General features: G+C 62.7%; 70 protein-coding genes, 1 tRNA gene and 2 pseudogenes (1 of these 73 only partly in view). 50 read left to right on the top strand and 23 right to left on the bottom strand.

Annotation, left to right across the window (positions count from 1 at the left end; all coding sequences use genetic code 11):
* The first annotated feature begins 67 nt into the window (after positions 1–67).
* The 15 genes from ftsH to CZ322_RS01545 all read left to right on the top strand — a co-directional run bounded on the left by ftsH (position 68) and on the right by CZ322_RS01545 (position 17,090).
* The gene (gene ftsH / locus CZ322_RS01615) at positions 68–2,353 is read left to right on the top strand and encodes an ATP-dependent zinc metalloprotease FtsH (protein WP_087069944.1); all 2,286 of its coding nucleotides are present in this window, start codon (positions 68–70) and stop codon (positions 2,351–2,353) included.
* 57 nt (positions 2,354–2,410) lie between these two features.
* A complete protein-coding gene (gene folE / locus CZ322_RS01610; RefSeq protein ID WP_180948657.1) occupies positions 2,411–3,052 on the top strand; it encodes a GTP cyclohydrolase I FolE in 642 nt (213 codons plus the stop codon).
* Between the two features lies 1 nt (position 3,053).
* The gene (folP, locus tag CZ322_RS01605) at positions 3,054–3,965 is read left to right on the top strand and encodes a dihydropteroate synthase (protein ID WP_087069943.1); all 912 of its coding nucleotides are present in this window, start codon (positions 3,054–3,056) and stop codon (positions 3,963–3,965) included.
* A complete protein-coding gene (gene folK, locus CZ322_RS01600) occupies positions 3,962–4,885 on the top strand; it encodes a 2-amino-4-hydroxy-6-hydroxymethyldihydropteridine diphosphokinase (RefSeq protein WP_087069942.1) in 924 nt (307 codons plus the stop codon). Before folP ends, folK begins: the two co-directional genes overlap by 4 nt.
* A complete protein-coding gene (locus CZ322_RS01595; RefSeq protein WP_087069941.1) occupies positions 4,878–5,297 on the top strand; it encodes a DUF3180 family protein in 420 nt (139 codons plus the stop codon). Before folK ends, CZ322_RS01595 begins: the two co-directional genes overlap by 8 nt.
* Before the next feature lie 87 nt (positions 5,298–5,384).
* On the top strand, positions 5,385–5,879 hold the full coding sequence (locus tag CZ322_RS01590; RefSeq protein ID WP_087069940.1) for a PH domain-containing protein: 495 nt from the start codon (positions 5,385–5,387) through the stop codon (positions 5,877–5,879).
* The gene (locus tag CZ322_RS01585; RefSeq protein WP_087069939.1) at positions 5,880–7,721 is read left to right on the top strand and encodes a PH domain-containing protein; all 1,842 of its coding nucleotides are present in this window, start codon (positions 5,880–5,882) and stop codon (positions 7,719–7,721) included.
* Positions 7,722–7,809: 88 nt separating this feature from the next.
* Positions 7,810–8,679 carry a ketopantoate reductase family protein gene (locus tag CZ322_RS01580; RefSeq protein ID WP_087069938.1) on the top strand — a complete coding sequence of 290 codons (870 nt, stop codon included), beginning with the start codon at positions 7,810–7,812 and terminating at the stop codon, positions 8,677–8,679.
* 11 nt (positions 8,680–8,690) lie between these two features.
* Entirely contained in the window at positions 8,691–9,539 is an 849-nt protein-coding gene (locus tag CZ322_RS01575) for a Rossmann-like and DUF2520 domain-containing protein (protein WP_087069937.1), read from the top strand.
* A gap of 40 nt (positions 9,540–9,579) precedes the next feature.
* The gene (lysS, locus tag CZ322_RS01570) at positions 9,580–11,061 is read left to right on the top strand and encodes a lysine--tRNA ligase (RefSeq protein WP_087071123.1); all 1,482 of its coding nucleotides are present in this window, start codon (positions 9,580–9,582) and stop codon (positions 11,059–11,061) included.
* 283 nt (positions 11,062–11,344) lie between these two features.
* A complete protein-coding gene (locus CZ322_RS01565; protein ID WP_087069936.1) occupies positions 11,345–12,367 on the top strand; it encodes an efflux RND transporter periplasmic adaptor subunit in 1,023 nt (340 codons plus the stop codon).
* Positions 12,367–13,047, top strand: coding sequence for an ABC transporter ATP-binding protein (locus CZ322_RS01560; RefSeq protein ID WP_035276747.1), 681 nt, complete (start codon positions 12,367–12,369; stop codon positions 13,045–13,047). Before CZ322_RS01565 ends, CZ322_RS01560 begins: the two co-directional genes overlap by 1 nt.
* Entirely contained in the window at positions 13,044–14,570 is a 1,527-nt protein-coding gene (locus CZ322_RS01555; RefSeq protein ID WP_087069935.1) for an ABC transporter permease, read from the top strand. Before CZ322_RS01560 ends, CZ322_RS01555 begins: the two co-directional genes overlap by 4 nt.
* A 102-nt stretch (positions 14,571–14,672) precedes the next feature.
* Positions 14,673–15,611, top strand: coding sequence for an NAD(P)-dependent oxidoreductase (locus CZ322_RS01550; protein WP_087069934.1), 939 nt, complete (start codon positions 14,673–14,675; stop codon positions 15,609–15,611).
* A gap of 126 nt (positions 15,612–15,737) precedes the next feature.
* Positions 15,738–17,090 (top strand): MFS transporter, encoded by a 1,353-nt coding sequence (locus CZ322_RS01545; protein ID WP_087069933.1) that lies wholly within the window; start codon positions 15,738–15,740, stop codon positions 17,088–17,090.
* Between the two features lie 91 nt (positions 17,091–17,181).
* On the opposite strand, the gene CZ322_RS01540 is transcribed toward CZ322_RS01545, so the two are convergent.
* Positions 17,182–18,465, bottom strand: a complete 1,284-nt coding sequence (locus CZ322_RS01540) for an MFS transporter (protein WP_087069932.1) — start codon at positions 18,463–18,465, stop codon at positions 17,182–17,184.
* Positions 18,466–18,593: 128 nt separating this feature from the next.
* Between CZ322_RS01540 and CZ322_RS01535 the strand changes: the two genes are divergently transcribed.
* The gene (locus CZ322_RS01535) at positions 18,594–19,280 is read left to right on the top strand and encodes a GntR family transcriptional regulator (protein WP_087069931.1); all 687 of its coding nucleotides are present in this window, start codon (positions 18,594–18,596) and stop codon (positions 19,278–19,280) included.
* Here CZ322_RS01535 and CZ322_RS01530 read toward each other — a convergent pair.
* Both CZ322_RS01530 and CZ322_RS01525 read right to left on the bottom strand, forming a co-directional pair.
* On the bottom strand, positions 19,258–20,106 hold the full coding sequence (locus CZ322_RS01530) for an SMP-30/gluconolactonase/LRE family protein (protein ID WP_087069930.1): 849 nt from the start codon (positions 20,104–20,106) through the stop codon (positions 19,258–19,260). The two genes, CZ322_RS01535 and CZ322_RS01530, sit on opposite strands and share 23 nt — an antisense overlap.
* Positions 20,107–20,245: 139 nt before the next feature.
* A complete protein-coding gene (locus CZ322_RS01525; protein WP_180948658.1) occupies positions 20,246–22,066 on the bottom strand; it encodes an L-lactate permease in 1,821 nt (606 codons plus the stop codon).
* Between the two features lie 43 nt (positions 22,067–22,109).
* On the opposite strand from CZ322_RS01525, the gene CZ322_RS01520 reads away from it, so the two are divergent.
* Complete coding sequence (locus tag CZ322_RS01520; protein ID WP_087069929.1) at positions 22,110–23,411, top strand: alpha/beta hydrolase fold domain-containing protein; 1,302 nt, start codon at positions 22,110–22,112, stop codon at positions 23,409–23,411.
* Here CZ322_RS01520 and CZ322_RS01515 read toward each other — a convergent pair.
* The gene (locus CZ322_RS01515) at positions 23,382–24,257 is read right to left on the bottom strand and encodes an HhH-GPD family protein (protein WP_087069928.1); all 876 of its coding nucleotides are present in this window, start codon (positions 24,255–24,257) and stop codon (positions 23,382–23,384) included. The genes CZ322_RS01520 and CZ322_RS01515 overlap by 30 nt on opposite strands.
* Before the next feature lie 457 nt (positions 24,258–24,714).
* Here CZ322_RS01515 and CZ322_RS01510 point away from each other — a divergent pair, with 457 nt between their 5' ends.
* Entirely contained in the window at positions 24,715–25,602 is an 888-nt protein-coding gene (locus CZ322_RS01510; RefSeq protein ID WP_143231802.1) for a hypothetical protein, read from the top strand.
* A 67-nt stretch (positions 25,603–25,669) separates the two neighbouring features.
* Here CZ322_RS01510 and radA read toward each other — a convergent pair whose 3' ends face one another.
* The gene (gene radA / locus CZ322_RS01505) at positions 25,670–27,046 is read right to left on the bottom strand and encodes a DNA repair protein RadA (RefSeq protein ID WP_087069926.1); all 1,377 of its coding nucleotides are present in this window, start codon (positions 27,044–27,046) and stop codon (positions 25,670–25,672) included.
* A gap of 90 nt (positions 27,047–27,136) precedes the next feature.
* Positions 27,137–27,829 (bottom strand): annotated as a pseudogene (locus tag CZ322_RS01500) (potassium channel family protein).
* A gap of 199 nt (positions 27,830–28,028) precedes the next feature.
* Between CZ322_RS01500 and CZ322_RS01495 the strand changes: the two are divergent.
* The 4 genes from CZ322_RS01495 to CZ322_RS01480 are packed head-to-tail and all read left to right on the top strand — an operon-like array spanning position 28,029 to position 29,486.
* Positions 28,029–28,439: a hypothetical protein gene (locus tag CZ322_RS01495; protein ID WP_143231801.1), complete on the top strand. Its 411-nt coding sequence runs from the start codon at positions 28,029–28,031 to the stop codon at positions 28,437–28,439.
* A gap of 22 nt (positions 28,440–28,461) precedes the next feature.
* The gene (locus tag CZ322_RS01490) at positions 28,462–28,812 is read left to right on the top strand and encodes a helix-turn-helix domain-containing protein (RefSeq protein ID WP_101595295.1); all 351 of its coding nucleotides are present in this window, start codon (positions 28,462–28,464) and stop codon (positions 28,810–28,812) included.
* Positions 28,796–29,188 (top strand): hypothetical protein, encoded by a 393-nt coding sequence (locus CZ322_RS01485; RefSeq protein ID WP_143231800.1) that lies wholly within the window; start codon positions 28,796–28,798, stop codon positions 29,186–29,188. The genes CZ322_RS01490 and CZ322_RS01485 overlap by 17 nt, the downstream gene beginning before the upstream one ends.
* A 58-nt stretch (positions 29,189–29,246) precedes the next feature.
* Positions 29,247–29,486: a hypothetical protein gene (locus tag CZ322_RS01480; RefSeq protein WP_087069922.1), complete on the top strand. Its 240-nt coding sequence runs from the start codon at positions 29,247–29,249 to the stop codon at positions 29,484–29,486.
* A 24-nt stretch (positions 29,487–29,510) separates the two neighbouring features.
* Here CZ322_RS01480 and CZ322_RS01475 read toward each other — a convergent pair whose 3' ends face one another.
* Positions 29,511–30,911 (bottom strand): TrkH family potassium uptake protein, encoded by a 1,401-nt coding sequence (locus CZ322_RS01475; protein ID WP_026428671.1) that lies wholly within the window; start codon positions 30,909–30,911, stop codon positions 29,511–29,513.
* Between the two features lie 207 nt (positions 30,912–31,118).
* Between CZ322_RS01475 and CZ322_RS01470 the strand changes: the two genes are divergently transcribed.
* The 4 genes from CZ322_RS01470 (at position 31,119) to CZ322_RS01455 (ending at position 33,373) form a co-directional block, all read left to right on the top strand.
* The gene (locus CZ322_RS01470; RefSeq protein WP_234984538.1) at positions 31,119–31,325 is read left to right on the top strand and encodes a helix-turn-helix domain-containing protein; all 207 of its coding nucleotides are present in this window, start codon (positions 31,119–31,121) and stop codon (positions 31,323–31,325) included.
* A gap of 192 nt (positions 31,326–31,517) precedes the next feature.
* Positions 31,518–31,622, top strand: a complete 105-nt coding sequence (locus tag CZ322_RS01465; protein ID WP_425541650.1) for a 30S ribosomal protein bS22 — start codon at positions 31,518–31,520, stop codon at positions 31,620–31,622.
* A 454-nt stretch (positions 31,623–32,076) separates the two neighbouring features.
* A complete protein-coding gene (locus tag CZ322_RS01460) occupies positions 32,077–32,583 on the top strand; it encodes a MarR family winged helix-turn-helix transcriptional regulator (RefSeq protein WP_087069920.1) in 507 nt (168 codons plus the stop codon).
* 118 nt (positions 32,584–32,701) lie between these two features.
* Positions 32,702–33,373, top strand: a complete 672-nt coding sequence (locus CZ322_RS01455) for a histidine phosphatase family protein (RefSeq protein WP_087069919.1) — start codon at positions 32,702–32,704, stop codon at positions 33,371–33,373.
* Positions 33,374–33,441: 68 nt separating this feature from the next.
* On the opposite strand, the gene CZ322_RS01450 is transcribed toward CZ322_RS01455, so the two are convergent.
* Genes CZ322_RS01450 through CZ322_RS01440 form a run of 3 tightly spaced genes read right to left on the bottom strand, consistent with a single transcriptional unit; the run spans position 33,442 to position 36,383 of the window.
* Positions 33,442–33,927: a PLD nuclease N-terminal domain-containing protein gene (locus CZ322_RS01450; protein ID WP_234984409.1), complete on the bottom strand. Its 486-nt coding sequence runs from the start codon at positions 33,925–33,927 to the stop codon at positions 33,442–33,444.
* A 40-nt stretch (positions 33,928–33,967) separates the two neighbouring features.
* Positions 33,968–34,876: a 1,4-dihydroxy-2-naphthoate polyprenyltransferase gene (locus tag CZ322_RS01445; RefSeq protein ID WP_087069918.1), complete on the bottom strand. Its 909-nt coding sequence runs from the start codon at positions 34,874–34,876 to the stop codon at positions 33,968–33,970.
* 58 nt (positions 34,877–34,934) lie between these two features.
* Positions 34,935–36,383, bottom strand: a complete 1,449-nt coding sequence (locus tag CZ322_RS01440; RefSeq protein WP_143231799.1) for a hypothetical protein — start codon at positions 36,381–36,383, stop codon at positions 34,935–34,937.
* Positions 36,384–36,631: 248 nt separating this feature from the next.
* Between CZ322_RS01440 and CZ322_RS01435 the strand changes: the two genes are divergently transcribed.
* The 3 genes and pseudogenes from CZ322_RS01435 to secA all read left to right on the top strand — a co-directional run.
* Entirely contained in the window at positions 36,632–37,336 is a 705-nt protein-coding gene (locus CZ322_RS01435) for a demethylmenaquinone methyltransferase (protein ID WP_087069916.1), read from the top strand.
* A gap of 50 nt (positions 37,337–37,386) precedes the next feature.
* Positions 37,387–38,391 carry a polyprenyl synthetase family protein gene (locus CZ322_RS01430; RefSeq protein WP_087069915.1) on the top strand — a complete coding sequence of 335 codons (1,005 nt, stop codon included), beginning with the start codon at positions 37,387–37,389 and terminating at the stop codon, positions 38,389–38,391.
* Positions 38,392–38,628: 237 nt separating this feature from the next.
* Positions 38,629–41,137, top strand: a pseudogene (gene secA / locus CZ322_RS01425) (preprotein translocase subunit SecA); the annotation flags it as partial.
* A 620-nt stretch (positions 41,138–41,757) separates the two neighbouring features.
* Here secA and CZ322_RS01420 read toward each other — a convergent pair.
* Complete coding sequence (locus CZ322_RS01420; RefSeq protein WP_087069913.1) at positions 41,758–42,870, bottom strand: Rv3235 family protein; 1,113 nt, start codon at positions 42,868–42,870, stop codon at positions 41,758–41,760.
* A 1,427-nt stretch (positions 42,871–44,297) separates the two neighbouring features.
* Here CZ322_RS01420 and CZ322_RS01410 point away from each other — a divergent pair.
* From CZ322_RS01410 to CZ322_RS01390, 3 genes are all read left to right on the top strand, one after another.
* On the top strand, positions 44,298–44,876 hold the full coding sequence (locus CZ322_RS01410; protein WP_087069911.1) for a hypothetical protein: 579 nt from the start codon (positions 44,298–44,300) through the stop codon (positions 44,874–44,876).
* Positions 44,877–45,947: 1,071 nt separating this feature from the next.
* Positions 45,948–46,469, top strand: a complete 522-nt coding sequence (locus tag CZ322_RS01395) for a DUF6912 family protein (RefSeq protein ID WP_087069908.1) — start codon at positions 45,948–45,950, stop codon at positions 46,467–46,469.
* 777 nt (positions 46,470–47,246) lie between these two features.
* Complete coding sequence (locus tag CZ322_RS01390; protein ID WP_087069907.1) at positions 47,247–52,691, top strand: Ig-like domain-containing protein; 5,445 nt, start codon at positions 47,247–47,249, stop codon at positions 52,689–52,691.
* A gap of 131 nt (positions 52,692–52,822) precedes the next feature.
* On the opposite strand, the gene CZ322_RS01385 is transcribed toward CZ322_RS01390, so the two are convergent.
* From CZ322_RS01385 to CZ322_RS01345, 9 genes are all read right to left on the bottom strand, one after another.
* A complete protein-coding gene (locus CZ322_RS01385; protein ID WP_087069906.1) occupies positions 52,823–55,897 on the bottom strand; it encodes an AAA family ATPase in 3,075 nt (1,024 codons plus the stop codon).
* 6 nt (positions 55,898–55,903) lie between these two features.
* Entirely contained in the window at positions 55,904–56,362 is a 459-nt protein-coding gene (locus tag CZ322_RS01380) for an exonuclease SbcCD subunit D C-terminal domain-containing protein (RefSeq protein ID WP_087069905.1), read from the bottom strand.
* Positions 56,363–56,451: 89 nt separating this feature from the next.
* Positions 56,452–57,312, bottom strand: a complete 861-nt coding sequence (locus CZ322_RS01375; RefSeq protein WP_087069904.1) for a metallophosphoesterase family protein — start codon at positions 57,310–57,312, stop codon at positions 56,452–56,454.
* Positions 57,313–57,430: 118 nt separating this feature from the next.
* The gene (locus CZ322_RS01370) at positions 57,431–58,057 is read right to left on the bottom strand and encodes a phosphoribosyltransferase family protein (RefSeq protein WP_087069903.1); all 627 of its coding nucleotides are present in this window, start codon (positions 58,055–58,057) and stop codon (positions 57,431–57,433) included.
* 84 nt (positions 58,058–58,141) lie between these two features.
* Complete coding sequence (locus CZ322_RS01365) at positions 58,142–58,951, bottom strand: inositol monophosphatase family protein (RefSeq protein ID WP_087069902.1); 810 nt, start codon at positions 58,949–58,951, stop codon at positions 58,142–58,144.
* Positions 58,952–60,046, bottom strand: coding sequence for a ribosome small subunit-dependent GTPase A (gene rsgA / locus CZ322_RS01360; protein WP_087069901.1), 1,095 nt, complete (start codon positions 60,044–60,046; stop codon positions 58,952–58,954).
* Positions 60,043–61,269, bottom strand: coding sequence for a 3-phosphoshikimate 1-carboxyvinyltransferase (locus CZ322_RS01355; protein WP_459543369.1), 1,227 nt, complete (start codon positions 61,267–61,269; stop codon positions 60,043–60,045). The genes rsgA and CZ322_RS01355 overlap by 4 nt, the downstream gene beginning before the upstream one ends.
* 47 nt (positions 61,270–61,316) lie before the next feature.
* Positions 61,317–62,711 (bottom strand): 3-phosphoshikimate 1-carboxyvinyltransferase, encoded by a 1,395-nt coding sequence (gene aroA / locus CZ322_RS01350; protein ID WP_087069900.1) that lies wholly within the window; start codon positions 62,709–62,711, stop codon positions 61,317–61,319.
* Entirely contained in the window at positions 62,712–63,215 is a 504-nt protein-coding gene (locus CZ322_RS01345; protein ID WP_234984407.1) for a DoxX family protein, read from the bottom strand.
* Positions 63,216–63,322: 107 nt separating this feature from the next.
* On the opposite strand from CZ322_RS01345, the gene CZ322_RS01340 reads away from it, so the two are divergent.
* From CZ322_RS01340 to CZ322_RS01290, 12 genes are all read left to right on the top strand, one after another.
* A complete protein-coding gene (locus CZ322_RS01340) occupies positions 63,323–63,916 on the top strand; it encodes a sigma-70 family RNA polymerase sigma factor (RefSeq protein WP_307886242.1) in 594 nt (197 codons plus the stop codon).
* Positions 63,913–64,242: a mycothiol system anti-sigma-R factor gene (gene rsrA, locus CZ322_RS01335; protein WP_026429087.1), complete on the top strand. Its 330-nt coding sequence runs from the start codon at positions 63,913–63,915 to the stop codon at positions 64,240–64,242. Before CZ322_RS01340 ends, rsrA begins: the two co-directional genes overlap by 4 nt.
* Positions 64,243–64,345: 103 nt before the next feature.
* Entirely contained in the window at positions 64,346–64,420 is a 75-nt protein-coding gene (locus CZ322_RS10390) for a 50S ribosomal protein bL37 (protein ID WP_096334972.1), read from the top strand.
* Positions 64,421–64,771: 351 nt separating this feature from the next.
* Complete coding sequence (locus CZ322_RS01330; protein WP_159454968.1) at positions 64,772–66,109, top strand: RNA-binding domain-containing protein; 1,338 nt, start codon at positions 64,772–64,774, stop codon at positions 66,107–66,109.
* Positions 66,110–66,673: 564 nt separating this feature from the next.
* Complete coding sequence (locus tag CZ322_RS01325; RefSeq protein WP_159454967.1) at positions 66,674–67,246, top strand: MIT C-terminal domain-containing protein; 573 nt, start codon at positions 66,674–66,676, stop codon at positions 67,244–67,246.
* 247 nt (positions 67,247–67,493) lie between these two features.
* Positions 67,494–67,844, top strand: a complete 351-nt coding sequence (locus tag CZ322_RS01320) for a PadR family transcriptional regulator (RefSeq protein WP_016441758.1) — start codon at positions 67,494–67,496, stop codon at positions 67,842–67,844.
* A complete protein-coding gene (locus tag CZ322_RS09805) occupies positions 67,831–68,580 on the top strand; it encodes a DUF5808 domain-containing protein (protein ID WP_101595314.1) in 750 nt (249 codons plus the stop codon). Before CZ322_RS01320 ends, CZ322_RS09805 begins: the two co-directional genes overlap by 14 nt.
* A 2-nt stretch (positions 68,581–68,582) precedes the next feature.
* Complete coding sequence (locus CZ322_RS01310) at positions 68,583–68,963, top strand: hypothetical protein (protein ID WP_087069895.1); 381 nt, start codon at positions 68,583–68,585, stop codon at positions 68,961–68,963.
* Positions 68,956–69,807, top strand: coding sequence for an ABC transporter ATP-binding protein (locus tag CZ322_RS01305; protein WP_087069894.1), 852 nt, complete (start codon positions 68,956–68,958; stop codon positions 69,805–69,807). The genes CZ322_RS01310 and CZ322_RS01305 overlap by 8 nt, the downstream gene beginning before the upstream one ends.
* Positions 69,804–70,658, top strand: coding sequence for an ABC transporter permease family protein (locus CZ322_RS01300; RefSeq protein WP_087069893.1), 855 nt, complete (start codon positions 69,804–69,806; stop codon positions 70,656–70,658). Before CZ322_RS01305 ends, CZ322_RS01300 begins: the two co-directional genes overlap by 4 nt.
* A 35-nt stretch (positions 70,659–70,693) precedes the next feature.
* Positions 70,694–70,948: a type II toxin-antitoxin system Phd/YefM family antitoxin gene (locus CZ322_RS01295; protein WP_400130030.1), complete on the top strand. Its 255-nt coding sequence runs from the start codon at positions 70,694–70,696 to the stop codon at positions 70,946–70,948.
* The gene (locus CZ322_RS01290) at positions 70,942–71,211 is read left to right on the top strand and encodes a Txe/YoeB family addiction module toxin (RefSeq protein ID WP_087069891.1); all 270 of its coding nucleotides are present in this window, start codon (positions 70,942–70,944) and stop codon (positions 71,209–71,211) included. The genes CZ322_RS01295 and CZ322_RS01290 overlap by 7 nt, the downstream gene beginning before the upstream one ends.
* Before the next feature lie 308 nt (positions 71,212–71,519).
* On the opposite strand, the gene CZ322_RS01285 is transcribed toward CZ322_RS01290, so the two are convergent.
* A complete protein-coding gene (locus tag CZ322_RS01285; RefSeq protein ID WP_159454966.1) occupies positions 71,520–77,750 on the bottom strand; it encodes a DUF4011 domain-containing protein in 6,231 nt (2,076 codons plus the stop codon).
* 319 nt (positions 77,751–78,069) lie between these two features.
* Here CZ322_RS01285 and CZ322_RS01280 point away from each other — a divergent pair, with 319 nt between their 5' ends.
* Positions 78,070–78,855: an L-threonylcarbamoyladenylate synthase gene (locus CZ322_RS01280; protein WP_087071120.1), complete on the top strand. Its 786-nt coding sequence runs from the start codon at positions 78,070–78,072 to the stop codon at positions 78,853–78,855.
* A gap of 88 nt (positions 78,856–78,943) precedes the next feature.
* Here the strand turns inward: CZ322_RS01280 and CZ322_RS01275 are convergent, their stop codons facing one another.
* Positions 78,944–79,537: a GDSL-type esterase/lipase family protein gene (locus CZ322_RS01275; protein WP_087069889.1), complete on the bottom strand. Its 594-nt coding sequence runs from the start codon at positions 79,535–79,537 to the stop codon at positions 78,944–78,946.
* Positions 79,538–79,634: 97 nt separating this feature from the next.
* Here CZ322_RS01275 and CZ322_RS01270 point away from each other — a divergent pair, with 97 nt between their 5' ends.
* From CZ322_RS01270 to CZ322_RS01255, 4 genes are all read left to right on the top strand, one after another.
* Positions 79,635–80,936: a hemolysin family protein gene (locus CZ322_RS01270; RefSeq protein ID WP_087069888.1), complete on the top strand. Its 1,302-nt coding sequence runs from the start codon at positions 79,635–79,637 to the stop codon at positions 80,934–80,936.
* Positions 80,929–81,954 (top strand): hemolysin family protein, encoded by a 1,026-nt coding sequence (locus tag CZ322_RS01265; RefSeq protein WP_087069887.1) that lies wholly within the window; start codon positions 80,929–80,931, stop codon positions 81,952–81,954. The genes CZ322_RS01270 and CZ322_RS01265 overlap by 8 nt, the downstream gene beginning before the upstream one ends.
* 191 nt (positions 81,955–82,145) lie before the next feature.
* The gene (locus CZ322_RS01260) at positions 82,146–83,528 is read left to right on the top strand and encodes a glycerophosphodiester phosphodiesterase family protein (RefSeq protein WP_459543364.1); all 1,383 of its coding nucleotides are present in this window, start codon (positions 82,146–82,148) and stop codon (positions 83,526–83,528) included.
* Between the two features lie 185 nt (positions 83,529–83,713).
* Positions 83,714–84,658 (top strand): zinc-binding dehydrogenase, encoded by a 945-nt coding sequence (locus CZ322_RS01255; RefSeq protein WP_026429095.1) that lies wholly within the window; start codon positions 83,714–83,716, stop codon positions 84,656–84,658.
* A 114-nt stretch (positions 84,659–84,772) separates the two neighbouring features.
* Here the strand turns inward: CZ322_RS01255 and CZ322_RS01250 are convergent.
* Positions 84,773–84,845, bottom strand: a tRNA-Arg gene (locus CZ322_RS01250).
* Between the two features lie 72 nt (positions 84,846–84,917).
* Here CZ322_RS01250 and argS point away from each other — a divergent pair.
* Positions 84,918–85,671: the beginning of an arginine--tRNA ligase gene (gene argS, locus CZ322_RS01245; RefSeq protein WP_087069886.1), read on the top strand. Its footprint extends 923 nt past the window's final position; only the first 754 of its 1,677 coding nucleotides appear in the window; the start codon lies at positions 84,918–84,920; the stop codon falls past the right edge of the window.

Genomic DNA, 85,671 nt, shown 5'->3' with positions numbered 1-85,671 from the left:
CATGAGTCTCATCGAACGGGAACCCAAAAATGCCAACCCCTAGGCCCGGTCTCTTTACCCCATCGAGATGTTTATAAAAGCCAGGGGCGGCACTGCGCCGGGCGGAAGCGAAGCTCGTGGCGGTGAGGCACGCGGTAGTGAGGCTCGCGGTAGTGAGGCTCGCGGTAGCGAAGCGAGCCGCACCGAACCCAGCGCGTATGAGCGCAAGCGCCGGGCGCGCCGGGCCCACCCGCCCCAGGCGGAGAACTCGGGCAGTGATACCGGTACGGGCAGCGCCGGGAAGAATAAGAAATCCCGCGGCTCCGGCTCCGGCTCCGGCCACAAGCTCAGCGAAGAAGAACGCACCAGCCGGCGGCGCTGGCGCGTTATTTCCGGCATCGTCATCGCGGCGCTTCTTGCTTTTATTGGGACCAACCAATTCATGGCCATGCAGTGGTCGAATATCTCCACCTCGGAAGGTATCGCGCTGCTGGAAGGTACCACCGTGCAACGCGTGCAGATCACAGACGGCACCAACCGGGTGCGCCTGTGGCTGACCGAGCCAACGAAAACCATGGACGGCGACGGCGATAAGCACGACGCCGGGAAGAAGGTCACCTTCCAATACGCTGACCCGCAGGGCCAGCACATCACCTCCCTGGTGGAACGGGCCAATCCGGAGCGTGGGCATAACTCAATCGTTCCCTCCCAGAACGTGTTTGTGTCCATGCTCTTCACCTTCCTGCCCATGATCCTCATCTTCGCGGTGTTCATCTGGTTCATGCGCAGCCAAATGGGACGCGGCTTCGGGGCGAAAGATGCCAATGCGGACGGAGAAGTCTCCGAAGTGCGCTTCTCCGACGTGGCCGGGGAAGATGAAGCCGTGGAAGAAGTGAAGGAAGTGGTGGACTTCCTCAAGAACCCGGACCGCTACCAGGCCCTCGGGGCCCGCATCCCGCGCGGGGTGCTGCTCTACGGCCCGCCCGGAACGGGTAAAACCCTGCTGGCTAAGGCCATCGCCGGGGAAGCGCAAGTGCCGTTCTTCTCCATCGCCGCCTCGGAATTCGTGGAGCTTTACGTGGGTATGGGTGCCTCGCGCGTGCGCGAACTCTTCAAAACCGCGAAGAAAAAAGCCCCGGCCATTATTTTTGTGGACGAAATTGACGCGGTGGGCCGCGGGCGCAGCAGCGGCGCCCTCAGCCACGGCGAACAGGAACAAACCCTCAACCAGCTCCTCGTGGAAATGGACGGCTTCTCCACTGACGAAGCGGTGGTTCTTATTGCCGCCACCAACCGCCCGGATGTGCTGGACCCGGCGCTGCTGCGCCCCGGGCGTTTCGACCGGCAGGTCGCGGTAGATGCCCCAGATATTCGCGGGCGCGAAGCCATTTTGCGGGTGCACGCGCGCGGCAAGCCGCTCGCGGACGACGTAGACCTGGCCGGAGTCGCCAAGCGCACCCCCGGTTTCACGGGCGCGGATCTGGCCAATATCCTCAACGAAGCAGCGCTCTTGGCGGCGCGCCGCCACGCCCACGTCATCACCAATGCGGATGTGGATGAAGCCTCGGATCGCGTGATGGCCGGCCCGCAGCGCTCCAGCCGGGTGATGAGCCCGGAGGACCGGCGCATGACGGCCTATCACGAAGGCGGGCACGCGCTCGCGGCTGCGGCGCTGCGCTACACCGATCCGGTCACTAAGGTAACTATTTTGCCGCGCGGGCGGGCCCTGGGTTACACGATGGTTATGCCTACCGAGGATCGCTATTCGGTTACCCGCAACCAGCTCCTCGACCAGCTCACCTACGCGCTGGGCGGGCGTGCCGCGGAAGAAATCATTTTCCGCGACCCCTCCACCGGCGCCTCCAATGACATCCAGAAAGCCACCGAAACCGCGCGCAAGATCGTGACCGAATACGGGATGACCACCGCGGTGGGGGCGGTGCGGGTGGCTCCCACGGCCCAGGAAGAAGCGAGCTTCGGGGCGGCTTCGCGCACCTCGGATTCCCTGGCTGCCACCGTGGATGAGAACGTGCGGGCCCTTCTCGACCAGGCTCTCACCGAAGCATGGACGATCATCACCGAAAACCGGGATATCCTCGATCACCTGGCCGCGGTGCTCCTCGATAAGGAAACCGTGCTGGAAAACGAACTCGCGGAGATTTTCAAAGACGTTGTCAAAGCCCCGGAGCGGGAAGTGTGGCTTTCCGCCCCGGACCGCCCGGTCTCGCAGCGCCCACCCATCCCGCTCCCGGAAGGGAAAACCGAGGCGGAAGCGGCAGCCGATTCGCGCCTTGCCGCCCCGGAACTCCCCGATGCTGCCACCGGGCCGCTCGGCCCGCGCGGTCGGCACGGCGCGGAAAATGAGGGTGCCTAAACTTTCGTGGTTATGAGCGCGGAAAATGCGGGGCGTGAGCGCGGAAAGGACGGATGCATGAGCGCAGTGGAATCAGCGGGAAACGGCCAGGTGGATTGCCAGGGTGTGGACACGCAGCGCCCCGGCGCGCGGCAGGTCGATACCGCGCGGGTGGAGCGGGCCGTGCGGGAACTCCTCAGCGCTATCGGTGAGGACCCGGACCGCCCCGGCCTGGTGGATACTCCCGCGCGGGTAGCCCGCGCCTGCACCGAAATTTTTTCCGGGGTGGGCAAGGATCCCGACGCGGTGCTCGACGCCCAATTCGCGGAGGACTTCCACGAAATGGTGGTGGTACGGGATATCACCTTCTATTCCATGTGCGAACATCACCTGCTGCCCTTCTTTGGGGCGGCCCATATCGTCTATATTCCCGGGGCGGAAGGGAACGTCACCGGCCTATCCAAACTTGCCCGGCTGGTGGAAGGCTACGCGCGTCGCCCCCAGGTGCAAGAGCGCCTCACTACCCAGATCGCCAATGCGCTGCGTGACCGTTTGGGCGCGGCCGGAGTGCTCGTAGTGGTGGAAGCCGAACATATGTGCATGACCATGCGCGGGGTGCGCAATTCCGGTTCGCGTACCGTCACCTCGGCGGTGCGCGGCATGCTGCGCAAACCAAGCACCCGCGCCGAAGCCATGAGTCTCATCGAACGGGGAGCCTAAAATGCCAACACCTATGCCACTGCGCGATCCGGAACTCCTGGGGGGACCCCGCACCCGCGTCATGGGAATCCTCAACGTCACCCCCGATTCTTTTTCCGACGGCGGGCGCTGGGCCACGGTCGATACCGCCATCGCCCACGGCCATGAACTCATCGCCGCCGGGGCAGATATCATCGACATCGGCGGGGAATCCACCCGCCCGGGCGCCACCCTCCTCAGCCCCGCGGAAGAATGGGAGCGCATCGGGCCGGTGGTACGCGAACTAGCCGCGCATATCCCCATCTCGGTCGATACCTACCACGCCGAAACCGCGGCGCGAGCCTGCGCGGCCGGCGCCCGCATTATCAACGACGTGACCGGCGGGCGTGGGGACAGCTCCATGTGGGAAACCGTGGCCGAATCCGGGGCCTACTATGTGCTCCAGCACGGGCGCGGCGACGCACAAACCATGAATTCCCTGGCCGGCTATCGCGCTATCGGCCGCGAAGTCAGCACGGAAGTCCTTGAGCGCGTGGCGGGCGCCGTTGCTGCCGGAATTGCCCCCACCCGGATCATCATCGACCCGGGCTTCGGCTTCGCAAAAATGGGCGACGACGATTGGCACTTGGCGGCCCATATTGACGAATTCCTGTGGGCCGGCATGCCGGTCCTCATCGGAGTTTCCCGCAAACGCTTCCTCGCCGAAGTCACCCCGGAAGGCCTACCTGCCAGCGGGCGAGACGGCGCCACCGCGGCCTTGAGCACCTATTTCGCCGAAAAGGGCGTGTGGGCGGTGCGGGTCCACGACGTAGCATCATCGCGGATCGCGGTGGATACCGTGGCGAAACTGCGCGAATGCGGGCTGGTATCCACCTCCCAACCCGGAGTGGCCCGCCCCGAAAACGCGGGAGCTGTGGAGGCCGCGCGGTCATGATGGGACTCCCCCCGCGTATTCACGATGCCCTCGCCATGCTCGGATGCTGCCTGGATACCGTGAGCATCACCGGCGTGGAAGTATCCGCCCGGCACGGCGTCTACGCGGAAGAACGCGAAGCCGATCACCCTTTTATTTTCGACGTCGCAGCCCTCGTGGACACCAGCGCGGCAGGCCACGCAGATGACCTCGCGGCCACCATCTCCTACGCGGATCTGGCAGAGGACGCCCGCACGGTCGGGGAAAGTGCTCCCGTGAGCTTGCTTGAAACACTGGGGGAGCGGGTAGCCAGCCGGGTCCTCGCGCGCGGGGCCCTGGCGGTGGAAGTTACCGTGCACAAACCCGAAGCCCCCGTGCCGGGCCGCTTCGCGGACGCCCGGGTGACCGTGCGGCGCCTGGCCGATATTGCCCGCGGGGGAACCCTGCGGGAGATGGTGATCGGGATGGGCGCGAACCTGGGGGAACGCGAAGAAACTCTACGCACTGCCCTCACCCAGATAACCGCGCTGCCCGTCCATATTGACGCGGTCTCCTCATTCCATACCACCGCGCCCGTGCTCGCCCCCGGGCAGGAGCCGCAACCCGATTACCTCAACGCGGTACTGCGCCTAAGCACCGAGCTGGCTCCCCTTGAGGTGCTGGCAGCCCTCCGCGCTATTGAGGCGCGGGCCGGGCGCCAGCGCCGCATCCACTGGGGAGCACGCACCCTCGACCTCGATATCGAATGGGTGGAAGGAGTACGCAGCACCCACCCGCTTCTCATCCTGCCCCACCCGCGTGCCCATACCCGCGCCTTCGTGATGGAACCCTGGCAAGAAATCGATCCGGATGCCACCGCAAAACTGGAACGCGCCCGGCTAAGCGAGCACGCGGGTGCCGGCGGCGGCGTCGGCCTAGATACGGGCGGCCGCTGTGCGTAATCTACGAGCCTTCCTTGGGTGGGGCGCGGCCGGTGCCTTAGCGGGTGAAGCGCTGCGGCGCCTCCTCGCCGCGCAACCGGTCGCGGTGCCCGCCTTCGCCGGTCTGCCGCTACTCCTCATCGCCGCGGTGCTGCTCTGGTACGGCTGGCGGGTGCGGCGCCTGCGCCGCGGGCGTGCCGAATCACTTTCGCGCCTGGCCGCGCTGCGGGTGGCGGCCGGGGCTGCAGCGGGGCTGCGCAGCGGGGCACTCCTGGCCGGTGCCGGGGGAGTGCTCGCGATCATGAGTGCGCTGGGCTCCACCTCCTTTACCCGGGCGAGTGCGCGGGCCTGGGGGATTCTCACCGCCGCGGCGCTGGTGCTCGCGGTGGTCGGGTGGATCGTGGATACCTGGTGCCGTATTGAACGGCGGTAGCGGGGCGCCGGTTTCATTGCGCCGCGGCAAGCGCGGGTGTTTTTCCGGGCCAATTTTTATGTCGTAGCCCTTTGGTAGCGTTAAGCCATGGTGACTACCCCTCTTGATCCTGGGCGGAATTACCGCGCGGTGTCGCGCAAACTCTTCACGGTGCGGTGGATTATCGCCGCGTGCTTCTGGCTCGTGCTCCTCATCGCGCTCGCGGTGGCTGGATTTATTGTGCGCCCCGAACCGCTCGCTTATTATGCGCCCCTGCTGGGGCTGCCCATCCTCGGTTTCCTCATTCACCTGCGCATCGTGTCCCGGCAGGTGAATCACCTCGGTTACGCCATGGATGATATTGCGCTGCGCCTGTGCCGCGGGATTATGTTCCGCCGCATTGACGTGGTGCCTTACGGGCGTATCCAAACGGTGGATGTGCAATCCGGGCCGCTGCTGCGCCGCTTCGGGCTCGCGAAAGTCACCCTCCACACCGCCTCCATGGAAACGGATGCGGTCATCACCGGCCTGCCTACCGCGGAAGCAGATGAGGTGCGCGAACGCCTCCTTCACCTCGGCGTAGCCGAAATGGAAGGGGTCTAAATGGCCGGCACCGAAACATCCCCGGAAGCGGGAAGCGCGATGGGAGTAAGCGGCGCGCTGCCGGCCGCACCTGCCGAGCTGGCGGGCACAGCGGGCGCGGTGGGTACGCCGGGCGCGCTACCCGCAGCTCCCGGTGCGCTACCCGTTGCACCCGGAGTGAGTAGCACCGCGATCTCGGGCACCTGGCAGCCGGTCTCGAAATGGACGCCGTGGAGTTCGCTGCTCTCGTTGTGGTTCTTCGTGCTGGTCGCGGGCGGCTGGCTGATTATTCAGCGCTTGGAGGATACCGATTCGCCCGGAATGGTCTGGCGTGATGTTGTTTATCTGCTGCGTTCCTTCTGGCTGATCGCGGTGGGTATCGCGGTGGTAGTCACCCTCATTACCGGGATCGTCGCGGCCATCCAATGGCGGCATATGGCCTGGATGTTCGATGCGGACGGGGTGCATATGCGCAGCGGCGTGCTGTTCAAACAGCACCGCCACGTGCGCTGGGATCGTATCCAAAGCGTGGATGTCACCCAAAAACTCCTCGCCCGGTTGGTGCGCCAAGCCAGCCTCACTATTACCTCCGGTGGAGAAAAAGTAGAGATCGGGTGGCTGGCGCTGCCCCACGCTGAAAAACTGCGGCCCCTCGTGCTCTCGCTCGCGGATAAAATGCGCAGCGGGGATAGCTCGGAAGTTCCCGATCTTGCCACCGTCAGCGCTCCAGAAGCACGCCCGCACCTGTATGCCATGTCCGCGCGGCGGTTCCTCGCATCCCTCGTGCTGTCCCCGCGAATCTTCCTCGCTATTATCACGGTGGCCGGGTCGGTCACCACCTATCTGCTTACCGATGAAGGCGGCTCCTTCGCCCTCCTCTTCCTCATCATCGCGCTGATATGGCAGCCCGTGAGCTCCCTGCAAGCCAATTGGGGAGCCCGCATCTCACCCACGGCCGAAGGCGTGGAAAAACAAGAAGGGCTGTTATCCCGGCGTACCCTCGGGTTACCTTCCTATCGCGTCCACGCGCTGGCCTTCAAAAAACCGAATTTGTGGCCCGGATGGTGGAAAGTAGAAAGCTGCGTTATTTCCGGCTCGATTTCCGAAGCGATGGAAGCAGCCAAGACCGCAAATGATGCCTTGGTCCCGGTAGGAACGGTCGAGGATGTCCTCGCCGTTGCGCGTGAACTCGGCTTCGCGAAAGACGCCGACGCTGACGTGCTTCCCGAGGCCGATGCCGCATCCGAGGCTACTACCGCTGCCGCTAGTGGCGCCGCTGCCGCTAGTGGCGCCGCTGCCGCTGGAACTGCCGATGCTTTGGCGCGCCCACCTCACACCGGGGTGCCCAGCCTGGTCCAGCTACGCCGTTATCTTCTTGATGACAGTGCCCTCCCCGGATTCATTCCCAACCCGCGCTCCTCACGCTGGTTGGATCCCATCGGGTGGAAACGCTCGGGTATTTTCGTGGGGGAGGATGTCATTATTATGCGGCACGGCTGGTTCTGGTACCGCAAAGTAACAATTTTGCTGCGCGAACACTATCAATCCGCTATTATCAGCCAGGGCCCGCTTGAGCGCCGCTTCCAGCTCGGCACCCTGCGCTGGGCAACCGTGGGGCTCTCGGTAGATGCCCACGCCAAACACATGGATGCTGCTACCGCCAGCCGTGTCCTCACCGCCACCGTCCGCGAACGCGGGAACGGCCCGCGCGGCTGGCACCCCGAATTACCTCCGGCCGGGCCCGCTGCACCATCGGTTGTGCGGCCCGCCGCACCGCCAGCTGCACCCACTCAGCCGGGCGCGCCTACGGCGCCGTCGTACCCCCAAGGGAATGACAATAGTCCCGGGTCGGGCCGCAGCTAGGTTCCTGAAAGTGATTTCGGCCCGATACAAGAGTGAAACACGTCGCGTAGCCGCACTTTTACATTTTTCTACATCTAGGATTATTCCCATGCTTAATATCTACGGCCCGGGTGGTATTGGTGGGCTCATCGCGGGAGTTCTCGCGCACAACGGTCAAAAAGTCGCGGTTGTTGCTACCGAGCGCACCGCAGATGTTATTAACCGCAACGGAATTGTTATTAAATCCAAGCGGTTCGGTAATTTCACCGCGCAGGTGCCGGCAATAACCAGCCCGGCCCGCGGCAGTGAAATCCTCCTGTGCACCAAGGCATACACCCTCCCCAGCATCGAAAAGTCGATTCGCTCGGCCCGCCCCAAAGAAGTGGGGGCGCTCTTCAACGGCTTCGATCATGCTCGTGCCATCCACACCCTCACCGAAGGGGAATCCTGGTCCGGCTCCGTCTACACCATCAGCGAACGCACCGCGCCCGGAGTTATCGAACACACCTCCCAATTCCTCAAAGTGGAAATGCCCGATACCGCCATGGACGGCGAAATCGCGCGCGTACTCCTCAACGGTGGAATTGACGTGTTCTTCCGCGGCACCGAAAACCAGGTACTGTGGCGCAAACTCCGCAACCAATGCGCCATGGCCCTCCTGACCGGCGCCACCGGGCTGCCCATCGGCCGCGCCATGGAACGCGCCCCGGAACTCACCGAAGCGATGTGCACCGAACTGGCCCGCATCGCCACCATGGAGAAAGTTCCCACCCGCCCCGCGGAAATCCACGCGTGGCTGCGCCGCCTCGCACCCGATGCACACTCCTCGCTCTCACGCGACCTGCGTGACGGCAACCGCACCGAAATCCACTCCCTGGGCACCGCGGTCCTCGAAGAAGCCGCCCGCCTCGGAGTCCCCGCGCCGGCCATCACCGCCGCGCTCTCCGCTATCGACGATCGGTTGCGGGGCCGCAAGTGACACCGGGCCGGATGACCATAGGGATCATCTCGGCCGGAAAAGTCGGAAGCGTCCTCGGCGCAGCCCTGCGGGCCGCCGGCCACACCATCATCGGTGCGGTGGCCCGCAGCAGCGCCAGCCGCGAACGCCTCGACGCCCTCCTCCCCGGAGTACCCGCGCGCGAAACCAAAGACCTCCTCGCCCGCGCAGACCTCATCCTCCTTGCATTGCCCGACGCCGCCCTGCCCGGCGTCGTGGAACACGCCGCCGGGCAGGGATGGTGGCGCCCCGGCCAGCTCGTCATCCACACCAGCGCGCGCTTTGGCACGGGCGTACTCCGGGATGCGGCCGCCGCCGGCGCCCTCACCCTCGCCCTCCATCCGGCCTTGACGTTCACCGGGACCTCCCTTGATATGCGCCAACTCATCGGCGCCACCTGGGCAGTCACCAGCTCTGCGCCACTCCTCCCCATCGGCATGGCCCTCGTGAGCGAACTCGGGGGAGAACCTTCCGTCCTCGCCGAAGAAAACCGCGGACTCTACGCCGCCGCCCTCACCCACGCCTCCCGGCACACCGCACTCCTCGCCGGCCAAGTTCAGCGCATGCTCGCCGCCGCCGGACTGGACAGCACCTACGCCCGCGGACTCCAAGAACAAGCACTCGCCATGGCCGACGCCGGTATCGAACTTATTGATCCGCCAGCTAGCGGCGTCGTCGCCGAAAAAAATGAAGACGCACCCGCCGCAAGCGATAGCACCCCGGACGATATCACCGCGGTCGAAGCCCTGGCAGCAACCGGAAATTATCCGGATATTCCGCCTGTCTATCGGGTGATACGGGCCGCGTCACGTGACCGGGCGGCGCGGCGTCGTCTACCATGACCATGTGAGTGAATTTCTTGATAGTGAAACCCCGGAACAGATGCGTATCCGGCTGGACAAGCGCGCCCGCCTGCTCGCGGAAGGAACCGAAGCCTACCCGGCCGAACTTCCTATCACCGCCACCATCCCGGAGATCCGGGAACAATACAGCGATATTGAAGCCGGCGAAGAACTAACCGAGACCTCGGTGGGCATCGCCGGGCGTGTCATGCTCTCCCGCACCGGCGGCAAAATTGCTTTCGCCACCCTCCAAGACGGGCGCGGCAATCGCCTCCAGGTGATTCTCTCCCTCGCGCACGTGGGCGAAGAACGCCTGGCCGCCTACAAACAGGATGTTGACCTGGGCGATTTCATTTTCGTGTCCGGGCACGTGGGGGCCTCCAAGCGCGGCGAACTTTCCGTTTTCGCCCACGAATGGCAGATGGCCTCCAAGGCCCTGCGCCCGCTGCCTAAGATTTACCAGAACGAAGCCGGCGAAGACGTTGCCCTCAACGAAGAATCACGGGTGCGGATGCGCCACCTCGACCTCATCACCCGCCCGGCAGCCCGTGATATGGTGCGGCTGCGCGCCGGGGTCATGAAATCGCTGCGCGCCAATTTTGACCGCCGCAGTTACGTGGAAATTGAAACCCCGATCCTCCAGCCCATCCACGGCGGCGCTGCAGCCCGGCCCTTCCAAACGCATATTAACGCCTACGATGAGGACCTCTATCTGCGCATTGCCACCGAGCTCTACCTCAAGCGCGCGGTGGTGGGCGGCGTGGATCGCGTCTTCGAAATCGGGCGGAACTTCCGCAACGAAGGCGCCGACTCCACCCACTCCCCGGAATTCACCGCACTGGAGGCCTACCAGGCCTACGCCACCTACGATACGATGGCCGAACTTACCCGGGACCTCGTCCAGCAGGCCTGCCTGGATACCCTGGGCACCACCACCGTCACCCTGAATGACGGCACCGAATATGATCTGGGCGGCGAATGGCAGAAACTCGATCTGTACGAATCGGTTTCCGCGGCCGTGGGTGAAGAAATCACCGTGGATACCCCGCGTGAACGCCTCGAAGCCCTCGCGGAAGCCCGCGATATCGCGATCGCGCCCTTCTGGGTGAACGGCAAAATCGTGGAAGAACTCTTCGAAGAACTGTGCGGGGACCAGCTCTACGCACCCACCTTCGTGTACGACTTCCCCGAGGACACCTCCCCGCTCACCCGCCCGCACCGCACCAAGAAGGGCCTGACCGAAAAGTGGGACCTGTACGTGCGGGGCATGGAACTGGGCACTGCCTACTCCGAGCTGGCCGACCCGGTTATCCAGCGCGAACGCCTCACCCAGCAATCCATCGAAGCCGCCAACGGTGACCCGGAAGCCATGCAGCTGGACGAAGACTTCCTCGCCGCCATGGAACAGGGCTTCCCGCCCACCGGCGGCATGGGCATGGGTATCGACCGCCTCCTCACCGCCATGACCGGCCTGGGGATCCGTGAAACGATCACCTTCCCCTTCATTAAACCCGGGAAGTAACCCGGCCGGCCGGGGAAATGACCTGGCGCGCTGGGGAAATAACCCGGTCGCTTCAGGAAGTACTCCGGCTCGAAAGTAATTTTTCGGTACGACGACGCCCGCGCCGCGGAGGCCCAGCCCCCGCGGCGCGGTGGCGTATCCGGCGGAAGGTAAGTTGCTCACTAAAAGAAACGTGATGAATTTTCCTATTTATTTTTCGGCCTCGTCACGGTAATCTTCCAAGTAGTTCGGTGCCACGCCCGGCTTCCCGAATCCTATTTCCCGTGTGCAAAGGTGCCCGTCCATGAAGAAAACTGACACCATTTTCCAGGTCATCAAGCTCCTGCTCGGCCTCGTCATCGCCGCAGCGCTCGTCAAGTTCGCATTTTTCCCGAGCCAACGCACCTCCACGGAACTCGTGGCCCAGGGGGATTTCACCATCCCCACGGTGGTGGCCATGCCGGGGGATATCGATAATTCCCTCACGCTCGATGCCACCGTCATGCGCAATCCGGCCACTCCCGTGCGGGCCACCGCCAACGGCACCGTGGACGTGGTCGATGTCAAAGCGGGCGCCGTCGTCAATGAAGGTGACCGGCTGCTGCGGATCCGCCACGAAGAAGAAAAAACCACCGCCGCCACCGTGGAAACTTTTGAGGACGGCACCGAAGTGGAAGTGCCCGGCGAACCCTATATCGAAGTGAGTTACGTAAATGTGCTCGCCCCGGTGAGCGGCACCGTGGCGGTGGATGTGCTCGTGGGCCAGCCGGTTTCCATCGGGGAAAGCATCGGTTCGATCACCCCGGCCACCTACCACGCTCGGGTGAGCGTGAAACCCGAACAGCTCTATTCGCTCGCTTCGCTGCCGCCGGCCGGGCAGCTCGCGGTCACGAACGGCCCGGCGCCTTTCGATTGCACCAATCTGCGCACGGTCACGGAAAAAACCGGCGCGGGAGCTGGCCTGGGCGCTAAAGAAGCCGAGGCGCGCGGTCTGGATGGGGCGTCTGGAAGCGTGCAACCCGCCCTTATCTGCGATATTCCCGCCGAACAGCAGGTCTACGACGGTTCGGCCGCGAAACTCACCATCCCGGGGAGCAATACCACCGGGGTGCTCACGGTACCGGTGAGCGCGGTGGAAGGGCGCTTCCGCGAGGGCGTGGTCTACCTGCCCGCGGCGGACGGCGGGCAACCCACCAAACGCACCGTGCAACTCGGGGTCACGGACGGGCGCCAAATCCAAATCACCGGCGGGCTGGAAGAAGGCGAAGAAATCCTCCAGTACGTGCCGAGCGCGCAGCCCACGCCCGACCCGATGATGGGGATGTGATGTTAGAGCTTGAGCAGGTGACCCGCACCGTCACCCTCCCGAACGGCCGCCCGCTGCCGATTCTGCGCGGGGTGGACCTGCGCATCGAGCGCGGGGAGTACGTGGCGATTATGGGCCAGTCCGGAACGGGGAAATCCACCCTCCTCAATATCATCGGGATGCTCGACCTGCCCGATACCGGCTCCTACCGTTTTGAGGGCCGCGATGTGGCGGACTTGAGCGAATCGGCGCGCGCCCACCTGCGCGGCTCCCTTTTCGGTTTCGTTTTCCAGCAGTTCAATCTGTTCCGTGGCCGCACCGCCGTGCAAAACGTGGAAGTGCCCCTGCTGTATTCGGATACCGCTACTATTTTTCGACGCCGCAGCTTAGCTGCCCAGATGCTAGATCGGGTGGGATTAGGGGACCGCCTGGATGCGATGCCCTCCCAGCTCTCGGGCGGGGAACAGCAGCGGGTGGCCCTCGCCCGGGCGCTCGTGCGCCGCCCCCAGGTGCTCCTCGCGGATGAACCAACCGGCGCCCTCGACGTGGATACCGCGGGGCGGGTCATGGATCTTATGGAAAGCATGGCGCGGGAAAATAACGCCACTTTCATTATGATCACCCACGATCCGAAAGTGGCCGCCCGCGCGGATCGCCGTTTCACCATCCACGATGGGCTCGTCTGGCCGGAGGAAAAATGACACGCATTTTCGGGGCCGTTCTCGAAGCCTGGGAAGAAATTCGAGTGGATCGCGGGCGAGTTATCCTCTCCCTCGTTGGGGTGGCGGCCGCGGTGTGGGCGATGGCAACCGTGCTCGCCCTGGGCCAGCTCATTAGCGCCGCCGGGGAACACCAGCTCGCCCAGTGGGAGGGCAAACCCGGCACCGTCAATATCGGGGTGTATAACACCGGCGGGGAGGGCGGCGCTGATCCGTACGCCAACCCTTATGCCGATCCTTACGCCAATCCGTACGCGAATCCCGTGGCTCCGCCCACCGGCGCGCAGCTCGGCACCCTAGCCGGCTCCCAAGCCAGCGAGGATGTTTTTGGCACCACCGTGGCCGAATACATGGAGAAGGCCGGGGCGAATTATTGGACGCGCTCGCGCACTTCCTATGTGTCCCTCGCCTTCCCGCCGGTGCTGGCCGGGGCTGGCGGCACCGGTGATATTCAGGACCTGGAGGGTTGGGAATCCGAAAGCATGGCCGGGGCGGAATCCGGCGGAGAGCTGGAAAGCGGCGGCGGAGAGCTGGAAAGCGGCGGCGCGGTAGAAGGCGCCGAACCCGTGGGAGATGGTTCTGCCAGCACCGAGTTCGGTGAAGGTGGCCGCCCCGGGTTCGGGATGATGGAACCGAATTACGAAATGCTCGCCGTGGACCCGGCCTACGGCCCGCTCTTCGATGTGCAGCTCACCCGCGGGCGGTGGCTCACCGAAGCGGATGGCGAGCGCCTCATGAACCCCGCCGTCGTCAATGAAATGCTCTACAAGGAGATGGGCGAGCCTTCGCTGGCCAGCTACCCGCAGATCGCGCTATCCGGACCCACCGGGGTGCGGATGACGGTAGTCGGGGTGGTTGCGGACCGCTCGCGCTGGGATAGCCCGCGCCTGCACGTGCCCTACCAGAGCATGGCCGCCGCCGCGATGGCTCAGCTTTCCCCCATGAATTCCTCCACCGTTTCGGTGCTGGTGCCGCGCGGGGAAGAAGCGGAAGCCCAGAAGGTCCTCGTCTCCGTACTCCAGGGCCGCCTGGGGAAGAACTACCAGGTGGAAGGCCAGTTCATCGAAAGTCAGATGCGCGGCCAGGAATCAACCGAACGCCAGGTCACTGCGATTATCGCGGCCATCGGCGGGATCGTGATCCTGGTGGGCGCCCTGGGCCTGCTGACCGTTTCCATCGTCACGATGAAGCAACGGGTGCGGGAAATGGGGATCCGCCGCGCTATGGGCGCCTCCGCGCGCCGTATCTTCACCTCGGTATTCCTGGAATCCGTGGTGGCGACGACGGCAGCCGGTTTCATCGGGGTCATCGCCTCGATTATCACCATCCGTACCGCGCCCCTAGCCCGGTGGCTCGACCTGCCCTTCTCGGTGGATAGCGTGGGATACCCGGTATTGGCCGCCTTTATTGGCCTGGCGATCTCCGCCGGAGTGGGAGCGCTCTGCGGAATTATCCCGGCCACCATGGCGCTGCGCATCAAACCGATTGATGCCATCCGCTTCTAGGCAGGAGCGCGCAGAAATTCGCACAACCGCGCGGGGAGTTTTTCTTACCGCGCGGGCGCATTCGCCCTGTTATGCGCGCCTGCACCGGACTAGGCTAAAGCCATGAAAGTACTGCTCCCCAATAGCTTTGACCTCTCCCTCCCGCCCGAAGCGGGCGTCACCTGGGTGATCTTCGATGTGAACGCACCCATCCCGGAAGAACACCGCGATGCCGAAGCCCTCGTGGTCTGGCTCGATCCGAATGCGACCGAACACGTGGCCCAGCTTCCCCAACTCAAACTCATCCAGGGCATGATGGCCGGCGCGGAAAGCCTGCACGCCACTAACCCGCCCGCCGGAGTCATCCTCGCCACCGCGAACGGCTTGCATGACGCCACCGTATCCGAACACGCCATCGCACTCGCGCTCTACCTGGTGCGCGACCTGCGCATCGCCACCGAAGAACAGCACAACCACCGCTGGTCGCGCGATCGCATCTTCTTCACCGAGCTGCGCCCCGGCGGGCGCCTCACCAGCCTGCTCGGCGCGAAGGTAACTATCTGGGGCTACGGGCATATCGGGCGCCACCTGGCCGGGATGCTCAAAGTTTTCGGGGCGCAGGTGCGCGGCCTGGCCACCTCTCGGCGCACCGAAGGTGATATTGAGGTGTACGACGGCGCCAACCTCGCCCAGCGCGATGAGCTCCTGGCTGATACCGATGTCCTCATTCTCATCCTCCCCGCCACCGAGGCCACCGCCAACGTGGTGGATGCGAGCGTCTTTTCGGCCCTGCCCAGTCGCGCCGTCGTCGTTAATGTGGGGCGCGGAAAAACGGTGAACGAAGAAGACCTGGCCACCGCGCTGCGCGAAGGAAAAATCGCGGGCGCCGGCCTGGACGTAACCGCCACCGAGCCGCTCCCCGCGGATTCACCGCTGTGGGACCTGGCCACGATTATTACCCCGCATACCGCCGGCGGGCGGCCCGTGGGTGCCGAAGAGCTTATCCTCGCCAATGTGCGGGCGCTGCGCGACGGAGGGGAGTTTATCAACCGCGAAGCCTAAGCGCGGAACGAAGCCTCTAGCGGCCGCGATTCCGCACTCAACCAACCGCCCGGGACTACCACTCGGCGGCAATAGTGCGCTACACTCCTTAAACTGACATACAGTTCAGCTCAAGGAGGAGTAGTGATGTCATCGAGTGACGATAAGCGGCCGGCCACGCCCGCCGCGGAATCCGAGGACACCAGCGCGCAATTCGCCGCCGCGCACCCGGACACTTTCGCGCAGTACCTCAGGCGGCGCGGCATGGTGTTCTTCGTGGCCTACCTCGGCTACGTATGCGCGTACCTGGTCCGCAATAATTTCAAACTCCGCTCCGAAGCCCTGCGCCTGGAGAACGACTGGAGCCTGCCGCAAATCGGCCTGGTGCTCACCATGTTCACCATCACCTACGGCTTCGGGAAATTCTTCATGGGGATGCTTTCCGACCGTGTTTCCCTGCGCCGCATTTTCGCCGGCTGCCTGGGGCTTTCCGCGGTGCTCTGCGTTGCCATCGGTTTTACCACGAACTTCTACCTGCTCGCGGTGCTCATGTTCCTGCTCGGCTGCGCGCAGGGGGCGCTCGCGCCTTCGTCCATGGCGATGATCGCGAATTGGTACCCGAATAAAACCCGCGGTTCCGGTATCGCGATCTGGAATACCTCGCAGAACCTGGGCGGGGCGCTGCTGCCCCTCATGATCACCTGGCTGCTGGCCCTGGGCGGACCCAGCGGCGGCGCGATTGCCTTCTGGGGCCCGGGCCTGGTGGTCTTCGGCCTCTCGATCTTCTTCTGGAAGTACGGCGGGGACCGCCCCGAAGCTGAAGGCATGCCCACTCTGCGCCAGATCTACGGGAAGGCCGGCGAACCGAATACCGACGAAACCCCCGACGAAAGCTACTGGCATATCCTGGTGCGTTTCGTTTTCACCTCCCCGCTGGTCCTCACCGTGGCCTTCATCAACGCCGCGCTCTACTTCCTGCGTTTCGGGGTGCTCAACTGGATGCCGGCCTTCCTCGGCACCGAAATGGGCTTCACGGAAGCGCAGTACTCCACGGCTTTCTCGGTGCTGGAATGGATCGCGATTCCCGGTTCCTTCCTCTTTGCGTGGATTTCCGTCAAGCTCCCCAACCGCCAGTCGGTGGTGGGCTTCCTCGGTTTGCTGTGCCTGGCCGGCCTCATCTGGGTCTACATGGGCAACGACAATTACGTGGTGCTCCTCATCGTTTCTGGGCTTATGGGCGCGCTGATTTACGGCCCGCAGCTCATCGTCAATATCCTCACTCTCAACTTCGTGCCGCTCAAGGCGGCCGGGGTGGCGGTCGGTTTCGTGGGGCTCTTCGGATATATCGTGGGCGAAATGGGCGCGAACCTCATTATGCCGATCCTCGCCGAACGCTTCTCCTGGGCGGCCTCCTTCACGCTGCTCGCCGGCATCGCGGTGGCGGCCGGGGTTATGTACCTTTCGCTCTCGCGGCGCGAACAGGCCGTGGTGCAGGCCTAACTCTGCATAATGTACGACGACGCCGGCGCGGGGCCCGAGGATTCGGGCCCCGCGCGGGTGTGCTGGCGGCCAGCTAGCTGCGCCGTCGTACTTAATACCGCAGGCTGCGCATTTCCGGGCCGCGCAAGCTCGCGTAACCGGCCGCGCAGATGAGGGCGGTGAGGGCGAGGCTGGTGTAGGCCACCGTCCAGCCGTAGCCGGTCACCAGGTGGGGGATGAGGAAATTCGCGAGGGTTTCGCCGGCCAGGTAGCCGGCCGCGCCCACCACCCCGGTGGCAGCCCCCGCCACATTATCGGGAACCAGGGAGAGGGTGAGCATATTAATACTCACCTGAGGTCCGTAAATGAGGGCACCGAGCAGCAGCGCGCCGGCCGCCGAAGAACTGCTAAAAGCCAGGTGGGGCCAGGCGGCGAGTGCCACGGCCAGGGCCAGCATCGCTTTCATGGCGGCCGACGAAGCCCGGTTAGGGTAGCGCGCCGCGTAGGCCCCGAAAGCGAAGGAAGCCGGAATCGCCGCCAGTTCCGCGCCGGCCAGTGCGATTTCGCCGTCGCGCCCGGTGGTGTGGGCGGCCGCGAAAATAACCACCCAGTTGATGACCCCGAAACGGATGCAATACAGCAGCGTATTAATGCCGACCAGGGTGAGGATCCAGCGGTTGGTGAGCACCGCCCGCACCACCGTGGGCCAGTAGCCGTCCGCGCGGGTGCTCAGCTGCGGGGTGCCGGCCGGGCCGAACAGCATGGTGAGGGTGGGTAGGCCCTGGCGCCAGGGGCGGTCCGCGCCGGTGCGGTAGGCCCAGATGCCCACCGCGATAGTGAACAGGCCCGGGATGAGGAAAATATGGAAATGGGCCAGGCTCCAGCCGGTGAGCGCCCCGGCCAGCAGCGGGAGGAGCGCGGCGCCCAGGTTTTGGGAGGTATTCCAGATCGCCACCCGCGAACCGCGCGAAGAATTGGGGTACCAGGCCCCCAGGAGGACCAGGGCGGCCGGGGCGAGGGCCGATTGCACCAGTCCGTTCGCGAAGGTCAGGGCCGCGATAGCGTGGGGGGAGCTGGGGAAACCGGTGAGGATGCACAGGGTTCCGGAAATAATGAGCGCCCCGCCGAAGAGCCGGCGCAGCGAGACGCGGTCGGCCACCATGCCGAAAATGATTTTCCCGAACCCGTAGGCGAGGGTGAAGGCGCTGAGCACGAAACCGACCTGGTAGAGGGACCAGCCTTCTTCTTCCACGAAGCGGGCGGAGACCACTTTGAGGTTATTGCGGGTGGTGTAGGCGAATACATAGCCGATATAGACAACGAGGAAGACGTGGGCGCGCCAGCGGTAGTAATCCGGGGCTGAGGTAGAGCCCGGTGGGAACCGCGTGGCGGCCATGATCCCTCCTTTCGTGCGTGCGGCGCGCGGGCGTAAAATCACAGTGGAAACTGACAGTCAGTTTACCTAGGATAAGGCGGGAGCGGGTACTCACCCAGCTCGTTATCCCGCGGAGGAAAGGAGTGCTGATGGCTCGCCGGCTTGCCGATGATCTGGCTGACCACCTGCGTGAACGCATCCTTTCCGGAAATATCGCGCCGGGGGAGCGCCTGGCCGAAGCCGCGATTGCGGAGGAATATTCGGTGGCCCGTTCCACCGCCCGCATCGCGGTCGAATCCTTGATTGCGGACGGTTTGGTCGAGCGCGAAGCACGTAAACACCCGCGGGTAGTTACCGTGGACGGCTTCGAGATTCCTGAGATCGTGGCGCTGCTGGAGATTAGTGAATCCCTAGCGCTGGCGCGGATTATGGCCGGCCACCCGGACTTGCGCCCGCTGCGCGCGGCCCGCGGGGAGCAGCCCAGCCGGGTGCTGCACACCCTCGTGGAAGTTTCCGGTTCGAAGCGCCTGGAAGCACTCCACCGCCCGCTCACCTTCCACACCATGCTGTACGCGGCCAGCCGGGCGGAGGCCCGCGGTGCTGATGCTAGCCGCTCTAATGCCAGCCGCACTGGGGCAGTCCGCTCCGATGCCGGCCGCGCAGATAGTGTGCTGGAGCAAGCGCAGGATCGGCTCATTGACGCGGTGTTGCTGGGGCAGGAGAGTGCCTGGGAGGCACTGCGCGCCTTACAGCGGGCACGCCAGGCCCGGCTCGGGGTGGACGCGGGCGCGGTGCTTGCCCATACCGGCGGTGTCACCCCGCAAAAGGCAAGGTAGGTTGGCCGGCCACCGGCCCGTCCATCCACCACAGCGCCCCCGCGCCCCGCGAATCATCATTTTCACGTGAGACGGTCACGAAAACATCCTTGCCATCCTCACCGCCCAGGGTCACCGCAGTGGTCCCGGTCACCGGGAGCTGGTATTCCTGCACGATCTGCCCGCTCAGATCAAGGACCCGGATGATGCCGGCCCGGTTGAGGGCCACCCACACATTCCCTTCGCTGTCGACGGTCAGCCCGTCCGGGCTCGCACCTTCCACGCGGTGGAAGTCGCTGCGATGCTGAAGTGCGCCTGCGTCGTCGACCTCAAAAACAGAAATCGCGCGCGTGGAGGTGTCGATGTAGTAGGCACGGGTGCGGTCGGGCGAAAAACCGATGCCGTTCGAGGTGGTGACATCGCTCAAAACCACGCTGACCTCGAGGGTGGGGGAGATGCGGTAGAGGCGCGCCGTGCCGCGGGTGGTGGCGTCGCGGGTGTAGGGCATGGAGCCGGCGTAGAGGTAGCCCCACGGATCCGCGGTGCCTTCGTTCATGCGGTACGCGGGGCTGTTCCACAGGGTTGCGGCCGTGCGCGGGGCGGCCGTGGCGGTATCGGCTAAGGCCAGCCCGCGTTCGGTGGCGACGACGTAACCTCCGCCAGTGCGCGGGCGCACAAATGCCGCGATTTTCGAGCCGGTGGCCAGGCGATCCACTCCGCCATCACTACGCAGGGTGAGCAGGTCGCCGGCCAGCATATCAACGAAACGCAGCCCGCCCCAGCTTTCCGACCACACCGGGCCTTCGGCGTGGAAAGCAACAGCGTCGGTAATTTGTTCAAAAGCCATGCTCTCCAGGGTAGGCCAGTGCGACCGGGCTGGCTAGCTGTACGGCGGGTGTGCCGGTTGGCTAGTTGCCGAGCGAGTGCGCGGCTTGGCTAGTTGCAGAGCAGACGCCCCGGTTGGCTAGCCGCAGCGCGCGTCCGTTTTACGCGGTAATGAAGCTCAGCACCCCGCTCGCGGCCAGCACGACGACGAGGGTCAGCAGCGCGAGCAACCCGAGCGAATAGGCAGCTCCGCGGCGCAGCAGTTCCGGTTCGCTGCCCGGGGCGCGTACCGCGGTGGCCGCAATCGCGAGGTTTTGCGGGCTGACGATTTTCCCGAGCCCGCCCCCGAGCTGGTTGGCGGCCAGGAGGAGATGCGGGTCGATGCCGGCCCCGGCGGCCGCGGTGGCTTGCAGGTTCCCGAAGAGCGCGGCCGAGGAGGTAGCCGATCCGGTCACCGCGGTGCCGATCCACCCGAGGAAGGCGGAAAGCGCCGCGAAAGCGGTGCCGGCCAGGGCCATGAAAGCACCGATGGCCTGGGTTTGGCCGGAGAAATTCATGACGTAGGCGAGGGCCATAATGGTGGCAATCGTTCCCACAGTCACGGCCAGGTTCGCCACGGTGGCACCCAGGGTGGCCAGGCCGGTGCGGAAGGAATAGGGGTAGCGCCCGCCGGAGGAACACCGCGCGTACACCGCGGTGACCACCACTCCGGTGAGGAACAGCATCGTCCCCGGGGAGGAGAGCCAGTTGAAAGTAAAGGTGGTGGTGGACAGGGCGTTACCGGCCTGGTCCACCAGGTGCCCGTGTAGGCCGGGCCAGCCGAAGCTGATATCGGTTTGGGCCAGGAATTCGATGCGGCGCGGGGCGCCGGCGCCGGCCGCGCCAGTGGGGCTGCCGGGGCCGCTCGCACCACCCGGGCCGGAGGTGCCCGGAACGGTAACCCGCCACAATTTGGTGACCGCGAGGACCACCACAACCAGCAGGTAGGGGAGCAGGCCCAGGAATACCCGGCTGGCGGAGATTTTCTCACCCGCGGGGGCGCTGGCGAATTCGGTCGGGGTGCGGGCCGGGCGCCAGCGGGTGAGCAGCACGGCGGTGAGAGCGAAGGAAAGAAGGGAGGCGATCACAGCGATGAGTTCGTGAGAAATGAAATTCGAGGCGATCACATGCCCGGCCACCATGCCGATGCCGGCGGTGAGGGCCACCGGCCAGGTGTCTTTCACCCCGCGTTTGCCGTCCACGATAAAAACGAGGAGGAGGGGCACGCCCACGGCCACCACCGGGATAATACGCCCGGCTACCGCGGCCACGTCCATGGGATCAGCCACCCCGCCCATGCGGGCCACGGTGGTGAGGGGAATACCCATGGCGCCCAGGGCCACGTTGATGCCGTTGCCCACCATGGTGGCCAGCGCTGCCTTGACCGGAGGTAGGCCGATGGCCAGCAGCATGGCGCAGCTAATGGCAACCGGTGCGCCAAATCCGGCCAGCCCTTCGATGAGGCCGCAGAAAATAAAACCGATGAGGATGGTCTGCACCCGCATATCCCCGCGGCCCAGCGCCGCGAAGACCGCCTGGACGTCCTTACTGCGCCCCGAGCTTTCGGTGAGGTTGTAGAGCCACACCGCCATAATCACGATGTAGCAGATGGGGAAAAGCCCGAATGCCGCGCCTTGCAGGGCGGAGAGTCCGGCCAGGTCCGCCGGCATCCCGAAACCGGTCACGGCGATGACCAGGGCCAGGCCGAGGGAAATAAGGGAACACCAGTGCGTGGCAATGGAAAACACCCCAAGGAGCACGAAGAACACCAGAAGCGGAAGCGCCGCCAGGAGCGCGGAAAGCCACAGCTGCCCGCCGACCGCATCGGGTACGGGCGTGAACGTGGTACCGGTGAGGAGGGAGGTATTCGCGAGGAGGGTTTTATTCGTGAGGACTGCGGAAAGCTGGCTCGGCACGGCGAGCAGCGCGGGGCTACAAGGCATTCCTTCATCGTACCGGGGCGGTTCGGGCCTTTATGATGACTTTATGTCTAGCTCGGACGTGAGATTATCGGCCTCGATGCGGGCGGCCCTGGCGCAGGACGCCCGGCTCGCCCTCCCGCATCACGGGCACGGGGAACCCGCCGCCATGCAGGCGCGTTACGAAGCCGAGCACCGCTGGTGGAATGAGGGCGGGCCGCAGGTTGCGTGGCGTGCGGATACGCTTCCGACCCGGCACGGCCCGGTTCCGGTGCGGGTCTATTCGCCGCTGCGGGATGCGCGGATCGCGGGGTGCGGTTCGCTTTCGCCCGTAGGGTGCGGCGCACTTTCACCAACGGGGCGCCGCGCACTTTCACCTACCGAATTAGGTACGACGACGCAGCTCCCGGCGGGCGCCACCCGGCCCATCATCGTGTATCTGCACGGCGGGAGCTACTGCGTGGGCAGCCCGGCCACCCATGACCGCCTCACCCGCGAGCTGGCCGCCGCTACCGGTGCCGCGGTGGTGAGCGTGGATTACACTTTGGCGCCCGGGGCGCGCTACCCGCGCATATCCGAGGAATGTGAGGACGTGGTTATCGAGCTGGCCCGCCGCTTTCCCAACTGTCCTATCGTGCTGGTGGGGGATTCTTGCGGGGCAACCCTGAGCTTAGGGACTTGGTGGCGGCTCAAGCGGTTGACTGGTGAGGGCGTGGCTCACGCGGACGCGTCCGAGACCGCAGCCCGGAAGCGGGTTGCGGCGCGGATAAGCGCACTTGTTTTGTACTACGGCGAATACGGCCTGCCCGCTACCGCAGCTACTGCCGCAGCCACTGCCGCTTGCGAATCGCTGGGCAAGCCCGCATGTAATACGGATACTACGAGCGATATTGATACTGCGGATGGCGGTGATACCGCCGATGGAATGAGCCCCGCGGATCGCGCCTACTACGACTCCCTCTATTTTTCTTCGCCCACCGAGCGGGCCACGGCCCCGGATACCGCGCTGCTGCGCACCGAGCTGCGCGGCTGCCCGCCCGTTTTCCTCGCGGTGGGGGAGTGTGATCCGCTGCTGGCCGATAGTCAGGCGCTGGTTACGCACCTCGAGGTGAGCGGGGTGCGCGTACGCCTGGAGGTTATTCCCGGGGTGATGCACGCTTTTCTCCAGCGAGTGCGGCTTTTGCCTGAAGCCGCCCGCGTCATCGCGGATACCACGGTATTTCTAGCTGACGTTCTAGGCCACCTCGGCTCCAGCGATTCCGGGGGCACCTCCGCTTCCGGTGACGCCAGTGGACTTTTCGGCTCCAGCCACTTCGGTACATCTTCCGCTTCCGGTCGCTTAGGTGCTCGCGCCCGCAGCGGTAGGTAGGTGGTAGCGGCCTTCGCTTTCCTGAGCGAGCCCATCCTCGAGGAGCGAGGCGAGGGCAGGAGCGAAACGCTCCTCGCTCAGATGACTAGTGCGCAGTAAGTCCGGTCTTGCACATCCGCCACGGTGCTTGCGCAAGACCGCCATGATTTTTCCGCGGGCTTCCCGCTGGGTCCCGGTGAATTTCTGGGTGGTGCGCGGGGCGGCATTCTTTGGTTTCCCGGCCGCCAGCCAGCGGCACTCGGTGCGCAGCGGGCACCCCGAACAGGCCGGTTCGCGTGCGGTACACACCAGGGCGCCCAGCTCCATGAGGGCCGCGTTCCAGCGCGCCGCGCTCGGGCCATCCGCGGGAACAAGCGCAGCGGCCCGCTCGCGTTCTCGAACTGTTTGATGGGCGGGCGGCAGAGCAACGCCGTCGTATACCCGAGCGAGGACCCGGCGAATATTCGTATCGAGGACAACCGAGCGTTCCTGGAAGGCGAAGGCGAGGAGCGCGTCGGCCGTATAGGGGCCGATGCCGGGCAGGGCGAGGAGTTCGGCGCGGGTGCGCGGGACGCGGCCGCCGTGCCGTTCCACCAGGGCAATAGCGCATTCACGCAGGCGCAGGGCTCGGCGCGGGTAGCCGAGCCTGTCCCACATAATGAGCACGTCCGCGGGGGCGGCCGCGGCGAGGTCGGCCGGGGTGGGCCAGCGTTCCAGCCAGGCCCGCCAGGCGGGCGCGACCCGGGCGACGGGGGTTTGTTGGCTCATCACTTCGCATACCAGGATTGCCCACGGGGAGGTGCCGGGCGCGCGCCACGGTAGTGGCCGCGCTGCGCCGTCGTACCACCTTAAAAGATTCTTGAGCATTATCTGTAGTGTGCCGGAAACGCGGGGATTATGCACGTTTTGGTACCGTGGATCCGTGAAAGAAACGGGCGGAGAGCGCCGCGCGCATAAGCGGCCCACGGGTGGTGCGCCGCGGCGTGGCCGCGAGCGGCGCGAGGAGCAGGCTGGGCGAACCGCGCGAGTGAGGCGCGGGGAAAGCCAGCGTGAACGCCCGGTCCGCGGGAAAGAGCGCGAGGCGGAACGGAGCTCGGAGCGCGGGGCGCAGGCTGCGCGGCCGCGGCGCTCGGCACAATCGGCGCCTTCGGAACGCGGGCAGCGCAGCGGCCAGACGAGTGCACCGGCGGCTCGGCAGCGCTCAGGCCGGGAGCAAGTCAATCGGGAGCGCAGCGCGCGGGAACGGACTACTCGGGAGCGCACTACTCGTGAACGCTCCGGCCAGCGCTCTCCCCGCGAACGCGCAGGCCAGCGAACCACTCGAGTGCGTTCGCCTCGCGAACGTGCCGGGCAGGAGCGTGCCCGCCAGCGCACTAGCCGGGAGCGCCAGGCTTCTACTCGCCGGCGCCGCCCGGTACCGGCGGGCCCGCGCGGCCAGAGCCGGGTTCGGGAAAAGACTTCGATTTTCGCGCGTTTGGAGCCGAAGCATTGGCTGTGGATTTTTGCCGCGCTCGCGATTGTGATCGGCGCGGTGGTGACGTTTAAATTTGCGGCCTCGCGTTCTCAGGAGCACGCGGAAGCCCAGGCTGCGGTCCCGACCGCTTTCTACGAGCCGGTGGCCTGCACTCCGGATATGCTGCGGATGCGGGTGACGAATAACGAACGCGGTGCGGGCGCGCCGGTATCTTTCTCCGTGGAACTGACGAATAAATCGACCACGAATCCGTGCTATGTGGATGCCGGGTGGGGCAACCTCAATGTGTCGATTACGTCCGGCGGGCACCAGGTGGCGAATACCGCGGCGTGCCAGGCCGGGGATGAACATCGCCGTCTGCTGCTGGATCGCGGGATGGACGCCGTGACCACGGTGACATGGCCGGGCGGGAACGAGGGTGCCGGGTGCGGCAGTGCGGGCTCGCTGTCCACACCGGGCACGTATAAGGCGGAAGCTATTTTTGCCGACGGCGCAGCTTCTCCCGCTACCGCCGTCTTTGAGCTGATTACCGGGGGCGGCAAGCAGCCCGCCCGCCCGGATGATGAGGCCGGGGCCGAACCGAGCACGGATGCTAGCCCGGCGCCCAGCGCGGATCCGAGCCCCGCGGCAAATGGCACGGAAAGCGAGAACCAAGAAGCGGCACCCGCTCCCGAGGCCGGCAGCGGTGAAGGTGCCGAAGCACCCGCGCCGGAAGGGGATTCCGAGCCGGCGAACTAACCGGGGCCCGCCGCGCAGGTACCACTTTCTTTCTGTGCCTACGCCATCTATGCCCGGCCTTAGCGGCTTACCCGGTGGGAAGCACCGCTTCCAGGGCCTGGCGGATATCCGCGCAGCGTTGCACCCGAATCCCCGCGGGGAGCTTCGAGCTATCGGTGCGTTCGGGAACAATGGCGAGGGTGAAACCGAGCCGGGCAGCTTCGTTCAGGCGCTGGGGGAGGCCGGTGACCGGGCGGAGTTCCCCGGTAAGGGCCACTTCCCCGATGGCGATCACCCCGGGAGCAAGCGGCAGATCCATATAGGCCGAGGCCAGCGCCAAAGCAATCGCGGCATCCGCGGCCGGTTCGCTTGCCTGCGCCCCGCCCACCGTGGACACAAAAATATCTTTCTGATCCAGGCTCAAGCCCAGGCGTGATTGCAGCACCGCGACCATCATGGCCACCCGCGCGGAAAGCACCCCGGAATTGGTGCGCTGCGGCCGCCCGGACGAAGGAACCACCAGGCCCTGGACTTCCACCGGCATGGGCCGCCGCCCTTCCAGAGTCATCGATACACAGGTGCCGGGCACGGTGTGATCCCGGGCGGAAAGGAACAACCCCGAGGGATCGGGTAGGCCCACAATCCCGCTTTCGGTGAGCTCAAAACACCCGACTTCATCGGTAGCCCCATACCGATTCTTCACCGCGCGCACCAAACGCAGCCGCGAGTGTTTATCCCCTTCGAACTGGCAGACCACATCAACCAGGTGTTCCAGGACGCGCGGCCCGGCAATGGAACCATCTTTCGTGACGTGCCCGACCAGCACCACCGGCAGTCCGTGCGTTTTGGCCACGCTCACGAGCGCCGCGGTCACGGCCCGCACCTGCGCCGGCCCGCCCGCAGTTCCCGCTACCTCAGCATCGGCCAAGGTCTGCACCGAGTCCACAATAAGAAGGGAAGGCCGGGCGTTTTCAATATGCCCGAGGGCCCGCCCGATATCACTTTCCGAAGCAAGAAGCAGATGCTCATCCATCGCCCCGATGCGCTCCCCGCGCAAGCGCACCTGGGAAGCCGATTCCTCCCCGGAAATATAGAGGACCGGCGCCCGCCCCAAGCGCGCCGCAGCCCGCGCGGCCTTCGCCGCCACATCCAAGAGCAGGGTAGATTTGCCCACCCCCGGTTCCCCGGCAAGCAAAATTACCGCGCCGGGAACCAAACCACCGCCCAGCACCCGATCCAATTCGGATACCCCGGTGGGAATTTTCCGCGCGGCGGTAGCCGGCACCGAGGTGATGGGTTGCGCCGGTGAAGTTGGTGCTAAAGCGGCCGGAGCCGCGGAGGGTGCGGCCGGACTGTGTTGATCAAGCGTGCCCCACGAGCCGCACCGCGCGCAGCGGCCCATCCATTTGCCGGTGGACCACCCGCACTCGCTGCATTCGTACACGGTTGCCGGTTGTTTTGCCATGCCACCATCCTAGAGGGGGCCTACGACATAAAAATCGCGAGCTAAAAGTCGCTACCGAATCGCTACCGAATCCCTACTGAGTCGAGCCCGTTACCGAGCCGAACCCACCGCAGGGATCCACCCCTGCCGGTTAGCGAACTCCTCCAATAGCTCGGTATCACCGGACACGATAATCGTGTCATCTGCCCCGATGAGGGTGTCCTCGGTGGCGTATTCAAAGGGCTGATTCGGTGCCTTCACCCCGATAATCCGCACCCCGAAACGCTCACGGATACGCGATTTCGCGATGGTGAAACCGCGAATTTCCCGCGGCGGGCGCATCTTCACGATGGAGAAGCCGTCCTCCATCTCGATATAGTCGAGCATCCTGCCCGAGACCATATGTGCCACGCGCGTACCGGCGTCCTACTCCGGATAAATGACGTGGTGGGCGCCGATGCGTCGCAAAATACGGCCGTGCGCACGCGAAACCGCCTTCGCCCAAATCTGCGGAATCCCCAGATCAACCAGGTTCGCGGTCACCAGCACGGAAGCCTCCAGCGAGGTGTCCACGCCCACCACGGCCACGGTGAAATCCCCCGCGCCCACCTGGTCGAGCACCTCCATACTGGTGGCATCCCCTTCCACCACCCGCAAGCGATGGCTCCACCGCTGCGCGGTATCGGGATTCCTTTCGACGACGAGCACGTCACGCCCCAAATCATCGAGCGTGGTGGCGATGGCGGTCGAAAAACGCCCCAGCCCCACCACGAGGATGGCTTGTTCGTCGCGCGTATCCGGCATAGCCGCCCTTTCTCCGATCACAATATCTCTGGCTCGTAGTCTAACGCTCCACGCCAAAATTCATGTCGTAAGCCCGTGCGACCATGAATGCATGTACAAGTTCGTTATGGCACAGGAAGGCACGCTACGCACTCGCGCCAATCGCGGGCGTGACATTGTGACGCATACCTACCGTTGGGCTCACCCAGGGCCTGGGTCTGTGGGTATTGAAGCTAGATGGGATGATCCGGGGTGCTGGCTCTCTCAAGATTTTGCGACCATCCTCCAGCTTTTTGGAGGTGAGGGTGCTGGTTTGAATACCGCTATGTACCTAGCCGGTGAAATTGAAGAACTGCTCGATTCCGCTGCGTTTGGTGATCTTGAGTACAAGGCGGTAACTCGTTGTAAGAGCCGGCCAGGAGTCGCGGAAATACGTCTGCTCAGTTCTTTTCCTATTGGGGAAGCGACGTTCCATGTGAGGATCTATTATGGCGAGCCTGAAGAATGGGAAGGGCTTGTTTCTCTCTGTCTCGCTGTCAAGTCCGCAGGCCCGCGGTGGAAGGAAGAACAAAACGCAAGTATCGCATTGGCTCAAGAGCGTGGTGAAGCATGGATACAACTGCTAGAGTAAATGTGTATCGTATATATCCGATATGAAGGGGAATGTGATGGAAGAAAGTCTGCTCGTAGTTCGTGAGAGGTCACGCCTCCAGGCGGCCCGTAGGCGGCGTCTACTGCGCGAACTTAAAGCCATACGGATGCGCAAAGGTCTTTCTCAAGAAACTGTTGCAAGCAGAATGTGCACCACGCAATCTGCGGTTTCTGAGTTGGAGTCGGGCATAACTAATCCAACGATTCATACTCTTCAGCTTTACGCTGTGGTTATCGGTGCAGCCATCTCCTATACGGTCGAAGATCTTGACCGTGATTACTCGTACAGCTGGACTGAAACTATTGACGAGTCGGTTCCTGACGTGGGGGTTGAATATGTTACTCAAGGATGATGTGCAACAAGTGAGATTTTTGGAAGTCTCCGGTGAAGTTAACGGAAGCTTGGAGACTCGCCCTGATACGCTCGAGTGCAAGATGAAGATTGACTCCAAAATTCTCGAACTCGCAGGAGAATTTCAGGGTACTGTTTTCGTTGATGTGACCATGGGCCTTATGGCTGAAGACGCTGGAAGACAGATGTATTCTTCGCATGTTAAAGCCCGGGTTCGTATAGGCAACCAAGTGTCTCGTGAAAATGTTCAGCATGCTGATGTTGTTGAGCTAGTATGGCCAGTTTTGGCCGGCAAACTCATGAGCGTTGCTAGGGAACTCGATATGCCCCTTTCGAGCATCCCGCTTTTCATGCCAAGCAATGATCGGCTTGACTAGAGGTCGAACTGAAATTCTGTGTTTAAGAAAATGGAAATCTGGGTAGGTAGGGGATGTTATGAAGGATTGGCGCGCGCTCGCGGTAGGCGTTCTTAAAGCGCTGGTGGTGGCTGCGATTGGCGGCGGGGTCGCTTTTCTTACGGTGACTCTCCTCAACCGTATTTTCCCGCCGGCAACCCCGAACGCTCTCGCCCCGGCCATAGTGGTTGCGGTGCTTTTGTTCCTCTCCTCTTTGCGCAGCATTCTTCGGAACGACGGCGGCTCAGCCGGCACCAAGCGTCGAAGCTCGCGTAGGTAACCCCGGGATAAGCCATCTGCCCGCTTAGCCGATAATCGGCCGCTCTTCGGGCAGCCGGATGGTGCGGCGTCGTGAACGCAGCGCCAATGCAGCAGCGAGCGTCATCGTGCCCGTGCGCCCAAAGAACATGAGGAGCACCAGCACGAACTTCGCGCTGGCCGGTAGCGCCCCGGTAATCCCCGTGCTCAAACCGCAGGTAGCGAAAGCGGAAATCACCTCGACCAGAATCTCCGAGAAGGTGAAATTCGTGAGCTGAAGCAGCGCCACCGAACCGGTCACCACCATGATCCCGCCGGCGAACGTTGCCGCAATAGCCAAGCGCAACACCTCGGCCGGGATGCGCTTCCCGAAAGCCTCGGTATCGCGATCACCGCGCGCCTCGGCCCGAATAGCCAGCAACAGCACCGCGAAAGTCGTCACCTTAATGCCGCCCGCCGCGGAAGCCGAACCGCCACCAATGAACATGAGCGAATCAAGGAGGATCCACGATGTTTCACCCATCGCACCCACATCAATAGTGGTCAAACCCGTGGAACGGGCATCCACCGACAGCGTGAGCGCGGCGTTGATTTTATCGGCCACCGCCAAATTGCCCAGGGTATTCGGGTTATTCCATTCCAGCACCGCCAGGAAAACCGCGCCGAGCACCGCCAAGCTGATATAGGTGACCAGCGTGATCTTCGTGGTGACCGACCATTTACGCGGGCGTGAACGATTACGCCACATATCCAAAACAACCGGGAACCCAATGGCCCCGGCAACAGTGCCCAAAATAATCGGGATAGTCAGCGCCCACTGCCCCACATACGGGCTCACGCCCTCCGGCATGATCACAAAGCCACCGTTATTAAAGATGGAGACCGCCATGAAATAGGAATGCGAGAGAGCATGAAGCAGGGCCTCGCCATTGCGCAAAAAGAAGGGGAGGAGGGCCAGGAACAAAATAGCTTGCGCCGTCGACGCCACAATAATCACCGCGCGCAGCAGCGTACCTACCTCGCCCAGGCTCGACTGATTCTCCTCCGCGGTAAGCATGCGCTGCGTGAGACCCACATGGCGGGAAACCGCCCGCCCCAGAATCGAGGCCAGCGTCATCACGCCCAGGCCGCCCACAATGAGCCCGAAAGAAATAAAAAGCTGGCCCCACACCGACCAGTACGTCGCGGTATCAACCGTCACCAAGCCAGTCACGCACACGGACGAGGTCGCGGTAAAAAGCGCATCAATAAACGGCGCGCTCTTCCCCGTGGTGGTTGCCAGCGGCAAAGAAAGCGCGGCAGTGAGGAACAAAATAATGAGTGCAAAAATAAGGAGCGCCAGGCGCGCGGGGCGATCCCGCGCCACCCGATCCACGCGTCCACCCACGGCCGCCAGCCGATCACGCCAGCTCAGGCGCGCGGATGCCACCTCAGGGTGTGCTGCCATGGGCGTCCTCCGGGTCCTCGAGCTAGCGGCTGCGGCCAGGAAAAACGCCGCGTACCTGTTCCGTAGTATATTCCCCTGCCACGTACCTCACGGAAAAGCGGCACATAACATGCAGAAAATGCTGTGAATGCTGAGAATATGGGATATCCTTGCTGTAGCTGTTGCCGATGTGGCAAAAAATTACTCCAGGATGATGGGATGAACCAGATGCAAATGCCTTCGTCTCCGCAGTTTTACACCGTCGCGGAAGTGGCTGAATTGACGCGTGTCTCGAAGATGACCGTCTACCGCATGGTTCACGCCGGCGATCTGCCGGCCGTGCGGGTGGGAAGCTCCTACCGGGTACCCGCCAGCGCTGTTGAAGCACTCCTGACTGGAAATAGCGTCCCGCAACAGCGCGCGGTTGGGGAATAGTGCGGTCCGTGGCCGATGCGGCGTCGTCGCCCGAAAAGAGTCGCTCGAAAAGGGGCGCTAGAAACGGTGGCAGGCCCGGAGCGGTTGTGAATTTAACCGTGTTCTGATTCACGCGCTACGCATAGGCGGGCGCGGGCCGGTAAGATACTGTGATGTTCCATCGGGGCGATTCCCCGCGATCTAGTTTTGGAGGTGCCTGTGGGTTCCGTTATTAAGAAGCGCCGCAAGCGTATGTCGAAGAAAAAGCATCGTAAGCTGCTGCGTAAAACTCGCCACCAGCGTCGGAACAAGAAGTAGTTCCCCGCGTGCGGAAGGGCCCGGATGTCCGGGCCTTTTTGTTTTATCCTTTGTTTTAACGCCTCGGCATCGAAATCAAGGGGCAAGTGAAAGTGCTCACATATTCATGGGATGCTCATCGAGCAAACCTTGACAATTCGGGCAAAAATACTTATCATTATTACTACCTAGGTAAGGGTGACCTTCCTAAAAAGAGAATGTAACTCTGAGTTGCGTTCGTACAAAGGTATACTTCACGTGATGCTGTGGTCGACGGCGCTTCGCCAGGCACGGGCGTGCTGCGCGCGGTACCGCGCTACAAGCACCACTTAAGGCCTTTCGCTCCTGGGTTCCCGCGTGGGAAAATGGGGGAGAAGTGGCGTCATCGTTCATCCAGCGCAAGCTGGATGTGTTGCGTCCGGCGCGGGCGCAACGACGTAATGAAGACTCGCACACCCCGTGTGAGTTGCCGTTAATGTCACGACGTGACATCGTGCCTGACGAAGGGATGAATCTCATGGCCGCGGAAGTTCGCTGGCTTTCTGAAGAGGAACAATTTGCCTGGCGCGCGTATCTGCGCGCGACAGCCGTGACCTCAGAGGCGCTCAACCACGCACTCATGGTCAATCACAATCTGTCATTGAACGAATATGACGTTCTGGCCCGCCTTTCCGAGGCGGAAAATCGCTGCATGCGGATGTCGACTCTCGCCGATGTGATGGTACATTCCCGCTCGCGGCTTACCCACACCGTCCGCCGCCTGGAGGCGCGCGGCCTGGTGGCACGCTCCGCCAACGCGCATGACCGGCGCGGGGTGGATTGCACGCTCACGGATGCAGGTTTCAAGCTGCTGCAAAAGGCGGCCATTACCCACGTGATCTCGGTTCGCGCTCACCTCGTGGACAAACTCGGTCATGATGACTTCCTCAAGATGGGCGAGCTGTGCACTCGCCTGGTGGGCAACGCCGCCGATATTTGGTAGGCGTTCGGGCACGTAGGTATTCTCGGGCGCGCCGGTCGGATGGCGCTTTTCAAGTGAATTTCCCAAGCGAGGGGGCTTGGGGTCCGGCTGGCAGCTCCCGGTGCCGTAGACTGGCATCATGATTGACGTAACAGTTGTTCACCTGGTCCGCCACGGAGAGGTGGATAACCCCAGCGGCGAACTGTACGGCCGCCAACCCGGTTTTCACCTCACCGATCTGGGCCGGGAGATGGCCGGCAGTGTTCGGGATTTCTTCCGCGGTCACGATGTGCGGGCGGTGATATCTTCGCCCCTGGAGCGGGCTATTGAAACTGCCACCCCCACCGCTGAACTTTTCGATCTTGAGGTTGGCACCGATGCCAACCTCATCGAAGCGGGTAATAATTTCGAGGGCATTAATGTCAACCGGAATCGCTGGATTCTGGCCTCCCCGAAATTCTGGCCGTGGTACATCAACCCCTTCCGGCCCTCCTGGGGGGAACCCTATACGGATATTGCCGCGCGCATGACGAATGCGGTACGCCGCGGGCTGGCAGCGGCCCGCGGCGGTGAGGCGGTGCTGGTATCCCACCAGCTTCCGATTTGGACGCTGCGTTCCTTCGTGGAAGGTCGTTCCCTCGCTCACGATCCGCGCCGGCGCCAGTGCGCGCTGTGCTCGGTGACTTCGTTGACGTTCCAGGGCACCAGCCTGGTGGCGGTGGATTACGCCGAACCCGCGGCTGAACTGCTGGCCCGGGCGCGCGATATTACCCCGGGAGTCTCCGCGGCGGACGAAAACCGCGGGGACTAGGCGAGACGCGAAGATAGAGATAGCCCCGCCGGACTGGCGGGGCTGAGCGATTCGCAGAAACTAGCGGGTTAATCCTGCGCGGGCGGCTGGGATGCCGGTCGGCCCTCAGGTTCCTCCGGATTACCTGGCTGCGCGCCGCCAGCTTCCGGGCTGCCCGCGTCTTTCGATTCACCGGCGCTGGGGGAGTCCGATGCGGCGTCGGGTGCGGCGTCGTTCTCCTTCTGTTGCCGCTCCCATTCGCGGAAACGGTTTTCTGCGTCCAAACGGGACAGGAAGTCCGGATCATCGTCGGGCGCAACGGGGCGACGGCGCCGCTGCGACGAAGAGCGACCCCGCCCAAAAGAGCCGAGCGAAATATTTTGCTGCGGGAACTTGACCGGGAAAGAAAAAGCGATCCACAGCAGCGACCCGAGAACCGGCACCAGAACCGTGAGGGCGAGCCACGCCGGCTTACGCAGCCGGCCCGGCATGCGGGTGGTGTCCGTGCGGATGACGTCAATGATGCCGTAAATCCAGATGCTGACGGCAAGAAGTGCCATAATTACTCGGGCCATACCACCATCTTAGTCGCTAGCGCGCGGAGGCTGCAGGCACCTAGACCAAGAGCGAACTGGCCCAGAACGAGACCAGCACCGCCAGCGCGAAAGCGAGCTCGGTAATACCGGTAGTTTTCAGGACCGGGATGAGAGCACGCCCCTGCGCGCGGGAGGGGCCGCGGCTGAGCATCCGCCAGCTATTGCGCGCAGCGATGGCGAAAGCGGGGAGGTAGAGGAGGAGGGACGCCTGGTGGGTGCTCGGCGTGAACGCCAGCACGACGCCGCAGCCCATCGCCACCGCGAGCATAAGAACATAAACGCGCCGCGCCCACGTATCACCCAGACGCACCGCGAGGGTACGTTTCCCGGTGACAGCGTCGGTGGGAATATCGCGGATATTGTTAGCCATGAGAATGGCGCAGGCAATGAGGCCGACGGCGCTGCCGGCCACCCAGGCTTGCCAGGGAACCGTGCCGCTCTGGATATAGACGGTGCCGGCGGTGGCGACCAAACCGAAGAAAATAAAAACAAAGACTTCGCCTAAGCCCATATAGCCGTAGGGGGGGCGCCCGCCGGTATAGAACCAGGCGGCCAGCAGCGCGCCCACGCCCACCGCGATAAGCCACCACTGCCCGCACCAGGCAATAATCACCAGGCCCACGAGCGCCGCCAGGCCAAAGCAGGTGAGGGCCACTGCGAGCACCACGCCCGGGCGCACGGTGCCGCCGCCGGTGAGGCGGGGCGGGCCGGTGCGGTGATCGTCGGTGCCGCGGATGCCATCGGAATAGTCATTCGCGAAATTCACGCCGATCTGCAACAGTAGGGCGAGCGCGAAAGCCAGGGCCAGAATCGGGCCGTACAGCGTCCCTTCCCACAGGGTGATCCCGGCCCCGGCGATAACGGGGGAGACACTCGCGGGAAGGGTGCGAACGCGCGCCCCTTCGAGCCAATCAGTAACAGTTGCCACGGCCGCCTATTCTATCGAGGGGAACGCTCCGAGCGCATCACCTAGCCCGCGCTAGGGTTTAGGCCAGGTCTTCGGGGCGGGGCGCCGGTGCGTGCGGTGGCTGGGCCTGCATCGGCGGCTGTACCGGCGGTTGCGGCTGCTGGGGAGCCGGCGCAACCGGGGTTCCCGGATACTCCGGATGCAAGGGCATCCCGCCCGGGGCGCCGGGAACGGAAGGATGATGCGGGATATCCGAGGCGTGCGGGGTGAGGTAGCCCGTGGCCATCGTTTCGGGCGGGCGGGTGCGGAAGGGCCGCGAGAAGGCTTCCACCACCAGGCCCAGGCCAATCCCGATGAAAATGAGGTACCAGTGCAGGTCGTAACTGGCGCTGGCCAGGTCCATGCCCTGCGCCGCCATCTTGGCGGAGCCGCGGGTAATGCCCCAGATCACCGCGGTGGTGGCCCCGAAACCGAAGGGCATCACCGTCCAGGCAATAGCACCGAATTCCATACGCGGATCGCGCGAGCGGCCCCAGCGGTAGGCCGTCCACACCAGCACCAGCACCATGGAGATAAGCGCAACGATGGCCGGCGCGGTGGCCAGGTTATCCCAGAGCAGGAAAGTGGTATCACCCTGGGCGTTCACGCCCATGCCCAGGCCGGTGGCATCATATTCGGCCGCGAAGGACGCGCCCACCGCCCCGAACATGGTCATCACCCCGGTGGTGAGGAAGAAGGGGAAGGCCAGGAGGAGCCACGCGATCTTGGCATCTTGGCGCACCATGAGGTCAATGCCGAAGGCGAGGGCGGAAATGCAGCTCACCAGGATAAACGCGGTGAAGGCCAGGCGCACCGCGTGCGCGTAGGTGGGAATAGAGGAGGCCGCCGTGAGGGTGAAACGGTTACGCGGGGTGGATTTCACAGTGGTCATGCGCCCGAAGCCCGCGGCGAAAAGCCCGAGCGGGAGGCAGGTGAGCGCGGTGAACAGGGGACTGGCCTGCAGAGCCAGTGGCGGAATGGGCTGCCCCATGACGGCCCCGCCCGGGCTCAGGTCCACCCGCATGAACGCCGCCAGCCCGGCACCGATCGCCGCCAGCACCCCGGCCGAAACCCAGGCCGGAATCCAGACCAGCAGGGTGGAATTGCGTTTGCCGCGGCCCACCCACTGGTTGAGGAAGTAAATGATAAGACCAATAAGGAGGGTGAGGGTGAGGGCGGGAACGAAGAAACTCATATCCACAAGATTCGGCTCGGCCACCACCCGCGCGGTGCCACCCAGGGCCAGCAGTAGCGTGAGGGCCGCCCACTTCGGGGCGGTGATCACATCACCAAGATTCACCCCGCCCATATCGAGATCGCCCATGCCGCGCAGCCCGAGCCAGGCGAAGAAGAGCGTGACGAGGAAGGTGACCGCCACCGCGATCACGGGGCTCATAAGAGCCACAATCCAGGTACGGGCGCCAAAATCGCGGCGCACATCGGCCAGCAGCGGCGGTGTCATAGCTGGCATGGGCGTGGGCAGGGACATGATGACTCCTCAATTCGTGACTTCTTTTTCAGTCTAGTCGCCGCCCGTTGGAAATTCGCCGGTTTGAGGTCCCGTGGGGCGCGCGCTGAAGCCGGGCACTTTGTGCGGATGTGCACGCGGACTTTGTGCGGATGTGCACGCGGACTTTGTGCGGATGTGCACGCGGCTGCACGCGGACTTCGCGCGGCAACGCAGCCAGATAGAATTCCGCTCTTGCCAAATACGCCCAAGCTGGTTGAATAGAGGGCATGTCTGCACGTGCACAACTCAGCAAAGATCCGCGCGCCGTTGCCGGAATGTTCGACCAGGTCGCCCCGCGCTACGACCTGAGCAATGACCTGCTCAGCTTCGGGCAGGTGCGGCTGTGGCGCCGCTACGTCACCGAAGCCCTGCGCATTCGCGAGGGGATGGAGATCCTCGACCTGGCCTGCGGGACCGGAACCTCCACCGAGCACTTCGCCCGGGTGGGGGCGCGTGTGGTGGGTGCCGATTTTTCGGACGGGATGCTCGAGGTTGCGCGCCTGCGCCACCCTGACTTGCGTTTTGTGCAGGCCGATGCCTGCGATCTTCCTTTCGCGGATAATACGTTCGACGCCGTGACTATTTCCTACGGCCTGCGTAATATTCACGATCCCATGCGGGCCCTCCAAGAAATGGCCCGCGTGACGCGCCCGGGCGGGCACGTGGTGATCGCCGAATTTTCCACTCCCACCTGCGCGCCTTTCCGCACCCTCTACCACGGCTACCTGCGCCACGTGCTTCCCCGGGTCGCGGCCCTGGCCTCCTCGGATGGCCCGGCCTACGCCTATCTCATGGAATCGATTATCGACTGGCCCGATCAACGCACTCTGGCTGGCTGGCTGCACGCGGCCGGGTGGCGCGACGTTGAATACCGTAATATGTGCAACGGGATCGTTGCGCTGCACCGCGCTACCCTGCCGGCGGCGCATTGAGGCACCGGGCCGCGGGCCGGCGCACCATCGGAAAGCTAGGATTGGCTATCGTGAAAGACCTGACTGTCGAAGAGCTGCTCACCCGCGTGGGGGAGCGGCTCGGCGTCGTCGAAAAAAAGCTGGACGCGGCCACGCATTTTGGTGACCTGCGCGTGGACCCGATCACCACGTATCTTGCCGAGGCGGGCGGGAAACGGATGCGGCCGGCGCTGGCGCTGCTCTGCGGGTATCTGGGCCCGGAGCCGGAATCGGAGCGGGTCGAGCACGTGGCGGTCGCGATGGAGCTGACCCACCTGGCTTCCCTCTACCACGATGATGTTATGGACGAAGCCCCGCTGCGGCGCGGGGTTCCAGCCGCGCACCGCAGCTACGGGAATTCCGCGGCGATTATGGCCGGAGATATTCTTTTTTCGCGCGCTTCATCGATGATGGCGGATTTGGGGCCGCGGGCCGTCAAGGATTACGCGGAAACGTTCCGGCGCCTGTGCACCGGGCAGCTCCTGGAAACCGTGGGACGTACGCCCGGGGTGTCCCCGCGGGCGCACTACCTGGAGGTTCTAGCTGGGAAAACCGGCTCGCTTATTGCGGCTTCCGCGCGCGAAGGCGTGTATGCGGCGGCCGGGAGCCGGGAAGCTGAGTACGCGCACGTTGCCGCCCAGGTGCAAGAATTCGGCGAAAACGTGGGGATCGCTTTCCAGATCGCCGATGACTATATCGACGTTGTTTCCGAAGAAACCGGTAAAGAACAGGGCACGGACCTGCGCGAATCGGTGGACACCATGCCCACGATTCTGTTGCGGGAACGTGCCGCCGCGGGGATTTTGGACGACGCCGGGCTAGCGATCTTGGCGGAATTGGACCGCGGGGAGCTGGCCGGGCAGCGCCTTGATACCGTGCTTGGCGCGTTGCGGAATCATTCGGTTATGGATGAAACCCGGGCGCTTGCCGAGGAATGGGCCGGGCGCGCGGTGGCCGCCATTGCTGACCTGGAGAATGGGGCGGTGCGCGAAGCCCTCGCGGAATATGCGCGCTCGGTGGTGGCGCGCACGGTCTAGGTTGGGTGCGCACGGTCTCGATTGACAGGCACGGCCTAGGGGGCGCGCCGGCGGGGTAGCGGCGTCGTCGTACCTATGCTCGCAACCACGCACAGAAGCGCGCGAAGGTCTGTCACTAGGCTGGTGAAAAACTGAGCGTAATGAAGAACGCAAAGCTAATGGTGAAAGAGGTGCGGCGGGGCGCGCTTCTACCCCGTACAATTGCATCCGTATGCCCACGGTAAGGAGCTCGACGAAGTGGCACGCTTGATTGATCGTATCCTTCGCGCCGGCGAAGGCCGCACGCTGAAGAAGCTGAAGAACATCACCGCGCAGGTCAATGCGCTCGAAAGTGATATCTCGGCGATGAGTGATGAGGAGTTGCGCGCGCAAACCGATAGCTTCAAGGAGCGCCTGAAAGAGGGAGAAACCCTCGATGCTATCCTTCCCGAAGCTTTTGCCACGGTGCGTGAAGCGGCGGTGCGGACCATCGGTCAGCGCCCCTATGATGTGCAGGTGATGGGCGGCGCGGCCCTCCACCTGGGCAATATTGCCGAAATGAAAACCGGTGAAGGTAAAACGCTGGTGGCAACCATGCCCGCCTACCTCAACTCGCTCACCGGTGAGGGCGTGCACGTGGTCACGGTTAATGATTACCTGGCTTCCTACCAGTCCGAACTCATGGGGCGCGTCTACCGCTTCCTCGGGGTGACCACCGGGTGTATTCTCACCGGGCAAACTCCCGAACAGCGCCGCGAACAATACAATGCGGATATTACTTACGGAACCAATAATGAATTTGGTTTCGATTACCTGCGTGACAATATGGCGTGGCGGACCAGTGAGCTGGTGCAGCGCGGGCATAATTTCGTTATCGTTGACGAAGTTGATTCCATTCTTATTGACGAAGCGCGTACCCCGCTCATTATTTCCGGGCCGGCGGAAGGCGATGCGAATAAGTGGTATCGCGAATTTGCGCGCTTGGTGCTGCGTATGCGCCGGGATACCGATTACGAAGTGGATGAGAAGAAGCGCACCGTGGGTGTGCTCGAAGCGGGAATTGACAAGGTGGAAGATGCCCTGGGTATCGATAACCTCTACGAATCCCTCAATACTCCACTCATCGGCTACCTGAATAATGCAATTAAGGCCAAGGAGCTTTTCGAGCGGGACCGCGATTACGTGGTGCTCAACGGCGAAGTGCTCATCGTGGACGAACACACCGGGCGCGTGCTGCCCGGGCGGCGCTATAACGAAGGCATGCACCAGGCGATTGAAGCCAAGGAAGGTGTGGAGATCAAGGCGGAGAACCAGACTCTGGCCACGATCACCCTCCAGAACTACTTCCGCTTGTACAACAAGCTCTCCGGCATGACGGGTACGGCGGAAACCGAAGCTGAGGAATTTGCCTCGACGTATAAGCTCGGCGTCGTTCCCATCCCCACGAATAAGCCGATGATCCGCAAGGACGAACAGGATCTTATTTATCCCACCCGCGCCGCCAAGCTGCGCGCGGTTGTGGAAGATATTGTGGAGCGCCACGAAAAGGGCCAGCCGGTGCTGGTGGGTACCGCCTCGGTGGAAGCTTCCGAAGAGCTCTCCGATTTGCTCGCACGTGAAGGCATCGAGCATCAGGTTCTCAACGCGAAGCAGCACGAGCGGGAAGCGCGCGTGGTTGCGGAGGCCGGGCGTAAGGGCGCGGTTACGGTGGCCACCAATATGGCCGGCCGCGGTACTGACATTATGCTGGGCGGCAACCCCGAACATCGCGCGGTGGATGCGCTGGCGGCACGCGGCCTGGACCCGGAAGAAACCCCGGAAGAATACGAAGCGGCCTGGCCCGAAGAGCTGGCGCGCCAGCAGGAAGCCGTCAAGGCCGAACACGAAGAAGTGGCCGAATTGGGCGGTCTGTACGTGCTCGGTTCGGAGCGCCACGAATCCCGGCGTATCGATAACCAGCTGCGCGGGCGTAGCGGCCGCCAGGGTGACCCGGGCGAATCCCGCTTCTACCTCTCGCTGGAAGATGACCTGCTGCGCCTATGGGGCCAGGGCATGGCCGGGCGGATGCTCAGCTACGCCATGGACGACGATGCTCCGATCGAAACCAAGCAGATGTCGAAGAACGTTTCGCGGGCGCAAACCGAAAATGAGGCGCGGAACGCGGAAATGCGGAAGAACGTCCTCAAGTACGACGACGTGATGAACGACCAGCGTACCGTGGTGTACACCGAGCGGCGTTCCATCCTCGAGGGCGAAAATATGGAGTCCATGGTGCAGGGCTTCCTCGACTTCGTGGTGGATGACGTGGTCAGCGCCCACACCGCCGATGATAATGAGGAAGCGTGGGATCTTTCCGCACTGTGGACGGACCTCAAGGGCTACTACACTCCCGGATTCACCGCGGAGGAATACCTTGATGAGATTGGCGGGCCCTCCCAGCTGGATCGCACCGCGCTCAAGCGCGAACTCACCGATGATATTCACGCCCATTACGAGGAGCGCGAAGCGGAAGTCGGCGAGGAAAATATGCGCGAACTGGAACGCCAGATCGTGCTGTCCGTGCTGGACCGCAAGTGGCGCGAGCACCTCTACGAAATGGATTACCTCAAGGAAGGTATTGGCTTGCGCGCCATGGCGCAGCGCGATCCGCTCGTCGAATACAAGGACGAGGGCTACCGCATGTTCCAGGCGATGAACGACAATATCATGTCGGAAACCGTCCGGTACCTCTTCAAGTTCGAGCTTCCTTCCGAACGTGCGGCGCGCCTGGAGGCTGAAGCTCAGGCGACCGGCCCGGTGACCGTGGCGGGGAATACCGCGGCGGGTATGGCCGGCCCCGGAGTGGCGATTCGCACCAGCGGTGCGGGCAGTGCCGAGCAGGTGTCCGCTTCCCAGCAGGCGCTGCGTGCCGCCCAGGAACAGCAGCGTCAGTTGCTGGAGGAAAAGCAACGCCAGGTGCAAGCGGAACAGCAGCGGGCTTTGCAGGCCGCGGTGGGTGAAGGCGCCGAGGGGGCCTCGGGCCAGCGCGTGACCGCGGAATCCCTGGGGATTAAGCAGCCGAAGCGCCAGCAGAATGTTTCGTATTCCTCGGCGGCGAAGGACGGTTCCGGGGAAACGGAAACCACCGGTGCGCGGGGCGGTTCGCGCGGGGGCCGGGGCAGTGCGGGTGGTGCTGGCGGTTCTGGTGGTGGTAACCGGGCGCAGCGCCGGGCCGCGGCCAAGCAGAACAAGAAGCGGCGGCGGTAGGCCTTAGATATATGAGCGTCGGCCGGTCACGTGCGTGATAGTTGCGTGACCGGCCGGCGCTTGTTTTTATTTCGGATGCGTTGCGGCCTAATAGCCCTGCGTGCGCGTTTCGGGATAGTTTTTGTTACCCTTGGGGCCCGTTCACCCAATTTCCAAGGCGACGACGATCCAGCGCCCCGCGAGGAATTCCATGCGCATGGCAACCGCATGGGTTCGCTCGCCCGAATATACGCAGGCGATGACCTCGGCCACGCGCGGGCGTGGATGCGTTATTTTGAGCGTGGAAATCCGCAGGTTTCCCAGCCAGGGTGCTTTCCCTTTAATACGCATAGCCAGGCCGGCCCGGCGCACGAGCGCGGCAAATACCTCCGGGCTGAGATGCGGGCGCACATATCCGGGTGCGCGGTGGCCCAGCAGTACCTCAATGGAGTAGATAATAATTCCGGCGGCGAAACGATGCGGTGGCCGGATCTCGGGCGGGAGTGGATCATCCAGGGTAGCCATCTCCTCACGCCACATATCACGGTAGGGCGCGGCGGATAGCGCGAGCCGGTTCCATTGGTGGAGTTTGGATTCGGTCGGTATGGCTGTGTAGGTATCGGTGCTGTTCTCAGCATTGATGGCGTGGAAGTCACCGGCGGGGTCAACACCATCAGTGAGGTAAACATCATCGATCAGCTCAAAGGCATCGATGGGATCCACGCCTTGGGCGGGTTCCATGCCGTTTGTGAACTCCACGCTGTTTGTGGATTCCGTGCCGTTTGCGGGGGCCGTGTCGTTTGTGGGGTCCGCGTCGGTGCCGGGGCGCTCGCCAATCAGAGCATCGGGTAGCTCCGCGGGCTCACCCGCGAGCTCGCCTGCGGACTCGGCTACGAGCCCACGCGCGGGCGGCGCGTTTTCCGCCACGCAGGTATCTTCCTCGTGGGGTGCCGGCGGGAAGGGAGGGTGGCGGGTGACCGCGCGATATTGGGTGATTTCCGCGAGTTGAACCTGATCCAGAGTGGACACAATTTCATCCATATCCGGCTGCGCAAATACGGGAGGTGGTGCAGGTGGGAGCCGAGAAACCCGAATCATCTCCGGCTCCTCCGCCCCGAGATGGGAACACGAACCCGGCTGGCCCTCCGCGGTGACTTCTTCGGGAGGAGGCAGATCCTGACCCGCAGCGTTGGTTATGGGCTGCGGTTCGGGGTGAGCGGGCGTCGTCGTTTCAGTAGCACCGGGGGTATTTTCGGTATGCGGAGCAGTGGACATGGGATCTCCTTGAGATGCGTGGGGGTAGGGGAACGAGCCTCGATGGCCGAGGCAGGACTGAATATGGGTGGTGGGAGCAGATGCGTGACTCTTACTCCCGCGCTGGCGGAAGAATAAAGTGTTCGCCGGGATAAATGAGGTCGCTATCCTCGATGGTGTTGGCCGCGGCGATGGCGTGGGTATAGCCGAGAATATCCGCATCGCTCGCTCCGGCCCCGAGGTGTGTATCGGCAATATCCCAAAGGGTGTCCCCGAGCTGGACAATATAAATCGGGGGAGGCGCTGCCCACGGCAGCTCCGCGGGCTGCGGATCCGAGTTGAGGAGCGGGGCAGTCAGCTGCGAAATCTCGGTCGGGGAAAGGGCGGGTGTACTGCGCGCGGTGGGGCGTAACGATTCGGCGGGAGCGCTACCCGGGTCACTTGGCTGAGCTGCCAGAGAGGGCTGAGCAGGTTCGGCCGGTTCAGCCGAAGGCGATGCCGCAGGTAGCGCCGGCGGGTGCAAATAGTAGCCACCCGCGTCGTCTCGATACGAGACATCACCGAGCAAGTCATCGGGATTCGCGCGGAACGACCCGGTGGGATCGGGACTGGGCTGGGAAGGCGAGGTGAGAAGAGCGGAATAGTCACCGCCCCAGCCAATATCGACGCCGCTGCCAGAGTTCGGCTCCGCGGCCCATGCCCCGGGCATGGCCACCAGCGTAGTGGCGAGAGTGCTGGNCACCAGGGTAGTGGCGAGAGTGGGGGGGAGAGCCGTGCGGAAAGGGCGCCCGCCGATGCGACGGGCGAGGCGGGTGACGGCGTCGTCCTTCCCGCGCGCGAAGCGTGCAACCGCGCAATAGCAGAGGGTGAGCCGCGCGCATGCCAAGCACGCGACGATGCATACGCCCACGGTGAGAGTCCCGGTGAGCTGGGCGACGCTCCCGGGCGGAGCATGCAAGCGGGCGGTCGCGACCGCGAAAAATGCGGACGCGAGCCCTGCGAGCGCCGATAACAGCGCTTTGATCGTTGCCGACATCGTGAACCTCTTCAGTGGGGTTACCGGTCAGGATCGAAAACCTCGTGCTCTGCTCGTGATGAAGAGCGGGTGGCACGCGGTTCTCACCGTGGTGGTATGACTAAATGTCCCGTGTGGCTCAACTATTAATCAGCCGGGTACACCCGGCCTCATCCCCCTGTGGATAACTCATATAAGAAACGGCAGGGAATGCCCTGGATATCCACAAGCTGTGGATGAGGACTTGGCGAGTTGCGCGCTAGCTGCCACACTGACTCCACGGCGCGAGCGGGCGTGAGCGGAGGCCAAAGTGGTGGTTATTTCTGGTCGTTTCCGGTCACTTCGCATCGCTCCCGGTCGCGAGTTTTCGCGGTCACATGCGTTCGAGTGTGGTCAAGTTCGCTCACATGCGGTCAATCGAAAGGGGAAGCGGATGCGTGAGAAAACGTGGACGCGGTGGAAAGATCCGCGTCTGGCAGGTGGGGTGGCGTTGATTGCTGCCGGCGCGCTCGCGGGCGGGTATGCGCTGCGCGGCCCGGTGACCGTGCCCGTCTATCGGGCAACCGAGGCGGTGGTGCCCGGCACCTCGCTGGATGAGGCGAGTCTGGCCGTGGTGGAAGTACCGGCCGGGCTGGCCGACGCCTATATACCGGCAGGCCAGGCCGGTACGGTTGGGCGCACGATTTACCCGGGTGAGCTGGTCGAAAAGTCGGCGTTGCGCATGTCGGGCGAGCGGGTCGTTACGATGCTGCCGCTCAGCGGTGCGCTTCCCACTGCTCTGGCGCGCGGGGCACCGGCGCAATTGTGGGCGCTTCCCGCCGCGGGCGGCACCGGCGAAAAAGCTCCCGCCCGGCTGATTTCCCGGGAGGTTATCTTCGCGGGAACGGCTAGCGATACGCATTTCGCGGGCGCGGCGGCGATGGAAGTTCATATCCCGCGCGCCGAGCTCGGAGCTGCGCTTGAGGAGCTCGCGGCGGGTGCGTCATTCACGCTGGTAGGTGAGGTGCAGTGAGGTCGAATCCTGAGCGCCGGAAGCATGGCAATGTCTCGAAGCACACGAATCCTGCTGAGCGTCCCCATCCTGACCCCGGTTTCTTGGTGGCCATCTGGGGGAGCGCGGGCGCCCCGGGGCGTTCCACTCTGGCACGCGATCTTGCCTGGGTGTTGAGCGAGCGGCATGCGGTGCTGCTGGTGGACGCGGATACCCGCAACCCGTCCTTGGCGCAGCTCGTGGACCTGGGCGAGGAGCCAGCCGGGCTCATCGGAGTGGCCCGCGCCCTGCATGCTGGCGACGCGCTAGAGACGCAGCTTCCGCGTTACGTGCGGGAACTGCGCACCGGCCCGCGTGGCACTTTACATTTCCTCCCCGGCCTCAATCGCGCTGGCCGCTGGCATGAGCTGATTGGACCCGGTATTGGCGATCTGTGGGATAAGCTCCGACCTTTCGCGCAGGTCACCATCGTTGATTGCGCCGCGGAACTTCCCACTTTTCTCGACGAGGCCAGCGCTCAGGCAGGCGGATTCCTCACTTTGAATCAGCACGATTGGCGCAATCAGCTAGGCCAGCGAGCCCGGAGTAGCGCGGGATGTATCGGGGCGAGCGGGGAGCGTGATAGCTTGACGCTCAGTGCGCTTCTTTCNGGGTGTATCACTTTCATAATTTTCACATATGTGACGGCGTCCGGCTCCTAAATATCCGTATATCTAACCAATGGAGAAAAGATGTCTCACTACACGGGGTCGCTTAATTCGGCACCCGGCATTTTCGCTCCGGCTGGCAATCGAGCNTTGCGCCGCGGAGTGGAGGCGTGGTGGCGGGCCCGGGCGCTGGCCCGCGCGGCTTTGCCGGTGGTCACCCGCGCGGGTCTGGAGGATCGCGTTACTTTCGCCTCGCTTCTCGGGGAGAGTGAGATACCCGCCGTGATAGGGGTGGGCGACGACGAAGCTCGCTACGCACGGGCCGAACGAGCCGGCACCAGCGTGGTGGCTGTAGCCCCTCGCAGTAGGGTGAGTCGGGATGTGCGGCGGCTGGCGCGTGCCGTTCTGGACTATCGGGGTGTGGGGCGGTGAGTAGACTGGGCGCATGAGAATTTATCTTCCGGCTACTCCTGCCGATGTTGCGATGTCCGTGCTTTCCGGGCGTGTGGTGCACGCGGCAACGGAGGCCCTGGCGCGTGAAGTGAATGATGAAGATCGTGACTATCTCGAGGCGATTGCTTTCAACGCGGCCGCGGATGATTCTTTGTGTGCCGTTTCGGCGATGTTCGCCGGGAAGGCCGATCCTCAGTTCGGGGTAGTGCTCCCGGAGCGGGGCGGGCTGCGCCCGCGCCGAGTTGTGATTGCCGCTGAGGTAGCACCCGAGAAATGCCGGGATCTTGCCAACCCGGAGGAGTATTTACCCACGGCCCTTGAGCTTTCTGATGAGCTCTCCTGGGCTGAGGTGGTGTCTATCCACGTGGACGGGCCGGAGATGGAACCCTACGTGCTGGCAGGGCCTGATGACGAGGCCGCTTTCAAGGTACTCGCCGAGGAGGACTTGCTCTGGTACGACGTTTCCGAACGCCTTGATCTAGCCCTCGAACTGGGTGCAGCGGCAAGCGTTTAAGGCGCCGACATGGTTATGTGGTCTGGATGTGCATGCTGATCGGATGATGCTGCATGTATAGCCGCTTGTTATGAAAACCGCGCGAATAGTTCTCTCATATCTATGAGACTTATTCTCTCAAAGAGGCTATGTGCAAATTGAATAATGATTCACGAGTCCATGTGCAGGCGGGTGGTTATGTTCCACACACTTTGTGGAAAATAAGTTACATAAAGACTGCAAGATGGGCGGAAAGTCCCCTATCAATTGGGGGGGGCGTCCAATAAAGCCCCAGGTCAAAGCGGTATATGCATATTTGATGAGGTATTGCTAAATATCAAAGGGGATATTCATGGTTGTGTTACGATTTTGAATGATTAGGCGATACGGTGCGTTACTGATTATGTTTTGGTGATACTTGGGTGTATCACTTTCATAATTTTCACATATGTGACGGCGTCCGGCTCCTAAATATCCGTATATCTAACCAATGGAGAAAAGATGTCTCACTACACGGGGTCGCTTAATTCGGCACCCGGCATTTTCGCTCCGGCTGGCAATCGAGCGGGGGGGGGGGTATCTCTTCGTAAGAAGCTGTGGGCGGGCCTTACTGCTGCAGCTTTGTGTTTGAGTCTCACCCCGACGTTTAGCGCTCCTTCTGCACAAGCCTATGAGCTACAGCGGTCAGACGGTAATCTCGGTGAAATTAAAGGCTCGGTATATGGCCGAGTTTTCCACGACCGAGGCGGCAGTATCGCTAGTTTTGACAGTAATGATGAGGGCCTGGCTGGCGTCAAAGTGTATGCCCAGTGGGTTGATTTTAAAAACAAAAAGCTGAAGGGTGCTGTCTCGCCGGTCTATTGGACCGAAACTAAAGCCGATGGCAAGTACTCGATCAAGCTCCCTAATTGGACGGACGCACTAGGTATCGAGCATAAGTGGAAAGCTCAGGCAGGGCAAGGCTTGCGTATTTGGTCCGATAACCCCGATAAAACCAAGTACGTCAATTCATTTGTCGAAGCCGACGGCGTATTTGTTAGTAACGGGATGGTGCAGCGTTATGTAGGTACGTGGAATGCATGGCCACAGTCCGCTGCGGAGAACTTCAATATTTCATATCAGGAGCGCCCGCAAATTAGCGAGATGTTCCCGGATGAGAGCACTTGGAAGGAAACCACCAACCAAGAAAACGGTGGCTGGGTTTCGGGTCGTGTTTTCTATGACCAGAGGAATGTGTTTGGTGCACCCAAGGCGGTGCGCATGTTCCAAGACAGCTTTGGTGATGTTGCAGTACCTGGCGTTAAAGTAGTCGGCGCATACGTTCAAGACGGAGTGGCGAAACTCTTCGACGAATGGAAGAAGAACCACAACGGCTATACTCGCGAGCAGTTTAAAGCTGCGCAGCGTGAAATTATGGCGAAGTATGAGCAGGAGACCGGGAAGAGCGCTATCGCCGAGACTTCCTACGCGGTCACGGATGCCAAGGGTAATTATCACATCCAGTTCCAGGGCCTGTGGGGTGACTCTTACAGCTACAAGGGAATTGTGAATGCTGGGCAACACGGCGATCCGGTTCCCGAAGGTGCGAGCGCTTCGTGGCTCAAGGGTAACCTCAAGTCGCGACACGTTAACGTCGAATATATGTACGTTGCTCCCGTTCTTCCTGATGGAGTAGGGGGCGCCCTTGATAACTTCCCGGATAACTTGTATCAATACGGCGCCCAGGTTGTTGACTATGCGACCGACGGCGCTATGAGCAATATTAGGGATCAGGATTTTGCCCTTCGTATGGAGGATCGTGATTTCCAGGTTTTGGAGTACAACCAGACCACTAAGCCTGCGGCTCCTGGCGTGACGGTCGAAACGAAGGCTACTGGTTTTGTTCCCTCGAGCGGTCACGAAATTGTGTGGACGGATTCCGAGGGTAACGAGGTGCATAAGTGCATCTCCACATCTTCAAACCTGGGAGTTGTGAACTCGTGTCCTCTGACCGTTCCGGCTGATCTCGATCATGACGAAATCTACACGGCAACAATCTATCCCGAGGGCTCGCGCGATACTGCGCTAGCCAAGGACGCATTTGCCGCCAAGCCCACTCCGGAGTACAAGCACACCTCGGTTGACCTCGACACGACCGAGACTGTTGCTTCGCCGCTTCACAAGGAAAACGGAACCAAGCCGCGAGATGCCAAGTATGCTCCGCTTGATGACAACACGAAGATTCCGGCGGAACTGCTTGCTGATGTCGACCAGGCCAAGGTGAAGGTTGGCCAGCAGCCCTGGGCGACGGTTAATGAGGATGGGACAATTTCCCTTGCTCCGACCGCTGGAAATGCTGAAGTTGGCGAATACCTCATCCCGGTCAAGATGACTACCCCGACGGGTGAAAAGATTCTTCTTGCTCCGATTACGGTGCGTGATCCGAATTCCGATGGTGATAACGACGGCACTCCGGACCTGAAGGATCAGTGTCCTGCTGTTGCTGGGCCGGCTTCTAATAATGGTTGCCCTGCGTGGGGTGATGGTGATGGTAAGCCCGGCGCTGAAGTGACGCTGGAGAAGGACCCTGCTAATGGCAAGGTTCCGGATACTGCATCATGCGAGGCGACTGGTGGTGCCACCTGCGCCATTGGCCCCGATGGCAACGTCGTCGTCAAGATCCCTGGTGACGCCAAGGATAAGGACGAGATTACTGTCACGATCAAGGATGGTGACAAGATCTTCGACACCTCCAAGGTGACCGTCAAGGATCCGGATACCGATGGCGATACTGTCCCGGATTCTTTGGATAAGTGCCCGGATGTTGCTGGGCCGGCTTCTAATAATGGTTGCCCTGCGTGGAGTGATGGTGATGGTAAGCCTGGCGCGGATGTGACCTTGGAGAAGGATCCGGCTAACGGCGATATCCCGAACACCGCTACTTGTGAAGCCGGTAATGGTGCTAGCTGCACCATTGGCCCGGATGGCAACGTCGTCGTCAAGATTCCGGAAGACGCTGCCCCCGGTACTGAGATTCCGGTGACCATTAAGGATGGTGACACGACCCTGGACACCTCCAAGGTGACCGTTATTCCCGCGAACAACCCGATCTGGAATGACACGACCACCGAGCCGTCCGCACCGGTTAAGCTGCCTAATGAGGGTGGCCCCGTCCCGGCAGGCTCCACGGTTGAGGTGACCGGGCCGGGTACCGCAACCCTGAACGAAGACGGCTCGATCACCGTCACTCCGAACGCGAACGCCAAGGATAAGGACCAGATCGTCGTCAAGGTCAAGGACCCGAACGGTAAGGATCTTGACTCCGCTACCGTGACCATTGCTGACCCCGACACCGACGGCGACAATGTCCCCGATGGCAAGGATCAGTGCCCGACCATCGCTGGGCCGGCTTCCAATAACGGTTGCCCGGCGTGGGGTGATGGTGATGGTAAGCCCGGCACTGATGTGACGCTGGAGAAGGATCCGGCTAATGGTCCGATCCCGTCCTCGGCCACCTGCGAAGCAACCGGTGGTGCCACCTGCACTATTGGCGGGGATGGCAACGTCGTCGTCAAGATTCCTGGGGATGCTAAGGATAAGGACGAGATCACCGTGACCATCAAGGATGGTGACAAGGTCCTCGACACCTCCAAGGTGACCGTCACCGATCCGGATACCGATGGCGATACCGTCCCGGATGCGCTTGATCAGTGCCCGGATATTGCCGGTCCGGCTTCCAATAACGGTTGCCCTGCGTGGGGTGATGGTGATGGTAAGCCCGGCACTGATGTGACGCTGGAGAAGGATCCTGCTAATGGTCCGATTCCGTCCTCGGCCACATGCGAAGCAACCGGTGGTGCCACCTGCACTATTGGCGGGGATGGCAACGTCGTCGTCAAGGTTCCTGGTGACGCGACCCCTGGCACTGAAATCACAGTAACCATTAAGGACGGCGATAAGACACTCGATACCTCCAAGGTGACGGTTACCGAGCCGGACAAGCCTGTGTGGAACGACGGAAACAGTAAGCCGGGTGTTCCAGTGGACCTTCCTAATACCGGCGGGCCGGTACCCGACGGCACAACGGTGGAAGTGAACGGTCCGGGTACCGCGACCCTCAATCCCGATGGTTCAATCACGGTTACCCCGAATCCGGATGCTAAGGACAAGGACGAAGTTGTCGTCACGGTCAAGGATCGCGATGGCAAGGAACTCGATACCGTAACCGTGACGGTCAATGATCCTGATACTGACGGCGATGGCCTGACCGATTCCGAAGAAGAAAAGATCGGAACCGATCCGAATAACCCGGATACCGACGGCGATGGCATCAATGACGGTGACGAAGTCAATGGCACCAAGAACCCGTTCCAGGACGACAAGTCTGATCCGGACGGTAAGCCTGGTAATACTGACCCGCTCAACCCTGACTCGGATGGCGATGGTGTGAATGACGGTGACGAAGTGACCGGTAAGCACAACAATGGCAATCCGACTAACCCGAACAAGGCCGACTCTGATGGTGACGGCGTGACGGATGGGGATGAGAAGAAGGACGGCACCGATCCGAATAACCCGGACACCGACGGTGACGGCGTGAATGACGGTGACGAGAAGAAGGACGGAACTGACCCGAAGAACCCGGACACCGACGGCGATGGCATCAACGACGGGGACGAGAAGAAGGACGGGACCGATCCGAAGAACCCGGACACCGACGGCGACGGTGTGACTGACGGTCGTGAAAAGGACCTGGGCACCGACCCGAAGAATTCTGATACTGATGGTGACGGCCTGACCGATGGTGAGGAAGCCGGCACGGACATTGACGAGAACGGTAAGCCCGCTCGTAATGAGGATGGCACCCCGAAGGTCGATGATTCCAAGGCCACCAAGACCGACCCGAAGAACCCGGATACCGATGGTGACGGTATCAACGACGGCGACGAAGTCAACGGCACCAAGAACCCGTTCAAGGATGACAAGTTCAATAAGGACGGTAAGCCTGGTAATACTGATCCGCTCAACCCTGACACTGATGGTGACGGGGTGAACGACGGTGACGAAGTGACCGGTAAGAATAACGGTGGCAAGCCGACCAACCCGAATAAGGCCGATACCGATGGCGATGGCGTGACCGACGCTGACGAAATCAAGGACGGCACGGACCCGAACAATGCTGACACCGATGGTGACGGCGTGACGGACGGGGACGAAAAGAAGGACGGCACTGATCCGAAGAACCCGGATACTGACGGTGATGGTGTGACTGATGGTCGTGAAAAGGACCTGGGCACCGATCCGAAGAACCCGGATACTGACGGTGATGGCCTGACCGACGGCGAGGAAGTTGGCACGGATATCGACGAGAACGGTAAGCCTGCTCGTAATGAGGATGGCACCCCGAAGGTTGATGACTCCAAGGCCACCAAGACCGACCCGAAGAACCCCGATACTGACGGTGATGGACTCACTGATGGTGAGGAAAAGAAGATCGGTACTGACCCATTGAACCCGGATACCGATGGTGACGGGCTCACCGATGGGGACGAGGTGAACGGCACTAAGAACCCGTTCCAGGACGATAAGTTCAATAAGGGCGGTAAGCCTGGTAACACCGACCCGCTCAACCCTGACACCGACGGTGACGGTCTCACCGATGGTGACGAAGTCACCGGCAAGAACAACGGTGGCAAACCGACCAACCCGAACAAGGCCGATACCGATGGCGACGGCGTCAATGATGGCGACGAAATCAACAACGGTACCGACCCGAATAAGGGCGACACCGATGGTGATGGCCTGACCGATGGTGAAGAAAAGGTGATCGGTACTGACCCGAAGAACCCGGACACCGACGGTGACGGCATCAACGACGGTGACGAGGTTAATGGCACCAAGAACCCGTTCAAGGACGATAAGTTCAATAAGGACGGTAAGCCTGGTAACACTGACCCGCTCAACCCGGATACCGATGGTGACGGGCTGACCGATGGTGACGAGGTAACCGGCGCGAAGAACGGTGGCAAGCCGACTAACCCGAATAAGGCCGATACCGATGGTGACGGTATCAACGACGGTGACGAAATTAAGAACGGCACCGACCCGTTGAACCCGAACGATCCGGGCAAGCCTGCACCGAAGACCAAGAAGGTCAAGAAGACTCTTCAGGTCACTGGTGCAACGAGCGTGGGTCTTGCTGGTACGGCGGCATTCTTGCTGCTTGCTGGCGGGCTCGTGGTGACGCGGCGCCGCAAGGCATAAGTGCTGAACTGATCGCGTAACGCAAGAGAGGGGCTGGCAGACGAACCTTCACAAGGACAGTCTGCCAGCCCCTCATCCATGTAGAAATACATTCAATCCACGGCTCTAAACGGTGGATTTACCCAGAAAACTTAGGCAGTCACGCGGATATGCGAGGTGCCGTCGTCCCGCGGGATAACTGAGATGCGTTCGCTAATCATCTGTTTCATTTCCGAGACGTGGGAGACAACACCTACGGTGCGCCCGTTTTTCCCGAGACCATGCAGCACTCCCATGACCTGATCAAGCGCTCCATCCGACAGCGAGCCGAAGCCTTCGTCAATGAGGAGGGTATCGAGGTGAATCCCTCCATTTTCCGCGCGCACTACTTCCGCTAAAGCGAGTGCCAGGGAGATAGATACATAGAATGTTTCCCCACCCGAGAGCGTGCGAACGGAACGTTGGACCGGTTCGGGACCGGCGTGGTCGATAACAGCCAAGCCGAGGCCAGTTTTCGACTGGTGACTGCCCTTCTCCTTTTCGTCTGTCCGGATGAGTTCAAAACGCCCGAGGGAAATATCCGCGAGCTGCTCATTAGCAACATCAACAACCTGCTCGAAACGGTGTTGCAGCACGAAGGTTTCCAAGGGAACCTTCGTTACCGATTCGGGGCCCGCGGTAGCCAGGGAAGCTAAACGCACAACCGCTCCGGAATGCTCACGAACTTCCCGCCATGCCTGGAGATCCCGCTGTGCGGTGCGCAAGCGTTCCCCGCCGGAGCGGGCCTGGTTCTCCGCCCTCGTAGCCTGCGCCCGTGCTTCTTGAGCGGCGTGGCGTGCCAGCGCGCTGGCTTCCTCCGCCCTCGCGACATCAGCCTGAGCATCTTCGGGAAGTTCCGCGAGTTCCGGTTCTGCAAGTTCGCGCTTCACATCGCGGCATTCCTCATCAAAAGCAGTGATGGAATCCTGGAGCTGTGCCTCTTCCACTTTGCTGAGCACGGCAGCATCCACTGCCTGGGCATCCGCGAACTCAGTGCCGGCCAGCGCTGCCGCGAGCTCTTCACCGCGAGCCTGTTCATCTTCGCGCGCAGCGAGCACCCCACTCGCGGCGGTGTTCCAGGCATCCTGGGCTTCGCGTAGTTCATCAAGAGCCGTGCGGCGCGCTGCGATAGAAGAAAAGCCGGCGTACTCCGCACTGAGGCGGGTGAGCTGGGTACTGATCTCACGTGCAAGAGAGGTGTTTTCAGCCTCTAATTGCGCCACTTCGGTGCGCAATTGTTCCAGGGCGGTTTCCCGCGTGCGGGCTTTCTCGGCAAGTTGCGCGAGCCGCTTCTCCAAGTTTGTTACGCGCAAAGCTGCCTGCTGTGCCGCACTCAAATCAGCGCGGGCAGCAGCTAATTCCGTACTGGCCGCTTCCGTGGTGGCATCCCCGGCCACGGCCCGTTGCTCAACAAGCTGGGCTTTTATTTTCTCCACATGAGCTAGGCAGGTGCTGTAGTGCTCGCGGGCGGTGCTGGCAGCCGCCTGGGCGGCCTTCACCTGCGCCGCAGTGGCACGCACAGCTTCCGGCGGGGCGGGCGCCGGGTGGGTACAGGATCCGCACACCGGGCAGGGCTCATTTTCACGTAGCTGCCCTGCTAATTCACCCGCGGTGGACTGCACCCACGCATCGGTGATTTTCCTGGCGGAGCTTTCCTTTTCCTGAACCTGGGCAAGAGCATCTGCAAGCTTGGCACGGGCTTCTGCTTCCGCGTTTTCACTGGTGGCTACCCGATCCAATACCTCAAGGAGCTCCGTGGCGCTGCGCACCCGCTGCCCGGCAGCAGCCTCACCGCTGGCGGTGGCGCGGGCAGTATCGAGCTTGCCCTCCACTTCCTCGCGTTCAGTGGCCGCGGTAGTGGCTTCCTCACGCAGCTCTTCCACCGCGCTCTGGCGCTCGGCGAGCTGTTCGGTGGCGCGGGCAGCTTCCTGTTGTTTGCGCTCGACTTCCTGTTCTGAGCGCTCCAATTCGGTCAAGCGCCCGCTAGCTTCGCTCAGCTCGGTGACCAGACGGCGCCCGGATTCCACCCCGGCAGGGCTGAGATCAGTAACGGGACCGTGTTTGCCTCCGGTGCCCGTGCCGAATTCTGCAAAAACAGCCACGAGGTGGGCTTGGGCTTCTGTGCAGGCGCCGGCACAGTCGCGGCTCTCTTGGCGAGCCCGGTCAAGGGCATGTACATGTGGCAGGAGTGGGGCTGCGGCGCGGTGGGCCGCGAGGCGTGCACGATCCACGGCGATCACGGCTTCGCGTTCCTGGAGCTGGCCGGTCCGGGCGTGCAGAACCCGGCGGCGTTCAATGCGGGCAGCCAAAGCGCGTTGCGCGTTTTCGGCTTCGCGAGCCAGCTCTAATGCGGCCTCGGCTTTTTCAGCTTGGGCGAGTGCATCGCTAGCACACCCAACGGTGGTAGCGAGCGCCTGCTCCAGGCCAGTAACAACCGCTTCGCCTTCAGCTGGTAGATCCACGCCTTGAGCGGCGGCGGTGAGGGACTCACTTTCCTCAGGGGGGAGCTCCAAGGCTGTTGCGGTGTTCGATACGGCCCGCACGAAGGTTTCCTGAGCGTTTGCGATAGCTCCGCGTGCCGTGCGGGCGTGATCCGTGAGCCACTGGGTGACCGAACCAAAAACCCGGGTATCGAAAATCTGGGTGAGCAGCTTGGTGCGCTCCTGGCTTTCCAGCCGCAGAAATTCAGCAAACTTTCCTTGCGGAAGCACGATAGTTTGCAAGAACTGTTCCGCATTGAGGCCGAGGAGGTTGCTGATATACACCCCGACATCGCGGGCTTTGGTAGCAATCGGGGTACCGCCATCTATATCTCCGAGGTCCACCGCAGTTTCGGAAAGCTTCCATAATTTTGCGGTAGCAGCGGTGGGGGAGGAATTGCCCGGTTTGGTGAAGCTAGGGGTGCGACGCACCCGGAATGTGCCCGCTTCGATGGTGAAAATAACGTCCGCGTAGCTGATGGTGGAGGGATCAACATACGTGGAGCGCAGGCGCTCGGTTGAGCTTTCTTTCCCGCCCGCGACCGTACCGAAAAGCCCGAAAACGACGGCGTCAATAATGGTTGATTTGCCAGCTCCGGTGGGCCCTTCCACCAGGAAAAGCCCGGAAGCTCCCAGGGCGTCAAAATCAATAACTTCCCGCCCCGCGAAGGAGCCGATACCTTGAAGTTCTAAGCGGCGCAGCTGCATGAGTCCCTACTCCTTCTCCCCGGTGCGGACGGCTTCCCATGCCGCCACCATGACCTGGTTTTCTTCTTCCGTGAGATCCCGGTGCCCACTTTCCGTCATGAATTGGCGTAGCACGCTCAGGGAATCAAGGCGGCGAGTATCCGCTGTGCTGTGGCGGGTGGCGGCCGGATCCACCACGTGGCGAATTTCCAAAGCGTGCGGGAAAGCGGCCCGCACCCGGGTGGTGAGATCCGCCGGGCGGGCCGGATCGGTTACCAGAATACGCGCGAATTTATCCCGATCGTCACGGTGTGCGGGGCTGAGTACCTCGGCTAGCGGTGCTTCGATGGTGACGATGGGGCGCCATACCGGAGCCGGAATGAGTTCTTCTTCCACCAGGGTCCCGCCTTCAAAGGTGAGAAGAACAGAAGATTTGGGCCGGGTTTCCGAGAAAGAAAAAGCGATAGGCGAACCCGAGTACCGCATAGGCGGCAGCCTGCTAGCTTCAGAAGTACCCGGTTCTGGCGCACCGCCCACCCGCTGTGGGGAATGCAGGTGGCCCAGTGCCACGTAGCTCAGGCCCGCCGTGGCGCTTGCCCCTGCGCTTCCCAGGGCGAAAAGCGNAGGTGGCCCAGTGCCACGTAGCTCAGGCCCGCCGTGGCGCTTGCCCCTGCGCTTCCCAGGGCGAAAAGCGCGGCGGGAACAACTTCCACCCCGCCCACCGAAATATCGCGTTCGGATTCGCTGGCCGCCCCGCCGGCAACGAAAGCGTGTGCCATAGCGATACGTGCCACCGGCTTGCCAGCGTGCGGGCCGTGCTGAATATCTGCGGCAATACGCTCCAAAGCTGCGTGCATGACCGCGGTGTGCGAGCGTTCCAACAGCTCTGCGCCATCGTTGCGATCAACGTGATCAGCGTGATCAACGTGATGAACATGATCGACACGATCCGCATTATCCGCACCTTCCAAGTGATCCGCGCCAGCGTGACCAGCATGAGCAGCATCGCCTGCCAGGCGGCGGCGTTCCACATCGGGATCCAAATAGGGAATGGGGTAAACCAGTGCGCCAAGATTACCGGCGCGATCACGCACTTCTACCGGCTGGGCGCAGCGCAGCGGATCGGTGCGAATGACGATATGCTCCTGGAAAAGCTCCGCCCCGAATCCTAGGCGCTGCGGGGAATCATGGTTCCCGGAAATCAAAATGACCGTGGTGAGTTGCGCGAGTCGGCGCAGGGTGCGCGAAAAAAGCTCAACCATGGGAGCGGGTGGGACGCTGCGATCATAGACATCCCCGCTAATCAGAAGGGCATCTACACCGCGTTCCCGCACGGTATCCACCACGTGATCCACCCACATTTCAAAGGCCGGCGTGAGATCCGCCCGGTGCAGGGTGCGCCCGAGGTGCCAATCGGAGGTGTGCAAGATCTTCATGGCTTCAGCCTACTGTGGGGCTACGACAAAAATTTTGGCCCGATGGAGTTCCTGCCCGCGGAACGCACTGCCCCGCGAACGCACTGCCCCGCGAATGTCCGGCGCTCCGCACCCCGCTTTAGGCTTCCGCCTGGCCTCCGTTGACCGGGTCCTTATCCGACCACGGGAAGGCAATCCATGCGTCGGTATGCAAATAGGCGTAATCGGGTTTGAGCACCGAGCGTGACTTTTCGTAGAGGACCGCCACGCGAATCTCGGTGGCGTACTCTTCGCAGAGTTCCTTCACGAAGCGTAAAGTCCGCCCTGAGTCAGCGACGTCGTCGACAATTAAAACCTTTTTGCCGGCCATTCCACGCACGTCACCGGAAGGTTCTACCAGGCGCGGATCCTTGAGCGTGACCCCGATGCCGGTGTAAAACTCGACGTTGAGGACGAGCATGCTTTTGAGGTCTAAAGCGTAGGCAATCGCGCCGGCGGGAAGCAGGCCGCCGCGGGCCACGCTCACGATAATCTCCGGGCGGTAGCCGGAATCCCAGATGTCGCGGGCGAGTTCGCGGGTGACCTCGCCGAAACGGTCCCAGGTGAGGACCTCGCGCGCGGGCGTGTTGGCGGGCGCATGCGTGGGTGCGTTGACCGGCGCGTTTGTGGGCGCACTACCCGGTGTACCAGTGGGCGCACTAGCCGGCGCGCTACCGGGAAGACCCTCGTTCTCGATCAACGGCTCGGCCTTATCACTGCTTCCCACGGCTCCTCCTTCGATTAGTTCCGGCTACCCGGTTGGATCTGTTCCCGGCTGTGCGGGTAAGTCTCGTCCTCGCTAGCCGGTCGGCTAGTCGCGGCTACCCGGCTGGACATGTGTCTCATTAATAATTGCTTGGGCGGCGGCGTGCAACTTTCCGTTGGTGACCAGTGCGCTTCCCCACCACGGCCCCGGCTTGCCCTCCAGCGAGGTGAAGGTTCCCCCGGCCTCTTCCACGATCGGCACCAGCGCCGCCATATCGTAAACATCCAGGCCCGGCTGCGCGGCGATATCAAAGGCACCCTCGGCCAGTAGCATATAGGGCCAGAAAGCCCCGTAGGCGCGGGTGCCCCAGGTGGCGCGGGCGAAAGCGATGAGGGTGGCCATGCGCCCGGTTTCGTCCCAGCTAGATAGGGACGAAAAACCGAAAGCGGCCCGGTCCATCCGGTCAATATCGGAGACGCGCAGGCGCTGGGGCTCGCCCCCGTTTTCACTCAGCCACGCCCCGCCGCCGCGGCTCGCCCACCAGCGCCGCCCGAGCGCGGGCGCGGACGCCATACCGGCCACCATCTGGCCGTTTTCTTCCACACCGATAAGCGTGGCCCACACCGGGTTGTGGCGTACGTAGTTGCGGGTGCCGTCAATCGGGTCAATAATCCAGCGCCGCGGGGCGTGCTCCAGGCTGCCGCCCTCCTCTTCCCCGTACACGGCGTCCCCGGGGAAATCCCGCTCCAGGTACTCGCGGATGAGCCGCTCGGCCGCCCGATCAGCATCGGATACCGGCGAATTATCGGGCTTCGTATCCACGGTGAGGCGGCGGCGCTCATAACGCTCCAGGGTGAGGGCGTCCACGGCATCCGCAACGGTGTGCAGAAAAGCGATAGTGGAGCTGGCATCCATTTATTTCTCCCATTCTTCGAAGCCGCGCGAGGCGAGCACGCGGCGCAATGAACTCACCCGCTCGCGCAGGCGTGGATCGGTGAGGCTATCAAGGGCGCATTCGGGTTCGGTGGCCTCGTGGCTGCACCCGCGCGGGCATTCCAGCGCGGTTTCTTCCAGGTCGGGGAAGCCGCGGAGAATATCGGCGGCGTCCAGATGGGCCAGCCCAAAGCTGCGCACCCCCGGCGTATCAATGAGTTGCCCGCCGCCGGGCAGTGGAAAGGCGATAGCGGAGGTAGAGGTGTGCCGGCCCTTTCCGGTCACCTCGTTGACGTGCCCGGTTTCGCGCGCCGCGGCCGGGACCAGCGCATTGAGCAGGGTGGATTTGCCCACCCCGGAATGCCCCACGAGCACCGTGGTGCGCCCGCGTAGCGCCGCGCGCACGGCCTCCAAGCCCGAGTGCGTGGTTGCGTTCCCGGGTGTGAGAGTCGTGTCCCCAGGCGCGGGCGCCGTGTCAGAATCCGAGTGCGTGGCCGCGTCCCCGGCTGCGGGAGCTGCGCCGTCGTACCCCAAAGCCGTTGCGAGAATCGGGACCCCGAGCGGTTCGTAATACGCACGCAAGGCGTCCGGGCGTGCCAAGTCCGCTTTGGTGAGGATGAGGAGCGGATCCATACCGGCATCGCGCGCGGCCACCAGGCAGCGGTCAATCATGCCGCGCCGCGGTTCGGGTTGCGCGAGTGCCGCCACAATCGCCATCTGGTCCGCGTTCGCCACGATGGTGCGCTCGCGTTCGTTGCCTTCGTCCGTGGAACGCGTGAGTTGCGAGCTGCGGTCCTCGATAAAAACGATGCGGGCCAGGGTGTCCTTGCGCCCGGAAAGGTCACCGGTCAGGCGTACTTTATCTCCAACAACGACGGCGCCCCGGCCCAATTCCCGCGCTTTGACCGCAATCACGCGGGTGCCTTCGTTCATGAGCACGGTGTAGCGCCCGCGATCGATGGTGATGACCTGGCCGAGGGGCCGGTCGGAGTAATCGGGCCGAATCTTCGTGCGCGGCCGCGAGCCCTTTCCGGGCCGCACTCGCACGCGGGGATCGTCGGTGCCGATATCCCTCATCGGCCCACCAGGTCTGTCCACATCTGGGCGAAACGCGGCATGGTTTTCCCGGTGGTCGCAATATTTTCCACCCGCAGCCCGGGGATGCGCAGGCCGAGGATCGCCCCGAAGGTTGCCATGCGGTGGTCTTCGTAGCTGCGGATAACCGGGTTGTTTGGCGCGGGCGCCGCGGGCTGTGCGCTTGCCGACGTGCCGCCCGCCGCCGCGCCCTGCCCAGCCGGCGGGGTGATGATAATGTCATCGCCTTCTTCGCGGGCGGGGATCCCCACGCCGCTCAGCTCCGCGGTGATCGCGGCCAGGCGGTTGGTTTCATGCCCGCGCAGCTGCCCGATATTGCGCAGCGCGCTCGGGCCGGTGGCGAAGGCCGCCACCGCGGCAATCGTGGGCGTGAGCTCCCCAACATCGCTGAGATCGGCATCGAGGGGGGCAATATCCTGCGGCCCGGTCAGCTCAAGGACGCCGTCGCCACGCAGCTGGGCGCGCGCTCCCATGGCCGTAAAAATATCGACGATTTGCGCGCCGGGCTGGGTGGTGTGTGCCGGCCATCGCGGAATTTCCACGGTCCCGCCCGTCACCATAGCGGCGGCCAGGAAAGGTGAAGCATTGGAAAGATCCGGTTCCAGCACCACTGTTCCCAGCTGCGGGGTGCCCGGATGCACATGCCATTCCACCGCCGGGTGTTCGCGATCCGCGGGCGCCCCGCCGGCCGCGAATTCTTCCACCTGAATACCGGCCCGGCGCAGCACGTCCACCGTCATGGCCAGGTGGAAAGCGGAAGGAACCTTCGGCCCCACCGAACGCAGCACCAGCCCGCCCTCGCAGCGCGGGCCGGCCAGCAGCAGCGCGGAAATGAATTGCGAGGAGGCGGAGGAGTCAATGTTCACGGTTCCTCCGGCCAGGCGCCCCTGGCCGTGCACCCGCACCGGGAGGACCGCCCGCCCGGCGCTATCGCTGGCGGCATCAACCTCCACTCCCAGATCACGAAGAGCCCGCACCACCGGGTCCATGGGGCGCACGCGGGCGGCGTCGTCGCCATCAATAACAACCTCACCACGCGCGAACGCGGCCACGGGCGGGACGAAACGCATGACCGTTCCCGCGAGCCCCGCGTCAATGGTGGCGCCGTGGAGCGGGGCGGGGGAAATATCGAGGACGTCCTCAGCTTCGGTGGTGCCGCGCTGCCAGGCGACCCCCACGCCCATGCTCGCGAGGGCGCGGGCCATGAGCTCGGTATCNACTCGCACGCGGGGATCGTCGGTGCCGATATCCCTCATCGGCCCACCAGGTCTGTCCACATCTGGGCGAAACGCGGCATGGTTTTCCCGGTGGTCGCAATATTTTCCACCCGCAGCCCGGGGATGCGCAGGCCGAGGATCGCCCCGAAGGTTGCCATGCGGTGGTCTTCGTAGCTGCGGATAACCGGGTTGTTTGGCGCGGGCGCCGCGGGCTGTGCGCTTGCCGACGTGCCGCCCGCCGCCGCGCCCTGCCCAGCCGGCGGGGTGATGATAATGTCATCGCCTTCTTCGCGGGCGGGGATCCCCACGCCGCTCAGCTCCGCGGTGATCGCGGCCAGGCGGTTGGTTTCATGCCCGCGCAGCTGCCCGATATTGCGCAGCGCGCTCGGGCCGGTGGCGAAGGCCGCCACCGCGGCAATCGTGGGCGTGAGCTCCCCAACATCGCTGAGATCGGCATCGAGGGGGGCAATATCCTGCGGCCCGGTCAGCTCAAGGACGCCGTCGCCACGCAGCTGGGCGCGCGCTCCCATGGCCGTAAAAATATCGACGATTTGCGCGCCGGGCTGGGTGGTGTGTGCCGGCCATCGCGGAATTTCCACGGTCCCGCCCGTCACCATAGCGGCGGCCAGGAAAGGTGAAGCATTGGAAAGATCCGGTTCCAGCACCACTGTTCCCAGCTGCGGGGTGCCCGGATGCACATGCCATTCCACCGCCGGGTGTTCGCGATCCGCGGGCGCCCCGCCGGCCGCGAATTCTTCCACCTGAATACCGGCCCGGCGCAGCACGTCCACCGTCATGGCCAGGTGGAAAGCGGAAGGAACCTTCGGCCCCACCGAACGCAGCACCAGCCCGCCCTCGCAGCGCGGGCCGGCCAGCAGCAGCGCGGAAATGAATTGCGAGGAGGCGGAGGAGTCAATGTTCACGGTTCCTCCGGCCAGGCGCCCCTGGCCGTGCACCCGCACCGGGAGGACCGCCCGCCCGGCGCTATCGCTGGCGGCATCAACCTCCACTCCCAGATCACGAAGAGCCCGCACCACCGGGTCCATGGGGCGCACGCGGGCGGCGTCGTCGCCATCAATAACAACCTCACCACGCGCGAACGCGGCCACGGGCGGGACGAAACGCATGACCGTTCCCGCGAGCCCCGCGTCAATGGTGGCGCCGTGGAGCGGGGCGGGGGAAATATCGAGGACGTCCTCAGCTTCGGTGGTGCCGCGCTGCCAGGCGACCCCCACGCCCATGCTCGCGAGGGCGCGGGCCATGAGCTCGGTATCGCGGGCGCGCAGGGGCGCGAGGATTCGGCCCGTGGTGCCGGGCCCGCCCAGCGCGGCGGTGATGAGGAAGCGTGCCATGAGTGATTTGGACCCGGGAACGGCCACGCTGCCGCGCACGGGGGAGGGGTGGAACGGTGCTGGCCACAGGTCAGTCATTTAGGAACGCTTCGCCTCTCTGATTTGTTCGCGTGCTTGAGCGCGCACATCCGCGAGCTCATTGCGCTGATCGCGCCATTCGGACACACGGTACCCCAGGGAAGGCTTGCCTTTGCGATCCGTCCATGCCAGGGCGGCGCCGCCGGCCAGCCCGAGCGCGCCGAGCAGCCCGCCCAGCACCTCGCGTCGCTCGCTCTTCTCCGCCGCCCAGACCGGGTGATTGGCCAGGGCCACCGGGATTTGGGTGAGGGCGAGAGCCGCGCCGGACAGGCGCTGGAATTTGCCGATGGAAAGGAATGCCCCGCCGATGAGCTGGACGGCGCCCAGCGCGCGGGTGAGAGTGGTGGTGTCAACGGATTCGAGATCAACCCCGGCCATTCCGGCCAGGCCGGCGATGTTCTCAGCCCGTTCCTGGTGGTCCTCGGGGTGGCGTACCGCGGATAACCCCTGTGCAATAAAGGGCGCGGCAAGCAGGGGCCGCGCGAGGAATCGAATCATACCCATACCTATATTGTTACACTAAATCGGGGAATATACCCGCGTTTTCCGGGCGTTATACCCATGTCAGTCCAGCAGACGGACTAGGCTAGACCATGATGAGCACAGACCTAATGAGAAGCGCCCCCGATGAAACCGCAGCCGAACGCGCCGCGCGGTTCGAACGGGATGCTCTTCCGTATCTCGACCAGTTATACGGGGCCGCGATGCGCCTCACGCGCAATCCCACCGACGCCGAAGATTTGGTTCAGGAGGCCTACGCCAAAGCCTTTTCGGCCTTCCACCAGTACCGGCCGGGCACGAATTTGAAGGCGTGGCTCTACCGCATCCTCAATAACACCTTTATTTCTAATTACCGCAAGGCGCAGCGCCAGCCCAAGCAGGCTGACTCCTCGGAGGTGGAGGATTGGCAGGAGTATCGGGCGGCTTCGCATGCTTCCTCGGGGATGATGTCCGCGGAAGCGGAGGCCCTGGAGAATCTGCCGCAATCGGAAATTCGCGATGCTTTGAGCGCGCTGCCGGAAGACCGCCGCATGGCTGTGTATCTGGCGGATATTGAAGGCTTCTCCTACCAGGAGATCGCGGACATCATGGAAACGCCGATCGGAACGGTGATGTCCCGTCTGCATCGCGGGCGTAAACAGCTGCGGGAATTGCTCGCGGATTACGCGCGTGAACTCGGCTATGGGAAGAAGGAGAAGAAGTGAGCGGTGAGGATAGGTTGCAGCGCGGGGTAGAAGACTCGTTCCGGAACCGCGGGATTGAATTGGATAGCGCCGCGGGCGAGTGTTCCTGCCGGGATATTACTGATTATCTTTTCGAGTATCTGGATCACCAGCTTTCCGCGGTGCAAAGCGAGCGTTTGCAGGCCCATATTTCGGGGTGCTCGCGGTGTACGGAACGGGCGGAAGCGGAAACCCACGTGCGTGATATTTTGCGAGCCTCGTGCCGGGAGGTCGCGCCGGCGACGCTGCGGGTGCGGATCGCCCAGCAGATTTCGGTGTATCGGCGCACCACTCGCGATTTCGGGTAGTTTCGCCACATTGTGCCGGTTTTATTTACCTGACCGGTCGCCCTTGGTAAGCTAATGTGGTTGCTCGTTTACGAGCTGAGAAAACGTGACGTGAGGAGAGAACATGAGCCAGCGTGGTCGTAAGCGCAAGGATCGCCGCAAGAAGAAGGCGAACCACGGCAAGCGCCCCAATTCCTAAAGTGGTGCGCTCGCTGTTGCGAGAAGCGTAGAGGGTCCGGTTTTCCGGGCCCTTTATTTTTTACGACGACGCCGCCAGCTGGCGGGATGGGATTTGGCAGGGTATGCCGCTGCTTCCGCGCCTGAGCTAAGTGACATGCATAGTGACAAAAATGTCACTATGCATGTCACTATGCAAGCTGGAACGACGTTTTTGGCTGGTCTTAGGGAGCTGTTAGTTTTGGAGAAATGGCTTGTTAGCTGGTGAAATAGTGTATCGGTACCAGAGTTTCCATAGTGACATTCCATAGTGACAAAAATGTCACTATGCAGAGAGTATGCGATAATATCGGGGTGAAGGGAGGGGTTGTTAGTGGTGAATCTTGGTAATGAATCGGAAACTCTAGAGTTCAAAAAGACTACGTCTGAGCTTAAGGAAGCCTGCGTGTCGATTGCTGCCATGTTGAATAAACATGGGCTGGGTACGGTCTTGTTTGGCATCAAACCCGACGGTACGGCTATTGGTCAAGATGTATCCGAAGCCACCTTGCGTAGTATCTCTCGCACGATTGCCGAATCTATTAAACCGCAGGTGTATCCCACAATTACTACAGAAGTGCTTGACGGTGTTTCGGTGGTGAAGGTTGAAGTTAACGGCAACGACATCCCCTACTCGGCGCGGGGTAGGTATTACCTGCGTACCGCCGATGAAGACCGTCCTGTTACGCCAGCGGCTTTGCGTGATTTTTTCGTGAAGGCAAGCAGCGTTGTTTCGTGGGAGGCTGCCGATTCTGGAGTGTCGGTAGATCGACTCGACAAAGAGGTCTTTCGCCAATTCGTTCGGGATGGACTTAAGGCTGGTAGATTGCCAGAATCTGACGAGCCTAGTGAACGGGTACTTGACCGTCTGGGCTTGACGGTGAATGGGAATTTGAATAATGCTGGAAATCTGCTTTTTGGTAGCGGTTCGCCGGTCTCGCTGAAGATGGCAGTTTTCGCTACTCCAGAAAAGCTCACGTTCCTTGATATCAAGCATGCGGACTCTAACATCTATCGACTGCTTGAAACTGCAGAAAAATATGTACTCGCCAATATCCGTTGGCGCAGTGAGATCTTTAGTGGTTCACGAGAAGAAGTTCCTGAAATTCCCGCACCCGCAGTTCGCGAGATCATCGCGAACAGTTTTGCTCATGCCGACTATCGCGCCCGCGGAGTATGTCACGAAGTCTGTGTCTATTCGGATCGGATTACGGTATTCAGTCCGGGCAGCTTTGCAAATCAGCATTCTCCCGAAGGTTATATTGACGGGGTTTTACCTTCGTTACCTCGCAATCCGCTGATCGCAAAAACTCTTTATCTTGGGCGTAAAATTGAACAATTTGGCAGTGGGCTGAAGCGTGTTGCAAGCCTGTGCGATGATGCGGATGTGCCTTATGAATTCACTAATCTTGATGTCGGTTTTACGGTAGCGCTCATGCGTGGAACTGATGATCGTATTGGTACAGGTGTTGCGATAGACGTGACTCTGAACTCCACAGAGATGGCGGTGTTGGCACTCCTTACGCAAAGCCCCCAGCAGACGCGACAGGAGTTGGCTGAGAAGATATCCAAGACTGCACGCACGGTTCAACGCGCACTTAATACGCTTGCGATGAAAGGGTACATACGTCGCGAGGGTAGCAAGGCGAACCCGGAGTGGAGAGTTCTTTAGTACTGACAACTGTTCCTCTAGTGCTCAACGTCTTATGGCCGAGTTACCGGCTAGCGTGGTGCTCTCTGCTGGTGGTACATGCTGCCTTGCAATCCTTTGTTGTTTAGTCGGACCGCGAGCGGGTGCGTAGCGACAAAAATGTCACTATGCATGTCACTATGCAGAAGGGGAGAGCGTTCGTGATGGGCTATTGTGGGATGTGGGCTCCGGAAAACACGCTGGTTACCTGGTGAAACTGTGTGTGGGCGTCAGGCAGCGGGCGGCTGTATTCCATAGTGACAAAAATGTCACTATGCATGTCACTATGCAAGTCGGAACTGCGTTTGTGGCCGGTCATAGGGGGCTGTTGGTTTTGGAGAAATGGCTTGTTAGCTGGCGAAATAGCGGGAGCTGCGTCGTCGTATCCACGATGACATTCCGCGGTGACAAAAATGTCACTATGCAGATAGTATGCAGGCGGAGAGGGTGCGATTCACGCGGCGATCTGCGAGCGGAAGCCGGGTCTGCGGGGTGGGATCAGCCACCTCTGCCGAGAACGCCTGGCCGGTCATCTATATTTTCCTTATGGGGAAACGTGTATTGGAAACTAGTGGCGACCACGGCGTGCAGGGATCTTTGCATCGATATGGTTCTGGCCGGCACAGTGTCGCGTTTCCGGGCTACCGCATCTTCGACGAGGGGCAAACCGGCGTTACCTTCGATTTGCTATTTGCTTCCTATCTGCGGGGATGTACGGATGTCGAATTACATGACCCATTCATCAGCTATTCCTATCAGGGGCGCAACCTCGTTGAGTTCATGGCGGTTGTGGCTCTGGTGAAAAATCCTGAAAAGCGATGCCGCTTTCGGTTGTTCACACTCAGGGCGAAGAAGAATGAGCATCACGAAATTCAGGTTCGGATGCTCGATAAGATCACGGAAAATGCCGCTGAGCAGGGCATTGACCTCGATGTGATTTTCGATTCGCGTGCACACGACCGCTGGTTGCGTGCCGATACGGGATGGCTCATCTTCTTGGGCCGCGGCCTCGATATCTACCACAACTTCGAGGGTGGCCACTACGCCTTCCCTACCTCGCGTCAAGAATTCCGAAAGGTTCGGGGTTTTAGCATCGCCTATTCCCTGGATAAGAAGTAAGGGAATCCGTGGGAGAGCGGGCGGAAACTGGGGCTAGCCCCCGACTCCGCCGTGGATAGAGGATCAGCCCACACCGAGGAACCTCGGGCGGGCTGAACTATTGGCTCAATAGTAGCAGAGAAACTAGATTTCTCATATCCTGAAAACTCACCGCGCTACTGTGCTATCCCTACTACTATGTGATGCATACAAGCGGTGTGAACGTACCCGCACGGCACCTGCACCGCGGTGACTGAAAGGGGGAGTGGTGGCTGATTCCCAGCTTCGTAAAGGCGTGCTTGAACTCATCGTGCTCGCCTCGCTTTCCAGGGCGCCGGCCTACGGCGGGGCATTGCTCCAGCGCCTGGAAAATGCGGGTATGGCGGTATCGGCCGGCACCCTCTACCCGCTTCTCAACCGTCTCAAAAAGGCTGGCCACCTGGCCATTCATTGGGAGGAATCCCCGGCCGGGCCCCCGCGCAAGATCTACACGATCACCGCGGCTGGCCGCAGCTACGGGGAACGACTCGCTGGCGAATGGCGCAATCTTGCCGCCGTCGTCACATCCCATCTCACCGCCCTCACAACCGACCGAGGTGATAACAATGCCGGAGCCTAGCTCGCCTACAACCCCCACGATTTTCGGAATCCCCGCTTCTCTGGAAGCCCTGCGCTCCCGTGAAGCTCGCTCGCGCTGGTTCGAACCGGAAAATCCCCGGGTTTTTGTGCCGCGCAACTTCGGGATCGGCTGGGATATTAATATGGGCGCGCTCGCGGTGCGGCTAGGAATGATCCGCCCGGATGATTCCCTCCCGGACTTGGAAGACTATATTTCTCCCCGCACCCGCCACGCTCTCAGCATCGCGCCCGCACTTGGCGGAGCTCTTGCCGTGGGAGCAGCCGCCCTGGTGGCCCGCCGCCACCGGCTCCTTCCCTCCGGTTTTCGTGCCAACCTGCGCCCGCGCGGCATAGTTCCGGCGGCGCGGGCCGTAGCGCCCGCCGCGCTCCTCGGAGCTGCCGGCACGGCGCTCGCGGCCTGGGGTAATCGCGAACGCGTGGATGTTCCGGCTACCGCGCTCGCCGCCGGATTACAGGCCACGGCCCTACTCTCGCTTGCGGCACAGGACCGCTACGCCAGCCACCGCCAAGCCTCGGCATCCCTCCTGGCTGGATGTACCGCGGTGGCACTTCCTGTGGTGGCAGCTGGCGTCGTCGTCGCTACTACGCGCGGAGCGCTACGGAATCTGGGCCGTTTGCTCAAACGCAAGCACTCGGAAAACTCGGCCGCATCCGCAGTCGCCGCCGATGCCGCGCACGGCACCACAACCTCACCCGATACGAAAGAAACTGAATAACCATGGAAGATTTTCTTGCTTTGCCCGCGGCGGCGCAGATCGCCCTGGGAATCGTGGCCCTGATCCAACTCGCCCTGCTCATCACGAGCCTGGTGCTGCTGTCGCGGTGGCCGGAGCGGCAGCTCGCCGGGGTGCCGCGCCTGGGGTGGGTGGTGATTGTTCTGCTCGGCTCGCTGGTGGGGACTTTGCTGTTCCTCTTTATGTACGCGCGGGCGCGTAAGGCATTGGCGCAGCGGCGGGCCTGGGAAGAACGGCGGGCCGGCGGCGCTACCGGGGTAACCGGTGCCGGCACGCAAGCGCTCGGAACCCGCGCCGCCGCGGCGCAAGCGCCCGCAACCCAAGCCGCCAACGCGAGCGAAACGGTGCGTGAGCTCTATGGATAAGACGTACGCGGTTCGCACCGAAAATCTCAGTAAGAATTTCGCGGGGCTCGCCGCCCTCACGGATGTCAATCTGCACGTGCCCGAGGGCTCGGTGTACGGGCTGATCGGCGGGAACGGCGCCGGGAAAACTACCACAATTAAAATTCTGCTGGGGCTTATCGCCGCCAGTTCCGGCACGGCGCGGGTGCTCGGGTATGAGCGGGGCACGCTGCCGGCTGCGCCGGTGCCCGGTGTTGCCTACCTGCCGGATGTGCCCAGCCTGCCGGGGTGGATGAGCGCGCCGCAGGCCCTCGAGTTTTTCGGCGAGGTGTCCGGGGTGGAACGCGCGGTGGCTCGCCGCCGGGCCGCAAATCTGCTCGAGCTGGTGGGCCTGACCCGCGCCCCGGGGAATATCGGCGGGTTTTCCCGCGGCATGACGCAGCGCCTGGGAATTGCCCTGGCGCTGGTGGGTGCCCCGCGGCTCCTGGTGCTGGACGAACCGACGAGCGCCCTCGATCCGCTCGGCCGCGCCGATGTGCTGAATATTATTCGCGAGCTGGCCGGGCGTACCACGGTGCTTCTCACCTCGCATCTGCTCGCGGATGTGCAGCAGGTATGCGACCACGTGGGGATGCTGCACGAGGGCACGCTCCTGGCCGAAGGGCCCCTCGATGAGGTGCTCGCGCTCTACCGGCCCGAACGCGCCACGGTGCAGGTCAGCGTGGCGCGCGCGGATACCGAGGCGGCGCGTAGCGCCATCGCGGCGGCGTGCGGGGCGGCGGGCGTGGAGGCGCAGCTCGATGTTGCTCCGCCCTCGCTCCAGCATGTATACGAATACCTCTCGCGCGGAAAGGTAAGCCAATGAGTTCTGCTGATACTCGCGTTACGGGCAGTCGCGCTACGGATCGCCCCGCTGCGCGCACTCACGCGACGCACATCCGCACCGGCAACCGTGCGGTGCTGCGCTACGACCTGCGCCGCCTGCTGCGGGTGCCCAGCACCTGGGTGGTGCTCGGCCTGGCGCTGCTGCTCGCGGTGGTTTCCCCGCTCACGGCGCTCTACGCCCCCGATATTATTGCCGCGCTGGCCGGGCCGGATACCGCGGCGGCGCTCGGCGCGGCCATGGCCGAGCCCACCTGGATCCAGGCGCACGCGCAATGGGTGAAAAACCTCCACCAGATTTTCGGGATGCTTTTCGTGATGCTCGGCGCCTACCAGATCGTCACCGGGATGCTCGGCGGCCCGGTGGTGTTGATCGTGACGCGCTCGGTGAGCCGCACGGCCGTTTTCGCCGGGAAAATGCTGAGCACGGTGCTCTTGGTGGCAGCGGTGGCTTTCGGCGGCAGCACAGTGGCCGGCATCCTCACCCGCATTCTTTTCGACGACGGCGCCGTGCTCGCGCTCCTGGGAGCCGCGGCACTCTGGCTGCTCGCGATTATTTTCTTGCTTTCCGTGGTGGTTCTGGCCGCGGTGGCAACGGGAAATATGCTGGCCAGCGCGGGTATCGGTTTCGTTGCCTACCTCGTGTTGGCGTTCGGTGGCATGTGGGAAGCGGGCGCGCGCTACACTCCGCTCGGTTTGAACGATGCTGTGGGCGCCGTGGCGGGTGGTGCCGAGGTTCCGGGCCTGTGGTGGATAGGTACGACGACGGCGCTCACTGCCTTTGCGCTCCTCTGGCTCGCATTGCGCCTCTACCAGCGCCGCCCGCTCGGGTAATTGGGAGGGGAGTACCTCTAGAGAGTTCGTACGGAATGGCGTACGCTACTGGTATGAACGTTATAACTACGACCGCGGCTAGAGCGAATCTGTATCGTCTTATTGATGACGTAAACGAGGAAAGCACGCCGGTTACCATTTCGGGGCAACGCCATAACGCTGTCCTGGTTGGGGAAGATGACTGGCGTGCTATTCAAGAAACCTTGTACTTGTCGAACATTCCCGGTTTCGTTGAGTCGGTAAAGGAGGCTCGGCGTGAGGGTGGCACGAGTGAGGCTCTCGATTGGTAGAGGCATGGTCGTTAGAATTCTCTCGTCAGGCTCGAAAAGACGCGAAACTTCTCTCTCAAAGCGGCCTTAAAATCAAGGCCGCCCAGTTGCTCGAAATCTTAACGCGCAATCCCTTTGAGACACCGCCGCGATACGAGAAGCTTATTGGTGAACTTTCGGGATGCTTTTCGCGAAGGATCAATATTCAGCATCGCCTTGTTTACGAAGTGGATGAAGAACGTAGGTGTGTCACGATTCTAAGGATGTGGACGCACTACGAGTAAATCTGGCAAGCCTTAGCGGCACTCTGGCTGCTCGCCATTGTTTTCTTGCTTTCCGTGGTGGTTCTGGCCGCGGGCCTGTGGGGTGGATAGTAACGACGACGGCGCTCGCTGCCTGCGCGCTCCTCTGGCTCGCACTGCGCCTCTACCAGCGCCGCCCGCTCGGGTAAGCCGGCAAGGCCGGGGTAATCCCGGTTTCGCTGAATCCGTTAAGGCGGCCCGCTACGAGGGCGGCACAAGCGATCCGCTTGAATGGTAGAAAATAAGCGGCTCCCGCATTATGCTCAGTGCGGGAGCCGCTTTGCTGCCGGCTAGTCCCGGTGCTCGTTACCGTACAAAAGCACCGCTTCGCTCACCCGAGCTTGGGAATCCGGGCTGAGCCGCAAGAGGCTGAATTCTTTGAGAATACGGCGCACGAAATCCTCATCAGGGTATTCGCCCCACTGGTATTCTTCCGGATACTTGTCAACCAATACGCGCGCCATATTATAGATTTCGCGCAACGGAATCTCGTTGATGCCTCGGCCGGGATAGGGCCGGTAATAATGCCAATTCTCCGGGTAAACATCCTCAGGCCATACAAATTCTTGGCCATCGGAATCATCAACGAAAATCTGATCCTGAGGGATGAACGTATCGAGGATTTTGTTGACCTTTTCGGAGGTCCGTTGCCGTCCAAACCTCTTAACAATCGCTACCCGCAAGGACTGCAAAGGAAGCGGTGCACTCTCTTCGATCATCTCCCGCACGGCTTCGCGAACTTCGGCTGTGCGCGCGGTAGACATGGGGAACTCCAGCTCCTCGCGGCTCCCCAAGGGCGACGTGTCCGGGAGAGTTAACGGTGCTGGGCATGGCGGAATATCGGTACCCCAGTCATCAACGCTCTCGCTTATGCGACGAACGGATTCTCCGGGTTTCGTGCCGTGTTTTTCCCAGGCTTCCCCAAAACGCCAGCGTCCCTCAGATGTGTCAGTGGGATTTTCCGGGGTGGCTGGCTTGAGAGCGACCCGAATTGTACTTCGCTTCGGATGCGGAGCAGATTGCGGGGTTGGCTGCGGATCCTCCGGGGTTCCGTGCTGCGCTGGTTCGGCCGCACGTTTTGCTTTCGTGTGCGTGTTGCGATGCGCCGAGGGGACTTCACGCCAGGTGAGAGCCGATTCGGCATCCGGGTCCTGATGGGTGCTTTCCGGTTCGCGGCGAGCGAGTTTGGCTTTGCGGCCGGCCAGCTTTTTCGCGGCCCGCTCCTGGCGTTTCTCGGCCTTCCGTTCCTCTGCCGCATACCGTTCCTTGGCTTCCCGTGCCGAAGCATCAATGCGGTCAATGACCCCAGCCGGATCGCGCCGCAGCTCCGGAAGCCACACCCGTTCCACCGCGAGCCACCCCATCATGGAGGTCAGCAGCTGCGGAGTAATATCACGATCGGTCACCGTGGGGAGCGAACTCCATTTTTCGTCATCGAACATGACAGCCAGAAGCCACACCTTGCTACCCGGCTCGCGCACCACGATATCGAGGGTGTAACTAGAGAGGCCGTAATCGCCCTGCACTTCCCAGCCACGCTCGCGCAGCTCACGCATAAGTCGGTCACGCACCGGGTTGTCATTAATGCTCAGGGCGCGGGGAAGTGCAGAACTGGCTTCCGCAGCCGAATCGGCCGGTGCGGGAGCTGCGCCGTCGTTCTGAGTACGCGCGCGGGCCCGCAACATATATTCACGTAAGTCCTGCATTCCGCGCGAGCGGGTGCGATTGAGGTCGATGTCCTCCGGATCGAAGGAGGTGACCACCAGCACCTCGCTGCGGGCGCGGGTAATGGCGACGTTGAAGCGGCGTTCACCGCCCTCGCGGCTGAGCGGCCCGAAATTGAGGGGAAGGGGGCCACCGGGTTCGCGCGGTGAAAATGCGGTGGAGAAAATAATGACATCGCGTTCGTCACCCTGGACGTTTTCGAGATTCTTGACGAAAAGCGGATCCTTTTCCTGTTCCATCGCGGCGCGGATGAGGGGATCGCGCGAGTCTTCCAGCAGGTCAAGGATGAGGTTGCGCTGCTGGATATTGAAGGTGACAACACCGATTGATTGGTGCGCTAATGCCGGCGAATTAAGGCGCCGGTGAATATCGCGCACGATTTCTTCGGCTTCCACCCGATTCGTGCGGAAGGTGGCCCCGCGGCTGCGGTCGAACGTTCCGGAAACGCGCCGCATACTCACGCCCGCACCGCCGAAAAGCGCCGCGTTACCCGGCGAGGGGAAACTGGAGAGTTTACCTTCGTAATAGGCTTCGTTGGAGAAGGCAATGAGGGATTCATCCCGGGAACGGTAGTGCCAGGAGAGCCACAGGCGCGGCAGGCCCGATTCGACCGCCTCGGAAAGAATCGACTCCAGATCGCTGACCACCGTCTCCACGAGCGGGCGATCCGGATCGTCAAGATCCTCATCATCACCGCTGAACGGGCCAGTTTTCCCGAACCGCGTAGGCGGCATCTGCCGGCTATCCCCGGAAATGATCACCGCTTTGGCGCGGCCGATGGCACCCATCGCCTGATCAACGGTAATCTGGCTCGCCTCGTCAAAAATGACGACGTCGAAAACTACGGCAGTGGGATCTACGAATGTGGCAAGCGATGCCGGGCTAGCGAAGAAACAGGGTGTGGCTTCCAGGATCTCCTCGGTGAATTCTTCCAGCAAGGAGCGGAAACTGCGTGCCCCGCGTTTGCGATCCAGGTTGCGCCGCAGGGTTCCCACTTTTCCGTGGAGCTCCCCGGGGCGGAAGGACCGCCGCGCCATAAGGGTGGCCGGTAGCGCCTGGGTGGCTTCACCCTGAATGGTGGCGAAAGCTTCCTGGAGGCGGGTGAGATCCGAACTATTTTGTTCCGAGAGGGAAATATGGCCGCTGAAGGCGCGCATGCGTTCTTCCGCGCTGGTGGAGGCCACCCCGCGGCGGAAGGCGAGGGAGATATCACGGTCGGGCACCTCACCCCTTTCGATTTGGTGCTGGAATTCTTCCAGGCCGTTCTTGCGCAAGATCGCGGTGGCGCGGTGCCATTCGACCGCGGCAGCCAGGGAATCGCGCCCGGCTGCTGACCAGCGCGGATACCATTCTTGGAAAACGCTCATCCACCGGTTTTCCGAGGGGAGTTGCAGATCGGCGGCGCTCACCCAGGCGTCCCAGGTGGAGCTAATGATGTCGAGCGCGGCGCGAGCATCATCCAGGCTGTCGGCGCGGCGGGTGAGCTCCACCAGGGCGGGGAAGCGGGTGGAAAGCTCCAAAGAACGCTGGAGAGAATCCGCGGCCTCCGCGAGCGCTGCCGGAGCGCTCGGGTCGCTGAGAGCCACACTCACGCGCTGGCGAGCTCCCGGGATGTTTTCTAGTTCTGTTTCCAGATCAGCTAGGGCGCGGCGCATATAGCTCAGCCGGCCGAGAGCGGCCCGGACTGTATCAGGGGAGTGCTCGCCCTCAATATCCGGTTCCCGCCCGGCGGGTAGCGCCGGAATAAGGGCCGAACGGTACGCTGCCACGCGCTTCTTCTTCCCGAAGAAGCCGCCCTCCGCGAGTTCATCGAGCGCGCGGCTGAGTGCGGAGGTATCGCCGTACGCGAAGAATGCGGGAGAGAAAATATCGGTGAAAAACTCAAGTTCGGGAGTGAGCCGGGAGAGCTTATCGGCGACCGTCGCGATTTTCCAGGTGGAGGAGGCCAGCTGCCGGGCCTCATCCGGATCCAGTAGCGGTGAGGTTCCATCGAGTGCCTTGCGTACGTCCGCAAGCGGAACGCTCCCCAGGGTATCGACCAGCTCCGGGTATTTCTCGCATTGCGCGGCCATGGCCGCGAGCCCGTCGAAAGCATGGATGAGTTCGGGGAGCGGGGCGTGATACGGGCCCACCAGCTGCCAGGCGGACATGGCGGCCAGATCGGTACTGCGTGCACGCACCGCGATATTGGGCAGCGCTTCATCGATAGTGGCGATAGTTGCGCGAGCATTCGGATCGGTGACGAAGCGTTGTGGAACTACCGCGACCGCTCCCTCGCCAAGATCGAGAGACGCGGTGACGGCCGACCAGAGCGAATGCCCGGCCGCATTCATTCCGTGCACAAGCGCCGGGTAGGCCGCGAGGGGTTCGAGGCGGGAACGCAGCAGTGCCCGCGCATTATCCCAGCGGTGCATATCGTAATGAACGCTCGCGTCAATCGCGCCGCGCAATTGATCCCGAATAGCCTGGGGGCGTTGCTCCCCGCCGTGTAAATCGAGAATAAAAGGTGCCAGGCCAATGCGTTCCATGCGTGTTTTGACGACGTCGAGCGCGGCCTGCTTCTCCGCCACGAAGAGTACCCGTTTCCCCTGTTCCAGGAGGTGGGCCAGGATATTTGTGATAGTTTGGGATTTTCCGGTTCCCGGAGGTCCTTCCACCACGAAGCTATATCCCTGACCGGCCGCGGATACCACTCGCATCTGCGCGCCATCGGCGGGAATAGGAAGATTAAGTTCCGCCTCATTCGGGGTAATCTGCTCAATCGGTGGGAGGTCACTCGGCTCCACGAAGCTTTCCCCGGGGCGCAGCGTCAGGTGTTCGAATACCGGAGATTCCATGAAAATATCCCAGTGATCGCGCAGATCCCGCCACATTCCGAATGTGGAGAATTTTGCGATACCCAGGTAGACATCCCGAGTCACCGTAAAGGGAAGATTCTCGCGCACCAGCGCGGCGGAAATCTCACGGAGCGCGTAGTCAATATCGAGACCGGAAGCATCAAGTTTCGGTTCGGAAAGCGCGGTGATATGCACGCCGTGTTCCTGGTGGAGCCATTCCACCAGAGAGTGGTTGGGGGTGGCCTCAGCGCTGTTATCGGCTTGGATTGTGAAACGGGAACGGCCCGAACCGCCCCCTAGCCGTACCGGGAGGAGGAAAAGCGGTGCGCTGGCATCTTTCCCGTTTTTGCTGGTGTAGCGCATCGTTCCGAGCATGAGATAAAGATTGGCTGATCCGGTTTCCTCCGCCAGCGTTTTCGTGGTGCGAGCCAAGTTCTTGAAGAACTCGGCGTAGCGGTACTCGGTTACGTGCCCGAAGAGGATGCCGCGCTCGCTCAGTTCATCGCTCACCTCAGCATCGGATAAATCACTCACATCCGTGGTTCCGCGCAGGAAACGGTTATCGGAAAGATCATCCTGGGCGCGCATCGTAATGCGATCCCCGCGGGAAATGCGATCATCAATATCCGCCAGCATTCCGGCTCGAACTTCGAATTCCAGGACTTCCTTGGCCGGTTTGATATTGAGGAGGCGGTTGCGCAAAGTGAGGTCGAGGAGTTCGCGCTTCCAGCGCTGCACCCGGGCCGGCGCCGCATCGCTGGTATCCAAAGTGAGATAGTCCGCGGAATCCTCTCCGGCCAACTGCCGCGCCAGTTTCCCGGCAGCGCGAATAGCCGCCGCGGGGGAGTGCGCATGAGGCGCGGACGCGGCGGCCTCGGCTGGAGCTGAGGCCGAAGCATCCGGTAGGGCGGCAGCCGGAGGGGCTTGAGTGGGAAGCGGGCGCAATCCATCTCTATGCGATTCCGCCAATCCAATAAGGGCAAGAACAGTACCGTCTGTCAGCTTCGCCTTGGTGCGATTGAGGTTATCTGGGAAGCTGAGCGCGGCGTCGTAAAAAGCAGCATCCAAGGCAAGAACTGCACCGGAACGTAAATAATTATTGATGGAGGCCGGTTCGGTAATAACCGGTTCGCGCAGGCCATCCTCCGTGCTCGCAATACCAACGAGGGCGTGCCCCGGCACCAAAATAATCACCGGGAGCAGCCCGCAGGACTGCGCCAGGGCCGCGTAGGTCAGGACCAGGTCGATGCAGGTGCCGGCTTTCGCGGTAAGAACTTCCTCCGTGGTGCGGATGCGCTGGCCGGTATTTTCGAAAGAAGCGGGTGGGGTGACGTAACGGATATCCTCCGCGGCTAAAACCGCGTAGGCAGCCGACATGATTTGAAGCACCCGTTCGATACCGGCCTGGTAGCCCTGCACTGAGGCATCGCCGGTGGCTTCCTTGAGTAAATCGGAGACCTTGCGCACCAGCGCGGGAATCTGCGGGGCGTTGGGCTGCGCAAAAGCCGCCAGCGACTCAAAATATGCCGGAGCGTGGAACCACTCATTCGGAGCGAGGATACGTATATCGGCTCGGGCATACCCGGCCGCGGAACTCCCCTCGGTGCGCAGATGTGCTTCCAGGGTTCCGGGTTGGGATTCGGTTGCCTGTAATAGGGGATTATTCGGGTCGAGGCGGGTGTGCGCGAGGAAACGCGGTGCTACCGGGGCGGCTTTTCCGGGCCGGAGTTCAGGAAGGGGAACCGTGAGGTCGAAAAGTGAATCCGCGCCAATGCGAGCGCTCAGTTCCAGATGCGCCTGTTCACTCGCCTCACTATCCGACGTATTGGTCGCGAGGATATTTTTGATAACTGGAACCTGGTTATGGGCAAGTGCCCAGCCGGTTTTCCCTGCATAGGAGATCTCAACGCGGAGGATTCCGGATTCCACAACAAGAACGTCGATTCCCTCAGATCCCACTCCGCTCATTCCCGCTAGTGCCCTTCCGTAGGTGTGTGCCTTGCCGTGTCCTCATTGGCAATCGGCGATATTTTCGACAATCCACCCGATATGTTACTCCGTATCTCCCCCGGACAGGCGGGTATTTTAGTCCGCGGAACGATGCGCGCGCGTCCAATATGTGAACATTTCGTCTCAGAATCTGGAATTTACATTAGTCTCCAGAGTGCGCGGTTTCCCGGCGCGGCACGCGCCGGGCGGCGTCGTACTAGAAACGACCACCGCGCGTACGTTTCTCGAGGAAACGGAACCACCCACGGTAGAAGAGAAGGAGGCCCGCGTGGCTGAAGGATATGTGCACTGGAATGGCGAACTGAATACGGAAGCCACCCAGCTGCTTCGCGCGGGCGGCGCCATGTGCGTGGTCCCCACCAAGGTCGGCTATATTATCGCCACCACCGATTCGGCCGGGCTGGAACGCAAATTCGCGGTGAAGAACCGCAAACGCAATAAGCCCGCCGTGGTGCTGTGCGGCTCCATGGAAGAACTGGAAACCCTGGCGCAACTCACCCCGGAAATTCGCGATTTTTACCAGAAGAACTGGGACGAAGACATCCTCATGGGCTGCATCCTGCCCTGGCGTGCCGAGGCTGCCGAACACTACATTCCGGAAGAAGGCGAAGCGCGCAACCTGGTGCGCGACGGGCGCGGAACCTCCTGCTTCGTGATCCGCTACGGCAAGGCTGCCGAGCAGATCGCCGCGGAACTGTGGGAGAAGGATAAGAAGCTGGTCTTCGCTTCCTCGGCGAACCCCTCCGGGCGGGGGAACCGCGGCAAGGTGGAAGGAATCGGCACCGATATTGCCACCGAAGCGGACCTGGTGATCGAAGCTGATGATTACGTGACGTCCATCCAGCCCGATGCGTCCGAAGCCACGCGCTGGGAGCAGGGCGTGATGGTGTCCTTCGTGGATGAATCCGGGAAACTGGTGCCCGAACAGAACGGGCAGCGTATGGTTACCCCCGCGCCGGTGCTCATCCGCAAGGGCGTGTACCTGGATCGGATTCTGCAGCTGCTTTCCGAATCCTTCCTCAGCTGGGATTTCCGGCAGGGGGCGTACTACTAAAAAGCTTTGCTTGCGAGTAGTGAGCTGCGCGGCGGTCGATCTGGTGGTCGGCCGCCGCGTTGTAGTGCCGGGGCTATGTAGTTGGTTGCTAGTTGGCCGCCGCGCGAATCCCGAGCCACTGGTTCCACCCGTGGTGGAGCACCAGCCAAGCCATGAGCCCGTAACCGGCCTGGCGGGGCGCATAACCCCCGCTCAGGTCCATATCGGTATTCCACTGTTCGTGATCAACCAGCGGGCTAAAGGTATCCACGAAGGGAAAACGCCGCCGCTCGGTCACATCCCGGTAGGCATTGGATAAATTGAGCTGCACATCGCGGGGCAGATCTGGGCGCGGGGGCGGGCCCACCACGAAGGGGCGCATGCGCATCCGGTCCGCGGAATCCAGTAGATTCGCCAGGTGCAGGCGCGCCCGCGCCATGGTGCCGCCGCGTTCCAGATCGTGACTTCCCAGGCCGATAACCAGGCGCGACTCAATATCCGGGCCGGTGCGCAGGGCAACTTCCCGCTCCCAGCGCTCCGCCATCTCCGAAATTGTTTCCCCGGGAACAGCCAAAGTGAGGGGGAGGAGCGGAGGGTCGGTGAGGGTGCGGGCCATCACGCGGCCCGTCCACCCGAGCGCCCGCGCATCGCCGTACCCGGCCACCAGCTCATCGCCAATAAAGATGACACGTAAAGAATCCACGGCTGCCTCCCTTGCTACTAGGTAAATCCTAGCGTGCTCAGCGCGCGCCACCCCCGCGAATCGCTAGACTGCAAGAAGTACCTACCCTGGAGTTTATGTGACCAACGCTCTTCTTTTACTTCTTGGCATTCTCCTCACGCTGGGAACCGCGCTTTTCGTGGCCGCGGAATTCTCCCTGGTGGCCCTGGACCCGGCCGCGGTGGAATCGCGCGCCGCTGAGGACCCGGCCGCCCCCAGCGTGGCCGGCCGCCTCCACCACCTCTCCCTCTTCCTATCCGCCTGCCAGGTGGGCATTACCATCACCACGATTCTGCTCGGCTACGTGGCCCAACAACCCCTGACGGAAATATTGACGGGCTGGCTGGGCGCGGCCGGGGTGGCGCGCGCCGCCGCGGTTGCTATTGCCGCCGCCGCGGCCTTCCTCCTCGTCAACCTCTTCTCCATGCTCTTCGGGGAACTGGTCCCCAAGAATATGGCACTGGCCGAACCCCTGCGCACCGCCGCCCGGGTGGGCGGCCCGCTGCACGCCTTCAGCGTGGTGTTCAAACCCGTGATCGTGTCCTTCAACGCCACCGCGAACTGGCTGCTGCGCCGCATGGGCGTAGAACCGGCCGATGAAATCTCCGGGGCGCGCTCGGGCCCGGAACTGGGTGCCCTGGTGCGCCAATCCGCGGCGGCCGGCACCCTGGAGCCCTCCACCGCGCGCCTGCTCACCGCTTCCATCGGCGCGGGCGGGCTCACGGCCATCGATATTATGACCGACCGCGGCCGGGTGGAATACCTGGAAGAAACCGCCTCCGCCGCGGACGTGATCACCGCGGCCCGCACCACCGGCTTCTCGCGTTTCCCCGTGGTAGGTGAGGGCGGCCTCGACGATATCCGCGGATTCGCGCACCTGCGCCCCGCCGTGGCCATTCCCGCCGAGCGGCGCGTGGACGTGCCCGTCACCTCCTCCTCGGTGATGCGCGAAGCATTCGCGGTACCCGAAACGATGGAATTGCCCGAGCTCCTCGTGGTGCTGCGAGACATCGGTGGCCAAACGGCCGTCGTCGTCGATGAATACGGCGGAACCTCTGGAATCGTGACGCTCGAGGACGCCGTGGAAGAAATCGTCGGCAATATCGCGGACGAACACGACCGCCGCGGCGCCGGCGCGCGCCGCACCGCCCCGGGAACCTGGGTGGTGCCCGGTTTGCTGCGCCCGGACGAAGCCTTCCGCATCTGCGGGGTGCGCCTGCCCGAAGACGGCCCCTACGAAACCCTCGGCGGGCTGATTATGGCTGAACTTGGCCGCATTCCCGCGGTGGGGGATACGGTGGAGGTCGACGACGCCCAGCTGACAGTGCGTGCTATGGACGAGCGACGCGTAGAAACGGTGGAGGTGAAAATCCATGAGTAATACCCTCGCTCTTATCCTCACCGTGCTGTTGCTCGCCGGAAACGCCTATTTCGTGGCCTGCGAATTCGCACTCACCGCCTCGCGGCCCTCCCGCCTGGAACCCCTGGCGGAAAGCAACCCGCGCGCCGCGAAAACCCTGGCGGCTTCCCGCAACCTCAACGAAATGCTGGCTGCCTGCCAGCTCGGCGTGACCCTGTGCTCGGTGGCCCTCGGGGCGCTTGCGGAACCGGCGCTCGCGGCGCTGCTGCTGGTGCCGCTGGCCGCGGTGGGGGCCGGGGCAGTCCTCGCCCACACCATCGCTTTTGTGCTGGCTTTGCTCCTGGTGACCGCCCTGCACGTGATCCTGGGGGAAATGGTGCCGAAGAACCTGGCGGTCACCCACCCGGAACGCCTCGGCATGCTGTTTGTGCCTTCGCTGCTGGTTTTTGACCGGATCTTCCGCCCGATCACCGGATCGCTCAACTGGCTCGCGGTGCATATCGTTTCCTGGATGGGGATGAAACCGAAAGACGAGGTGATCTCCGCGTTTACCGCTTCCGAGGTCGCGGCGATTGTGCACGCCTCCCAGGCGGCCGGGGTGCTCCAGGATACCCAGGGGCTTATCACCGGGGCGCTGGAATTTTCCGAACACCAGGTGGGGGACACCATGCTGCCCCTCGATAAGGTGGTGACCTGCCCGCGCACCGCCACGCCCGCGCAGGTGGAGCGGCTGGTGGCCGACCACGGGTATTCGCGGTTCCCACTCGTGAGCGACGGGAATATCGTCGGGTACATTCACGTGAAGGATATTCTCGACGCCGCCCAGCGCGAACTGCCCATTTCTGCCCGCTTGGTGCGGCCGGTCCGCAGCCTTGCTGCCAGCACCAGCGTGGAGGACGCGCTGCGAACTATGCAAACCTCGGGGACGCATATGGCCATCGTGGAAGATAACGGAAAGGTAACGGGTGTGATCTTCCTCGAAGACGTTATTGAAGACCTCGTTGGGGACGTGCGTGATTCCATGCAGCGCCGTTCCTAAAACCGCGAGTTAGTGCGGATTGGGCGGGGTGTGATTGCTGCGGGGAGGGAGCGGGACGGTTCGGCATGGGGCCGGTAGGGCGCGATGCGATACGGCTCATGTGGTGAAAACTCTTTGCCTTTCCGGCGCTGACCGTTATCATTTTGTAATAGTGACGGGCCGGTGGATGAGCCGGCCATCTGGCAGGGAAAATGAGGAGAGCAGTGAGCGCGGTACACCACACCTCTCGCGGCGGGCGCAGAGCGGCCCGAGCGTATGAGGCTCCGCAGGAGCGCGCCGGTTCCCATGCCATTTCTCCGAACCCATCTCAGGGCGGCGGCAAACGTGCCGCCCGCAGTGCTACGGGTGCGCGCGCAGCGGGATCGCATGTCTCGGTTGGCCGCGCCTCCGGTTCACATGGGTCTACTTCGCACGCGGCGCCCAGCTCAGCAGCGCGCCGGGCTGCCAGCCGGGCGGCAGGCAAACGGGCTGCGGTTGAGGTTCCGCTGCATGCCGTCGCCTCCACCCGCGACCAGTCTGAAATTACGCCGCCAACGCGGCGCGGGCGCCGCGCCGCCGTCGTCGCACCGCTCGCAACGGTGAGCGAACTTCCCGCGCGCGGTAAACGGGCCCGCGCCGCAGCGCCGGCAGCTACCCCGCAGCCGGGAGCCACACCGGTAAGCGTGCGTCCGGTCAGCCCGCTGCCAGAACCTACCGAGCTCCCCGCCCGGGAACTGAAACCGCAGGTGAACGCGGGGCGCGGGGCCGCTTTCGGCGTCGTTCTTCCTTCTTCTTTGACCATTGCTGCCTGCGAGGCCGCGCCCACCGGCGGAATCGGCGCNCCGCTCCTGGATCGCACCACGGACGGCGTTGGCCCGATCAGCGCGCACACCTGGGCAGAAGTAGCTCAGGTTCGTAACGAGGCCGGGGAGCGCCCGCCGCGCCTGGATGAAGTCCTCGATGCCTTCCCGGACGCTGTTTTTAACCTGGACGCGAAATCCGATGCGGCCGTAGAACCGCTGGTCGCGGCGGTGCGGCGCACCGGGGCCGCGGGGCGGGTGTGCCTAGCCAGTTTCTCCCAGGCCCGCGTGGAGCGTATGCGCAGTCGGCTGCCGGGAGCCACATTTTCGCTGGGCCGCTCCGCGGTGGCCTGGCTCATGGCGCTCTCCCACCTGCCCGGTGTGCAGGGAGTACGCATCGCCAAATTCCCCGGTTCGCAGCGCGGTTTCCAGGCCGTTCAGGTGCCGGTAGATATCGCGCTGCCGCGCCCGCGCTCGCTACCCGGCCTTCGCTCGTTACCCGGCCTTCGCTCGCTGCCCCGCCCGTGGCCGCTTTCGCGCTCAAGCCGCTCGCGCCGCTTGCTCCAGAGCGGGGATGCGGCTGGCGGCGGCACGCTCGGCCACCCGGTTCCCGTTCTCACCGCGCGGTTTGTGCAGCTCGCCCACGCGCAAGGGCTGGCGGTGCACGCCTGGACGATTAATTCCGCCGCGGAAGCGGAAGGACTGCTCGACCTGGGTGTTGATGGCATTATTACCGACGAACCCAGCGCGATGCGCAGCTATTTCGATAACTCGCAGTACTCGGTGCGGATCTAAACGCCGGTAGCGGGAGGGGAGCGCGGCCGGGAGCGGCGTCGTCGTACCACATTCTGGACCACGCCGGCGCGCCACGCTCTCAGCGCAACTTCCGTGCAAATCGTGATGAAACAAACAAAAAATGCTAGGCTTAAAGTCCCTTGCAGCGCATAGATGCGCCGCACCGCCACACAGAAGGAGTTGTGATGAAGGCCTGGCAATTTACGAATACCAATGAACCGCTTGTTCTCAACGAGGTTCCCGATCCCACGGCCGGCCCGGGCGAGGTTGTTCTGGAGATGAAGGCGGCTGGTATTTGCCATTCGGATGTTGGTCTACTCACGGATGAGGGCTGGCTGTCCATGCTCGCCAAGCGCCCCATCACCATCGGGCACGAAAATTCGGGCGTGGTGGCCGAAGTGGGCGAAGGCGTCACGGAGTACAAGGTCGGGGATCGCGTGGGCGTGTGCCCCACCACCGCGGCCGGTGCGCCCGGTTACAGTTTCGACGGTGGTTTCGCGCCGAAGATGGCGGTTCCGGCCGAAGCGCTCGTTCCGCTTCCGGACGGCGTTGATTTTATTTTGGGCGCGGCGGCAACCGATGCCGGGATGACCTCCCACGCGGCGGTCGTGACCCAGGGCGGCCTGCAGAAGGGCCAAACCGTGGGGATTATTGGCCTGGGCGGTCTCGGGCAGATCGGTGCTCGGGTGGCGGTGCTCGCCGGCGCGGATGTGTACGTGGCTGAAATTAATGAAAAGGTGTGGCCGCTTGCCGAAAAGATCGGTGCCAAGGGCGTGAAGAAGGATATTAAGGACTTCTCCGATATTACTTTCGACCTCATCGTGGACTTCGCCGGTTTCGGCACCACCACCGCGGACGCCGTGGATATTATCCGCCGCGATGGCACCGTGGTGGTTGTGGGCATGGGCAAACTGGAATCGCTTATTTCCACGAAGAGCCTCATCCTCAACCAGTGCCGCCTCATCGGCTCCAACGGCGGCACCAAGGAAGATATTGCCGGGATTTACGAGTTCATGGCCACCGGGAAACTCACCCCGCAGGTCACCACCATCCCCTTCGAGGAGATTCCCGAAGGCATCGAGAAGCTCAAGAATCACGAGGTCGTGGGGCGCCTCGTGGTTGAGTACTAAGCGCCGGTAGCGTTCCTGCGGCGCGTGTTTTAGTACGACGGCGCAGCTGGGGCCACCAGTGCAGCGATGGGCCCGCATATCTTTCGATACGCGGGCCCATCTTCGTGCGATTTGTGCCCCGAACAGGATTCGAACCTGCGGCCTTTCGCTCCGGAGGCGAACGCTCTATCCCCTGAGCTATCGGGGCGCACTGCGCTACTTTACCACGTTGGCGGGTGGCGGTGTAATTCTGTCGTAGATAGCACGTACACTTAGATGCGTGACTCCGGAAGAACTCAGTGCATGTATCGCGGCGGAAATCAGCGCCGCACGTAATGAAGGTCAGCTCCACCTCGATGGTGATATTCCCGCGGTGAAAATCGAGCGCCCGCGTTCGCGCGAGCACGGGGATTGGGCCACGAATGTGGCTATGCAACTCGCTAAGCGTGCCGGGATGCCCCCGCGTGACCTGGCCACCCTGCTGGCCGGGCGCCTCGAAGGTGTGTCCGGTATCGCTCAGGTGGAGGTTGCCGGCCCCGGTTTTATTAATATTCGCCTCTCCGCGGGCGCGGCCGGGGAACTGGCTCGCAGCATCGTGGAACAGGGGGAGCGCTACGGTTCCTCCCAGGCGGGTGCCGGAACCACCGTCAATTTGGAATATGTTTCCGCGAATCCCACCGGCCCCATCCATATCGGGGGAGCGCGCTGGGCCGCGGTGGGGGATACCCTCGCCCGGATTCTCAGCTTCACCGGCGCGAACGTGGTGCGCGAATACTATTTCAATGATCACGGCAACCAGATCAACCATTTCTCGGAAAGCCTGCTGGCCGCCGCGCTGGGCCGCGAAACTCCGGAAGATGGCTACGGCGGAACATATATTTCCGATATTGCCGATCAGGTTATCGCCCAGGAGCTAGCCGCCGGGCGCCCCGATCCGCGCACCCTCCCGGAAGCCGAAGCTCAGGAAGTATTCCGCGCCGGCGGGGTAGAGCTCATGTTCGCGGAGATCAAGAGTTCCCTGGCTGATTTCCGGG

The organism is Actinotignum timonense, assembly GCF_900155575.1.
GTDB lineage: Bacteria > Actinomycetota > Actinomycetes > Actinomycetales > Actinomycetaceae > Actinotignum > Actinotignum timonense.
This window is presented reverse-complemented; position numbering and strand designations above follow the sequence as displayed.

Bases quoted from the DNA above. Each gene is read 5' to 3' on its own strand.
- ftsH (WP_087069944.1), top strand. From the start codon at position 68: ATGTTTATAAAAGCCAGGGGCGGCACTGCGCCGGGCGGAAGCGAAGCT.
- folE (WP_180948657.1), top strand. From the start codon at position 2,411: ATGAGCGCAGTGGAATCAGCGGGAAACGGCCAGGTGGATTGCCAGGGT.
- folP (WP_087069943.1), top strand. From the start codon at position 3,054: ATGCCAACACCTATGCCACTGCGCGATCCGGAACTCCTGGGGGGACCC.
- folK (WP_087069942.1), top strand. From the start codon at position 3,962: ATGATGGGACTCCCCCCGCGTATTCACGATGCCCTCGCCATGCTCGGA.
- CZ322_RS01590 (WP_087069940.1), top strand. From the start codon at position 5,385: ATGGTGACTACCCCTCTTGATCCTGGGCGGAATTACCGCGCGGTGTCG.
- CZ322_RS01585 (WP_087069939.1), top strand. From the start codon at position 5,880: ATGGCCGGCACCGAAACATCCCCGGAAGCGGGAAGCGCGATGGGAGTA.
- CZ322_RS01580 (WP_087069938.1), top strand. From the start codon at position 7,810: ATGCTTAATATCTACGGCCCGGGTGGTATTGGTGGGCTCATCGCGGGA.
- CZ322_RS01575 (WP_087069937.1), top strand. From the start codon at position 8,691: ATGACCATAGGGATCATCTCGGCCGGAAAAGTCGGAAGCGTCCTCGGC.
- lysS (WP_087071123.1), top strand. From the start codon at position 9,580: ATGCGTATCCGGCTGGACAAGCGCGCCCGCCTGCTCGCGGAAGGAACC.
- CZ322_RS01565 (WP_087069936.1), top strand. From the start codon at position 11,345: ATGAAGAAAACTGACACCATTTTCCAGGTCATCAAGCTCCTGCTCGGC.
- CZ322_RS01560 (WP_035276747.1), top strand. From the start codon at position 12,367: ATGTTAGAGCTTGAGCAGGTGACCCGCACCGTCACCCTCCCGAACGGC.
- CZ322_RS01555 (WP_087069935.1), top strand. From the start codon at position 13,044: ATGACACGCATTTTCGGGGCCGTTCTCGAAGCCTGGGAAGAAATTCGA.
- CZ322_RS01550 (WP_087069934.1), top strand. From the start codon at position 14,673: ATGAAAGTACTGCTCCCCAATAGCTTTGACCTCTCCCTCCCGCCCGAA.
- CZ322_RS01545 (WP_087069933.1), top strand. From the start codon at position 15,738: ATGTCATCGAGTGACGATAAGCGGCCGGCCACGCCCGCCGCGGAATCC.
- CZ322_RS01540 (WP_087069932.1), bottom strand. From the start codon at position 18,465: ATGGCCGCCACGCGGTTCCCACCGGGCTCTACCTCAGCCCCGGATTAC.
- CZ322_RS01535 (WP_087069931.1), top strand. From the start codon at position 18,594: ATGGCTCGCCGGCTTGCCGATGATCTGGCTGACCACCTGCGTGAACGC.
- CZ322_RS01530 (WP_087069930.1), bottom strand. From the start codon at position 20,106: ATGGCTTTTGAACAAATTACCGACGCTGTTGCTTTCCACGCCGAAGGC.
- CZ322_RS01525 (WP_180948658.1), bottom strand. From the start codon at position 22,066: ATGCCTTGTAGCCCCGCGCTGCTCGCCGTGCCGAGCCAGCTTTCCGCA.
- CZ322_RS01520 (WP_087069929.1), top strand. From the start codon at position 22,110: ATGTCTAGCTCGGACGTGAGATTATCGGCCTCGATGCGGGCGGCCCTG.
- CZ322_RS01515 (WP_087069928.1), bottom strand. From the start codon at position 24,257: ATGCTCAAGAATCTTTTAAGGTGGTACGACGGCGCAGCGCGGCCACTA.
- radA (WP_087069926.1), bottom strand. From the start codon at position 27,046: ATGGCAAAACAACCGGCAACCGTGTACGAATGCAGCGAGTGCGGGTGG.
- CZ322_RS01490 (WP_101595295.1), top strand. From the start codon at position 28,462: ATGAAGGGGAATGTGATGGAAGAAAGTCTGCTCGTAGTTCGTGAGAGG.
- CZ322_RS01485 (WP_143231800.1), top strand. From the start codon at position 28,796: ATGTTACTCAAGGATGATGTGCAACAAGTGAGATTTTTGGAAGTCTCC.
- CZ322_RS01480 (WP_087069922.1), top strand. From the start codon at position 29,247: ATGAAGGATTGGCGCGCGCTCGCGGTAGGCGTTCTTAAAGCGCTGGTG.
- CZ322_RS01475 (WP_026428671.1), bottom strand. From the start codon at position 30,911: ATGGCAGCACACCCTGAGGTGGCATCCGCGCGCCTGAGCTGGCGTGAT.
- CZ322_RS01470 (WP_234984538.1), top strand. From the start codon at position 31,119: ATGCAAATGCCTTCGTCTCCGCAGTTTTACACCGTCGCGGAAGTGGCT.
- CZ322_RS01460 (WP_087069920.1), top strand. From the start codon at position 32,077: ATGTCACGACGTGACATCGTGCCTGACGAAGGGATGAATCTCATGGCC.
- CZ322_RS01455 (WP_087069919.1), top strand. From the start codon at position 32,702: ATGATTGACGTAACAGTTGTTCACCTGGTCCGCCACGGAGAGGTGGAT.
- CZ322_RS01450 (WP_234984409.1), bottom strand. From the start codon at position 33,927: ATGGCCCGAGTAATTATGGCACTTCTTGCCGTCAGCATCTGGATTTAC.
- CZ322_RS01440 (WP_143231799.1), bottom strand. From the start codon at position 36,383: ATGTCCCTGCCCACGCCCATGCCAGCTATGACACCGCCGCTGCTGGCC.
- CZ322_RS01435 (WP_087069916.1), top strand. From the start codon at position 36,632: ATGTCTGCACGTGCACAACTCAGCAAAGATCCGCGCGCCGTTGCCGGA.
- CZ322_RS01420 (WP_087069913.1), bottom strand. From the start codon at position 42,870: ATGTCCACTGCTCCGCATACCGAAAATACCCCCGGTGCTACTGAAACG.
- CZ322_RS01410 (WP_087069911.1), top strand. From the start codon at position 44,298: ATGCGTGAGAAAACGTGGACGCGGTGGAAAGATCCGCGTCTGGCAGGT.
- CZ322_RS01395 (WP_087069908.1), top strand. From the start codon at position 45,948: ATGAGAATTTATCTTCCGGCTACTCCTGCCGATGTTGCGATGTCCGTG.
- CZ322_RS01385 (WP_087069906.1), bottom strand. From the start codon at position 55,897: ATGCAGCTGCGCCGCTTAGAACTTCAAGGTATCGGCTCCTTCGCGGGG.
- CZ322_RS01380 (WP_087069905.1), bottom strand. From the start codon at position 56,362: ATGCGGTACTCGGGTTCGCCTATCGCTTTTTCTTTCTCGGAAACCCGG.
- CZ322_RS01365 (WP_087069902.1), bottom strand. From the start codon at position 58,951: ATGGATGCCAGCTCCACTATCGCTTTTCTGCACACCGTTGCGGATGCC.
- rsgA (WP_087069901.1), bottom strand. From the start codon at position 60,046: ATGAGGGATATCGGCACCGACGATCCCCGCGTGCGAGTGCGGCCCGGA.
- CZ322_RS01355 (WP_459543369.1), bottom strand. From the start codon at position 61,269: ATGGCCCGCGCCCTCGCGAGCATGGGCGTGGGGGTCGCCTGGCAGCGC.
- aroA (WP_087069900.1), bottom strand. From the start codon at position 62,711: ATGACTGACCTGTGGCCAGCACCGTTCCACCCCTCCCCCGTGCGCGGC.
- CZ322_RS01345 (WP_234984407.1), bottom strand. From the start codon at position 63,215: ATGGGTATGATTCGATTCCTCGCGCGGCCCCTGCTTGCCGCGCCCTTT.
- CZ322_RS01340 (WP_307886242.1), top strand. From the start codon at position 63,323: ATGAGAAGCGCCCCCGATGAAACCGCAGCCGAACGCGCCGCGCGGTTC.
- CZ322_RS01325 (WP_159454967.1), top strand. From the start codon at position 66,674: ATGGGGAAACGTGTATTGGAAACTAGTGGCGACCACGGCGTGCAGGGA.
- CZ322_RS09805 (WP_101595314.1), top strand. From the start codon at position 67,831: ATGCCGGAGCCTAGCTCGCCTACAACCCCCACGATTTTCGGAATCCCC.
- CZ322_RS01310 (WP_087069895.1), top strand. From the start codon at position 68,583: ATGGAAGATTTTCTTGCTTTGCCCGCGGCGGCGCAGATCGCCCTGGGA.
- CZ322_RS01305 (WP_087069894.1), top strand. From the start codon at position 68,956: ATGGATAAGACGTACGCGGTTCGCACCGAAAATCTCAGTAAGAATTTC.
- CZ322_RS01300 (WP_087069893.1), top strand. From the start codon at position 69,804: ATGAGTTCTGCTGATACTCGCGTTACGGGCAGTCGCGCTACGGATCGC.
- CZ322_RS01295 (WP_400130030.1), top strand. From the start codon at position 70,694: ATGGCGTACGCTACTGGTATGAACGTTATAACTACGACCGCGGCTAGA.
- CZ322_RS01265 (WP_087069887.1), top strand. From the start codon at position 80,929: ATGAGTAATACCCTCGCTCTTATCCTCACCGTGCTGTTGCTCGCCGGA.
- CZ322_RS01255 (WP_026429095.1), top strand. From the start codon at position 83,714: ATGAAGGCCTGGCAATTTACGAATACCAATGAACCGCTTGTTCTCAAC.